The following is a 115343-nucleotide window of genomic DNA, read 5'->3' as shown; positions in this document are numbered from 1 at the left end:
CATAATGATCTCATTATTTCTAAAAAATCTTCAGGCCCGGTCCGTGTTGCCACGTGCATGGGTGCTGTACGACTACGCAAGTTCGCATTCGTCAGATCGAGGAGAGAGGTATGAGACAGCAGGGCAAAGAGCAGAACCGCGGCCGACGCACGTGGATCAAACATATGCTGGCCGCGACGATGGCCTGTTCGCTGATGGCAGGGTTGCCGCTGTCGGTGAGTGCTGCTGGCAAGGCCGCCGCGTGGCCGACCAAGCCGATACGCATCGTCGTTCCATTCACACCGGGCGGCAGCAACGACCACATCGCGCGCCGTCTGGCGCAATCGTTATCCCAGTCCCTGGGTACCACGGTCGTGGTGGAAAACCGAGGCGGTGCGGCGGGCGTCGTGGGCTCGGCCATGGTGGCGAACTCGCCGCCGGACGGCTATACCTTCTTATTCGTGTCGGCGTCCTTGGCGACCAGCGCCGCCACGCAGAACCCGCCCTACGACACACTCAAGGCGTTTGACGCCGTAGCTCGCGTGGCGCAAGCGCCCTTTGTCATGCTGGTGCGCAAAGATTTTCCCGCGCAGACGCTCGGCGAATTTATCGAGTACGCAAAAGCGCATCCGGGACAGATCAACTACGGCACCACTGGCTCCGGCGACAGCGGCCACCTTCTGACCGAGCTGTTTAGCTCCCTGGTCGGGCTGAAGATGCAGCAAGTGGGCTACAAGGGGGTCAATCCCGCGCAAATGGATTTGCTGGCAGGGCGCTTGGATTTCATGATCACGACGTTAGCCTCGATCAATGGCACCCAAGCTGCCGAATTGCCCAAGCTGGCGTTCACCGGTACGGCGCGGGAGCCAGGCTTTCCCTCGGTGCCGACGGTGCGTGAGGTGACCCAGTTGGACTACGAGCCGCAAGTGTGGTGGGCCGTACTGGCACCGAGCGGCACGCCCGAGCCTGTCCTGGACAAGATGAATGCCGAGGTGACTCGTATCGTCGCCATGTCGGACTTTCAGACGTTCTTGGCGGGGTTAGGTGCCACGGCAGCGCCGTCGGATCGCGCGGCCATGAACGCTCAACTCAAGCATGACGTGGAAGTGTTCACCCAGACCGCTAAACGCAGCGGTATCAGCGTGGCGCAGAAGTAAATACGGGTAGGGTGCTGCTACACAGAGACCGCCCGCTTTCGTAAACGTAGTCGCGGGTCTCTTTAAGGGCGGTGATCACGATTGCCCGGTTTTTGTTTGAACGTGGCTGGCCGGATTGTCGGAGTCGCCAGCTGGCCTGCGCGAACGCGTCCAGAGCAGGCTGAAGATTGGCCATACCAGCATAATCAGCGCGGCGGTGGTGATAGTGCCCACCAAGGGATTGGACCAGAACACGTGCAAACCGGTGCCCGGCCCCAGCATGGATTGCCGAAATGCATCTTCCATCCGATCCCCCAGTACCAGCGCCAATATCATCGGTGCCAGCGGATAAGAGAGCTTTTTCAGTACGTAGCCGATCACGCCGAACAACAGCATGAACCACACATCCAGCATGGCGTTGTTGACCGAATAGGCGCCGATCGCGCAGACCACGATGATGATGGGCGCGACAATGGCGAATGGGATGCGCAGGATCGCGGCAAACAAGGGGACTGTGCTCAACACCAAAATCAGGCCCACGAAATTGCCCAGATACATACTGGCGATCAGGCCCCAGACAAAATCTTTTTGTTCAACAAACAGCAGCGGACCGGGCTGCAGGCCCCATATCATGAGTCCGCCGAGCAATACGGCCGCCGTCGCTGAGCCCGGGATGCCCAATGCGAGCATCGGCAACAGCGCAGAGGTTCCCGAGGCATGCGCGGCCGTTTCGGGTGCGATTACGCCCTCGATTTCGCCTTTGCCAAACTTGTCGCTGTTGCGGGAGAAGCGTTGCGCCAGGCCATAGCCCATGAACGATGCCGCCGTGGCGCCGCCGGGCGTGACACCCATCCAGCAACCCACGACCGTGCTGCGAATGAGCGTCATCCAATACTTCGGCATTTCTTTCCAGGTCTGCAGAACCACGCGCAGATTCATGCGGCCGCTCTTGCCTTCGAATTTGAGGCCTTCCTCCATGCTGACGAGGATTTCGCCAATGCCGAATAAGCCGATGACCACCACGAGAAAGTCCACGCCGCGTAGCAGTTCTGACCAGCCAAAGGTCATGCGTAGCTCGCCGCTTACCGTATCCATGCCGATGGCGGCCAGGCCAAAGCCCAGCATCATCGAGATAATCGTCTTGAATGGGGTTTTCTTGTCCGTGCCAACAAAGCTGCAAAACGTGAGCAAGAACACGGCGAAAAATTCTGGTGGTCCGAAGCGCAACGCAAATTTCGATACCAGCGGCGCCAGGAACGTGATCAGCAACACGCCGGATAACGCGCCAAAGAACGATCCCGTAAACGACGCGGTGAGCGCATTGCCCGCGCGGCCCTGCTGCGCCATCGGATAACCGTCGAATGTCGTGGCGACCGATGACGTTTCCCCTGGGATGTTAAACAGAATGGAGGTGATCGCGCCGGCAAACAACGAGCCCCAGTAAATACACGAGAGCATGATGATGGCCGAAGTGGGCGGCATGGTGAAGGTCAGCGGTAGCAGAATCGCCACGCCGTTGGGCCCACCCAGCCCGGGCAGCACGCCGATGATGACACCCAGTACCAGGCCTATCAGCATCATGCCCAGGTTGTACCAGCTCATCACGGTACCGAAACCCTGCATCAGCGAGTTCAGCTCATCCAATTGTGGTCTCCCTAATGCGGTTCAGTAGCCAAACAGGGCTTCGAGCGGGCCCTTGGGCAATGGCACCAAGAACTGCACCTCGAACATCCAGAACAGCAGCGCGCTCACGCCCACGCTGACCAGCGCCGTCTTTAACCACGGGCACTTACCCAGCAATCGCATAAAGCCCGCGATAAACACCGTGGAGGCGACATAGATTCCCACCATCTGAATGAGCACGATGTAAAGCGCGGTGGGGATCAGCACCATCAGTACGAGGCGGAATCGTGACCAGCTGACAAAGACCTCGGTATTGCGATCACGGCTGAACACCGATTTCAGAAAGACCGCCACGCTCGCGATGCAAATGATCAAGCCGATATGAAAGGGGAAATAGCCGGACTCCGGTCCGTCCGGGCCCCATGAGATACCGATATGCTGGTTATCCATCATCATCACCACGCCGATCAAGAAAAACACCACGGCGGTGATTGCATCGACGGCGCTATGTGTCAGTCCTCGCGGAGACGGGCTGTTCTGCGCTTGTTGATCCATCCTGTCTCCCCCGTTTATTTTTTGGCGGCAAGACCGGCTTCCTGCATCAGGGTTTTATGTTTGGCCTCGTCTTGCTCGAGAAACTTGACGAAGTCTTCCCCTGTGCGAAAGTCGGGTTTGAGCGCCTGTTTGGCCAGGTAGTCTTTCCATTCCTCGGTCTCGCTGATCTTCTTGATCAGGTCAGCGTAATAGGCGGCTTGCTCGGGGGTCGTGTCGGGCGGCAGGAAAAACGCGCGCAGCATTTGATACTGCACGTCGTAGCCGGCTTCCTTGCAGGTGGGGATGTCGGCCCAGGACTGGGTTTTGGTGACCTCGTCCTTGAAGGCCATGCGTTCGTCGGCGAACACGCATAGCGCATTGATCTGATCGGCACGCCACTGCGCGATGTTCTCGCTGGGATTGTTGACGTTCGAGTCCGTGTGCTTGCCTACGAGTTGGGTGGCCGCTTCGCCACCGCTTTTATAGGGCACATAGGTGAACTTCACATCGGCCGCTTTTTCCAGTGCGACGGTGATGATCTGGTCTTCCCGCTTGGCGCCCGTGCCGCCCATTTTGAATTTTCCCGGGGGAGCGGCCCTGACCGCTTCGATATATTCCTTCGGGGTTTTATAGGGTGCTTCAGCGTTGGTCCACAAGACGAACTCGTCTTGAGCAATCATGGCGACCGGATTCAGGTCGCGCCAGTTAAAGGGCAGATTGACCGCGAGTGGCAGGGTATAGATGGCGGAAAAGGCCACCATGAGTTTGTGCGGATTCTTGGCCGAGGCCTTGGTATCCATGATCCCTTCCGCACCGCTTGCGCCACCTTTGTTCAATACGACGGTGGACTGCTTCATGAGGTTGTGTTTGAGGATGATGCTTTGAATCGTGCGCGCCATCTGATCGGATGCGCCGCCCGCGCCAGCGGGAACGATGATTTCAACGGAGCGGGTGGGCTCCCACGCATGCGCGGGACTTATGCACAGTCCAGCCAGCAGGGAGGCCGAGGCCCCTATCCAAGCTTTGACAGACAGCGTGCGATTCAGGTGCTTCATCAGTGTCTCCTCCGGGTCATGCCACGGGTTATGTCGTGCTTGCGATACACCTTGTTATTGAGCGGTCCTGCGTGTCCGATTGCTGCGTGTGCTGCGTTCCTTCGTGAATACTCAGGGATTCTGGTTGTGCGTGAAATGTCGAATCGTCAGCGCGCCGAAGGCTGCGCCTGACTGGTTTCCGCGAGGTAATCGAGCGCCACCTGCAGCCCGCCAGGGCGATGCGGCACGCCTGCCTTCATCAAGCCCATTTCAACACCGGCCAGCGTGCCACATAGTGTCAGATCATTGAAGTCGCCCAAATGGCCAATGCGGAATATCTTGTCGGACAGCTTGCTCAGGCCCTGCCCCAGCGACATGTTGAAATGAGTGAGGATGGTCTTGCGTAATGCGTCGGCGCTATGGCCTTCGGGCATGACCACGGCCGTGAGCGCAGGGCTGTATTCCTCGGGTTTCAAGCACAGAATCTCCAGGCCCCACGCGCGCACGGCACGGCGAGTCGCCTCGGCATGCCGTTGATGACGGGCGAATACGTTGTCCAGGCCTTCGTCCAGTAGCATTCCTATGGCTTCATACAGGCCGTAAAGCAGGTTCGTAGCGGGTGTGTAGGGGAAGTAGCCGGAGGCATTAATGGCCAGCATTTCCTTCCAGTCCCAATACGAGCGCGGCAATTTGGCGCTGGCAGAGGCTTTCAAGGCCTTGGCACTGATCGCGTTGAATGCCAGGCCGGGTGGCAACATCAGACCCTTCTGCGAGCCCGCCACCGTGACATCAACGCCCCAAGCATCATGGCGGTATTGCACGGATCCCAGGGAAGAGATCGTATCGACCATCAGCAAGGCCGGATGGCCGGTGTCATCGAGCGCGCGGCGCACGGCCTGTACATCGCTGACCACGCCGGTCGCGGTTTCATTGTGCACGACGCAAACCGCCTTGATTTCGTGAGCGGTGTCGGCAGCCAGACGCTCGGCAATCTGGCGGGGATCGGCGCCATGGCGCCAATCGCCTTGCTGGAATTCCACTTGCAATCCGAGCCGGTCGGCAATGCGCTTCCACAGCGTGGCGAAATGACCCGTCTCCGCCATCAACACCTTATCGCCAGGCGACATCGTATTGACCAACGCGGCCTCCCATCCGCCGGTGCCAGAAGCTGGATAAATGATGACATCCGATTCGGTCTGGAAGATTTTTTTCATCCCCCCCAATACCGCTTTACCGAGTTCACCGAACTCCGGACCCCGGTGGTCGATCGTTGGATTGTCCATGGCCCGCAGGACGCGATCAGGCACATTGGTGGGACCGGGAATCTGCAAAAAATGACGACCGGACGGGTGCGAATGCAGACGCATCATAAGGCGCTCCAACGTAAATTTTTGGTATACAAGCTGCCAATGTTGTTGAAGAATACGCATCAAACGGTCACGCATGCAAGCATAAATTATGCGGCACCACAGCAATTTTCTCCGGCAAAACGCGGGGTTTTTCGGGGGGGTGCGGTGGAGCAGGCGAGATCGGCCGAAACCATAAATTTTGTATACCAATGAATTTGACACCGTTACTGCCCGAGGCAACATCACCCACCGGTTCGGTAGAAACCACCGATCGCCGCACCTTGCCCAGCACCATCGCGCAACAGCTGCGCGACATGATTACTGAAGGGGAATTACCCCCCGGGGCGCGGCTGAACGAGCGCAGCTTGTGCGACAAATTGGAGGTCTCACGCACGCCTTTGCGCGAAGCGTTTCGACTGTTGGCCGCCGAGGGCCTGGTCAATCTGCAGCCCAATCGGGGCGCGCAGGTGGTCGCGCTGTCGCCGCAGGATATTCGCGAAAGTTTCGAGGTTCTGGGCGGCCTGGAGGCCTTGTCTGGTGAATTGGCGTGTGAACACATTACCGACGAGGAAATCGCCGAGATCCGCGCATTGACCTTTGAGATGCAAGCCAGTCACGCGCGCCGCAATATGCCGGCGTACTTTCACGTCAACCGCGCGATTCATGACCGTATCAACGCGGCCGCGCGCAACCAGTTGCTCAGCAACGTCTACCAGAACATCAATCTGCGTGTGCAGAGCCTGCGATTTCGCTCGAATCTCAATGCGGAAAAGTGGGACAAGGCGATGTCGGAGCATCTGGAAATGGTCGATGCGCTAGCCGCGCGCGACGGCCTGCGGTTAGGACGTTTGATGCGCCAGCACTTGCGTCGCAAGGGCGAGGCGGTGTTGGAGGCGCTGGCGCTGGAAGCCCCGGCGCCTGCTGGATAAAGATCCGCCGATGCTTGACCCGCAGACGCCGTATGACATCGCTGTGTTGAACCGTTGAGGAGCCCTATGAGCGCATTCAGAGTTTCGCCCGCCCCGACCGATTTGAACGCTGAACACGCCGAGTTGGCGAGACGGTTGCGCCAGCACACGCAGGGCGAAGTGCGCTTCAACCGGGCAGACCGGGGGCGATATAGCACCGATGCATCGATCTATCAGATGGAACCCGTGGGGGTGTTGATCCCGCGCAGCGTCGATGATGTCGCCGTCGCGTTGCAACACTGCCGCGAGCTGCACATCCCGGTGCTCGCGCGTGGCGCGGGGACTTCGCAATGCGGCCAAACCGTGGGCGCCGCGCTGGTCATCGACAACAGCAAATATCTGAACCGGGTGCTGGATTTTGATCTCGCGGCCATGACGGTCACGGTGGAACCGGGTATTGTGCTGGACCATCTCAATGCGTGGCTCAAGCCGCATGGCGTGTGGTTCCCCGTGGATGTCAGCACCTCGGCGCAATGCACTTTAGGCGGGATGGCAGGCAATAACTCCTGTGGTTCGCGCTCGATTGCGTACGGCAACATGGTTCACAACGTATCGAGCATCGAGGCGCTGCTGCTAGATGGCACGCAAGCCGTGTTCTGCGAAGAGCGCCGGATGCAGAATGCGCCCGAGCGGGTACGCACGTTGATGCAGACGCTGCGTGACATCGCCACACGCGAACGGGAAGAAATCGAACGGCGGGTGCCGCGTGTGTTGCGCCGCGTGGGTGGCTATAACGTCGATATCTATCACCCACAAAGTCCACGCCCCTACAGTCCGGACGGTGACATCAACCTCGCGCACATGCTGGTGGGCAGCGAGGGCACGCTGGCTTATACGCGTAGCATCACCCTCAAACTCTCTCCCCTGCCAGTGGCCAAGGCGCTGGGCGTGGTTAACTTTCCAACCTTTTATCAAGCGATGGATATGACGCGCCATATCGTGGCGCTGGGGCCTTGTGCCGTCGAGCTGGTGGATCGCACGATGATCGATCTGGCGCGCGGCAATCCGGCTTTCCGACCCGTGATCGAAAAAGCGCTGACCGGCGAGCCCGAAGCCATTCTGCTGGTGGAGTTCGCCGGCGAGTCGCATGCCGAGCAGGTGGCGAATCTGGGTCGGTTGGTCGAGCTCATGGCCGACCTCGGATTGCCGGGCAGCGTGATAGAGATGCCCGATGCCGCCGCGCAAAAGGCGTTGTGGGATGTGCGTAAAGCCGGGCTCAATATCATGATGAGCATGCGCGGCGACGGCAAGCCGGTGTCATTCATTGAGGACTGCGCGGTGCCTCTTGAGCATCTGGCCGACTACACAAGTCAGTTAACCGAGGTGTTTGCCAAGTATGGCACCAGGGGCACTTGGTACGCGCATGCTTCGGTCGGAACGCTGCACGTGCGGCCGATCTTGGATATGCGCCGCGATGGCGCAGCCAAGATGCGCGCGATCGCCGAAGAGGCGGGAGATTTGGTGCGGCGTTATAAGGGCGCCTTCTCCGGCGAGCATGGCGATGGCCTGGTCCGCAGCGAATGGGTCGCGTGGCAATTTGGCCCGCGCCTGATGCGTGCCTTCGAAGCGATCAAGGACGCGTTCGATCCTGACCGGTTGATGAACCCGGGTAAGATCGTGCGCAGCACCAGGATGGATGACCGATCCTTGTTCCGGTTTAAACCGGACTATCGCGTGATCGCTCTGCAGCCCGCGCTGGATTGGTCGGGATGGGACGTGCATGCCGATCCCGCCATGGAAACGGTGACGCCAGCCGGCACGGGCGGTGATCCGGCACGCGGATTTGGTAAAGCCGTGGAGATGTGCAACAACAACGGGCATTGCCGTAAGTTCGATGCCGGCACCATGTGTCCTAGCTATCGTGTCACGCGCGACGAACAGCATCTAACCCGAGGTCGGGCCAACACGCTGCGGTTGGCCTTGTCGGGACAGCTAGGACCCGATGCGTTGGTCAGCGACGCGCTGCGCGAGACCATGGATTTGTGTGTCAGTTGCAAAGGTTGCAAGCGCGACTGCCCGACCGGCGTGGATATGGCGAAGATGAAGATCGAGTTCCTTAGCCACTGGCGCCAACAGCGCGGCGTGCGCATCAAGGACAGGCTGATTGCAACGCTGCCCCGGTGGGCCCCCTGGGCGGCGCGTTTGCCCTGGTTGTTTAATCTGCGCGACCGTGTGCCGGGTGCGGCGCAGATTTCGGAGCGTTGGTTCGGCCTGTCGGCAAAGCGCAACCTTCCAGCATGGCGCTCTGACGTGTTTACGCGCACAGCCTCATCGGTCCCTGCGGAGCAAGCAGATGTGGTGCTGTTTGCTGATACCTTTAACAACTATCTGGAGCCGGATAACGCGCGTGCCGCATTGGCGGTGTTGCAAGCCGCGGGCTATCGCGTGGCGATCGCGCGGCCGGCCGCAACAGATGCCCAGCCCCAGCGGCCGCTGTGCTGCGGTCGCACCTATTTGTCGGCCGGGATGGTGGACGAGGCGCGAGCGGAGGCGCTGCGCGTCGTTCAAGCCATGCGCCCTTACGTTGAGCGCGGCATCCCCGTGATCGGGCTGGAGCCATCTTGCCTGCTGTCGTTGCGCGACGAGTTTCTCGTGATGGGCCTGGGTGACGAGGCGCAGGCCTTGTCCACGCAGGCGCTGCTATTCGAGGAATTCCTGGCTCGTGAGCATCAGGCCGGGAGGTTAACTCTGGCGCTTCAGGCATTGCCGCAAAAGCGCGCGCTGTTGCACGGCCATTGTCATCAGAAAGCGTTTGATGCGGTCAAGCCCGTGCAGCGCATTCTTGGGCTGATTCCCGACTTGAAGGTGGAGCTGATCGAGTCCAGCTGCTGCGGCATGGCGGGCAGCTTTGGTTACGAGGCCTCGCATTACGAGACCTCGATGCAAATGGCGGAGCTGTCGCTGCTGCCCGCGATGAGGCAGGCAGATACCGATACCTTGCTGATCGCGGATGGAACCAGCTGCCGCCATCAAATCGCGCACGGTTTGCATACGCAGGGCGGGCGGCAAGCCGAGCATGTCGCCTGCGTACTGCACAGAGCCTTGCCAGCGGCAAGCGCCGTGTGAGCGGCCGTTGGCGCAAGCGTAGTCGTTGTCAGATCATCGACTCGCCGGTTTCTTTGGCGCGCTTTACATCGCGGCATAAGGCCACGATGAGAATAGCCAGAATCGCCGCCGAGATGACGGGCCAAACAAGGATATAAAGCGTCAGTAGCATGTTGGACTCCTTTCGATCAGGCGCGGGCCGGGGCAGGGTTGCCGGACAGCGTGCTAGGGTTGGGCAGGGCTTCTTTCTCTTGTTGAAACGACGTGACGCGCTGCGACAACTGGCTGAAATCAAAACGCTCGCGGCTCCGTAGACTCAATGCCACGCACACAATGGTGCTTACGCCATACGCTGTGAGCGATCCGGTCAACACGGTGTAGTCGCGCAGAAAACCGATGCACAAGGGCATCAACACCACCGCCGCGATCACGCCAATCACCAGCGCGGGACGACGGCCGAAGAAACCAAACGTCATCAGACCCAGCACCACACCGCCGCCCAGGGCCGCGCAGACCTCAAAGAACACCGCGACAGCGCCTTCGATGGGCAGCAATTCAAAGCGTACAACCGTAAACAGAGCCACAGCCGAGGTCACCGACCACACGAATGCGCGGTTATCGACACGGTCCCAGAAAAAGCTGGCAATGACCGGGAACACGATGGCGCCCCACAAGGCACCCACAAACACCAGCATCACAAGGATGTCCAAACGCATGCTGGCGAAAATCACGCCCGCCATGGTGGCGGCGACCATTGTGGCCCGGCCCCACCACAGCATGCGGCGCGGATCGGGCTTGCCCTTGGCAAGATTGCGCGCGTAGACGTCGGTCATGACAATGGCCGAGAGCGCCGCGAGATCGGAGTCGGCCGTCGACGACAGCGAGCCCACCACCAGAATAAAGAACAACGCAATGCCCACCGGCGGCAGATAGGTCGAAGCCATTTGCGGGATGATGTTATTCAAGTCGCCGTCTACCGGTTGCAGGCCGACGAATAGTGCCAGCAATCCCAGCATGCCCAAGCCGATCACCACCGCGCCATAGCCGATCGTGGCCGTCAGAAAGGTAGGCTTGATCAGGTCTTCCCGCACGGCGAACAGACGCTGCGCGATCGTTTGGTTGCCAATGGCATACGCCAATACCGCGACGAAATACGGTGCGCCTTGTTCGAGAATCGCCGTAGTGGAATAGAGGTCCGCTTGTTCGGGCGATAGCCGCCACATGTTGGTATCCAACAGATCGGGTCCGCCTGCATTAAAGAAGATCAGCGGGATGATGATCACCGCCGACAAGATCATCGCCAGCAATTGCGCAAAGTCGGTCATGACCGACGCGCGAAAGCCCGACCAAAATGAGTAGGACAAGACGCCCAGACCCGCGATCAGCACACCTTGCGTAAAGCTCAAGGGGCTCAAGATCGACACCAGTGCACCCGCCGCGGTGAAGTTCACCATCAGACTGATACAGCTGCCAATGATGTTCGATATTGCCATGATCATCTGGCTTGACGTGCCGTGGCGCGCTTGCAGGATCTCCGCCAAGGTGTGCGCCTTGGGCGCCAGTTGACGAAAGCGTTTGCCAAAAGGGTAGATGAACAGAATCATCAACGCGCCCCAGAATCCATAATGGATGGGGCCCGACAGCCCGTACTTAAAGCCAGATGTCGCGCTAGCGTAAAAGGAAGCCGCCCAGATCCAGGTGGCGATCATGCTGGCGGCGGCAAGGCCAAAGCCGACAGCGTTGTTCGAAGTCATGTAGCCGTCCACATTTTCATTGCGCTTGCCAATGAACAAAGACATCAAAAATGTGGCGCCGTAAAACCCGACCAATAACATGATGGCCGTTGTGCCCGATAGCTGAAAAAGCTGTGCTTCCTGCATGGGGATGTTTTTCTCCTCTTGTCGTAGCGCACCCGAAAGCGCGCGACCGCCCAAGCCATTTCCGCACTGTGCGATGGGTGGCGACAACCCACTGGCGTGCTGAAACACCGTACGCGCGATCGACGCGCGCACGTTATCCTGCGTGGCTGGTGCCGGGTGTCGGCTAGCCATGCAGCGTTGAACGCACACAAAGGTGCAGCGCTACCGCGGGCCGTGTTCGTGGGCGACGGCGCCCAGTCGGATCCCGAGATCGGAAGCAATGAACCGGCTTGTTTAGCCGGCATGGTGTTACGCGGCCAAACCCGCTGGCCCGAGATTGTGTTTCAGCAAAATTGCCGGGCCGCTGTGCGCAGCCTAGTGATGGATGACCATAAGGCTGTGACCGGCCATCCGTAAAGGGCTAGGAGTATAAAGGTTTGCATGCAAACTGTCTATGCCCGCTACACATTGATTCATCAAGTAACCTGTGTGCAGTATATTGAGGCAGCAGGGGGCATCCAAGCCGCCTGCGTTTAGACCTCAGGAGGTGCATATGAATGATTCGAAAAACAAAGCAGCCGTGGGTTCGACGACGGGAGCCGGCGCTCCCGCACCGAGCGATCGTAATTCGCTGACCATCGGACCGAATGGCCCTATCGTTTTGCACGATGTGCATTTCCTGGAGCAGATGGCGCACTTCAATCGCGAGAAAGTGCCAGAGCGTCAACCGCATGCCAAGGGCTCAGGTGCTTTCGGTGTGTTTGAAACGACCGAAGACGTCTCCGCCTACACCAAGGCGGCGCTGTTTCAGAAAGGCTGTCAAACCGAAATGCTCGCGCGTTTTTCGACGGTGGCGGGCGAGGCGGGCAGTCCCGACACGTGGCGCGATGTGCGCGGGTTTTCGCTGAAGTTCTATACGACCGAAGGCAACTACGATCTTGTGGGTAACAACACGCCGGTATTCTTCGTGCGTGACCCGATGAAGTTTCCCCATTTCATTCGCAGCCAGAAACGCCTGCCGGATTCCGGTTTGCGCGACAACCATATGCAGTGGGACTTCTGGACGCTCAATCCCGAGACCGCGCACCAGGTGACGTATTTGATGGGTGAACGTGGGCTGCCGCGTACCTGGCGCCATATGAACGGCTATGGCTCCCACACCTATATGTGGGTCAATGCCGCGGGCGAACGTTTCTGGGTGAAGTATCACTTCCATTCGCAGCAGGGCACGAAGAACTTCACCAACGCCGAAGCGATGGAGATGGCCGGTCGCGATGCTGACTACCATCGTCGTGATCTGTTTGACGCCATCGCGCGCGGCGAGCATCCGGTGTGGACGATGTTCGTGCAAGTCATGCCGTATGCGGATGCCAAGACGTATCGCTTCAATCCTTTCGACCTGACCAAGGTCTGGTCTCATAAGGACTACCCGTTGATCAAGGTCGGCACGATGACCTTGAATCGCAATCCGGAGAACTTCTTCGCGCAGATCGAGCAGGCCGCGTTCTCGCCGGGCAATACGGTGCCGGGTATCGGCCTGTCGCCCGACAAGATGCTGCTGGGTCGCGCGTTTGCCTACAACGACGCGCAACGCAATCGTATCGGCACCAACTTCCATCAGCTGCCGGTGAATAAGCCCAAGTGCCCGGTGCAGTCCTATATGTTCGATGGCCAGATGGCTTACGAACACAGTGGTAATCAGCCGGTTTACGCGCCCAACTCGCAAGGGCGTACCTGGTCGGACACGACCGGCAAGATGGAAGACGGTTGGGAGGCCGATGGCGACATGGTGCGCAGTGCCTACACGCTGCATGCCGAGGACGATGACTTCAGTCAGCCAGGCGCGCTCGTGCGCGAAGTGTTCGATGATGCCGCTCGCGCGCAGCTGGTCGAAACCGTCGCGGGTGCGTTGTTAGGCGGCGTGCGCAGCCCGGTGCTTGAGCGTGCGTTCGACTACTGGAAACAGATCGACCCCGATGTGGGCCGGCGCATCGAGGAAAAAGTCCGTGCGGGCCAAGCGCCGGAACCAGCCTCGGGCATGAGCGAAGCCTGATCGTGAACGCGTCGGCCTGACGGCGCGGTAATGCGATAAGAAATCGGCGAGCCAGGCGTGATGCCTCGCTCGCCGTTTATGTTTTACCGTCTATGCCGCGATCAAAACTCTTCCAGGTAGCGCATGCGAAAGCGACGCCCCTTGATGTTGCTGTTCGATATGCGCGCAAACGCCTGTTTGGCGATCTGGCGATCGATAGCCACATAGGCGCTGAATTCGTGGATATTGATCTTGCCCACTTGTTCGAAGGTCAAGCCGCCATCGCCGGTCAGCGCGCCCAACAGATCGCCGGGACGTAGTTTGTCCTTCTTACCACCTTGGATGCATAGCGTCACCATCGGCGCACGCAATGGTCGGTCCGCCTTCGGACGTAGCGCCTTGATATCCGCCCACTTCAGCGGGCTGCCCTGATATTGTTCGATCAAGTTCGCCCAGCGCATTTCCTCGGGCGAACACAGGCTTAGTGCCAGGCCCTTTTGATCGCCCCGACCGCTGCGGCCAATGCGGTGGATGTGCACTTCCGTATCCTTGGTCACATCCACATTGATGACTGCGCTTAGATTCTGGATGTCCAAGCCGCGTGCCGCCACATCGGTGGCCACCAGCACGGCGCAACTCTGGTTGGCGAACTGGATCAGGATCTCATCGCGTTCGCGTTGCTCCAGATCGCCATTCAGTGCCAGGGCACTGATGCCTTCGGCCTGCAAGCGTTCCACCAGATCGTGGCTACGGATCTTGGTATTGCAAAACGCCAGCGTGGAGGCCGGCCGGAAATGCGCGAGCAGCGTGGCCACGGCGTCCAGCCTTTGGCTGTTATCGATCTCGTAAAAGATCTGTTCGATGCGGCTCGCGTCATGTTGCGCCTCGACCTTGACTTCGGCCGGGTTACGCAAAAAGCGCGCGCTCAGCTTGCGAATATTGTCGGGATAAGTCGCCGAGAACAGCAGGGTCTGGCGTTTGCCTGGGCATTGGGAGGCAATGGCCACGATATCGTCGTAGAACCCCATGTCGACCATGCGGTCTGCCTCGTCCAGGACCAAGGTGCTCAGTTGGGACAAATCGAGACTGCCCCGCGCCAGGTGGTCCTGGATGCGGCCCGGCGTGCCCACAATCAGGTGCGCACCACGGGCAAGCGATTCGGCTTGGGGTCTGGCAGCCGCGCCGCCGCAGAGCGTCAGGACTTTGACGTTGGGAATCAGGCGGGCCAGCCGGCGCAGTTCCTGCGCCACCTGGTCGGCCAATTCCCGCGTGGGGCAAAGCAGCAGCGCCTGCGGGACCAGGCGCGCGACATCCAGTTTTTGCAGCAGGCCCAACCCAAAAGCGGCGGTCTTGCCACTGCCTGTTTTGGCCTGGGCGATGAGATCGCGGCCTTCGAGAATGAGCGGCAGGCTCTGCGCCTGGATTGGCGTCATGTGGTCAAAGCCCAGGCTTTGCAGGTTTTCTAACAAAGCGGGTAGCAAAGGCAGGGCGGAAAAAGGGGATTGAGTCACGACGGAACCGAAATAAAAGCCAAGTAACTCACAGTGTATGCGTTTGTACGACGCCGCTGGGATCATTCGGGCCATTCACGCAGCTGGCAACATATTTCACGCTTGCTTATGCCTCTGATACCAGGGCGTCACGCCGTTTCTATACAATCCCGTCCTCACTCCCGCGAGGGAGGGCTTTGTGGCCGTATATGCAAGAGATCGCAGTTTATATTCGCAGCCGATGCAAGTTCGGCGATCAGGTGGTTTCCTACGCCACGCTGTCCCAACTAAAGCATTGGTGGCCACAGGCACGCTTGCGGGTCGTGGCGCAGCATGCGGTGTCGCATTACTACTGCTCATTACCCTGGGTGGATGAGTTCGTGCAGGCAGAAACGCTGGTCGAGGCGGTACGCGCCATGCCGACTCGCGCGGATCTGGCGGTGAGCCTGCACCACACCAGCGAGCGCTACGCGCTCGTGAATCTGCTGCGACGGCCAAAGCTGCGGCTAGGGTTTCGTAATCGCCGTTTGCTCGATTGTTGCTGGACCCACGCGCACGACAAAGACATTAACGAGTACATCGCGCTGGCCAACTTGTTATTGTTGAATACGTACCGGCCCGTCGCGCCCGAGGAGGCTTCACGTCGGTGTTTCGAACAGATCGCGGCGCAGGCGGTGCCGCAGCCTGCCCCCGCCGATATCGTGATGATTCCCGGTGGTGGCGATGGGGAGTTCAAGCGTTGGGGCGTCGCGAATTTCTTGGCGCTGGCCGATTCGCTGAAAAGCCGTCTTGGCGGCGATGCGCGATTCAGCTTCGTGCTGGGGCCGGCCGAGGCGGCCGAAGTTGGGGCGCTCCAGGCCCTGCGCCGGCCGGACTTCGAACTGATCGTCGGCCGCTCGATTCCCGAGTTGGCCAGCTTGATGCTGAATGCGCGGCTGGTGGTGGCCAACGACTGCGGGCCTTCCCATATCGGCCAAGGCGTGTGCGTGCCATATGTGGGCGTGTTCAACGAAGCGAATCCTGAATGGTTCTGGGCCCGGCCTTACTCGGCCGCGGTCTATCCGGAGAACGGCGTCGTCGACATCCAGCGCGTGAGTCCCGCGCGCGTGGCGGATGCCTGCCTGCGGGTACTCTCCAGCGTCCGTCCTTACTGATTCTCGCGCCGGCGCAATGCCGGCGCCGTCGCCTTTTGCCTGGCCGTGTATGCCAGGTCGGGAAACCACCATCACGGGTAAACCCTCAGCTCTACGACCTTGACCATTTGCTGCATTGCGGCGAATATTCCCGTTTTCGAGAATTCTCATATCCGAAAATAAATTCGGTGTGCAAAGGATGATGCGGCATGACGGGCGGGAAGGTATACGACTATCTGATCATTGGCGCGGGAATGGCTGGCGCCTCGCTGGCCTACCGGCTGCGGGACCGCGGGTCGATCATGGTGGTCGAGATGGAAAGCCAGGCCGGTTATCACACGTCCGGGCGCTCGGCTGCGATGTTCATGGAAACCTATGGTACGCCGACGATACGCGCCCTGACTCGGGCTAGCCGGGCGTTTTTCGAAGCGCCGCCGGCGGGCTTTAGCGAACATGCTCTGCTGGCCGATCGCGGCGTGGTCTATATCGCGCATGAAGGGCAGGAGAGCTTGCTCGCCGAGACTCTCGAACAACTGCAGGCTACGGGCGCGACGGTACGCTTGCTGAGCGCCGACGAAGTGGTCGAACGCGTGCCTTGCGTACGTCGCGAGGGCCTGATCGGTGCGATCGAGGAGCCCGACGCCATGGATATCGATGTGCATGCGCTATTGCAGGGTTTCCTTCGCGGCGCGAAGCAGTCGGGTGTGGAATTCACCTATAGCGCGGCCGTCGAGCGGGCAGAGCGCGAGGGTGAATTGTGGCACGTGACGCTCTCCAATGGCGCGAAAGTGGCCGCGCGTAGTGTGGTGGATGCGGCAGGCGCGTGGGGCGAGCGTGTCGCCGCATTGTTTGGGGCCGCGCCGCTGGGCTTGCAGCCCAAGCGTCGCAGTGCATTCACTTTCAAGCTCGATGCGAACGATGGCCAATGGACCGATACCGATCACTGGCCCGCCGTCGTGGGCGTAGACGAGTCTTTCTACTTCAAACCGGATGCTGGGCAGTTCCTGGGTTCGCCCGCGAACGCCGACCCGGTTGAACCGCACGATGTCGTGGCCGAAGAGCTCGATATCGCAATCGGTATCGACCGCATTTGCACCGCGACAACGTTGACGATCCGCCGCCCGAAGCACACCTGGGCAGGACTGCGTTCGTTTCTGCCCGATGGCGATTTCGCCATCGGCTGGGACCCGCAAGTGAGCGGATTTTTCTGGCTGGTGGGACAGGGCGGCTACGGTATCCAGTCCGCGCCCGGCGCTTCGCTGCTGGCCGCCAACCTCGTCCTGGGCGAGCCGCTGGACCCGTCTTTGCAGGCCGAAGACATTGACGCGGCGCTCGTATCGCCAGCACGTTATCACGCTTGAATCCCAACACCTAAACAGCGAGTCACTGATATGAGCATTGAACGTTACGAGTCTCCCTTGGGCCTGCCTTTCTCGCGCATGATCCGCGCCGGCGGTTTTGTGTTCTTTTCGGGCCAGATCCCGATGGACAGCAATGGCCAGGTGGTGCGCGGCGATATCAAGACGCAAACGGCTGCCGTCATGGAACGCCTGCGCGACAGTCTTGCCGAGGTCGGTCTGGGCTTTGAGGATGTAATCAAGGCCACCGTGTGGCTATCGGATCTGGCGATGTTCGCCGAGTTCAATGAGGTTTATCGCACGTATTTCACGGCAGGTCTGCCAGTGCGTTCGACGGTTGAAGCCAAGCTCGCGATGGGCGTGGATCTGGAAATCGAAATCCAGGCGTTGGATCGTTAACGCCACTGACGTCCAGGAGACAGGCAATGCGCATCTTCACCGCATCGTTGGCCACCGAGACCAACACCTTTTCGCCCATCCCCACGGGTATCGATTCGTTCAGGTCGCGCGGCTACTACCGCGCCGGCGAACATCCCGACACCATGCAGCAGTTCGCCGGACCGCTGTGGGCGGCGCGCCAGCGTGCCAAGGTGCACGGATGGACGGTTATCGAAGGCACCGTGGCAGGTGCCATGCCGGCGGGTCTGACTACGCGTCACGCATACGAAACGCTGCGCGATGAGATTCTGCAGGATCTGCGCAATGCCGGTCAGGTCGATATGGTGGTGCTGGGATTGCATGGCGCGATGGTCGCGGACGGCTACGACGATTGCGAAGGCGATCTGATTTCGCGCGTGCGCGAGATCGTGGGCCCTGATGTCGTGATCGGCGCCGAATTGGATCCGCATTGCCATATGACGCCGCTGATGTATGACACGGCCGACGTGCTGGTGTGCTTTAAGGAGTACCCCCACACCGACATTCTCGAGCGAGCCTATGATCTGGTGGACCTGTGCGCGGCCAAGGTGCGCGGCGAGGTCAAGCCCACGCTTTCGGTGTTCGACTGCGAGATGATTTCCATCATGCATACCAGCCGCGAGCCGATGCGCAGCTTCGTCGATCGGTTGCTGGCGATGGAAAAAGAGCCTGGCATTCTGTCGATTTCTATCGCGCACGGTTTCCCCTGGGGCGATGTGCCCGGGATGGGATCTAAGGTCCTCGTCTACACCGATGGCGATGCGGCGCGCGCGCAGCAATTGTCTGAAAGCCTGGGTAAAGAGATCATTGCGTTTCGTGATTCCTTGCAGCCCGCGTACCCCTCGACGGCCGAAGCCCTGAAGATCATCCAGGACAATCAGCGCTACCCCGCCTTGCTGGCCGATTCCGCCGACAACGCGGGCGGCGGCGCGGGTAGCGATTCGACCTATGTGCTGGCCGAGTTCCTCGAAAAAGGCGTGCGTGACGCCGCGATTGCTCCGATCTGGGACCCGGTGGCGGTGGGTCTGTGCATGAACGCAGGCGTGGGCGCCACGTTGCAGTTGCGCATCGGCGGCAAGGTGTCGGCGGCCTCAGGTAATCCCGTCGATGCCCGCTGTGTCGTCAAGGCGCTCAAACGCGATGCCTATATGACCGGGCTGTCGAACACGCCATCGCTGATCGGCGATGTGGCAGTAGTCGAGACCGAGGGCATTACGCTGGTGCTGAACACCGTGCGCAATCAGGCAATCGGGCGCGACCTCTTCACGCAATTTGGCATCGATCTTTCGCAATTCAAAATCATCGTGGTGAAGTCCTCGCAGCATTTTTATGCGGAGTACTCCAAGGTCGCGGCACAGGTGATCTATCTGAAGACGCCGGGCTCGGTGTCGTCGGACCTCAATGCGCTGCCGTATCAAAAAATCGTTTACCCCAAGTGGCCACTGATAACGCCGGCCGTGTAAACGCAGCAGAACTCGATAAACACAGGAGAGCAGTTATGACGAAGACATTCGCAGGCTTGAGAACGCTGGCTGCGACGCTGACCGCGGCTGGCGTATTGCTGGCCAGCGGTAGCGCATGGGCCACGACGACGGTGCGCATGGCGCCCAACGGCGATCTGAAGACGCTGGATCCGTCGTTCAACACGGTCTATATCACGCGTAACCATGGCTACATGGTGTTCGACACCTTGTTCGCTCAGGACAGCAAGGGCGAGATCCGCCCGCAGATGGTCGATACCTGGACCAAATCCGACGACGGCAAAAAGTGGTCGTTCACATTGCGCGACGGCCTGCAGTTCAATGACGGTGCACCGGTGACCGCGGCGGACTGCGTTGCATCTATCGAGCGCTGGGCCAAGAAAGATACGCTGGGCCGTCTGATGATAAAGGCCGGCGCAAAGCTCAATGTGGTCAACGACAAGACGTTCGAGCTCACCCTGGACAACGATTTCGGTCTGGTATTGGCGGCCTTGTCCAAACCTTCGGGCATGCCGCTGTTCATCATGCCTAAGCGCTTGGCCGACACCGACCCCAACGTGCCGATCACCGAAATGGTGGGCTCGGGCCCGTTCCTCTTCAAGAAAGACGAATGGGTGCCTGGCAACAAGGTCGTCTACGTCAAGAACCCCAACTACAAGCCGCGCGCCGAGCCTGCCGATGGCCTGGCCGGGGGCAAGGTCGCGAAAGTGGACCGGGTGGAGTGGGTCTACATTCCCGACGCCAACACCGCCGCCGCGGCGTTGCAAAACGGCGAGATCGATATGATCGAAAGCGTGACGCCGGACTTCCTGCCCGTGCTGGAAGGCAATTCGGAGGTCAACCTGATCCCGTCGCTGGCCTCGCAAGGCATGGTCGTGCCGAACTTCCTGCACCCGCCGTTCGACAATGCCAAAGCCCGTCAGGCGATGTATCACGTGATCGATCAGGCGGCATTCGTGTCGGCAGTCGGTTATGGCGGCAAGTATCGCACCGAGTACTGCGGTTCGATGTACACCTGCAGCTCGCCTTTCGCGACTGATGCGGGTGCCGCGCCTTATAAGAAGCCGGATTTCGAAAAGGCCAAGCAACTGCTCAAGGAAGCCGGCTACAAGAACGAAAAGGTCGTGATCCTGTATCCGACAGATAACGTGAACGGCCCGGCCAACCTCGTGCTTGCCCAGGCGCTGCAAAAGGCCGGCTTTAACGTGGATCTGCAGGCCATGGACTGGGCGTCCGTCGCCGCGCGTCGTTTGAAGAAAGACGCGCCCGATAACGGCGGATGGAACATCTTCCTCACGCATGGCGGTTACTTCGATGCCAGCACGCCGGTGACCAATCCGTGGCTGTCGGCGCCTTGCGGCAACGGCTTGCCCGGCTGGCCCTGCGATGAAGAACTCGACAAGCTGCGCGCGCAATGGATTGCCGAAGGCGACCCCGCCAAGAGCAAGGAACTCGCCGCCAAGATCCAGGAACGCGCCTACGAATCGGTGCCTTATGTGATGTGGGGCGAATTCAAGCCCGTGATCGCCACGCGCGGCCTGAAAAACACCGACTTGATGAAGGTCGGTATCCCCGTGATGTGGAACGTCGAGAAGTAGTGTGAGGCCGCCCGGCGGGACCTTGCCCAAGGAGTGTTGAATTGCCGTACTTAATACGAAGACTGGTCGCCACTATCCCCGTGATGGTGATCGTCGCGGTGTTTGTCTTCTTTCTTGCCCACATGTCGCCGGGTGATCCGGCGGCCGTGCTGGCAGGGGATAACGCCACCGTGGAAGACGTGGAGAAAATCCGCGCCGCCATGGGGCTGGACAAACCGCTGGTCGAGCAATTCCTGCACTGGGGCGGCAACGTTCTGCGGGGCGATCTCGGGGTATCGACATCGACAAAGATGCCGGTGCTGACCTTGATTCATCAGCGCATGGGACCGACCTTGTCGATTGCGCTGTTTACGATCCTCCTGGCGGTGTTCCTCGCGTTGCCGCTGGGGGTGATCGCCGCGTGGAAAGCCGGGTCGCTGACGGACCGATTGATCATGCTGGGGTCGGTCGTGGCCTTTTCCATCCCGGTATTCTTGATCGGCTATGGCTTGGCCTATGTGTTTTCCGTCAAGCTGGGCGTGCTGCCCGTGCAGGGTTATAAGCCCATGTCGGACGGGCTGGCTACGTATGCGCGCCATCTGGTTCTGCCCTGTGTGTCGCTGGGTCTGGTCTATATGGCGTTGCTCACGCGTATGACCCGCGCCACCATGCTGGAAGCGCTGGGCGAGGATTACATCCGCACCGCGCGCGCCAAGGGGCTGGATTCGCGTCTCATCATCTGGCATGCGTTGAAGAACGCCGCCAATCCGATTGTCACGACCATCGGTGTCGGTATCGCCATGTTGATCGGCGGAGTGGTGGTGACGGAGACCGTCTTCGCGATCCCGGGTCTGGGACGGTTGACGGTGGATGCCGTGTTGCGTCACGACTACCCGGTTATTCAGGGGGTCTTGCTGATCTCTTCGGCTGTCTATGTGCTCATCAACCTGTTGGTCGATCTGAGCTATCGCATCTTTGATCCCAGAATGGACCGCTGATCGTCATGCAAGTGCTTGCTCCCAATCCTATCAGCAGCCGCAAACGCATCGCGTTCGCGCTGCGTCAACAACCCACGATGTATTTCGGCATCGCGGTCCTGGTCGCATTGGCCTTGATGGCGATTTTCGCGCCGTGGATCGCGCCCTACAGTCCCACGGACATCAATCCGTTAGCCCGGATGAAGCCGCCATCGGCCGCCCATATTTTTGGCACCGATGCGTTGGGCCGCGACATTTTCTCGCGTGTTGTCTGGGGCGCGCGCGTGTCCCTGGTGGTCGGCATCGCGGTCGCCTTGCTCAGTGTCTTGTTGGGCGTGGTGATCGGTATGCTGGCCGGCTATTTCTCCAAGCTGGACATGATCATCATGCGGATCATGGATGGCTTGATGGCGATACCGAACATCCTGCTGGCTATCGCGTTGATGGCGGTATTCAAAGGCGGTTTGCTCACGGTGATCGCGGCCATCATCATCCCGGAAGTGCCACGGGTCGTGCGGCTGGTGCGCGCGCTCGTCATGTCGATTCGCAATCAGCCCTATGTGGAGGCCGCGCATGCGCTGGGTACGCGCACGCACAAGATCCTGGTCATGCATATCCTGCCGAACCTGTTTGCGCCGTTGATGGTGCAGGCGACCTTCATCGCCGCTTCGGCCATCATCACCGAGGCCGTGTTGAGCTTTCTGGGTGTGGGCATTCCGCCGCAGACGCCGAGCTGGGGCAACATCATGGCCGACGGACGCAATTTCCTGTCGATTGCCTTTCACATCATTCTGTTCCCAGGCCTGTTCCTGGCGATGACGGTGCTGGCGGTCAATATGCTGGGTGACGGGTTGCGCGACATGCTGGACCCCAAACTGGCCAAGAAGATTTAAGGCGGGCGACGTGATGAGCAATCAAGACATTCTGCGCGTTGAGAATCTCAGCGTGCATTTCGAGGGGCTCGAACGCACGGTCGTGGCCGTCAACAACCTGTCGTTCCATGTGCGCAGCGGCGAGACGCTGGGCATCGTGGGCGAGTCAGGCTGCGGCAAGAGCGTGACCTCGCTGGCGATCATGCGTCTGCTGGCGAAATCGGCCAAGATACATAGCGGCGCGATTCATTTCGAGGATCAGAACCTGTTGGCGCTGTCCGAGCGGCAAATGCGTGCCGTGCGTGGCAATCAGCTGTCGATGATTTTCCAGGAGCCGATGACGTCCTTGAACCCGGTATTCACGGTCGGCCGGCAGATCGCGGAGTCGATCGTACGGCATCAGGGCAAGACCTATAAACAAGCCCTGGTGGACGCGCAGGGACTGTTGGAACTGGTGCAGGTCTCCGACCCGAAAAAGCGCTTGTCGAACTATCCCTTCGAGTTGTCGGGCGGCATGCGGCAGCGGGTCATGATTGCCATCGCGCTGGCCTGCCGGCCCCGCCTGTTGATCGCCGACGAACCCACCACGGCGCTGGATGTGACGATCCAGGCGCAGATTTTGCAGATCCTCAAGGACATTCAGGCGCAGCTCGGTACCGCCATCGTGCTCATCACGCACGACCTGGGTGTGGTGGCCGAGGCATGCGACCGTGTCATGGTGATGTATGCCGGCTCCAAGGTCGAAGAAGGCTCGGTGTCCGACGTGTTGTACCGGTCCAAGCATCCGTACACCCAGGCACTGATCCGGTCGCTGCCAGCCTTTGCCGATGCGGATGCCAGCCAGACCCGGTTGGCGGAGTTGCCGGGCATCGTGCCAACGATCACGCCCCAGGCGCGCGGCTGTGCGTTTGCGTCGCGCTGTTCGCATGCGATCGACGCTTGCCAGACGACGCCGCCCATCGCTTTGCAAGACGGTGGTATCCATACCTACTGGTGCAGGGTAGCGGCTTAGTCGCATCGACGAAATCTATAGCGAGTAGCGAATATGGCTAACGAAATTCCGCGCACTGCACATGCCGGCGACGTCCAGATGGAAGTCATCGGACTGAGCAAGCGTTTCACGGTCAAGAGCGGTGGCAAGAACGCCGTGCTCAATGCGGTCAACGATGTGTCGTTCACCGTCAAAAAGGGCGAGACCTTCAGTATTGTCGGGGAGTCCGGCTGCGGTAAGTCGACGCTTGGTCGATGCATTGCGCGCCTGCTCGAACCGTCGGACGGCCGGGTGATGTTCGAGGGGCAAGACATCGGCAAACTCGCCCACGGAGAGTTGCGCGAACTGCGCAAGAAGATCCAGTTCATCTTTCAGGATCCGTATTCCTCGATGAACCCGCGCATGCGAGTGCGATCGGTATTGGCCGAGCCCTTGCACAACTTTAACGTGCCGTCCGCCAAGGTCGCCGCGCGTCTGGATGAGTTATTGCGTCTGGTCAGCCTGAAACCGGAATCGTTGGATAAGTATCCGCACCAGTTCTCAGGCGGCCAACGTCAGCGACTGGTGATCGCGCGCGCCCTGGCGCTGGAGCCCGAATTCATCGTCTGTGACGAACCCGTATCGGCGCTGGACGTGTCGGTGCAGGCGCAGGTCATCAATCTGCTGGTGGATCTGCAGGAATCCCTGCACCTGACTTATCTGTTTATCTCGCACGATCTGAGCGTGGTGCGTCATCTGAGTCATTCGGTGGCCGTGATGTATCTGGGGCGCGTGGTGGAAACCGGCACGCGGGACGAGATATTCAATACCCCGCGGCATCCCTATACGCGCGCGCTCATGGCGGCGGTGCCGCGCTTTTCCGAGGCCAGCCAGGGTGAGGCAAAGTCGCTGCGACTGACGGGCGAAATCCCCAGCCCCTTGTCGCCGCCTTCGGGTTGCGCTTTCCGTACACGTTGTCCCAACGCACAGCCTTTATGCGCCGAGCGTTTGCCAGAGGCCAAGCGATTCAGCGATAGCCACGTGGTGGCCTGTCATTTTGCCTAATTCATTTTCCGTGGAGCAGGGTATGAGCAACCCGACCAATGATTCCTTTGACCTGATTCTGTCTGGCGGCCTGGTGGTCGACGGTACCAACGCCAAGCCATTCGTGTCCGATATCGGCGTGCGCGGCGACCGTGTTGCCGCCATTGGCGATTTGAGTCAGGCTAATGCGACCCGTCGCGTAGATGTGTCCGGTCTGGCAGTGTCGCCCGGCTTTATCGACTCGCACACGCACGACGATAATTTGTTGCTGCGCAAACCCGCCATGGAGCCGAAGATCTCGCAAGGGGTGACGACGGTGGTCACGGGCAACTGCGGCATCAGCCTGGCGCCCTTGCTGCACGACAGCCCGCCGCCGCCTTTGGATCTGTTGGATTTGGGTGGCAGCTACGTGTTCTCGACATTCGCGGGCTATCTCAACGCCTTGCGTGAGACACCGCCGGCCGTCAATGCGGCTTGCATGCTGGGGCATTCGACCCTGCGTGCGGCGATCATGCCGAACCTGGATCGCAATGCGACGCCCGATGAAATCGAACGCATGCAGCGCCTGGCGCAGGAAGGCATGGAGGCCGGCGCGATCGGGATTTCCACTGGCACGTTTTATCCGCCGGCCGCTAACGCAACGACGGAGGAAATCATTGAAGTCTGCCGTCCGCTTTCGCAGCACAACGGTATCTATGCCACGCACATGCGCGATGAGGGCGATCACATCGTCGAGGCATTGAACGAGACCTTCCGCATCGGTAAGGAACTCGATGTGCCCGTGGTGATCTCGCACCACAAGTTGATGGGCAAGCAGAATTTTGGTCGCTCCAACGAGACGCTGGCCATTATTTCCGAAGCGATGAAGGGTCAGGAAATTTCGCTGGATGCCTATCCCTATATCGCGGGCTCGACCATCCTGAAGAAAGACCGCGCGCTGCTGTCGGCCAAGACGATCATCACGTGGTGCAAGCCGTTCCCCGAATATACCGGCCGGGATTTGGATGATATCGCCAAGGAACGTGGCAAGGATCGCTGGGATGTCGTGGACGAACTGATGCCCGCGGGCGCCATCTACTTCATGATGGACGAGGACGATGTCCAGCGCATCATGGCCTTTCCCGACACCATGATCGGGTCGGACGGTCTGCCGCACGACACCCATCCGCATCCGCGGTTGTGGGGTACGTTCCCGCGCGTGCTGGGTCACTACAGCCGCGACCTGGGTCTGTTCCCGTTGGAAACCGCCGTGTGGAAAATGACCGGGCTGACCGCCAGCCGCTTTGGCCTGAAGGACCGTGGCGTCATTCAAGAAAATGCTTTCGCGGATCTGGTTGTGTTCGACCCGGCCACGGTGGCGGATGCCGCGACCTTCGAGACGCCGATGGAGCACTCGCGCGGGATTCATCAGGTGTACGTCAACGGCACCCAAGTTTGGGATGCCAAGGAACGATTCACCGGCAATTTCCCCGGCCGCGTGTTGTCGCGCGACTGATCCATAGCGAGAACTCCAACATGAAGATGCATATTGCCGTCGCCCAGATGGGCCCGATTCAACGCAGCGATACGCGCCGGCAGGCGGTGGCGCGCTTGTGTGAACTGCTCAAGGATGCCGCCAGTCGTGGCGCGAAGTGGGTGACCTTTCCCGAGCTCGCACTGACGACGTTTTTTCCGCGCTGGGACATGGAAGACCCCGCCGAGATTCGCAGTTTTTACGAAACCGAGATGCCGGGTAAAGAAACCCAGCCGCTCTTCGACCTGGCACGCGAGCTGGGCGTGGGCTTTTATCTGGGTTATGCCGAGCTGGATGGCGATCGCCAGTTCAATACCAGCATCCTGGTCGACGGGACTGGCGCCATCATCGGCAAGTATCGCAAGATCCACATCCCCGGCGACGCCACGTCGCAGGACGGCTACCCGATACAACACCTGGAGAAGAAATACTTCGAGGTCGGCGATCTGGGCTTTCCAGTGTTCGACGCGGGCGATGTGCGCATCGGCATGTGCATCTGCAACGACCGCCGCTGGCCCGAGACGTATCGGGTGATGGGATTGCAGGCGGTGGACCTGGTCATGGTCGGGTATAACACCCCCACAGGCTACGGCCGGCTGGGTGAGCCCAAGCATCTGCCCGCACACCACAATCATCTGTCGCTGCAGGCCGCAGCCTATCAAAACACCTGCTGGATCGCCGCCGCCGCCAAAGCCGGCGTGGAGGAGGGGATCCATATGATCGGCGGTTCGTGCATCGTCGCGCCGACGGGCGAGATCGCGGTGCAGGCGCTGTCCGAGGATGACGAGGTGATCAACTACGTCTGCGACATGACGCTGGCCGATGGCTACAGGGGTAACATGTTCGCTTTTGAGCGGCACCGTAGGCCCGAGCACTATCAGGCCATCGTGGAAAGAGTTGGCGCCAGCCGACAGCCGTTATAAACACACGGAGCGCTGGATGGCCTCAAGCAGGGATGCGGACAAACAACGAAGTTTTTCTAAAGAGGCCATGGGAGCTCGTCTGCGAGCCATCCGCAAAGAAAAGGGGTTCACCCTCAAACAACTGTCGCAGGCCTCCGGGGTCGCGCTGTCAACGCTATCGAAGGCAGAGTTGGGACAGACGGCGCTGAGTTATGAGAAGTTCGTCGCCATCGCCCTGGCGCTGGACGTCGATATGTCCGTGCTTCTGCAGCCGGACGGCGAGCAGCCATCCAATCGCCTCAACGGCAAGGTCATCAAGGCCAGCATGCAGGACCAGCATGACTATCAGACCGCGACCTACCGGCATCAGTTTTTCTTCAGCGAGATCTCGGGCAAGGTCATGACGCCCATCGTGGCGACGGTGTTCTCGCGCAGCGTGGACGAGTTCTCTGAATATATCCGCCATCCCGGACAGGAGTTCGCCTATGTGTTGTCCGGCGCGATCCGACTGGTGTTCGAGAATGGCGAAGAAATCCGGCTCAAGCGTGACGAAGCCGCGTATTTCGACAGCTCGGTGGGGCACGTCTATCTGTCGACGAGCAAAACGCCGGCGCGCGTCCTGGCGGTGTGCACGGATGTGCCAGAGCGCGGCGTGGACGTGGGACAGCGCACGCCGGTGGCCGGCCGCAAGAAAGCCCGGTCGATCTAAGGCTGCCGCTGTCGTAGTGCGACTTAGGCCGCGATGCGGTCCGCGAGCGAATTACGCGCGACGTTCGGCAAACGCACCCAGGGCCGCCGCCAGATCCGCTTGCAGCGCGTCGGGCTCTTCCAGTCCGATGGCCAGACGAATCAAGGGGCGATCCGTCGCGCTATAGCGGCGGTTGCGTTGCATCTCGGCCGGGTAATACGCCACGAGGCTATGGACGCCACCCCAACTCGCTCCAATGGAGAAGTGCCGCAGCGCATCAAAAAACGCATCAAACGCCTCTTGCGGCGCGGGCGCCAATTGCAGCGAGAACAGGCAGCCCTTGCCGCGGTAATCCCGCTTCCACCACGCATGCCCGGGATCGCTGGCCAGGGGCGGGTACCAGACCCGTTCCACCAGGGGCTGGCTTTCCAGCCAGCTTGCAAGGCGATAGGTCGCTTCGCCTTGCGCCCGCACTCGAACGGCCAATGTTTCCAGTCCACGCAAGACCAGAAAGCAGTCCTCTGGGCTGACTTGCAATCCCAAGGTTCCCTGTGCATCGCGTAGCACCGCGTAGTGTTCCTCGCTTTGCATCGCGACGCTGCCCATCATGACGTCGGAATGCCCGCTGAAAAACTTGGTGGCGGCCTCGACGCTGAAATCCACGCCATGATCCAGTGGCCGAAACCCCAGCGGACTAGCCCAGGTATTGTCGATCATGGTCAGCACGCCGTGCCGTCGCGCGACTTCTGCGATCGCGGGCACATCGCTCATTTCCATGGTGATACTGCCGGGTGACTCCAGGCAGATCATGCGCGTGTTGGGGCGTATCCGTTCCTCGATCTCCGCGCCGATACGCGGCGGATAGTATTCGACCTCGACACCCAGATTCGCGAGCCATTTGTCGGCCAGCGAGGCAAGCGAGCTGTAGCTGGCCGCCGAGAGCAGCAAGTGGTCGCCCGCGCGCACGTAGGACATCACCACCATCATCAGCGCTGCCGCGCCCGAGGGGGCAATCACGCAACGTTTGCCGTTTTCCAGCGCGGCGATGCGGTCTTCCAGCAGACGCGCGGTCGGCGTGCCGGTGATGCCATAGCTGAATCCATCCGGCGAACGGGCCGCTCGCGCGCAGAAATCGCGGATGGAATCGAACACCACGGTCGAGCCGCGCCACACTGGCGGCGAGAGACTGGCGAACGCGCGCCCCGGATTGGGGTCGTCATGCTTGGATTGGGTCATGGGCATGTGTCCAACCGGAAAGGCCCCGTATGGGCGATACGCCGACGCGCCGCGACGTGCTGACGCGCCGGCTGTGCGCTGCCGATTGAAGGCAGCGCTAGCGACTCAGATTATTTACCGGCTTTTTCCATCGCCTGCTTCCAGGCGCCGATGATCTTGTCGTAATCGGCGGCGGCCTTCAGCGGATCGGTGGCTTCGATCTTGATGTCTTTCAGGTTAGGCAGATCGGTCAGCGCCGCGACATCGATATCCGAACGGCTGGGACGGCGGAAGTTTTCGGTCAGCTCGGCTTCCTGAACTTCCTTGGACAGCAGCAAGTCATACAGCTGCTCGGCGACTTTGGCGCCGTTCTTCGGGTTTTTGATGACCGCGACGGCTTCCGGTGCGGCGAACGAGCCTTCCTCGGGGTAGATCAGGCGGATTTCTTTCTGACCACCCGCCACGTACGCATAGGCCGCATATTCCATTGTGATGCCGGCGGCGTATTCGCCGTTGGCCACGCTCTTGTAGACCTGGGCCGAGCTCTTGGAGATATCGACATTAGCGAGCAGCTTGTCAAAGCCTTCCTGGCCATACAGCTGGTACAGACCGTACACCTGATCGTAGGCGCTACCCGAGGACGTCGGGTCACCGATGATGACCTTGCCCTTCCACTTCGGGTCAAACAGGTCCGACCAACGCTTGGGCGCCGGCAGATCCTTCAGGTGCTTTTCGTTGACCATGATCATCATGACGTGCACGTTGCTGCCCGCCCAGAGATTGTCCGGGCCGATAAAGCGCGCGTCCAGCTCTTTGAGCTGCGGCGAGTTATAGGGCTGGAAGTTCTGCTTGAACGCCGCCATCGTGCCGAAGCCCGCGCCCCACACCACGTCGCCCAGCGGCTTGCCGGCCTCGGCCTCGATGCGCTTCATCAGCGCGCCAGTGCCCGAGGTGACCTTTTGAATCGACAGATTCGGGGCCTTTTCCTTGCCAATATCCACGGCCGTGTCGATCACTTGGACGTTGTTCGAGGTGTACACGACGGCTTCTTCGGCCTGCGCCGCAGCGCCCATGACCAGCGAGGCGCCGCCCACGATGGCGGCCAGTTGCGTCTTGAGTTTGAAGTGACTGAACATAGAGCGTTCTCGGTTAGGGCTAACGATTTGAGAAGAGGTCTAGCTTGAGGAAACGAACCGCCAAATAGATCGGCACAATGATGACAACCATCAGTATGACGCCATATGCCGAAGCACGCGCCAGATAGCCGGCGTCGATTTGACGGAACATCTGAATCGGCATGGTCTCCATGCCGCCGTAGTACAACACAATCGTGGCCGAAATCTCGGCCAGCGAGGTCACCCACATCAGGATGGCCGCGCCCAGAATCGCCGGCTTCATCACGGGCAACACGACCTTGAAAAAGCTCTTGATCGGCGACACGCCCAGGTTGATCGAGGCCTCTTCGATCGAATCGGGAATGCTATAGAGCGAAGCCGAGGCCGATCGGATCGAGAATGGTACCTTGCGCACGAACAGCGCGGCCGCCATGATGACCCAGGTGCCGGTCAGCACAATCATGCCGCTGTTGTACGTCTGGATCAGCGCGATACCCAGCACGGTGCCGGAAATCGCCAACGGCAGCATCACGACATAATCCAGGATCGAGACGGCCCACAAGCGCTTTTTCACGATCAAATAGCTGGCAACCGTGGCAAAGCAGGTGCCGACGATGGCGGCGACGCTAGCCAGCATGAGCGAATTGATAATGGGCTCGGGCGCGTTACGCAGGGCCCGTTCCATGTTCTCCAGCGTCCAGGTGCCGTAACGCATCACCGGCCCGCGTGCCTTGGTGAACGCACCGACGACCACGATGACCGCCGGGATCATGGAGATCGCCACGAACAGCACCGCCGACCCCGCCAGGAATATCGCCGCCACGCCGCGTGCCCGCACCGCCTTGGGGGCGCGGCCCTGGTACATCTGGTAGGTCTTGCGTTCCACCACGCGTTTTTGCAGGAACAGCACGCAGCCCACCAGCACGACCGACACCACGGCCAGCACGCTTTGCATCACGGGGCTGCCGCCCATTTCCGACAGGAACGTCGTATAGGTCAGCGAAGACAGCACATCGACGCGCCCACCGAGAATCATCGGGATCGAGAAATTGTCCACCGCGAGCGTAAAGACAATCATCGCGTTGACCAGCAGCGCCGGCGCCAGCACGGGCAGCGTCACGGTCATGGCCCGGCGGAAATTGCTCGCGCCCAGGTTGACCGCCGCCTCCTCGATGGAGCCGTCGATGGCCTTGAGCGCGGCGAGCATGCCAATGTAGACGTAGGTATAGTCGTTCAGGATCAGCGTGAACACCATCCCGAACCAGCCGTAGAAGGACGGCAGATCGATGCCTACGCCCTCGAGGAAATGGCGCACGATGCCGTTATTGCCCAGCAGCATCAGCCAAGCCTGCGACACCACGATATCAGGCAGGATGATCGTCGCCAGGGGCAATAGCGCCACCAACGTTTTACCGGGGAAGTCGTAGCGCGCCACCACATAGGCCAGCGGCGCGCCCAGCATCATCGCGCCGGTGGTCGACGCCACACCCAGGATGATGGTGTTGAAAAACGCGGTGGTATAGCGCGGGTTGTCGAAAAACTGCCGGAATCCGTCCAAGCTGAGCTGGCCGGTTTGCGGGTCCAGGGCGCTATGGTGGAACAGGGCGACCAGGGGCCAGACCACCAGCGCCACCAGCACGACCAGACAAAACAGGGCGGGCCACAGCCAGGGCGACCGCGACGAAGCAAAAAACTCGCTCAGCCGGCCGAAAGGGCCGGGCGCGGCGGGTTGAACATGCGAACTCATGACGCCTGCTCCCTCACGCCGTCACCAGCCGGCAAGCCTGGCTGAAGCTGAGATGAACCCGGGTGCCCGGCGCGTAGGCGGGGTCCAGAGCCGAAGGAACATCGACATTCAGCGTCGTGCCATCGGCCAGACACAGGGCGTAGGTGGCTTTGAAACCCAGATACCGGCGGAAAATGACCTCGGCCGGCACGCGTCCGCCGGCGCCGCTATCGGCATGCATCTCCACATGTTCCGGTCGCGCGGCGAGCATCGTGTCCTGGCCCGGCGTGGGGCCCGGCACCGTAATGCGACCCCCGGGAATGTCCACCAGCACGTCGCTGCCCTGCGGCTGCTGTACCTGGACCTTGATCAGATTGGCCGCGCCGATAAAGTCGGCGGCGTAGGACGTCACGGGCCGGGCGTACAGACCCTCGGGCGTATCGAGCTGATCGATCCTGCCTTGGCGCAGTAACGCGATGCGGTCCGACATGGACAGGGCTTCTTCCTGATCGTGCGTCACGAAAATCGCGGTGATCCGCGATTCCTGTTGCAGCTGGCGGATGACGTCGCGCATCTGGATGCGCAACTTGGCATCCAGATTCGACAGGGGCTCGTCCATCAGCAGCACGCGGGGCTCGATGACCAAAGCGCGAGCCAATGCCACGCGCTGACGCTGGCCGCCGGACAGTTCGCCCGGATAACGCGCCGGCAAATGACCCAGGCCGACACGCTCGAGCATATCGCCGACTTTTTGCTTGATCTGCTGCGCGGAGAATTTGCGCACGCGCAAACCATAGGCCACGTTGTCGAACACCGTTTTATCGGGGAACAGCGCGTAGTCCTGGAACACCATGCCGGTTTCCCGCTTGTGAGGCGGCATGCGGGTGATGTCCTCGTCATCCAGCAGCAAGCGTCCGCCATCCGGGATGATGAAACCCGCGATCATCCGCAAGAGCGTCGTCTTGCCACAGCCACTGGGGCCCAATAACGTAAAAAACTCTCCGTGCTCGATCGTGAGGGAGAGTTTGTCGATGATGGTCACGTCGCCATAGCGCTTGGTGACGTTCTCTATAGTGATTCTTGCCATTGAGTTCAGTGCTGCATACAAAGAGCCAAGACAAAGCATAACCCGATGTTGCGAAATGCTTGGCCCTAAGCTTTAGGGCAAACCGGCCCGGAGGCGCGGTTACAAAAAGTATCGAGCACGCATTTTAGACGGTATCGGCGTGGGGCTAAAGCGCGTAACAGGCTGAGAATTCTGGATAGCGGGACAGTTGGCCTTAGTGGCAGAGCGAATGCAGATATTGGCGGCCCGCTGGCTGTGCCCAGCAGGCGGGTGATTCATACGGCCAAATGCGAAAAGGCGCCATCTGACTTGCAGATGGCGCCGGAGGCGCGAAGCTCAGACCTTGCCGCGACTCAAAAGCCGCAGGCGGCGTTCAGCCGATTAGCCGCGGGCCGAACGGTGCATGCTGGAAGCCGTGAGTGGCTCGCCCATGACCGACGCTGCTTTGCCGGTCCACTCGCCAGTCCATTTCTCCGCACTTTTCACGGCGTAGCTGATCAGCTTAGCTTGGTGACCAGGGGCGATGCCTTTGACCTCTTTCACGTCGGCATCATCGTGGTACAACCAAGTCCCGAACCCATTGTTCGTGTAGGCGGTGTAGTGCCCGGAATTCACTCCGCCGTCCTGGACCACGATTTCTCGTGGCTCTAGCTCCACTTGATACTTCTCTTTGGTCTTTTCATCGTGAATCACGATGAAAACGTTGGAGCCGAACTTGGCGTCCTTCAAGATGGTCTTGGTCGTCTCACCACTGTTTCGATCCCAGACGACTGGATTGATGTCGATGGTAAGCCGCTTCACCGCCGTCAAATCCGGAGTGGTCCACTGAGCCGAGAAATTGACTTTGCTATCAAAGGTATCCTCATCATTCCAGTGACATTCGCGCAGTTCATCCGCACACAATCGATCCATGATGCCTTGCATCGTGGCGAGGTCATCGCTACCGATGTTGATCGTCTGCATAAATGGCGACTGGGTACTGCCTGGGCGCGTCTCGCCGTTGAAGGTCTTGGTTGCTTGCAGCCCTAAGCCAAAGCCAGCTGCCTTATGAAGATCCATGGCCTCGAGCAGCTTTTGCATGAATTCGTGGGCATCGTTTTGTTTCCAGATAATCTGGAAATCGCTCTTGAACTGGCGCGTCTTTTGCAGGCTTTTAAAGAACGCCCGCAATTCGCTGCCCGCCGTGGTTCCACCGGCCGCGTAGGCGTCCAGCAGAATCAGGAATTTTTTCGCGGCATCCTGTTTCCGCGGATCCTCGCACGTGTGGACCAGGTTATTAAGATGGTCGACGAGGACGTCTTCGCCCATCGCGGCGATCAACATTTTCAACGCAGAGTTGGCATAACAGGTCAGGCCCTTATTTTCAAAACCGATAGGTTGCGAATCGTTCCTGACGACTGTGAGTTTTTCCGCCGTTTCGATCACGCGCGACACGACGCGAGCATTCAAGGGCGTATGGCCGTCGTAGCTCACGTCATTGATCATCAGCGCACGCTCGGTCGCTCTGTCGCCATATTTAGCCGCGAGTGCGTGCATGAAGACACCCAATGCCTGGGCATTTTCGATCAATGCTGATTCCTCTGCGCTCTGGAGTTGATTGCAGTAGTCGACCACCGCTGGAAGGTCTCGCAAAATAGGAATGTGGCTCAGGGCGGCGAGCACATAGCCTTTGAACGTTCCGGCGGCAACCGTAGGACAGACTTCGTCATCGGTGTCTGGGGTGGCCGCCAGATAGTTCTCCAGCGTCTGGAGGTCGGCGAACGTCGTGAGGGGAATAGTGTTCATTTCGATGTTGGTGGGATGTTGGTTTAGCGCCGGATTGGGATGTCAACGGTGCGCGAGAGTTAGTGCAACTGAAGTTGGTGACTCAAGCTTTCCAGCTGATCCACGAATTGCTCGAGAAATTCGTAGGCCTTTTCGCCATCAAGTTGTGACAGGGGCAGCTTGCTGACGTATAGGAGTGCACCCGACTGCGGTTCGCATGCGATCGTTCCTCCGTATTGCTGCGTAAGCTTCAGGTTGCGCGAAAGCACGTCTTGCAAGAATGCGCTTCCGCGGTTGTCCACGCCCTGCCCGAGCAGGCCCGTGAAGAGCCAGCCAGAGGCGAGCGTCTCAATGGCAACGTATAGTTCCTGGTCAAGCACGATGCAGCATTGGCCGCTTTCGCCAAAGGACAGCGGTACACCGAGGCGTTCTCCTAGTTCGGCTAACACGTGTGTTTGCGGATGCATGGTGTCTCTCAGCGTGGCGTTAAATGGTCAATGACTGCCTAAGCTTGGTAACGGGTGGGGTGCAGCGGTTCCCATAGGTCGGCCGCTGGCGCATGTCCTTTAGTCCCATTTTTGGAGATGTGCCCAGGCAGGCACTCAACCAGCTCGTAATGCGTGCCTACTTTAGGCACGCAAAATGCTGCATGGGATGACACCTTTCCCTTACTAAAGGAGGTTGTCATGACACCACGTATTCTTGCGTTACCTATCATCGCTGCCGGCATGGTGCTGGCAGGCTGCACGCACCACGGCAACTACGATCAGCGCAGCGACTATGATCGCTCGCAGATGCAGAACACTACCGCTGCGCCACCTCCGGCCAGCATGGACACCAACAACAGCAACTCCGCAGGCCCGCGCTATCCCAATACCGGTGGGAGCCGCTAATCGCCGCGAGTCGCCAACTACAAATCCACTCTACGCTTTTTCTGCTGCCTGCCCAATCTAGCGATAGGGCAGGCTTCTTGTTGTATCAGGCGACCATCGGCGCCGACGCCTCGGGCATGAACACCGCGCGCAGGCAGTTATCCTGCTTGCTTTTGAACAGCTCGTAGCCCTTTGGACCCTCGTCCAGCGACATGGGATGCGTCAATAAATAGGACGGATCCAACTTTCCAATCTGGATCAGGTCAAACAGCTCCTTCACATAGCGTTGGCCGTGTTGCTGGCCGGAGCGCACCGTCAAAGCCTTATTCACGATGGCGCCCATCGGGAATTTGTCCATCAGGCCGCCATAGACCCCCATGACCGAGACCACGCCGCCTTTACGGCACGCACGGATCGCCTGACGCAATGCGACACCGCGGTCGGTATGCATGAAGGTTTGCTGCTTCATGTAGTCGTACCAGTACTCGATGCCGGTGCCGTCTGCCTCCATGCCGACGCAGTCGATACAGCGGTCCGGCCCCCGGCCGCCCGTCATGTCTTGCAGGGCTTCGTGTACATCGACCTCTTCAAAATTCAACACCTCCGCGTGCCCGTGCAGTGCGGCCAGGCGCAGTCGTTCGGGCACCTTGTCGATGGCGATGACGCGTTCCGCGCCACGTAGATAGGCCGAGCATATGGCCATCTGCCCGACGCCGCCGCATCCCCAGACCGCGACCACATCCCCCGGCTGCACGTCCGCCAGATCCGCGCCCATATAGCCCGTGGGCACCGCGTCGGAAACAAACAGCGCCTGATCGTCGCGCACGCCCTCGGGTATTTTGAAGGCGTTGGTCTCGCCAAACGGCACGCGAATATATTCCGCATGACTGCCTGCGTAGCCGCCAAACGCATGGCTATATCCAATAATCCCGGCGCACGCCTGACCGTACGCGAGCTCGGTCAGTTGTGGTTTTGGATTGGTGTTATCGCAGCACGAGAAGGCTTTCCTCAAGCAGTGTTCGCAGGACCCGCAAGCCAGAATCGAGACAACCACCACGCGATCGCCTTTTTGCAGCGTGCTTACGTTTTTGCCTACATCGACGATTTCGCCGATGAATTCATGCCCCAGCACGTCGCCGGGTTTCAGGGCGGGCACATATCCACCAATCAAATGCAAGTCTGACCCGCAGACTGACGACATCGTCACCCGCACGAGGATGTCGTGCGGATTCACAATTTCCGGATCAGGGATGCGTTCGATGCTAAGTTGATTCGTGCCTTGCCAGCAGAGTGCGCGCATAGTTCTGCTCCTTATGCTTGAGTACGGGTCTGGGAGGTCGTGGCGTCGCCAGTTTCCAAAACCTGTTTCAGCCGGCGCAGGTCGTCGGCCAGTTGATTGTTCGGGGTCTCGGCGGTTTTCAATTGGCTGACCAGCCGGCCGGCATGGCCGTACGGTGGCTGGTAGCTGATCTGCGCGCGGACTTCGGTGCCGCGACCGCCCGGCGCGTCGCGGAATTCGACCCAGCCGGCGTTGGGGATGTCGGCCTGGGCTTCGGCTTCCCACGCAATGCGTTCGTTCTCCACATCCTCCATGACGTAGGAGATCCACTGAACACTGCGGCCCAGGGGCGCTTTCACCGTCCAGCGCGAACGTTGGGGCGTGATGGTTTCTACCTGTTCTACGTGCTGCATGAATCGCGGCAGGTTCGCGAAGTCGCGCCAAAACCGATAGATCTCTTCGCGTGGACGATTGATGGTGACGGCGTAGTTGACGACCGTGGCGATCGGCCAGTTGCGTTCTTCGGCGACCTCGCGCTCGTAGGGCTTGGGCTGCAGGGCGCATTTCAACGCACACCGGCCGGTGCCGGCGCGCGCCAGCAGCCCGGCTCCTCCCAACAGGGCGAGCTTGGCTAGCAGGCCGTCTCGGCCGGCGCCCCAGGCGAGAAGCAGCGCACCCGCCGCGCCCGAGGCCACGCGCTCGGGCGCGGCGAGCTTGGCGCTGCGGTCGCGCTTGGCGAAGGGTGGAGCGGTATCGGGTGCCTCCCGCGCGGTCCGTCTGGAGGTGGGGGCGGTGGGGTCGAAGGGGGGAAGCGTGTCGCTGTCGCTCATTGCCGGCTCCTTGCTGGTTGCTTGGGGGCGCGATGCCTGGGAAGGGATCGCGCAGCAACTGGCGTGCCGGATGGAAGAGCTGCAGTGATTGGTGTGCTACGAAAAGGCGGGGAACGAGCCCCGCCTGAGGGATGGCGTTATCCCGGTGGCAATCGGGAAACCGGCGCGGTCAGCGCGGGCGATCGCCTTGGAGCGTGATGCGCTGCATGACCCGGCGGAAACCGTGATAGTCGTTGACGGGGTTGTGCATCACGCAGCGATTGTCCCAGAACGCGATCGCGTTGGGCGTCCAGGCAAAGCGACAGGTGAATTCCGGCTTGACCTGATGCTCGAAAAGGAAAGATAAAAGTCCCGCGCTTTCCTGATCCGTCATGCCCTTGATCCCCGCCGTGTGCGCGACGTTCACATACAGCGCTTTGCGGCCGGTTTCGGGGTGCGTGCGTACGATGGGATGTTCGGCGATGTAGTTTTCGGGGGCGTTGTCTTTGCCGTCGGTTTTAATGCGGTCTTCGCGCGTGCGCGATACATCGGCCTTGGCCGAGGTGCTGATACCGACCAGGCCCTCCAGCAAACGCTTCATTGTGTCAGACAGGGCTTCGTACGCGAGGTACTGGTTCGCGAACATCGTGTCGCCGCCATAGGGCGGGATCTCGCGCGACAGCAGCATCGAACCCATGGGCGGCTCTTCGAGATATGTCGTGTCCGAATGCCAAATGCCACCGAAGTTGGAGCGCTCGTGCTCCAGCTTTTTAACCTCAATGATCTCGGGGAAACCGTCCAGGCCCTTAACGAAAGGGTATTCAATCGGGGTACCCATGGCCCGTGCAAAATCCAGGAATTGCTGTGGGGTTAAATCCTGGTCACGCAAAAAAATAACTTGATGATCGAGCAACGCCTGGCGCACGGCCGCCGTCTGCGAGGCGTCCATTTTGTGGCGCAAATCGATGCCGCTGATCTCCGCGCCCAAGGCGCCTGCGATTCTTCGAACTTCCATTGTGTCTCCGCGATATGAGCCCCGGCTAGAGTAGTCCGGACGCCCTGTGTATCATTCGAAACCTACAACGATAATTCATACGGAGAAAAGATGCGACTTATCCACGCAATGGCGAGCACGATGATTGCGGCGGCCTGTGCCACCGGACCAGCTTTGGCAGCCGAGGCCTTCCCGGAAAAGCCGGTTCGCCTGGTCGTGCCGCAAGCGCCGGGAGGAGCGTCCGACACGTTGGCGCGCATTGTCGCGCAAGCGCTAGGACAGAAATGGGGCCAGCCCGTCGTGGTGGAAAACCGCGCCGGCGCCGGCGGCAACATTGGCATGGAATATGTGGCCACGGGCGGCAATGATGGCCACACCTTGTTGATGAGCTACGAGGGGTCGCATGCGATCAATCCCGCACTGTATAAGAACTTGTCGTTCAATGTGCAGCGCGATTTCGCGCCGGTGGCGACGCTGGCTACCCTGCCGTTTGTGGCCGTGACGCGCGCATCGTCGGGTATCAAGGATCTGCCCGGCTTGGTCGAAGCCGCCAAATCGCGCCGCGTGACCTACGGCTCGGCCGGCAACGGCTCGGTGAATCACTTGCTGGGTGAAATGTTCAATTCGGCCGCCGATGTCAAGATGGTGCATGTGCCGTATCGCGGCGCGGCGCCGGCGATACAAGACCTGTTGGGCGGGCAGATCGATGTGGTCTTCACCAGTCTGCCGTCGGTGAAAGGCTATATCGACGCGGGCACGCTCGTGCCGTTGGCTGTCACCAGCGCAAAGCGTTCTCCTCATGCGCAGAACATTCCCACCATTGCCGAGCAAGGCTACCCCACGTTCGATGTGAATCCGTGGTTCGGTTTGTTTACCGCTAGCGGCGTCAGTCCGGAAAAGGTCGAGCGCATGAATGCGGATATTCGTACGCTGCTGGAGACGCCGGAAATTCAACAGAAGTTCGCGGCGCAAGGCGCGGTGACTTACGCGACGACGCCCGAACAGTTCGCCAAGCAGGTCGACACGGCGCTGGAACGTTGGGCCGAGGTGGTGAAGTCTTCCGGCGCGCAGGTCGAGTGACCTGCGCGGGCAGTGCGCGGCTAGTTGCGCAGGAAGTCCAATAAGTCCTGGTTCAGGCGATCCTTGTGCGTGTCGGTCAGGCCATGCGGCGCGCCTTGGTAGACGATTAGCTTCGCGCCCTTGATTTGGGCGGCCGAGGCGCGTCCGGCTGCGTCGATCGGTACGACCTGATCGTCATCGCCATGAATCACCAGCGTCGGGATATCAAACTTCTTAAGATCCCCGCGAAAGTCGGTGGCCGAGAATGCCGCGATGGAGTCATAGGTGTTCTTATGGCCACCCTGCATGCCTTGCGCCCAGAAGGCCTGGATCAAGCCTTGATTGGGTGTCGCGCCGGGCCGGTTGAAGCCAAAGAACGGACCCGAAGCGATATCCAGATAAAGCTGTGAGCGGTTTTCCAGGGCCGCCTTGCGGATGCCGTCGAACACCTCGATGGGCAGACCGCCAGGGTTGTCCGCGGTCTTGAGCATCAGTGGCGGCACGGAGCTGACCAGCACGGCTTTCTTGACACGCGACGTGCCGTGGCGGCCGATGTAGCGAGCGACCTCGCCGCCGCCGGTGGAGAATCCGACCAGGGTCACATCCTTCAGATCCAGGGCGTTGATGACGGCCGCGAGATCGTCGGCATAATGATCCATGTCATTGCCCTCCCAGGGCTGGCTGGAGCGTCCATGACCACGCCGATCATGGGCGACCACGCGATAGCCCTGCGAAGCCAGGAAGATCATCTGCGATTCCCAGCTGTCCGAGCTCAATGGCCATCCATGGCTGAACGTCACTACCGGACCGTTCTTGGGGCCCCAATCCTTGTAGTAGATCTGTACGCCATCGGGCGTGGTGATCGTGTTGCCTTCAATGGTGATCGGAGTGACCGGCGCGAGAGGGGCGGTCGTCGCGGCCTGGGCAGCGGCACCCGTCTGGATGGCGGCGGCGAGCAGGCCGGTCATGGCGGTCTTGGTAGCGGTATTCATGGTGATCCTCGTCTGAACAGTTGTGGGCCGATTTGGCTTAAACGTATTGTGCTGCCGCCAGATGAACCCTAGGTGATATAAAATCCATAAAAAATGATTAGGAGTACAAAATGGCGGATCGATTAGCGGAACTGCTGAGGCGCTTTGAGATCGAGGCACAGGTGTTTCATGCCGGGACGCTATGTGGGTTGAACACCTTGCCCGCTCAGGACGAGCTGGGGCAACTGCACTTGATACGCCGCGGTCCCGTCGAAGTGGTGCATGGCAACCAGTCGTTGAACGTGGACGTGCCGAGTGTGCTGCTGTATCCGCGCCCGATGGCGCATCGGTTCATCACGGATGCAGAAGCTGGCGCCGATATGGTGTGCGCCAACTTACGATTCGAAGGCGGGGCGCTCAATCCCATCAGTAGCGCGCTACCTCCGTTTCTGTGTCTGCCGCTGGCGTCCATTGAAGGCGCCACGCCGGTCTTGGAGGTGCTTTTTGACGAGGCGTTCGCAGGGCGCTGCGGCAGATTGGCGGTAATCAACCGTTTATTTGAAGTCGTGATTATTCAGATCCTGCGTCAGCTCATGGAAAGCCGGCTGGTGAAAGGCGGCATGCTGGCAGGCCTGTCACATGCACGTCTGCGCTCAGCCATCATCGCGATGCACGAGGCGCCCGAGCGCAATTGGGCATTAGAGGATTTAGCAGGTCTCGCAGGCATGTCGCGCAGCGGTTTCGCCACGACCTTCCGTGAGGTAGTGGGAATGACGCCGGGGCTGTATTTGCAGAGCTGGCGTATCGGGTTGGCGCAACGTGCGTTACGGATGGGCTACCCGTTAAAACGGATCGTCGCGGAGGTCGGATATGGCAGCGAGGCGGCACTGTCGCGCGCTTTCAAGGCCCAGACGGGCGTGTCGCCGGGGCAATGGCGCACATCGTATGCGGCGACGCAGCCCGCACAGCGCGATGGGGATAGCATCGCGCTAGACGCGGCTCCTTAAGCCTGGCAGTTGACGATCACGTTGCCAAAGGCGCCGTTTTCTACTGCTTGATGGGCCTGGACGATGTCGGCGAGCGCAAAGCTCGGGCCGATATGGTGTTGCAGCGTTCCCTGCTCGAGGAGGGTTTGCAGCCCTTGTATCGCGCGCTTGCGCTGCGCGGGCGTGAGGAGATACACCAGGAAGAAATGCAGAGACAATGAACGCGGCAACCAGGTCGCGTAGTTGATGGGGACGCTGCCGCGATTGTTCGATCCGAAGCAGACGAATTTGCCGTGTGATGCCAGCACGCCCTCATCGACCAGCGCTGCGCTGGTGGAGAAATCCATATCGATGATGGCGTTCACACCTTGCCCATCGGTCAGGGCCAGTACGCGTTCGGCGACTGGCTCTTTTTTATACAGCACCGTGTCGGTGAATCCCGCGGCATGCAGAAACGCGGCTTTTTCGTCAGAGCCCACCGTCGTGATGACGCGTGCGCCGCGTGCGCGCGCCATCTGCGCGGCATAGTAGCCCACGGCGGATGCGCCACCGATGACCAGAACGGTGCTGCCGGGTTCGAGGTCAGCGAGTTCGACGGCGCGATAGGCGGTGAGTGCGGGAATGCCGAGGCAGGCGCCCGCTTCGAACGATATGTTTTGGGGCAAGGACACCGCTTGCTCGGCCGGCAGCGTGATGTATTGCGCCGCTGTGCCGTGCGGGCGGTTGTACTGCGCGTTCCACACCCAGACGCGGTCGCCGACGCGATGCGTGTCCACCCCCGGGCCCACCTGGTCCACGATGCCCGAGCCATCGCTATGCGGAACGATGTAGGGGTCGCGCACCGGTCGGCTACCCGTGCGGGATTTCACATCCGACGGATTGACCCCCGTGCACACGACTCGAATTCTCACCTCTCCCGGGCCGGCATCCGGGGTCGGCTTTTCGCCGACTCGCAGGACATCCTGGGCGGCGCCATTGCTTTCGTACCAAGCTGCTTGCATTACGTAAGGCCCTCTTCGACAAAACGGTTGCTCAGCGTTCCCGGCTCGGGCGAGTCGCCGTCGATGCCCGTCCGAATGATGTCGCCCGGACAGACACTGAGCTAACGGCGTATGGCGCTGATGAATTCGTCACTGCCAAAGAGCATATATCAGACCAGCCCGTGATACGAGCCGCCATCGATCTGCAGGTTTTGCCCCGAGATAAACCCCGCCTGCGCGGAACACAGATATGCACAGGCGCTGGCGAACTCCTCCGGCGTGCCCATGCGCTTGGCCGCCAGGCTATCGACAATGCGGCGGCGCGCTTCGTCGTAGTCGATGCTCTCCAGACGCATGATGCGTTGCGTCATCGCCTGTTGGCGCGGTGTGTCGATGCGCTCGGGCAGCAGATTATTGATTGTCACGTTGTGCCGCGCGACTTCGGCGGACAGGCCTTTACAGAAAGCCGTGAGCGCCGTGCGAGCCGCGCTCGAGAGCGATTGATGCACGCGCGGCGATTTGACCATGGCGGAGGTGATGTTCACGATCCGTCCGAACTTGCGCTCGCACATGCCGCCCACATAATGGCGGATGAATAGCGCATGCGGGATCATGTTCTTTTCGAACGCACCGATCCAGGCATCATGCTCCCATTGATCGAGCGTGCCGGGCGTGGGGCCTTCGTTGTTCGTGACGAGGATATCGACCGCGGGCAAGGCGTTCAAGACGCATTCTCTACCCGATTCGGTGGTGATATCGGCCGCGATGGTGCTGACCTGAACGTCGCAGTCCTGACGGATGGATGCGGCGGCCGCTTCCAGACGCTCCGTATTGCGCGCGTTGATCCATACGTTAACGCCCTCTTTGGCCAGCGCAGTTGCGCACGCCAGACCCAGACCGCTGGAGGAGGCCATGACGAAAGCGTTTTTTCCGCGTATTCCTAAATCCATGATGACTCCTGTTCAGGCGGCAGGCTGTACGCCGGCCAACTCGCGCACTTTGTCCAGCGCCGGATAGCTGCGGCTGGGGCCGCACACCAGCAGGCGATAACCTTCGTTGTAGATGCGTTCGGCGTTTTCGGAAGTGACGTGCGGGTGGGCCACGGGGACGTTGTATTCCTTGCCGATGGCGCGGATTTCGGCCATCGCGCTCAGCAATTCTGGATGGTTGTACTGGCGGGGTACCCCCAGTTCTTGTGACAGATCGCCTTCGCCGATCATGATGGCGCCGATGCCCGGGGTTTCTTTCAAGATGTCGGGCAGGTTGCTTACGCCTTCGAGGTCCTCGATCATGAGGATGACGAGAATTTCGCCTTCCGGGTTGAGCGGCCACACATCCGCCTTTTTATAGTATTCCTGCTGCGTCAGGCCCCAGTAGCGCGCCGCGTTGGTTGGCCCGTCGCCGCGTTGCCCGAAAGGATGATGCAGCGGATGCGACACTTTGGTGGGATAGCGGCAGGCGGCCACCGCCGACTGGGCTTGTTCGACCGTGCTGACATGCGGCCAGACAATGCCGTAGGCGCCCAGGTCGAGCGCTTGCTTGGCGAGCCACTGGCTCATCTCGCCACCATTGGCGGGGATGCGAACGATAGGGGTGACGGTGGGCGCAATCGAACCGCTCGCGGCGATCGCGCGGCGATTCAGCAGATACTGGAACGCATCGCGCAGGGTCAGCGGATCCCAGGGCTGATGTTCGCATTCGATCATGATGCCGTCGTACTGCGTGGTGCTGAATGCGATGGCCGATTCGACCGTAGGCGGACAGAACGACAGCGTCGCGATGCCGCCCGATTCTAGTTTACGTATAAGACCATTAAGACGTTGCGTGGTCATGATGATTCCTCAAGCGACGGACCGGGCGCGTTGGTCGAGAATGTTGTTCAGGCGCGGGAACACCTTGCGGGCATTGCCCACGAACAGCATGTGGCGGGCATTCTGGTCCAACGACTCGACCGCATCCAGATAGCGGCGCGTATCGTCGAAATGATGGCCCGTCAACGGATCAATGCCTTTGACCGCGCCCACCATTTCCGAGGCGAACAGCAGGTTTTCCAGTGGAATGACGTCGGTCAGCAGATCGATGCCGCGTTGGTCATACACGCACGTGTCAAAGAACACGTTGTTAAACAGATGCTCTTCCAACGACGGCCGTTTCAGGTTCAAGGCCAGTCCGCGATAGCGGCCGAAGTGAAACGGCAGCGCCCCGCCGCCATGCGGAATGATCAGGCGCAGTGTCGGGAAATCCTTGAACAGGTCGCCTTGTATCAGTTGCATCACGGCCGTTGTGTCTGCGTTGATGTAATGCGCACCCGTGGCATGGAAACAGTCATTGCACGAGGACGACACATGGATCATCGCGGGGACATCCAGTTCGACGAGTTTCTCGTACAGGGGATACCAGTAGCGGTCCGTCAACGGAGGATCTTTCCACCAGCCTCCCGAGGGGTCCGGATTCAGGTTGCAGCCGACGAAGCCGAGTTCATTGACGCAGTATTCCAGCTCTTGAAGGCAGTTCTCTGGCGATACGCCCGGACGCTGCGGCAGCTGACAAGCGCCGGCGAAGTTTTCCGGATAGAGCTGCGTCAGGCGATAGATCAGCGTGTTGCAGACGCGCGCCCACTGACGCGCGACACGCTCATCGCCATATTGATGCGCCATGCCCGCAGCGCGGGGCGAGAAGATCGTCAGGTCCGTGCCGCGCTCGCGCTGGAATTTAAGCTGTGCGCCCTCGACGGAGGCTCGCAACATGTCGTCGGTGATGCCCAACGACTCGATGGACGGGAAGAGGCTCGGGTCTATCATGCCCGCCAGCTGCTTGGCGCGAAAGTCGCGCAGCTGTGTCGGGGCGGTGGTGTAGTGGCCGTGGCAATCGATGATCATAAGGGTTCCAACTCAAACTAAACGGGTTCAGTTGCCGATGACGGCAATCGCTTGCAGTTGCAGTAGCATGCCGCTGCGCAGGTCCTGGACACTGGTGTGTCGGGCCGGACGGTCCTCGGGGTCGGGAAAATATTCCAGCCAGACGGCATTAATGGCCTTGCGCACCGATTCGTCCGCGACCAGCACAGTCAAAAGCCCGACATCGGCCATCGACGCGCCGCCTTTTTCCAGTACGGTTTTTAGGCTTGAAAACGCGTGCCTGGCTTGGGCCTCGGCACCCTCAGCCAGTTTGTTGGTGGCGGGGTCCTTGCCGGCAATGCCGGAGGTGAAAATGGTGTTGCCGACTTTGGCACCCATTGGAATCGGCGTCGCGCCGTGATTCACGCCCTCGATTTCGATCGAGCGTCCGTTGCTTTTCATCGCGGTTCCTTTAGAAAAGTCAGGCTTGCGTGCCCGCGTCAGTTTTCCCAGATGCAGAATGCGGCGCCCACGCCGGTACCAGCCTCGGTTCGGTGTAGCGGGTAATACTCCATGTGACGCACGGGCATGAAGTCGACGACGCCGGCAGTCAGAATCCAGTTCAATGTTTCCGAGGTGCCCGAACGCAACGCGCTGGGCGCGATCGCGCGCAATGCGGCCTCGTCGCGGTTCTGGATGGCATTGATGATGTGCTGGTCGAAGTCTTCTTCCACGACGAAGTGCGACAGCCCACCCGATGCGACGACAGCGACTCTGAGATCGGCCGGGTACTCCTGGATGACCTGGCGCAAACGACGCCCGATCTCGTAACAACGATTGGCGGTGGGTACGTTGGGCGGGAAATAAGTGTTCAACAGCACCGGCACGACCGGGATTTCCTGGCGGAACAGGCGCTTGATGATGAATCCATACGCATGACCGAATCCGGCCTTGGTGGGATCCGTCACTGCAGATACCGCGGCGACGTCCACATCCTGCGTGATGAGGCTTTGAATCAGGCTGGTCGCGAACGCCTGCGAGGCGGGGGCGCGATAGATGTCTTCCATCATGTAGCCACGTCCGACCTGCAGCATCCAGTCGGGGGCGCCTTTACCGTACTTGCCCGTCGTGGTGGCGATCTCACTACCGTGAAAGATCGCAAAAGCGGGCTGGCTGTCGGCGGTAAAGAGCTCGGCCTGATCGTCGCCGACAATGACGACGACATCCGGCTGTGCGCGCTCCAGGGCATCGGCCAGGCGGTCCAGCGCGGCCTGGCAGGCGAGTTCCTTTGCCTTCATGACATCAGGTTCGATTTCCGCGCGATATTGGGGGCCGCGCAATGCCAGCAGTTCGGGATAGCTCATGCGCGTGCCATTGGATAGATGCAGCTTCTGGTTGGCGAAGTCGATCTCCGCGCGATGCTTCCACTGCTGCGCGGTCAAGTTCAGCATGGGGCTGTGCGTGGTGCCCAGCCCTAAAACAATATTTGCCATAGTGGTCGAACACCTTGTTGATGCCGTAACGGGCGGTTTGGCATGGGGAAAGGGATCAGAGGTCCAGCACCAGCCGAGAGCAGGCTGCGTGCGAGACGCAAGCTTGCATATAGCGGCGTTGCGTGCGGTCGGCGTCGGTCAGGCAGGTATCGTTGTGGTTCACCTCGCCTTCTAGCACCTTGACGCGGCATAGCCCGCAAAACCCGGCGCGGCAGTCATAGGGCAGATCGACGTCTTCATCGATCAGTACATCCAGAAGTGCCTGCCCTGGCCGTACAAACACGGACTTATCGCTGAACTGCAGCACAACCTCGTAGCCGGCCTGATTCTGATTGGCGATGTCCGCGCCAAACAGTTCGAACTTCACGCTGTCGGCGGGCCAGCCCAAGGTCGCCGCGTGCCTGACGGCGGCGTCGATCATCGGCTTGGGTCCACAGACGTACACCGGGCGCGCGGGCCCTGCGGGTAATACCGAGCCCAGGTCCAGATGTCGGCCGGCTTCCTCGTCAATGTGCAGGTTCAGTCGCTCGCCGCATAGCTGGCGCAGCTCTTCCAGAAACACGGCTTCGTCGCGAGAACGGGCCGCATAATGGAATGTGAAAGGCAAACCCTGTCGTTGCAGGGCCGCGGCCATGGTGAGGATGGGCGTGACGCCTATGCCGCCGGCCAACAGGATCACGCCTTCGGTTTCACCCAACGCGAAGGCGTTCTTTGGCGGCGAAATACGCAGCACATCACCCGGCCTGACCGATTCATGCAGATGCAGCGACCCTCCCGTACCCGCGTCATCGCGCCGCACCGCGATGCGGTAGCAACGTTGCGGCGTGGATGGGTCGTTGCCAGGATCGGTATTCACCAGCGAATAGGCGCGAACGCGATCTGGCTTGCCCGACACCGGCAGGTGCACGGACACGTGGGCGCCCGGCTGATAGCCCGGCAGTGCGTGGCCGTCTACGGCTGCCAGTGTGAATGCCAGCACGCCGGGGCTGCACCACGTCACCTGGGTCACGCGGACATCGAAGAGGTCTGTCTCGCCCATGACGCTCAGGCCCCGGCGGCCGCCCTGTTTTCATTGATCTGTGCGATCGCGCGTTCAAGCAACACGTGCCAGTCTTCGCTTTCGTTGATCACACCGCCCACCGAGTAAACCTCGGAATAATCCAACTTGTCGTCCTGAGCCACCCAGGGCTGTTCGCCGTTCTGATAATCCCGGATGGCCTTGAGCAACATCTGGCGCAGGCGGATCACTTCCGTGTCGGCCGAGCACAGCTGTTCTTGCGTGCGGTCCAGGATGGGGCCCTGGCTCATGAACATGGCGAAGTCTTCGGTCGCCACCCCGTCGGGAAAGCCCGTGAAATGCCCGCGCTTCATCAGGTCGCGATTCTGGCCCCAGTTGTCCTCGGCCGGCCCAGGCGGCAGGGGTGGCCAGTTGGTAATGTCGGGGCTGGCCGACAACGGCGTCATGCCCAGAGGGCGGTGCACATTGAAGTGCACGAACCAGGCGCGATAGTGCGTGTCGTCCACGGGCACCGACATGAACACAGTGGACGGGCCACCCGGGTCCGGGGCGCAAATCACGCCATACCAGGGGAACACGTAATGGTTCACGCGCGCATAGACCTTGCCTTCGCCGAGCTGACGCAATGCCACCGAACGAAAGCCGAAGTGCGTACGCTCATATTCCAGGCGCGGATGTTTGTCCACCAGCATGTTTTGCTGCTCGCGCCGGCCGCGTACCTGAATCTGCGTCTGGTGCAGATGGCTCACGTGCGAAGAGTCCATCGTGGCCTCGACGCCTTGCAGCCAGTTCACGGGCACTTCCACCGACGTGACGGAACGTTGCTCGGCTGGCAGATCCGTGAACGGCAGGTTAGGAAATTTGGGGGCTTGGCCCTGACCAAGCCATACCCAGATGATGCCGCCGCGTTCGACCACTTGATAGCTGTTGAAGCGCACCGATTTGCAGAACGACACTTGATCGCCGGTGATGTTCGGTGCTTCGACCATTTCTCCATCCACGCTGAAGCGCCAGCCATGGAACAGGCATTGCAGCGAGTCGTTTTCGTTGCGACCTAACGCCAAGGAAGCTTTGCGATGCGGGCACTGTTCGTCGAAACAGGCCACCTTGCCGCTGTCGCTGCGAAACAGCACATAGTTCTGTCCCAACAGGCGCAGTCGATAGGGCTTTCCGCCGGCTTGCAGCGCGGCCGATGGGTAGGCGGGCAGCCAGTAGAACTTTCTGAACAGCTCTCCCAGCGGCGCCCCATTCTCGACCCGGGTAATCAGATCGTTTTCTTCTTTCTTCATAGCCATGTGATGGACTCCTCAGTGTGCGTCTTGTCGCTGAACCTGGGCCTTATTTAGGCTCGACAGCGATGTTGGCCAGCTTGGCTTGTTCACGGTATTTGGGGATTTCCTGATCGATTAGCGCAGCAAAACCTTCGGGCGTGTTCACCATCGGCTCGGACTGAATGGTTTCCAGGTAGGTGGCGAAATCGGGCGACTGCACGATTTCGGTCACGTCGGCGGCGATCTTCTCAATCACGGGCTCGGGCGTTCCAGCCGGCGCCAAGAGGCCATACCAACTTTGCGTATCGAACGCGCCAAAACCCACTTCTTTCAATGTGGGCACATCCGGCAGAGATGGCATGCGTGTATCACCCGAGACGGCTAGGGCATGCAGCTTTCCGGACTTGATATGGGGCAGGTAAAAGCCCGGAATTTCGAGGGCGAACTTCAGCTGGCCGCCCATCAGGTTGGTGGCGAGATCGCTGGTGCCCTTGTACGGGATGTTCTGCAGCTTCACGCCCATCAATTGCGTCAGACTTTCGCCGGCCAGCCGTCCTACGCCGGTGGCGCCCACGGTCGGTAGGTTGTAGGTGTCAGGATCGGCTCGGACCTGTTGGACCAATTCCCTGATGTCCCGGGCAGGCATGCTGGGATGGGTCAACAACACAAAGCGGTTGACCAAGACCGTACAGACCGGTGCGAAGTCGCGCAACGTGTCATAGGGCAAGCTCGGCATCACCGAGGGGTTGATCGTATGGCTGGTATTGGCGAACAGCAGGGTATAGCCATCGGCCTCGGACTTGGCCACCATGCTTGAGCCGATTACCGTATTGCCGCCGGGGCGATTGTCGATGATGACGGGCTGGCCCCATTTTGCAGCGAGCTTGTCGGCCAGAAAGCGTGCGGCATTGCTGGTGCCCCCGCCGGAGGTAAAGGGCACCACGATGCGCACCATCTTGTTGGGATAGCTGTCGGCATCCTGCGGTTGCCCCACGGCGGGCATGGACATCGCGCTTAAGGCGGCAAGGCTCGCCAGTAAGGCTCTGCGTGAGATCTTCATGATTGTCTCCGGATCACTCGTATGTCTGCAGTCCTGATGCGCCGTAAACCACAAATGTCCGAGCGGGATTGGCTGGGCCGGCCTCATGGCGGCGCCACGCTGTTCCTCTTGCACTTGAACCTTCCTGGTCTTTCGCGTCTTTTAGGGCTTCGGTCGGTCGCCTTGTACCAGGCCTACCGTCGAGAGCTTCCATTCTATGGACGCGTCATTCAATACAACAATCAATTTGTTTTTATCCATTATTATTGATTGGGTTAACAGTCAAACGGACGCGGTCCGCGATGCGCATTACCTTCAGACAATTGCGGGCCTTCGTGACGGCGGCGCAACTCAGCAGTTTCGTCCACGCGGCGCGCGCGCTGCATGTCACGCAGGCGGCGTTGAGCAATTCGGTACGGGAACTCGAGGAAACCGTGGGTTTTCGGTTGCTGGAGCGCACCACCCGGCGCGTGGCCTTGTCGCAAGAGGGCGAGCAGTTTCTGCCGCATGCCATCGCAGCGTTGGATGCCCTGGGCCAGTTCGAGCGATGTGCGGCCGATCTGCGCAGCCAACATCACGTGCTGCGCATCGCCACATCGAGGCTGGTGGGATGGTCACTGATGACCCGTATCTATCGGGATTTTCACCGCGCGCATCCCACCATACGGCTGACCCCGGTAGATGTGAAAATCGATGATGTGCGTGCATCGGTGGAGCAGGGCCAGGTGGATCTCGCCATCTCTACACATTCATCGGTCAGCGATCATGTGACCGTCATGCCGCTCTTTCACAGCCGCATTTGCGTGGTCTGTCCGAAGTCCCATCCCCTTGCCCGGCGGCGGCATTTGAAGTGGGAGGAACTCATTAACGAGCCCTTGATCTTCGTGGGCAATCTGCCCCGGCTGCATCTGGCGCGGCAGTTAGGCCCGGGTTTTCAGTTTAATCATGTGCGGCAGGTCGACGATACGACCGCAGCGCTTAGCCTGGTTGCGGCCGGTATGGGGCTGGCCGTCTGTCCGGGATTCGTCGAGCCGGCCACGCGTGTACATGAACTGAAAGTGCTGAGAGTAGAGTCCCCGGTCGTTTCTCGCCAGTATTCGCTCTTTGTGGATTCGCGCCGGTCCAACCGTATGGGGATCAAGCAGTTCACCGAGTTCGCACAGGACTACTTTGCCCGGGTGGGTGATCAGCCTGTGGAGGATGCGCCGGACAAGGTGTTCTAACGCCGCGATCTTCGGTCTGCCGTGTTCATTTCAAGGGCGCACCACGCGCCAGCCAGCGCCCCAGGAACGGGCCGACCAGCACGACGGCAAATAGCCGCAGCGTCTGAAAAGCCACCACAAAGGGCATATCCGCGTTGGCTTCCAGCGCCAGCACCGCCACGGAATCCAGCCCTCCAGGGCTGGTGGCGAGGTAGGCCGTCAACATGCTGACAGGGGCCAATAGCGTCAGCAGCCAGGCCGCCAGCGTACATAGCAGCAGTAGCGCGACGATCCCCAGCAATATTGTGGGCAATGCGCGCAGCATGGGGGCGATGAGGTCGCGCTTGAAGCGCAAGCCAATCGACCATCCCAGGGTTGCCAGCGCCAGCACCACCACGCCATGCGGCATGGCCAGCGTCATCACGCCACTGATCTGCAGCGCGCCACCGACCACAATGGGTAGCAGCAGCGCTCCGGCCGGTACCCGGCTGGCCCAGCCCAGCCAGCTGGCGGCGACGGCGATCAGGATCGTGCAGATCTGCGTGCTGGCACTCACCGATGGCTGCGCCTTTGCGGCGGCCAGCATGGCGATCTGCCCGCCTGGCGCTCCCTCCGTGACGGCGTAGTGAGACACCGCGGTGGCCGCCAGGATCACGATCATCACGCGCAGATACTGCATCACCGCGACCATGCGCGGGTCGCCGCCGAATGCAGCCGACATGGTCACCATCGCCGCTGCCGCGCCCGGTAGCGATCCCCACGCGCCCGTACTGCCAGGCATGGTCCCGGTACGCGTCAGCACCCAGCCCGTGGCGGTCGCGCCTACCAGCGTTAGCACCACGGCCGCCGCCATCGCGCCGAAATGGGCGGCGACGCCATCCAGCACGCTCGCTTCGAGCATCGAGGCTATCATGCAGCCCAACACGCCCTGCGCGAGGACGAAGGCACGTCCAGATATCCCGATACGCGTGCCGCTCATGCCCATGGCGATGCCGGCCAGCATGGGGCCCACCAAGGCACCGGCGCCAATGCCGGCATGCACGATGGGCCACCCCACGGCGACCGACAGCACGAGCAACAAGCTCCAGTGGGTGAGATGACGGGCGCGATTTAGCATGGCGGCACTATATCTCGATCGTACCCAAGGTATTGTTCTCATGGATCGCTGGCGCGCAGGCATGGGCGATCTGCAATAGCTGCAGGTCGCTGAACCGCGGCCCGATGAGCTGCACGCCAAGCGGCAGATTCTTGGGGCTCTTGCCGACCGGAATTCCGACGCACGGCACATGCAGCAAGGTCCACATGGCGTTAAATACCGGGTTGCCTGAAGACGTATAGCCCTCAGGAGGCTCGCCCGTGCACGACGGCGTAAGCACGACGTCCAGATCCGCGCCAAACAGCCCGTCAAAGGCGCGCCGGCACTCGGCCGCCAGATCATAGGCGGCGACCAGCTTTTGCGGCGTGATCTCGCGCGCATTGTTCACGATGTCGAGAAAGTGCTTATGCAGCAGGCCGCGTTTCGGGCCCAGTAATTCGGGCAGGAAAGCCGCACGCCCCTCTCCGAACATCACCGAATGCTGGGCGTCGTCCAGGCCGTTGAAGGGCTCGGGCAAGACGAGCTCGGTCACGATGGCGCCCGCGGCTTCCAGCCGGCGAGCGGCAGTCATCAGCGCAGCGCGTGCGTAGCCATCGGCCTGATCCCAAGCCGGCGCGCGGCACAGGCCGACCTTCAGCCCTTTGAGCGCCACCGGTTGCGCCAGATCGCGGCCCAGCAACTGAAAGGCATCGGCCACCAACTGCAAGTCTTCCACGCAGCGGCCATACCAGCCAATGGTGTCCAACGTGGCGGAATAGAGTTTGGCGCCTTCGCGGCTCACGGCACCATGCGTTGGCTTGATGCCATAGATGCCGTTGTAGGCGGCCGGTCGGATATGCGAGCCGCCTGTCTGGGTGCCGAAGGCGAGTTGCACTTGCTTATCGCCCACAGCGGCGCCCGAGCCGGACGACGAGCCGCCGGGCGTATGGGCGAGGTTATGGGGATTGCGCGTGGCGGCCATGCGTCCACCCGAGGCGAACTCCACCGTGTCGGTCTTGCCCACCACCAGCGCGCCACTGTGTCGAACCACAGCGACGCAGGCGGCATCTTGGCCACTTTGATGGCCTTCGTATAAGGCCGAGTTCTGCTGCGTGGGCATGTCATAGGTTTCGATCACGTCCTTCACGCCGAAGGTCAGCCCATGCAACGGACTGAGCGGGGGCGTCTTGTCGAGTTCCCGCGCACGCCGGATGACACGGTCTTCATCGACATAGCTCCAGGCCTTCACGATGGGGTCGCGCTCGGCGATGCGGGCCAGGGTGGAACGCGCGAGTTCTTCGCAAGACAGTTCTTTAGCGGCAATCAGGGCGGAAGCTTCGGTGGCCGTCAGTTCGTAGGGTTGCATGCTGATTCCTTATCAGTCGGACAGGCGATGAGTGAAGGCGGTGCATCAAGAAAGCGTTATTGCGGCATTGCTGTCGAGCGCGGGCGCGCAGGCGCGCGCGATCTCCAACAGTCGGGCATCGCTGGTTCGCGGCCCGACGAGTTGCACGCCCAGAGGCAGATTGCGCGGACTGCGGCCCACGGGCATGGCAACGCATGGTACATGCAATAGCGTCCACATGATATTGAAGGTGTAGTTGCCAGTAGAAGTAAATCCTTCCGGGGCTTCGCCAGGAGACGCTGGTGTCAGCACCACATCGATCTCGTCGTCGAACAAAGCGTCGAATTGCCGCCGGCACGCCGCCGCCAGATCATAGGCGGCGGCAAGACCTTGGGGCGTGATGCCGCGCGCGTTGGCCGCGATATCGCGGAAATGACTGCCCAGCATGTGAGCTTTCGGGCCCAGGGTTTCGGAAAGAAACGCGGCTCGGCCTTCCCCATACAACACGGTTTCGTGCGCGTTCGGCAGGTCGTTAAACGGCGCGGGCAAAGTCAGCTCCTTCACAATCGCGCCGGCCGACTCCAGCTGGAATGCGGTTTGCATCAGGGCAGCCTGCGCATACGGATCGGCGGCCGACCAGGAAGCGGTCATACATAGTCCGACACGCAATCCCTTTAGCGGGACCGGCATGCGTTGCGACATGCCCGGCAGCGCGAACGCCTCGGCCACCAACGCCAGATCATCGGCCGAGCGCCCATACCAGCCGATGGTGTCGAGCGAATGCGCGTATAGCTTGGCGCCCTCGCGGCTGACCACACCGTGCGTTGGCTTGATGCCATAGATACCGTTAAACGCCGCGGGGCGAATGTGAGACCCGGCCGTTTGTGTGCCGAACGCCAGCTGAACCTGATGGTCCGCCACGGCGGCGGCCGATCCGGACGAGGTTCCGCCTGGCGTGTGCGCCAGGTTGCTGGGATTGCGCGTGGCTGGCATGCGGCCACCGGCGGCGAACTCGACCGTTTCGGTCTTGCCCACCACCAGTGCACCGCTATGGCGTACGACCGCCACGCAGGCGGCGTCTTGCCCGCTTCGATGGTCGACATAAAGCGATGAGTTCTGCTGCGTGGGCATATCGGCCGTCTGAATCACGTCCTTGATGCCAAAGGTCAAGCCGTGCAGCGGGCTGACGGGCGCGGTCTTGTCGAGTTCTCGCGCGCGGCGCAGCACGCGGTCTTCGTCGATATAGGTCCAAGCTCGGACGATAGGGTCGCGTTCGGCGATGCGGGCCAGGGTGGAGCGCGCCAGTTCCTCGCATGACAGGTCGCGGCTGGCGATGAGCCGGGCGGCTTCGCTGGCGCTGAGCTCATAAGGTTCCATGGTGACGCCCCTTATTCTTTCGGCATAGCGAACGTCAACGCGGGCTCGTGATCCTTGCTCGGCATGCGGGGGATACCCATGCCAGTCGCGGAAACGGTCGTGGATAGCTCGTGCATGCGCAACAGCTGCGGTTCGGACAGCGTCAAGCCGAAACGTCGGCAATACGCCTTGACGTCATCGAGGGTCCATTGGGCTAAAGGTTCGGCATTCATGATGGTTGGATCTCAGGAAGTGCTGCGATAGGGGGGCGCGAGGAGCTTAAAGCGCGGGACGGCGGCTGCGCCAGTCGGTGGCGCGTTCGTACGCACGCGCCACCTTGTACACGGTGCTTTCATCAAAATAACGGCCGACGATCTGCGCATTCGTGGGCAGCCCTTGTTCATCAAAACCCGTGCAGACCGACATGCCAGGATGCCCTGACAAGTTAAACGGCGGCATCGCTGTATCGGAGGTGAACGCCTTGACTTTGTCGGGGTCGGCAAAAGGAGGGGCGACGTGAAAGGCGCCGGGCAGCACCAGCGCGTCGACGCTATGGACCAGGGCATCCAGCGACTTTGTCAGTTCGCGGCGTCGCCGTTGCGCGGCGACATAGTCGACCGCGCGCGTCATGAAGCCGGACATCATTTTTTCGCGTAACGCCTGGCCCATCTCGGCATTGCGCTGCATGAAGTCCTTTTCATGGATCGATAGCGATTCGGTCCAGTTAATGACGGCCCCGGTCTGACGGTACTCGGCAATCGCCGAAGGCAGGGTGACTTCGACAATACGTGCGCCTTCGCGATGCAGGACCTCGATCATGGCTTCCATTGCCGACCGGTTGCTGGCATCGAGCAAGTTGTTGGCCTCGCCCAGATCGCGCACCACGCCAATCGTCATCCCGCGTATGCCCGCGTCTAGCCCCGCTACGAAGTCCGGCACCTCCGCGTGCGCGCTGCCCGGATCTTGGGGGTCATAGCCGGACATGGCGCGCAGCAGCAGAGCGCTATCTTCCACTGTCCAGGTCAGCGGCCCGGCGACGTCCAACGAATAGCAGTTTGGCAAAATGCCATGGCGGCTGACGCGGCCATAGGTGGGCTTCATGCCTTGCAATCCGCATGCGGCCGCGGGCAGGCGCACCGACCCGCCGGTGTCCGAACCCAGCGCCATCATCGCCGTACCCGCGGCAACCGAGGCGCCCGCACCGGTGGAAGAACCGCCGGTGAAGTGATCCACATTCCATGGGTTGCGTGCGGGCTCGAAGGGCAAGTCGAAGTACACGCCGCCATTGCCCGTCCCGTATTCCCAGGTATTGAGCTTGCCGAGCAGGATCGCGCCGGCCGCCTGCAGTTTGTCGATGGTGGTCGCGTTGTACTCGGGCACATGATCCATCAGCACGCGCGAGGCCCCGCACGTACGTACGCCCTGCGTGTAATAGTTGTCTTTCACCGCAAAAGGCAGCCCATGCAAGGGGCCTTTCCAACGGCCGGCCTGGATATCGGCCTCGGCCTGCCGGGCGGCCGCGCGCGCGGCGTCTGCCATCACCAGTAGATAACTATGGATTTTGTCGTCCACCGCCTCGATGCGTGCCAGATAGGCCTCGGTGAGTTCGACCGGAGACAGCTTGCGCGACTGAATGAGGCGGCTAGCTTCGCCCGCCGAGAGGAAGTACAGCTCGTTAGCAATCATGGAAAGGTAGCGCTCCGTAAAGTGAAACCTCGTCCGTGGGCGTCAGGCCGCGGGCGACAGGACCGACTCGGTGGCCACGCGGGTGGCGAGATCGGCGGGAAAAATGCAACGTGATTGATGGCCGGCATTGCCGAGCAGGGGAGGCACACCGATGTCGCACGCCGGGGTGTGCCGCGGGCATCGTGGCGCAAACGTGCAGCCGGGCGGCAACGCGGTCAGATCGGGCGGCGCACCGGGGATCGAGGCCAGGTCCTGATCGCGCAGGCTTTCCGAGACGGTCGAGTTCAACAGGCCTTGCGTATACGGATGGGCAGGGCGATCCATGATGTCCGTGATCGAGCCCGTCTCCACAAAGCGGCCTGCGTACATGACGGCCACCTGGTCCGCGACTTCGCACGCGACGCCCAGGTCATGCGTGACAAAGATAGTGGCCATGCCCAGCTCGCGCTGTAGTTCGCGCAACAACAGCAGCACCTGAATCTGCACGGTGGCATCCAGCGCGGTCGTCGGTTCGTCGGCAAGCAATAGCTTGGGCCGGCACGATAGCGCCAGCGCGATCATGGCGCGTTGACGCAAGCCACCCGACAATTCATGGGGATAGGCCGCCAGCCGACGCTTTGCCGAAGGCACCTGGACCAGCTCCAGCAGTTCCAACGCGCGGCGCATCGCATCGGCTTGGCTTATGCCCTCATGCTCGCGGACCGTCTCGCTGATCTGTTGCCCGATGGTGTAGACCGGATCCAGCGCGGTCAGCGGCTCTTGAAAGATCATCGAAATCAAGGGGCCGCGTATCCGACTGAGCTGATTGCGCGGCAGGTTGAGAACATCGATGCCGCCGACTTCGATCCTGCCGCCAAGTTGCGCGGTGGGGGGCAAGAGTCGCATCAGCGAGCGCATGGTGACGCTCTTGCCCGAACCCGATTCGCCTAACAGGCAAAGTACTTCGCCTTGTTGTAGCGAGAACGACACGCCATTGACCACGGGGACATTCATATCGCGCGAGATGAATCGCACGGACAGATCTTGGACCGTTGCCAAGGGAGCGGAAGTGTTTTGCGGGATTGAGGTCATTGCAGCGCTCCGCTAACAGGATGACTGGCCAGACCAGGCTCATAGGTCAAGGGAAAGTGGCAGGCCGCGACATGGGACACATCGCTGGGTGCAGAGGCCAGCGCGGGCGCTTCTTGCGCGCACAGCGGTTGCGCCTGCGGGCAGCGGGTGCGAAAGCGGCAGCCGCTGGGGGGATTGATTGGGTTTGGCGGGTCTCCTGTCAATGGCGCAATCTCAATACGCTTACGCGGATCCATCGACGGACGCGAGGACAGCAGCGCGCGGGTGTAGGGATGTCGTGCCGCGGTATAGATCGCATCAACCGGTCCCGACTCCACGACCTGACCGAGATACATCACCAACACCCGATCGCTGATATAGCGCACCACATTGAGGTCGTGCGAGATAAAGATATAGGTCAACCCCAGTTCCCGCTTCAGTTTGCGCAATAGATTAAGCACCTGCGCTTCGACGGATTTATCCAGGGCCGATACGGATTCATCGAGGATCAGTACACGTGGCGCCATGGCCAAGGCACGGGCGATGTTTACGCGCTGGCGTTGCCCGCCGGATAGTTCATGAGGATATCGGTTCGCGAAGTTCGAGGGGTCCATGCCCACCATGTCTAGCAACGAGTCGCTGCGTGCACGCGCCTGCGCACGCGACAGTCCCGTTACGCGCGGACCATAGGCCACGCTTTCTCGGATGGTTAATCGCGGATTGAGCGATGCGTAGCTGTCTTGAAACACCATCTGCATATTGCGCCGCATGTCGCTCACGCTCATGCCGCGAATCGCGTTGACTTCCTCCCCATCGAAAATCAGCGATCCCGCATCCGGTTGAATCAAGTGCATCAAGAGCCGCGCGGTCGTTGACTTCCCACAGCCAGACTCGCCCACAATGCCTAGTGTTTCGCCTTTCGCCACGGTAAAGTCCACCCCGTCCACCGCGCGCACGACGGACCGCTCGCCGCCAAACGACTGGGCGCCGATATCGAAGTGCTTTTTCAGGCCCCGCACGATCAGCATGGGCTGCGCCGGGCCGCCTCGATCGCGCAGTTCGCTATAGCCGCTATCCAACGGTTCGTCTTCGGTCTTGACCACAGATTGAGCCATGAACGCAGCAGGTCGCGTATAGATCATCGTTCTCTCCTTAAGCCTTGACGTCCATGGCGTTGCGCAAGCCGTCGCTCATCAAGCTAAAGCACATCGACGTGATGAAAATCATGATGCCGGGCAAAATGGCAGTGACAGGAGCCACATAAATGGCCTGGCGCAAGGTGTTGAGCATGAGCCCCCAATCAGCATTCGGCGGGGTCACGCCCAATCCCAGAAAGCTCAACCCCGATGCGATCACGATGCTGACGCTGATGAGGCTTGAGGCATAGACCAGGATGGGCCCGAGCACGTTGGACAGCACATGGTTGAACAGGATGCTTAACGTCGATGCGCCGGTGGCTCGGGCGGCCTCGACATAGTCCTCATTACGCACGCGTGTTGTGACGCTCTCGGCGATACGGGCCACGGCGGGGACGAAAACCAGCGTTAGCGACACAATGCTGTTGAGCTGTCCGGCGCCCAGTACGCCGGAGATCGCCACCGCCAGCAATACGGACGGAAAGGCATAGAACACATCGATACACCGCATGATCACCATGTTCCATCGCCCGCCCAGAAAGCCCGCGATGATGCCCAGCGAACCGCCTATCAGCGTGGCCAGCACCACGGGGACGAAACCCGTGAACAGTGACGAACGTCCGCCATAGATGAGGCGCGACAACATATCCCGCCCGAGTTCGTCCGTGCCTAACAGATGCCCTTGAAAACCGAATGGCTTTAGCCGGCGCACCATGCTTTGCTTGAACGGATCGTCCAGCCCGAGCCAGGGGGCGAAGATCGCGGCCAGCACGATAATCAAGAGAATGCCGGCGCAGGCTAGCGTGACGGGATCGCGCGTCAACCGGCGTCCCACGGTTTGCCAGAATCCTTTACTGGGGCGGCGGAACCCCGAGGCCGGGATCATGCCCGCCGTAGCGACTGCTGTGCTCATGAGTCAGCTTCCTCAATGACGTTTTACGCGGGGATCAAACAGCATCTGCAAAATATCGACGAGCAGATTCATCATGACGAACAACATGGCGAGCACCAGAATCGTGCCCTGCAGAACCGGCAGATCGCGCGAGAAGATCGCGGCATTCATCAAGAACCCGGTGCCCGGCCACGCGAACACGGTCTCGACGAGGATGGAGCCGCCCAGCATCTGCGCGAACTGCAGGCCCATCACGGCCAGTACCGTCGGCGCTACGTTCTTGACCACGTGACGCAGCACCTTGGCGTCCGACAGACCCTTGGCGTACAAGGTCTGGATGAATTCCTGTTTGCGTATCTCGATCACCGAAGCCCGCACCGAGCGCGCAATAATCCCCATGGGAATCACCGCGAGCGCGATGGCTGGCAAGATAATGTGCGACCAGTCCGGCGGGCCCATGCCAGAGGCTGGCAGCCAGTTCAAGCCGACCGAGAACACCACCACCAGCACCATCCCCAGCCAGTAATGCGGGATGGACACGCCCGCGATGGCCACGCTGGTGATCGCACTATCCACGACCCGCGAACGTGCATACCCCGCAATTGCTCCCAGGCTGCTACCCACGATGAACGCCAGCGCGATCCCCGCCATCGCCAGAATCATCGAATTGACGAGGGCGGGGCCGAGCTCCTGTGTCACGGGTCGACCGGTCTTGATGGACTTGCCCAGATCGCCGACCATCACTCGGCCCAGCCATTTCAGATACTGCACGGGCAAGGGTTGATCCGCGCCGTAATCGGCCTTGATCTGGGCAATCGCCTCGGCCGACGCGCCCTCGGGAATGATCGAATCGATGGGGTCGCCCGGTGCGAGCTGCACCAGGGCGAAACACACGATAGACACGCCGAGCGCGATCGGCAGTGCATACAGCAGACGACGCAGGACATAGCGCAGCATGGCTTGGGCCCTCGATGATTACTCGACCGACACAGGCGTCAGGTCCTGGAACCAGCTTTGTGCTTGCACAAAGCCCTTTACCTTGGGACTCATGGCGCGGGGGTTGAGGTCATGCACGACCCAGATCCACATGGCCTGGTCCACCATACGCTCATGCAGTTTGGCGAGGATCTGGTCCTGTTTGGCGGGATCGAACTCGTTGAACGCCGCCTCGACCAGCTTGTCGGCTTCGGGGTCCGAGAATCCGCCCCAGTTGTAGCCTTTGGGCGGGCGTTGCGTGGAGCCGGATGTCCCCATCAGCCCGATGAACGGATCCCAATAACCAAAGCTATTGTTGATCCCATGTATGCCTTTGTTCACCGGGTCATCGGAGCCCGCGCGCCGTTGCGAGCGCAGCGTTTCCCATTCGAGTACGACGAATTCCACGTCAAAGCCCACGGCCTTCAGGTTTTCCTGGATGAACTCATTCATGGGCAGCGGCTGCATCTGGCCCGAGCCCGCGGTCGAGATCGCGAACTTGACTTTCAATGGGCGGTCGGGCCCATAGCCGGCCTCCTTCATCAACGCCAAGGCTTGCTCCGGGTCATACTTGATTTTGAAGTTGGGATTGCCGAACCAAGGATGATTGGGGTCGACCGCGCCTTGCGCGGGCATCGCCGTTCCTGCCAGGAATTCCACCAGCCCTTCACGGTCGATGGCGAGGTTGGCGGCCTTACGGATGCGCAAATCTCGGAAGGGTGAATCCGGCGAATAGCTCAGCTGATAGGGCCAAATATGCGGATAAATGTTGGTGACGATATTCATGCCCGCCGATTTCAGACGCGGAATGGTGTCCGGCGGCGGCGCTTCGATCCAATCTACTTGCCCGGATAACAAGGACGCCACTCGCGTGTTGGGATCGGGCATGGTGTAGACCACCAGGCGATCTGTCTTGGGAACGCGGGCGGGATCCCAGTAGTTCGGGTTACGCACCATCTCGATACGTTCGCGTGGCACCAGTTTGTCCATCATCCACGGGCCCGTGCCGGAAGGCTTGTTGGCAAATTTGGTCCAATCCTGCCCGACTTCCTTGAACCGCTCGGGGCTACTGATCATCACCCCGGCCATCATGTAGGGAAACACCGAATCCGCCTCTTTGGTGACGATCTCGACGGTCATCGGGTCCACCACGCGATAGGAGGCGACATTGAGCACATATTGGCTAGCCTGCGCGGCCTGGGCCTGATCGAATTGCACCGCGTCACGCTTGAGGACTTTGTCCAGGTTCCACACGACGGCTTGCGCATCGAAGGCTGAGCCATCATGGAACTTCACCCCAGGGCGTAGTTTGAACGTCCACACCTTATGTGGCTCTGGATCCGATTCCCAACTCAACGCGAGACCCGGCGCCAATTTGGCGGGCGCGTCGGCGCGTGACAGATCCCAGCGCACCAGCGGATCGTATAGCGTATAACCCACAAAGCGCTGGCCTTCGGCGCCCTGGCTCGGCTGCCCCGTGGTCAGCGGAACATCGGCGGTGGTCGATGCCACGCGCAACACTGACTCGGCATGCGAACCCGCCATCGGCAGGGCCATGACAAGCGCCGCGCATACGGAAAGGGTAAAGCGTTTGATCTTCAAGGTGGTTCTCCTGTGATCGGATCAGAAGGGCAATACTTTCCCAAGGCGCATGCGTGATGCGCCTGACCTGTAGCGAAGAAGGAATCAATACGTGGGTTTAAGCGGCTCGCGCCTGCTGTCGTGCTTGTTCAGCCTCACGCGCCAACCCCTGCACATTCGGGCGCCGTTGTCGCCACGGCGTGGCCTTCTCGTACGCATCGCCCGCGCGCAGCACGGTCGCTTCGTCAAAGAGGCGGCCCACAATTTGCAGCGACAGCGGCATCCCGTCGCCATCAAATCCATTGCATACGGACAATGCCGGATTCCCGGACACGTTGAACGGCGCGGTATAGCTCAGCGATTCGAATAGCGACTCGGGGTTGCCTTCCTGCAGCAGGCCAGCGGGCTCATTGCAAGGCAACACCAACAGATCGACTTCGCGCAACACGTGTTGCGTGGCTGCCGTCAGGCGCGCTCGCATGCGCGTGGCCTGTACGTAGTCTTCCGCCCGCAGCAGCGCGCCGCCCATGATGCGATAGCGCAGGCTGCTGCCTAATAGATCCGGCCGCGAGCGTAACGTGGCTTGATGAATGGAGAACAGTTCCGTCATCGCGATGACGCGCTTGCTGTCGTTGAACTCGATGAGGGGCGGCAAGGTCACCGTACGCACGGTCGCGCCCAGGTCCTGCATCACGGCGAGTGCGTCTTGCAATGCCTGACGATTCGGCGTGCTGATCGGCGCTTCTTCATCGATCCATTGCCATGGTACGCCGACGACCAACCCGGCGAGGTCACCGCAAAGCGCGTCCCGATAGTCGGCGGGCACAGGCTCGCGCGCACTGCCGGGGTCTTGTGCGTCATAGCCCGAGATGAGGTTCATCAAAATCGCGAGATCTTCGCTGGTCCAGGCCAGCGGCCCGACGTGGTCGTGGCTAAAGCAGTTGGGCAGCACGCCGCGACGACTGACGCGACCATACGTGGGCTTGATGCCCGCGATACCGCAGGCGGCCGCGGGTTGACGTATCGAGCCGCCCGTATCCGAACCAATAGTGGCCAGACAAAGCCCTGCCGCCACCGCGGCGGCCGAACCCGATGAAGATCCGGCGGGATGACGGGAGGTATTCCAGGGGTTATGCGCGGGCGGACCGAGTACGTCCCACGACGGGCCGCCGTGGGCGAATTCCCACGTCGTGGTCTTGCCCAGCAGCACGCCGCCCGCCGCAGCCAGTGCGGTTTGCACCTGACAATCCGTGGCAGGCACATGATCGGCCAGCGAGCGCGATTGCCCGGTCGTCCGGATGCCAGCCGTCTCGAAAATGTCCTTGAGCGTATAAGGAATCCCATGCATCGCGCTGCGCGGGCCATCACGCATGATCTGCGTTTCGGCCTCGCGGGCTTGCTGCAAAGCCAGATCCGGTGTCGGCGTGAGGAAACTGTGCAGTGCATCATCCACGGCGGCCTGGCGGTCCAGGCAAGCCTGCGTGAGCTCGACGGGGGAAAGTGCCTTGTTGGCGATCAGATCGCTGGCCTCGGCGATCGTGAGAAAAGTCAGGTCGCTGCTCATCGCGTTTCCCCCGATAGCTCGAAGGCGCGGGGATCAAACCGATGGGCGGGTTCTTCATCGTATCGGTAATCCCGATGAACCCTTGCGCTCATGCGTTTCACGAAGCGATATGCGTCGCGCAGTTCAGACAGGTACGGCTCGGTCAGCTCGAAATCCGCTTGCGCGAGCAAGACGGATAAACGATCCTGTCCAATCCGCTCTGTCTCGGAAGACGAGAGGAATTCAGACATGCTAGCCCCTTGTGCTGCCCGCGCGGCCGGTGGTCCGGCTCATCCATCAGGCAACTGTTGTGTGCACTGCCAAATTCAAACTGTTGTTTAATGCTATCCGCGTTTTGTGCGTTGCACAAACTAGGGTTTGTACTGAAATTGTGAGAAATTTGGGCACAAACCACCTGGGACTGCGCTTTTGATCTCTGTTTATACTGATCGGATAAAACAACTGATTTAATCGTGGAGCGGCTCGTGACCACAGTTGCGGTAATGCATACCTCTCGGGAGGACCCCGCTGGCTTGCCGGCCGCCGAGCGTATCTTGCTGGCGGCCAAGGAACTCGTCGCGCGTAAAGGTCCGTTCGCCACCACCGTACGCGATATTTGCGAGGTGTCGAACGCCAATGTGGCGGCCGTGAACTATTACTTCGGCTCCAAGGACGCATTGGTGCGGCAGGTGCTGCTGGCAATCCTCGAGCCGGTCAACATCGAGCGCAGCAACCTGCTGCAGGCGGCGCGCGAACGGTATGACAAGTTGCCGATACCCGTGCCCGTCATTCTCGACGCGTTGTTGCGCCCGCTAGTGCAAGCAGAACGATCCGCCGATGGCGGCCGACTGTTTCTCCGTATCGAGAACCATCTGCGCGCCATTCCCGACAGCGAGTACACCCTGTTTGTCGGCGAGCAATTGAACCATTATGCACAGATCTTTTTAGATGCGATGGCCGAGGCGCTGCCGCAATTCACGCGAGCGGAACTCATCTGGCGATACGAGTTCGTACGGGGCTCGGCTTTGCATCTGCTGTCGAACTGCGATCCGTTGTCGCAGAAGTTTCGCGTGCTCAAGCATGCGGGCGGCATGATCAATGTGCATAACGATGAGCTCGTGCTGCGCGAATTGATTCTGAGCGCGATGCTCGGTTTGAGCGCGCCGGCTGCGTGGACGGATCAGGATGTGAAATAGAACATGCGCCGTACGCACGGCGCATGTTTTTAATTGATAGTCAGGCGGCTGCGAGATCCTCGGCAGTCTGTGCATCGCGTTGTGATCCGCTATGCACCGGTCCCAACCCAAAGTGCGACCGCAGCGTATCGCCTTCATACTCGCTGCGGAAAACCCCTCGTTTGCGCAATAGCGGCACGACTTCCCACGTGAACAATTCAAATTGACTGTGCAAGATCGGCGGCATCACGTTAAAGCCATCGGCTGCGCCCGTCTCGTACCAGTCGACAATAATGTCTGCGATCTCTTCCGGCGTCCCGGTAGCAGTAAAGTGGCCGCGTGCACCGGCCAGCCGTTTCAACAGTTGGCGCAGCGTCAGCCCTTCGCGCAACACCATATCCACGTAGCCCACTACACGGCTTTTGGATGCTTCCACTGCATTGGGGTCGGGGAAGTCCGTGCGAGTGAGCTTGCGATCTAGCGGGATGCCGGAGAAATCGTGTCCGCCAAAGCGATTCGACAAGCGTGTCAATCCCACCTCGGGGCTAGTGAGATCATTCAGCTCTTCCCACACCTGCTCAGCTTCATAACGTGTGGAACCGATAGCCGTGCTAATGCCGGGCAGGATGAGTATGTCTTCGGGTCTGCGCCCCAAAGCGGACGCCTGCGATTTGATGTCGCGATAGAAACCCTGTGCCGATTCCTTGTTCGTATGTGCGGTGAAAATCGCCTCGGCCCAGCGCGCGGCGAATGCGCGGCCGGTGTCGGATTGCCCTGCCTGGATATACACCGGCCGTCCCTGCGGGCTGCCCGCGATATTCAAGGGCCCACGCGTGCGCAGATACTCGCCTTCGAAATCGACGGGTTGAATCAACGACGCATCGTGGTAGACGCCATTGGCGCGATCATCCAACACGGCGCGCGCAGGGTAGCTGTGCCACAGTCGGTCCACCGCTTGGAGAAACTCCTCGGCAATACGGTAGCGTTCCCCATGCTCGACATCCTGTGCCAATCCATAGTTTGCGCCAGCCTGCGGCGCCCAGGACGTCACGATATTCCATCCGGCGCGGCCTCTGGATATATGGTCGAGGGACGCGAACTGGCGCGCCAGCGTGTAGGGATGACTATACGTCGTCGAAACGGTGCCGATCAGCCCTATGCGCTCGGTCGACGCGGCCAGCGCGGATAACAGCGTTAAAGGCTCCAGTCCATTGGACGGCGCACTGCGGGCACCCGTCACGGCCACCAGCGAATCGGCGAGGAACACCGCATCGAACTTTGCTTCTTCGGCAATGCGCGCGGACTTGGCGTACAGCTGCAAATCCGTCAGCGCGAGCGCGGACGCGTCGGGGTGACGCCATGCGCTTTCGTGATGGCCGCGCGACATCAGAAAAAGGTTAAGGTGCAGTTGTCGTTTCTGGCGAGTCATGGCGTACCTGTTAAATGACGGCGGTTTCGACACCCAGGCTGCGCAGCAGGGTCAAGCGCAAATGGGCGAAATTGGATTGATGAGGCTGACGAGGATGCGACAGCGTGATTTGGTGGTCTTCTTGGATGCGCCCGTCCTTTAGCACCAGGATGCGGTCGGCCAGCAGCAGTGCCTCTTCCACATCGTGGGTGACCAGGATGACCGTGGGCCGGCGTTGTTCGACGAGTTCAAACAGCAGGGCCTGCATACGCAGTCGCGTCAAGGCATCCAGCGCGCCGAAGGGCTCGTCGGCCAGCAGCAGCTCGGGCTCACGCAATAGCGAACGCGCCAACGCCGCACGTTGCTTTTGCCCGCCAGACAGTGTGTTGGGCCACACATCGGCCTTATCGCCCAGCCCCACGGCTTGCAGCATGCGTGGCACCGCCACGAGGCTATCGGTACGCCGCAATCCCAGGCTCAGGTTGTCGCCCACGCTCAGCCAAGGTAGGAGGCGTGCGTCCTGAAACAGCACGGATACGTTGTCCGGCGCGCTGATGGTTCCTGATCGCACCGCGTCCTGATCCAGCCCGGCGAGCGCGCGCAGCAAGGTCGTCTTGCCCGAGCCAGACTCGCCCAGCAACGCGACAAACTGCCCCGGCTCGATGCGCAGCGAAACCCGATCGAGAATCGTGTTGCCATTGAATGCGCGCGACACATCGCGCAGCACTACGGGCGTGCGAGAAAGTTGTTGTGCGTTCACGATCCTAGGGTCTTCCGATAAGAGAGTACGCGGGACTCGATAAGCCGCACGACCGCATCCGAGGCCAGGCCGAGCGCGGCATACACGATGATCCCCACGACGATGATGTCGGTTTGTCCCCAGTCGCGGGCGCGATTCATGAGATAGCCGATGCCGGTTTGTGTGTTGATCAGTTCCAGCACCACCAACGCCGTCCAGCATAGGGCCACGGCCAGACGCAGCGCGACAAAGAAACCCGGCAGTGCCGCGGGCAGCGCGACCTTGCGGATGAACTCGCCACGCGTCAGGCCCAGCGTCATGGCGAGCTCTACATGTCCCATGTCGATGCCGCGCAATGCCGCATGCGTATTGATATAGATCGGCACCAGTACGGCCGTGAAAATCAGCGAAACCTTCATCGCCTCGCCAATGCCAAGCCAGATGATCGCCAGCGGAATCAGAGCCAGCGTCGGAATCGCGCGTTTAACCTGCACAATCCCGTCGATAAGCGCCTCGCCCGTACGTGTCAGGCCAGAGAGCAGCGCCAGCACGACGCCCACGATCACGCCCAGCGCGAGGCCCATATAAGCGCGCGCGGCCGAAGCGAGAAAGTGCGCCGACAGCGTGCCATCGGCGAGCATTTCGTACCCCGTGACCAACGCGGTGGAAGGCGCGGTCAGGGTTTCCGGCGCCAGTAGGCCAAGGCGCGAGGCGAGCTCCCATATGGCAAGCAACAGCAAGGGCCCGAGCAATCTCCAACCCGGCGGCAAACGTGCCGGCACCAGATTGGAGGGCCGAGGCCTTGGCTGGGCTTGCACGCTACGTGGAGTGGCAGACGATGCAAGGGGGAGTTCGCCGACTAAGGTCTGTGCCATGTTGGTTTCCTTCTAGCAATAGCAGTGGCTTTAACGCGAAGCCGTGATGGTGTCGTCGTAGGTGTCCACAAACGATAGTCGCGCGTCGAAGCGCTCCTTGATGGCGCCGGCCTGATACAAAATATCGATGAGCTTCTGATGATGAGGAATGGCTTCCTCCGAGGTCTGTAGCACCAGCGGCGATTGGGACGCCAAAATGGTCTGCGTATCGTCAGGCGAGATGCGCTGGAACTTTATGTAGTAATGTTTGCCCCATTCCGCTTGGTTCGCATTGCTCCAGGTGGCGGCGCGTGTGAACGCAGCAATGAACTCGCGTAAAGCCGCTGATTTTGCGGGGTCGGCCAGCACATCCGGGCGGGCGTAGAAATAGCTCGTCGAAGGCAAGATGTTGCGCTCTTGCGGATCACGCACAGGTGAGGCGCCGACCTGTTTCGCCAGGCGGGTCACATGCGGCTCTTGCAGCACCGCTACATCCACCGCGCCGGATCGGATCGCATCGGGCAGATCGGCGACGCGCAGATGAACCAGCTCGACGTCGGATAACCCCAGCCCCGCGCGATTAAGCGCCTCGATCAGATAGACCTGGCGGCCCGAGCCTTCGATATAGCTGAGCTTCTTGCCCTTTAAATCGGCGAGCTTGTCGATGGTCAGCCCTGGGCGCGTCGTGAGGATGTACTGTGCGCGATCGCGCGTGAAGCTGGCCACGATAGGCAGTAATGTCCCGGCGGCGCGTGCTTGTATCGGGGGTGTATCGCCCACATAGGCGGCATCGAGCGCGCCCGCGCGTATGGCTTCATAAATCGCCGGGCCGCCAGCGAAGTTCGGCAGCTCCAGATTTAATTTATCGCGTTCGCCACTGGCTTGCAGTAGATTGCGCACCAGTTCGCTTTGATCCGCGATGACAAGCTTGGTGCCGGCAGGTGTGTTCTGTGCCCGTGCGCTCGCCCACGGCAGCGCCGATCCGAGTCCGAGTAAAGACAAAGAAAGAAAGTTGCGTCGTATCATTCGCTGCTGAATTCCATGTATCGCCCACGGGGGGCGGTGCAGTAGTGAATGAAATGATAGGAACGCGCGGCGCAAACAACAAAGTTCCATTCGCTATATGTATAAAGGAATATTGTTATGCGCATGGGCCGTCACTACGATGGCGCCTACAGGCTCGGATCGTTTAGTGAAACGAAACCGCGCCGGGCGACGCGGTTGGCGCGAATGCCGCTCTATTCGCGGCAGCTTGCCCGCCTCCCAGGAATATTATTATGGCGCCTTCGTTCTTGGCGGCATGTCGCGCGAGAGATTCGACAAACGCTTCCATACCGAACTGACACGGTCAAAGCAGTGCATCGCCCACCGCGGTACCAAAATCAATACATGAAGTGAAGATGTCCATGCGATCCATGAGTGAACTGGCCATACGCCGTTGTCCCCCGAGGCATTAAAAAGCTTCGCCACCGCAGTCTACGAACGGGCAGGCGTTCCTGCCAACGATGCCGATCTCGCGGCCGATGCCTTGGTACAGGCAGATTTATGGGGACATCAGTCGCATTGGCTGCTACGCCTGGGCTGGTATTACGCCAGGCTGAAATCCGGCGCCATGCGTGGAGTGACGCAACTGGACACGGTGACCGACGCGGCTGCGATGGCGGTCTTGGATGGCAATGATGGCGTCGGACCCGTAGTTGCCCAGCGCGCCACGGAAGTAGCAGTGCGCCGCGCCCGCGCGCATGGCGTGGGAGTGGTCTCCGTGCGCCATTCCAACCATTTCGGCACCTGCATGTATTTCACCCGCTGGGGTGCGCAACAGGGCTGCGCCATGCTGATGATGAGCAACGGGGGCCCGAACATGGCTCCTTGGGGCGGGCTGCAAAAGAAAATCGGCACGAATCCCTGGTCGCTCGCCGTGCCCGCCGGCCGCCATGCGCCCATGGTCATGGACATTGCCAACTCCGGCGTGGCGCGCGGCAAGATCTATCTTGCGAATAATCGCCAGGAACCCATCCCAGATCATTGGGCGGTGGATGCGCAAGGCAACCCCACCACAGATCCCAAGGCGGCGCTTAAAGGCTTCATCCTGCCCATGGCAGGCCATAAAGGCTATGCGATTGGCGTCATGGTGGATGTGATGTCCGGCGTCCTGTCCGGCAGCGGCTTTCAGGATCAAGTGCATGGCCCCTATGACTCCGTCAATCGCAGTATGGCCGGGCATTTCATCATGGCCATCGATATCGCACGCCTTCAACCCATGGCCGAGTTCAACGAGAGAATGGAGGCATACATCGCCTCGCTCAAAAGCGTGCCCGTGGCGCCGGGTCACGAGAAAGTCTGCTACCCGGGCGAATTGGAGGCCGATGCCAACGAACGCAATCGGCGTGTCGGGCTGCTATTGCCCGCCGATACGCTTAGCGATCTGGCGCGTGTTGGGGCGGAAACGGGCGTGCCCTTTGAGGACTTCTTGAAAGCGATGTAGTGCTCAGGGGCTTGAGCGGTGCGGCAGGCGAGCGACAGATCGCCTGCCTGCCGCTTGCGCAACAGCACCTTAAACGTGGCTGGCACGTCGTTCCCGGCGCTGCCCGATATCACGCAGATAGTCCAATACCTCCTCTACCGATACGACATCAGCAAACTGTCTATCCATGTCGAATAAGCTGATGGCGTGGGAGACAGGAATGCGGTCGAAGACCGCTTCCTGAGGCACAATGGTGCGGAAATTGTAGGAAGAGGCGTCGAACACCGTGGCGCGGATGCAGTTGCTGGTCGCGCCACCGACCACGATGACGGTGTCGATTTGACGGTCGACCAAGTAGCCCAGCAGCGGCGTACCGTGGAACCCGCTGGGTTTTTTCTTGACGAATACGAGATCGCTTGCGCCGGGCGTGAGCTCTGGCGCCAATTGTGCCCCCGGCGTGTCGGCCAAACACCAGTGCGGGCTGTCGAGTAGGTCGCGTTTGCGACCATAGATACCAATATCTTTACCATTCGGGTCAAGCTGAAATAACGTAAAAAAGCAGGGAATGTCGTTCCCCTGTGCCGTTTCGACGACACGTTTAATCTGTTCTAAAGCAGTACGACCGACGGCCCCGCAGCTCGAGGGCCACTCTGAATCTTTACCTTCCTCCCCCACCATATAACGTTGTGCATCGATGACGATGATGGCGGGCCGCTCGCCATAACCCATGCGGCGGGCAAAGCGGCCACGTTCCAACACGGCCCTATCGGTTTCGCCTAAATACTGATCCCAGATCTTCATCGTCATCATCCAATAATCGTTAAACGCGGATCATGCCCGCGACATCTGATGTGCGAACGCCAAGAGACGCGCCTCGCTGAGCGGGCGACCAATCACCTGCGCGCCTACTGGCATGCCATTGCGGTCTAAGCCGATAGGTATGCTGAGCACCGGCACTCCCAAATAGCTGAACGGCCGGGTCAGGCGCGTGATCTGCGGTACGACGCCAAACACAATGCCTTTTTTCTCCATATCGGCCTCGCTGCGCAAGGGCACGGGGATCGGCACGGTCGGGCACAGCAGGATGTCGTGGTCCGCCATGGGTCCGGCGAGGAATTCTTCCAACACGCGTGCTCGCACCAATAACGATTCGAGGTAGCGAACGGCAGAAACATGCAGGCCAGGTTCTGTGCGCGAATACACGGCCTGCGAATAAGCATCCGGTGAGGTGCGCATCCATTGGCCGTGCAGTGTCGCCGCCTCGACCTTGGAAATGATGTCACCCATCGCGTAGCATGCCGCCAGCTGCGGAAAACTGACCTCGCGTACCGATCCGAAACTTCGCTCGGCGCGTTGTACGAAGTCGGTAAACACGGCGGCGATCTCCGGATGGCAGGCGTCTGCCTCGGACAAACCTATGACCGCGATACGGCTTTTCTCCGCGGCGCTATCAAGCAATGCGGAATAGGCCGGTACCGGCGCAGGCAAGGTCGATGGATCCTTTGCATCCCAGCCAGCCACCGCCTCCAGCACGATGGCGCAGTCTTCTGCCGTGCGCGCCAGCGGCCCCGGGCAATCCAGCGAGAAGGCGCGCGGAAAGCAACCAGCGCGAGAAATGCGGCCATAGGTGGGCTTTAAGCCATACAAGCCATGCACCGAGGCCGGCAGACGAATCGATCCACCCGTGTCGCTGCCCAAGGACCCAAACACCGCGCCCGAGGCGACCGCGGCGCCCGAGCCGCTGGACGATCCGCCGGAAATGCGTGAGGGGTCCAGCGCATTGCAGCAGTCGCCAAACGCCGGATTCTGTCCGGTGGGACCTGCCACCATTTCGTTTAGATTGAGTACGCCTAGCGTAATCGCACCGGCCTGATTCAAGCGCTGTATTGCATGCGCGTCGGTTGTTGCGGGCACAGCAGGCCGTGCACGTGACCCGATCGTTGCCGCATGACCTTGGATCTCAAAACAATCCTTGTGCGCCAGAGGGATACCATGCAATGGACCGCCCAGCTCACCGCGTGCGCGCTCGGCATCGGCCGCGTGCGCCTGGGCCATGGCTTTATCCGCCCAAATCTCGATAAACGCATTCAGCGTCGGCTGACACTGCGTTGCGCGCGCCAGCGCCTGTTCGGTCAACTGCACCGCGCTTAGTTCGCCGCTGGCCATCCGACGTGCAGCCTCGGCTAACGACATAGGCTCACCCGCCGGGACATGCGTACGCGAGGCGACCGCTACCGCCTCGTTCGACGTATCCTGTTGCTGCAACAACGATTGCAGAAAGTCCGCAGGCTGGGCATACGGGCTGATGCTGCCGGCGCTCGCACGTACAGCACTGTTCAGCCGGTCCAACTCGGCCGCCAAATCCTCGGGCTCGGTGCGCGACCGGATACCATGCAGCTCTGTAGTCGCCGCCGCGACAAACTGCGCGGCGGTCTCCTTAAACGCGTTCTGCGGTTCGTCGTGCGCGCGCACGGCAGGGGTAGGGCTCATCGTTACTCCTACAAGGCCGAACCTCGCCGGCCCTTATCGTTATTCTTATTCGACGCGGATGCCCGCTGCCTTGGCGGTTTCCGTCCATTGATCTACATCCGAGACCAACAGCTTTTGCAGCTCCTCAGGTGTCGAGGTAGTCGGATTCGCGCCCATGGACTTCAGAAACTGTGCGAACTCCGGCGTTGATACCGCTTTCTTGATCTCTTCATTGAGCCGGTTACGCGCGGTCTGGTCTACGCCCTTGGGCCCGAATACACCCCACCAGACGTTTACGTCATAGTCCAGCCCCGTGGCTTCTTTGACGGTGGGTACGTTGGGGAAATCCGGATTGCGCTGCGCGCTGGTGAAAGCCAGTTTGGGGAGCTGATCGGTCGGCGTGCCGGCGATGGACGCCATAGTGGTGATGATCATGTCCAGGCGTCCCGCCACCAGATCCATTTGCGCGGGCGAAATGCCTTTGTAGCCCACGGTCTGCATTTTCACGCCGGCCTTGTTGGCGAGCAGTTCAGTGGCCATTTGCGAGCTATCGCCCAGCCCTGCGCTGCCGAAATTGATGGCGCCGGGATTGTCCTTCGCGTACTGCAGCAACTCCTGCATATTCTTGGCGGGAAAGTCCTTGCGGGTCAGCACCACAAACGGCGCGCTGGCCACCAGAGACACCGCATCGAAAGCGGTCTTGGCGTCATACGGCGTTTTCTGCACAGCGGCCGAGGTGGCCAGCGAGCCGGAGATAAACAAGAATGTGTAGCCATCTGGTGCTGCCGAGGCGACATAACCCGCGCCCACGACGCCGCCTGCCCCCGCGCGATTCTCGATAATGAACGTCTGCCCTGTGCTCTTGCTGATGCTGTCGGCCAGCTTGCGGGCGATCACATCATTACTGCCGCCGGGCGCGAAAGGAACGACCAGTCGCACAGGGCGCTCCGGCCATTGAGCCGCGGCTGCTGGACTGATGGTGGCGAGGTTAAGTGCGGTGCCCATCGAACCCAACAGCGTCAGGCAGGAGAGGACTTTGAGTGCTGCGCGTCTATACATGGTCATGCACCTTTTTAGTATGTACCTCTGAACGAGGTGAATAAGTGTCCTGTCCCCGGAGCAGGACACATGTCCGCTAAGCCAGCACCCCTTTGTCGGCGATGGCTTTCTCTATTTCGGCCTCGGTGTAGCCCAGCTCGCGCATCAACTCGCGACTGTGTTGACCCAAGCCCGGCGCGCTGCGCAGCTGGCGTCGCGCGCCGGCCTGACCAAACGAAATTGGGTTCGCGATGGTCTTGTATCGACCAAACGCCGGATGCTCGTGCTCGCCGACTAGCCCCTGTTCCTGGACCTGCGCGTCCTCGAAAACATCCTCGACCTTACGCACGACCGAGCAGGGGACCTGATCGCCGAACAAGGCTTCCCATTCCGCGGCGCTCTTCGCTTGCAGGGCCTCGCGCAGCATGGGCACCAGCTCATCGACATGCGCGGCACGCTTTTTCACTGTGTCATAGCGCTCGTTCTCGGCGAGCTCCGATAGCCCGATCAGTTGACAGAGCGCGCGCCAGAAGTGCGGCGTATTGGCGGAGATATATAGATGGCCTTCGCGTGTCGGGTGGATGCCCGTAATGCCGCCCGAGCGCATATCGCGGTTGATATCGCGTGGTTCGTTCTCTGCCACGACCAGGCGCGCCGCCTGCATCGCGAGCGCACTGCTTAGCAAGGATACGCAGACGTGTTGGCCCGCGCCGGTTCGTTCCCTTTGAAACAGCGCGGCGGTGACGCCATTAGCCAACATGGCCGCGCCGTAGTAGTCCACCACCGAGCCATAAACAATCTGTGGCTGCTCAGGTGTGCCTTGCGATGCGCAGATCCCCGTGCGAGCCTGCAGCACCTGGTCATAACCCGCACGGCTGGCCAACGGTCCGCTTTGACCATAGCCAGTGAGCGAGCAATAGACCAGCCGGGGATTCAGTTCGCGCAGCGTGTCATAGTCAATGCGTAAACGCGGCGGCACCGAGGGACGGAAATTGTGCACGATGACATCGGCCTCGCGCGCCAGGCGGATGAATACCTCATAGCCCTGCTCGCTTTTCAGATCCAGGCAGATGCCTTGCTTGCCCCGGTTCACGCCCAGAAACGCCCGGCTTTCGTCGGGCAGGGTGGACGGGTACTTGCGCAAGTTATCGCCTTCCGGTGGCTCGACCTTGATGACCTCCGCGCCCATATCGGCCAGCAGGTTGCAGCCGTAAGGACCAGCGATATAGGCGCTCAGGTCCAGAACCTTGATGCCGGATAAAGGGAAGTCGCCGCTCATGATGTTCGCTTAACTCGCAAGAAGAATCGAAGGGTTTTGGACACCGGCGTGTCTGATAGTGGGGTTTGCTCAGGACGACGTCTGCGCCAAAATGGCGCGCGCGCGGGCGATGAAGGGTTCATCGATCATCTTCCCATCCAGCATATAAGCGCCATTCACGTCGTTTTGCTCTGCCGATTCCACGACCTTGCGCGCCCAATTGACTTCATCCTCCGTCGGGCTGAATACCTCGTTGGCCAGCGCCACTTGGCTGGGATGGATGCAAGTCTTGCCCAGGAATCCGAGCTGCCGGGCGCGCCAGGCTTCTTGACGATAGCCTTCCGCATTGGCGACGTCGGTATAAGCCGTGTCGTAGGCAATCTTGCCTGCCGCGCCCGCCGCGAGGCGCATTGCCATCATGACGGCATGCACGTTCTGCGCATCGTGGCGCGCAATGCCCAACGGCTCAAAGAGATCGCCCAGCCCCAGTTGCAAGCCCCAAACCTTCTCATGAGCTTGCGCGATCGCGGCCGCGTTCAGCATCGCGCGAGCGGTCTCGATATTGGCCAATACGCGCAGCTCAACCTGGGCTTGAGGCGTACTCGCCTGCGCTTCCCGCGACTGCAGCAGGCCGATGAATTGCAGCAGATCGTCGACGGTCTCGGTTTTCGGGATGTTGACGATGTCTACGCCTGGGGCGCAAGCAGCGACGAGATCATTTTCGGTATGGCCGGTGTCCAGCGCGTTGACGCGAACCAGAATGCTCTTGCGGCCTTCCCCGCGCAGATTGCGGAATTCATCGGATGCAAAAAATTTCGCCAGCTCATCGCGCGCGTATTGTTTGCGCGACTCCAGCACGGCGTCTTCCAGATCGAAGCAAATCGCGTCGGCCTGGCTACGCAAGGCTTTGACAAATAACTCGGGACGGGAGGTCGGTACGAATAGTTTGCTACGCATGGGGATCTCGACTCTGAAAGTTGGACTCATAGTACCGACCTGCGGCATGGCATGATCTGCTTGCGTATATGATCAGACGATAGTTATCCTATCGTATGAACACGCGTTTACTCCATACGTTATTGGCGGTGCACCAGCATGGCTCCATGGCTGGTGCCGCGCGACGGCTGAATCTGACGCATGGCGCGGTCGCACAGCAGATCCGTGCGTTGGAAAACGAGCTGGGCGTGAGCCTCGTGCGCCGTGCGGGCAAGGTCGTGCACCTGACGCAGGCGGCGCATCGCATCCTCGACACGTCGCAGCGCATTCTGGACGACATCGACGCGTTGGCGGCGTTGGCCAACACCAATGAACTGCGCGGAGAATTGCGGTTGGGCTCAGGCAATACCGCGTTGGTTGGCAAGATCCCGAACATCCTGGAAGTCCTTGCGGCGCAATACCCCGAGATTCACGTCAGCGTGGTCTCTGGCCAGTCCTCGGACTTTCATACCCAGGTCGAGCGCGGGGCTCTGGATGCCGCGATTGCCATGCAGCCCATGTTCACGCCCTCCAAGGGCCTGGGCTGGCATTTGCTATGGGAAGAGCCCTTTGTGCTTATCGCCTCGCGTCAGCACGAGGGAGTGGACCCGCATTTGCTGCTGGAGCGTGTGCCCTTTATTCGATATCACCGCGATAGTTGGGCCGGTCAGCAGATCGACGCCTACCTGAGGCAGAACAATCTAAGGCCGCGCGAAAGGTTCGAGCTCGCTTCGACCGAAACGATTACGCGGCTGGTGCATAAAAATCTTGGCGTGGCGATCGTTCCGACCGCCTGGAATCAATGGCAAAGCGGCTCGATTATCAGCATGCCGCTGAAGACCCCTTGCAAGCCTCGTTGTTTTGGCCTGATATGGCTGCGGTCTTCGCCGAGGTTGCAGTTGATCGAGGCGTTTCTGAAAGCGGCGGTCATGGCCCATCGCGCCGAGGAAACCGCCAACGCGTAATCTCGTCACCGCGCCACGTCCGCGGCGTGGCGCGGACAATAGGCGGGAACCAATGACACGATAGAAATTCTATGAGTTCATGACTCCGATACCTAGGGGTTGGCCCTCCGCATCATGTAGACAGCATCGGCACCATAGCTCGCCAACTTTGCTGCGGCCACATCCGAACACGGTTCAAAGCCGAATTTGCTCCAGAAAGGCGCCGTGCCGTAGACGGAAATCAAGCCCATGGTCGCGAATCGGTCGGCCAGCCGCAGCAGTGTCTCAATGCCTTCTACCGCATAGCCACGGCCACGCAGAGAGGATGAAACGACAAAATCATGCAGGTATAACTCGTCGGCGTCGGCCGGCACCTGCTCCGGCGCAGTATTTAGCGCCGGCGGCGCGGCGTGCCGGATCGGGTGCGCGAATGCATAGCCCTGAATGTCGGTATCGTTGGTCAGCACTAGGCACCCTTCGGGATAAAGCCGCAAACGCTTTTCCTGCGTCTCGCGGCTTTCAGGCAAAGTGGGGTGCACCACTTCGGAGAGCGCCATCACTGCGTCCAGATTGTTGCGCTCCATGGGGCGCCAGATAAACGAATCCATGTCTTCAAAGCCCTGAACTCGGGGCCATTGTCAGCCTTGTTGTTTTCACGCTGCAAGGCGTTTGTTGTTGGATGTTACTTGCTAGAATCCCGCCACATTTACGGCTTCTCCTTCTATATCGGCAGAAAGCAACTGGCGTTAAGCATCATTGCCTGGCGAGGCCGGAAAAGGACATTTCACCACCCTTAATACGTACGCGGTGCTCAGGGGGTGCGGGTGACTGATAAGAAGTCAGTCCACGCGCACCTATGCAGGTCGGTTCTTGCCTTCGCGCGAGTATTGTCGTGCACGACATATAGAAGGATATCTGTGGCAGTTTTCGAAACAACTGGGTGGTATGTCGTAGACTACGACTACTCCACCCAACGGTACTATATCCGTAGTGACTTCCAAGTGGATTCCACCTCTGTCACGAATCAGTCCGTGGACAACGTTTTCGACGTAAATCAGTTTGTCAACGTCGTGTCTGGGGGTTATCAGCAAAATGAAACGATCGTCGCGTTTACCAGCGACGGCATTGTTACCCGCAACATTGAGGGTGACTACACCCTCGTAACGTCTAACGTGTCGTATCCCGAGAATCTCCCTTTCGATACTAACACCGCGCCATTCACCCCGGTCTGCTTCGTTAAAGGCACACTGATCGCAACCGCTCAAGGCCCCGTCGCTATTGAGTCACTAGCAATCGGCGACAAGGTCGTTGGCAGCACCGGTATGCGCACGGTGAAATGGATCGGCTGGCGGAACTATCACGCAGTGGCGTTACGCACCCCCGAGCAACGCACCAGCTGTACGCCCGTGCGAATTCACGCAGGAGCGTTGGCCGATAACCAACCCAGTCAAGATCTGCGCGTCTCGCCGTGGCATCACATCTATATCGATGGTGTGCTGGTCCGTGCAAAGGACCTGATCAATGGCAAAACGGTGGTGCAGGAAACCCAGGCACAAGAGTTCACCTACTACCACATTGAGCTGGATCAGTTCGACGTCGTCCAAGCGCATGGCGTGTACTCGGAATCGTGGGCGGACGGCGGCAATCGCGACTTCTTCCAGAACGTGGATGTGACCGCGCTGCGCCCCGAGGACAAAATGCGGCGCACCGCGCATCGCCCTGGATTCAAAGCCTTGAGGAAACCGGCCGAGATCGCTGTCATTCATGAGCGGATCGCGGCGCGGGCGGATATGTTGTCCGCCGCGCTGGATACACTCGCGGCCTGATGGCTTAGTGTCGAGCGGGAGGGGTCAATCGCGCGCAGCCAGGGCATCCAGCTGCGCATCGCTCATCCCCAACGCCACATCCGCCAGCGCGCAGGTGACCGCCAGCGCCTGCCGCAGTTCGCCTTCGGCAATGATGGCCGGCAAGTCGCCTGCCGACAGAATGTTGTTCACCCGGGAATCCGGCTTGCCAAAGCCCGCGGTCAGTCGCAAGGCGGGAATCCCGTTGCGCGCGAAATTGGCATGGTCCGAGTTCGGCATCAGCGGCAGCCATGTACTGACCGGGATGCCCGCCAGCGCTGCCGCCTGATTCACGACCGGCTCCAGAGCCGGGAAATCGCTGATCATCGCCGTGAGCGACAGATCGCCGGCCACCGTGTCCAGGTTGATATCAAACTTGATGCGAGCGCGCTCGGCCGGGTCCATGTCGGCCAGATAGCGGGCGGATCCCGCTAGCGCCCATTCTTCGGCACAGAAGAAACAGATACGCAGACTAGGCGTATCCGGACCGACCTTGGCCGCCAACGCCCGAGCGGCTGCCAACGCCGTGGCCACGCCGGTGGCATTGTCCAACGCGCTGACACCCAGATCGTGTCCGTCCATATGGGCGCTGATCACGATGACGCTGTCACGGCCACCCGGAATTTCGGCAATACCGACGCTGGCTTGCGAATCCAACAGCTCTTCGCCCTGGATGACCAGGTTCACCCGCGCGGCGCCCTGGGCGGCAGCCGCGATCAGACGCTGGGCGCTTTCATAATCGGTATATGCCGCCGGAATACCCACGCCATCACGAGGCCGCCCGGACGAACCGGATAGCAAGCCCTGGCCCGGCACGTTGTTGGCAATCAGAAAGCCGACCGCGCCCGCTTGCAGCGCCATGTCGTACTTGCGGCGCCGATGCACATGGTCGCCGGTGAACGGAAACTCATGGCTGACGAGCACGATCTTGCCGCGAACTGCATCGCCCACGCGTTCGAAATCGTCTGGGCGACCACGGCCAAGATCGATGACCTCGGCCTCCAAGCCCGCCTCGGGCGTATTCTGCGACCGCAGTAACGCACGCACGGGGAGGGATTCTCCTTGGAGCGTCAGACTGGCCTGAAGGCAGCGCCAGCCGTCGTATGGCACCTGGAGATGTTGTACGACCGGCGCGTAGGGACGCAACTGCTCCAGCGCCCACGCCATCGCGGCATCGTCTTGCCCGCTGCCGGACATGCGTCCTCCAAAAGCGCAGATCGATTCAAAGTCATTCATCAGAGCCGCATCAGCGGCGGCGGCTTGCTGCCAAGGTGTCATGTCGTGATCTCTTCTGGATGTGAACGCGTGTTGGATTATTCGAACTTGATATTGGCGCGTTTGATCACATCGTCCCAGCGGGCGAAGTCTTCAGTCACCATGCCAGAGAGGGCTTTGGCGCTCGAGTCCGCGGGTGCGCTCACGCCCAGACTGACCAGCCGTTGCTGCACCGCTTCCGACTGCATGACCGTTTTCATCGCGGCTTCCAGACGAGCCAGCGCGTCGGCGGGCGTGCCCGCAGGTGCCATCAGGCCCCACCAGCTTTGCACCGTCATATTGGGCACGTTGAGCTCCGCGAACGTCGGCACATCCGGTGTGTCCTTCATGCGTTCAGGCGAGGAAACGGCAATCGGCTTGATCTTGCCAGCCTGATACAAGGCAGCGGCCGTCGGCATGGTGGTAAAGCTGGCCTGAATCTGGCCGCCGGCCAAATCGTTCGCCGATGCTGAGGCTCCCTTGTATGGGATGTGGACCAGTTCGGCGCCGGTGTTCTGCATGAAGAGTTCGGCCATCAAGTGCGTCAACGAGCCGTTGCCGCCAGAGCCAATCGAGATCTTGTGCGAGGAATCCTTGGTGGTCGAAACCAGGGCGGGCACGGTCTGCGCCTCGAAGCCCGGATTCACGAATAAATACAGCGGCGATACGCCCAGCAGTGCCACCGGCGTAAAGTCCTTGCGTGCGTCGTATTTAACGCGATCCGCGTAGAGCGCCGGGACGATGGTGAACGGGACGTCGGCCAGCAGCAGGGTGTAGCCATCAGGGGCTTCGTTGGCGACGTAGGAGGTGCCAATCATCGACCCCGCACCCGCGCGGTTTTCGACCACCACGGGCTGACCTAGTTCTTTGGCAAGCTGATCGCCAATGCCGCGCGCGAGCACATCCGAGCTGCCGCCGGCCGCGTACGGCACGATGATGCGCACGGGCTTTTCCGGATAGGCGGCTTGCGCCGGCGTCGCGGCGGCGAGCATGAGGGAGCAGAGCAGGGATTTGAGCTTATTCATCTGAATGACTCGTAATGCGTGACTAGGTGTAGGTATTCTGGCGAGGCGCTCTGATCTGGGCAAAGGATATATGGGCAAGCGCTATTCCAGTATGGAATACCTTGGGGGCGGCTTCGGTTGGGTTCTTTAGGCGCGGGAGCCGGGCAGAAAAGGGGCACCGGCCCTGTCGCAGCGGCTCGGCCCACGAGCAGGGGCCTCGGTCCCCTTCGGGGACTTCCCGCCGCTCAACGGGCCGGTGCCCCTTTTCTGCCCGGCTCCCGCTTGCGTTAGCGTTAAGAGGACGAATTCAAATCCAAATTCATGTTGCCGTGGATGGAAGTGAGGCATGTGCTTCAGTGCGTATGCGTAACGGCATGCTTGAAGCGCGGGGTCATACCTCAGTGTGAGTCCGGGGGCGGTGTGCGTGGGCGGTGCCGGCCCGTAGAGCGACGGGAAGTCCCCGAAGGGGACCGAGGCCCCTGCTCGTGGGCCGAGCCGTTGCGACAGGGCCGGCACCGCCCACGCACACCGCCCCCGGACGGCTAAAGAACCCCACCTCTGCAGAGCAGACAGAGATAAATCAGGAGACCAACTCGCGAATTTCCCGATTCATCTGCCCCGCACGTTGCGTCAGCCATTCACAAAAGGCATCCACATACGCCCCACCCACGTTCGGCCGCGGTCTCATCAGGTAATAGCCATAGCGACTTTCCACCACTTCCCCTAACGGCCGCACCAGCGTGCCAGCCCGTAATTGCTCGCGCACCAGCACCATTGGCACAATCGCCGCGCCCAGTCCGTGCATCACGGCAGGCAGCAGGACAGAAAACCCTTCGTATTCGGGCGCCTCGCCCGCGCTCGGGCCTGGCCAAAGTGGCGCGATTTCGGCACGCCATTCGTCCCAGCTATAACCGCGTTGTGCTCGCCGCAAGAGTGGCACCTGATTTAGATCTTCGATAGCGCGTATCGGGCAACGCGCCAGCAACTGTGGGGCGGCAACGAGCGTCATTTCGCGTCCGCACAGATACTCCGCCGACATCCCCGCCACATGACCGGTGTGCAACTGGATCTCGGCATCGAAGCGTTCGACTTGGTCGCGGCCGTAAAGCAAGCGCGGACGGATATTGACGCGCACACCTGGATGCAGCGCGAAAAACTCGGACAGCGTAGGAATCAGGCACGAATGCGCGAACGACGGAGACACGGCGATATTGAGCGCGACGCGTGACATTGGATGCGCAACCAAGGCGTCCGCTTCATCGAGCAGCCTCAACGCGGCGCTGACGCGTTCGTGATAAATCGCGCCCGCATGCGTCAGGCGCAGGCCATTGGGCAGGCGTTTAAACAGCGCGACGCCTAGCCGCGATTCCAACGCGCCGATATGCTTGCTAACCGCGCTTTGTGTAATGTTGAGCTTGTCCGCGCAGCGGCTGAAATTCAAGGTGCGCGCCGCCGCGAGAAAAATGCGCAGCGTGACTAGAGAATGGCGCGAGCCCTTCATGGTGTAACGAATCCCGGAAATGCATGAGTCTTAGACCCTGATAAGGAATTGTACGCGGCGGGCCCGCTGCGCCCGCGTTCAACGTCGCGGCAATGGACGCATGATCGCCTGGCCGGGCGCCGAGCAACCCTGGTCACAGCAGCGCCCCGGCTGTTTGTTGCGGGTGATCGCGCGCTGACGATCATCCTGATTCAATACGCCGCGATCGAGCAGGCGTTCGACCAGTTCGACTTTGCTGCCTATCGGGTAATTGCGATAGATCTCCTGCTTCATGGCCGCGGGCGATCCGCCTCCGTGCAGGCTAATGATCGAATACCAGCCCGCCTGATAAGAAGCGGTCAGGTCTTCCATGAATCGGGCGACCTGAATTCGTTTGTCATAGGGTACGGCGGGATTGGCCTGCAACATATCGCTTAGGCGCCCGGCAGTCTCGGGATTATGATCTTCGTCGGGTCCTGGCAGGGCCACGATCAAGCCACCGGACACCTCGTGGGCAAGGCGATGCATGTCGTAGATCTGAGTAGCCAGCATCAGCTTGCCCACGTTGGCAAAGACCGTCTCCGGCATGAACGACTGACTGTAGGGATCCTGGGTCCCGTAGACGCTGGCGGCTACGCCGCACGCATAGAACCCCTCAACAATCTTGATCAGCTCCACCATGGGTTCTTGCAGGCTGGCTTTTTTCTCAGGGTCTAGTCCGTTGGCCTCGCACATCAGCGCGCCCGCGCCAATCAGCAAGTCGCCGAACCCGGCTCGCGCGGCGATACAGCTGTGGCGATGGTGATTCGCATACGCATAGGTCATGGCGCCCGAATGTTCCCACTCGTTGGCGTAGAACACGCGCTCCCAGGGCACGGTGACGCGATCGAAAATCACCACTCCGGTGGATTGTCCGTACTTTCGGGAAAATAGCGCGTCACCGTGTTCGTTCTTCTCGCCTGGCCGGCCGGCAGGGCGCGCCACGATGGTGATACCTGGGGCGTCGATAGGCACCGCACAGCACACCGCAAAATCGGTATCCGCCTGCGTCATGTTGCGGCACGGCATGACGAGTAATTCGTGCATATACGCCGCGCCCGTGACGATGGCTTTCGTTCCAGAAATCACGATGCCTTTGGCATTGCGTTCGACAATATGAACGTAAGTGTCTGGATTGCTCTGCTGATGGGGCCGGCGCGAACGATCGCCTTTCGCGTCCGTCATCGCGACACCAATGGCTAGGTCGTTATCGTGCACGTGATCCAGATAACTCTGGAACCGGGCACGATGTTCGGTGGTCCCTCGTGCGTCGTCGATACGAGCCGATACCTGCGCGATCGCGTTGAGCGCATCGTGTGTCAGATAGCGTTGCGCACAACCGGTTTCCTGACATAGCAATCGAACGGCTTCAAGCTTATTCAGCAGATCGCCGGCGGACTCGTTGATATGCAGCATGCGTGGCACCGTGCGCTGACCCTGGCGGGCCAGCATGAGCGGCGCCACCGCCGGATCGTGGGCCATATCGTAGGTTACGGCCAGTGCATTGACCCCCGGTGCCAGCGAGGGCTCGTCGGCCACCGATTCCACACGACGCCCGTCCACGTAGACGACTGGCTTATAGCGACGGAGGGATTCGCGATATTGATCTCCGGTCATTAGGCCCAAGGTACCGAGCGACGCATGAGGGGCTGAGTCTTGCATGATGTTGTCTCCAGAGTGGCGCGTGGGTGGCCGCGCCGGCTACCGCGTTTTTATAGGTAATCCGTCTCTATGGTGCTGAGAGTAACGGTACAACGGGATAAATGAACGGACAAGGTATTTCAGTTCCACGTACCGCAAACGCAGTCAAGGTTACGCGTTGTCCCGTTTTCGTCGCCTATCACCGCATGCGGGTCAAAGCCTTATAAAAGCTGGGGTTTACCACTAGCAAATCCGGATTGGGGTCAAGACTTCGGAGCCCGAGGCTTAGGGGTTTTCTCTAGTCTGGAGAGTATGTTCGACTTATGTTGTTGCCGCAAAAAATCTTTGCTGATAGGCTGAATGTACGTACAACCTGTCTTGCGCTGTTTTTCCCTTTTGACTTCCCTCGAGGCGAACTTCATGGTTCAGGTGAACATTCCGACAACGTCGGAAGCAGCGGTTAAACAATGTATTGAGAACATCGAGAGATGGAATCCCTACATCAACGCGATTGTCACGCTCGATGCGGAGGCGGCGATGGAGGCAGCACGCCGTGCGGACGCACTGACGCAATCCGGTCGAGCGAGCGGTCTGCTGCATGGCGTACCGATTCTCGTCAAAGACAACATTGACACTGCAGGTCTGCGCACCACGTATGCGTCTGGCTTTTTTAAGGACCACGTGCCTGACCAGGACGCTACCGTTGTGCGACGCTTGCGCGAGGCGGGTGCCATCATCCTGGGCAAAGTAACCCTGCATGAATTCGCATTCGGCGTACGCTCGAACAACCCAGTCATCGGTCAATGCCGCAATCCTTGGAACCCGGCGCGCATACCGGGTGGCTCCAGCGGCGGATCGGGGGCGGCGATCGCCGCTGGCATGGCGCCATTGGCCTTGGGCACCGATACCGGCGGATCGGTGCGGGTGCCCGCTTCGCTGAATGGCGTATGTGGTTTGCGCCCCACCGTGGGGCGAGTGTCGAATCATGGTTGCATGCCTGTCAGCGCCACGCACGACACCATCGGTCCTTTGGCGCGTACGGTGCCGGAGCTGGCCCGCCTGTTCTCCGTGATGGCAGGCTTCGATCCGCATGACCATGTCAGCGAACGCCAAGAAGTGGGCAATCTGCTCGTCGATATGCACGCGGGCATCAAGGGCCTGCGGATTGGCATTCCCAGCAATCATTACTTCGACGGCGTGGACAGCGAGGTCGCGTATGCCGTCCAAGAAGCCATGCGCGTGCTGGAATCGTTGGGTGCCCTCATGGTCCCCATCACCGTAGACGGCGCGCAGACCGCGCATGCCTACGCCACCACCATGATCTACTCCGATGCCTGCGCCGTGCACGAGGAACGGCTTGCACAGCCCGACGAGCGCTGGTTACCCGCCACGCTGGAGCGCATGCAGATGGGCCTGCAATACACCGGTCGTGACTACGCACGCGCCCTGCGGGCTCGCGAGGCTTGGTGTCGGTCCCTGGAGGATGTCTTCAGTTCGGTCGACGTCATCCTCAGTCCCACCTCGCCCACGGTCGCGCCACCCATTGAAGACGGCCGCAGCCTTTTCGAAGCCACGCGCGCCGTGACGCAGAACACCTATGCGGGCGCGTTCGGCAAGCTACCGGGGCTATCGGTGCCATGTGGTTTTTCTTCTGATGGTATGCCGATCGGCCTGATGCTCGAAGCCGCGCCTTGGCGCGAGGCGACGCTATTCAGGGCCGGGGTCGCTTATCAAAACCAAACCGACTGGCATCTGCGTCAGCCCGCTCTTCCTGCTTAACCCCATCCACCCGCTTGCTATCCGCGCGTCGCGCGTGCGCGGGCGCTTGTAGCTTTTCATCAGGAGTTACAGAATGGCATTCGCTTTCCCCGGTATCAGCAAGCTCGCCGTTGCGGTGAGCACCGCCTTGGCCTTGCTCGCGACCACCCCAGTGCAGGCAAAAGACCCGACTGTGAATATCAAGGTCGCGGGCATGTTCGGATCGAACTTCAAGCCCATCGGCGCCCATGTCAACGACATGGTCGCAAACGTGCGCGCGGCCACGGATGACACGGTGAAGATGCGCTTTTTCGAGCCCGGTGCGCTGGTGCCGGTGATGGGTATCTTCGACGCGGTATCTTCGGGTTCTGTGGATGCCGGTTTTGTCGGTATCGGCCTCTATATCAACAAAGAGCCGGGTCTGGCCCTCTATAACGCCGCGCCGTTCACACCCGAGTTGTCCCAGTTCCTTGCCTGGATCTACTACGGCGGCGGTCAGCAGGTGCTGGACGAAGTGCTTGAAAAGCACAATATGAAGGCCGTGTTCTGCGGACTGCTCGCACCGGAAGCAGGAGGCTGGTTCAATAAAGAAGTCAATTCCCTCGATGACTTCAAGGGTCTGAAGATGCGTATTGGCGGCCTGGGCGCCAATGTGCTTGAGAAGATCGGCGTATCGACGCAAGCACTCGGCGGCGGCGATGTGTTTCCCGCGCTGGAACGCGGCGTCATAGATGCGGCGGAGTTCTCCAACCCCGGCATGGACGAATCCATGGGCTTCGATCAAGCCGCGAAATATTACTATTTCCCCGGATGGCAAAACCCGGTCAGTCCCGAATGGCTCATCATTAACAAAGCGGTCTACAACAAGCTGACCGATAAACAGAAGAAGGCCATCGATGTCGCCTGCGGCAATGCAGTGGCCCGCAGTATCGCCGAAGGCGAAGTGCTCAGCATGCAGGCGGTCGAACGCCTGCGCGCCAAGGGCGTCGATATCCGTCAGTGGAACCCCGAGGTGGTTAAGCAGTTAAAAGATCTATGGGTGGAGGAAGCCAACCGCTTGGCTTCCACCGATCCCAACTTCAAGAAGGTCTGGGAGTCTCAACAGAACTTCCGCCAGCAGCACGACAAGCTCATGCAGTTACAGAAACTGCCGTAACGGCGTAAGCCACACGAGCGGGAGCCGCGCGGCTCCCGCACCAAAGGGTTCTGTCTACAGTAGGTGGGTGCATGGATTCTCCGATTGCTGGGAAGATTGACCGCTGCGTGACGTTCATCGGGATGGCGGCGGGTTGGCTGTTGTTCGCGTTGACCGCCGTGGTGTGCTTCGATGTGATTACCCGAAAGTTTTTCGTCTTTCAGTCCACGTTCTTGCAGGAGCTGGAATGGCATCTGCATACCGTTATCTTCTTCCTGGCCATTCCCATGGCCTATCTGCGTGGCATCCATGTGCGCATCGACATTCTCAGGGATCGCATGGGAGACCGCGGCCGAGCAAAGCTGGAGCTGATCGGGCTCTTCCTGCTGGCGATTCCATTCACCCTGTTCCTGCTGAAATACGGCATCGACTTCGTCGCGCAGTCATACGCGCAGAACGAAGGCTCGACCTCGATGCAGGGTATCCATCATCGCTGGATCATAAAATCCATCATTCCTATTGCGATGCTGCTGACGCTCTTGTCGTTGATCGCGACGGTGATTCGTGGCGTGTTGTTCCTGGCGGGTAAAGGCCCCGTTCCAGAGGCATTCGCGCGCAAAGAAATCGCTGCCGTGGCTGTGGAGGAAATTCGGTGATGGATTTCCTCATGTCGCATATCTCCATCCTAATGTTCGTCGTGCTAGCGGCGTTGTTCTTTTCCGGATTTCCGGTCGGCTTTGTGCTGGGCGGCGTGACGATATGGTTTGGCATGCTGGGCTGGGCGTTGGATATGTTCTCGCCCACCGAGTTCTTCAACTTCATGTATCGGATTTGGGGTGGAGCAGCGGACAATATCGTGTTGATCGGCGCGCCGCTCTTTATCTTCATGGGCATCTTGCTGGAAAAGAGCCAGATCGCCGCCGACCTGCTGCGGTGCCTGCAGATCCTGCTGCGACGTGTCCCGGGCGGGCTGGCGCTGGGTGTGGCCATCATGGGCACCATCATGGCAGCGACCACGGGGATTATCGGCGCCTCCGTGGTCATGCTTTCCATGTTGGCGCTACCCGCGATGCTCAAGCAAAAATACGATACCGGCTTGGCGACCGGTATCGTCAGCGCCTCTGGCACCCTGGGTATTCTGATACCGCCCAGCATCATGCTGGTGATCATGGGCGACATGATGCAGATCTCCACGGGAAAGCTGTTTCTCGGTGCGGTACTGCCCGGACTGATGCTATCGGCGTTCTATGTGATCTACATCATCGTGCTGGCCTGGCTCAAGCCCCATCTGGCGCCGCCCTTGACCGACGATGAATGGCAATCCGACGGCGAGTCCTTGACACGTCTGGTGCTTCGCGCCTTCGTGCCGCCGACGGTGCTGATCGGGCTCGTACTTGGTTCTATCTTCATGGGTTGGGCGACGCCGACCGAGGCAGCAGGCGTGGGCGCGGCAGGGGCCATTGTGCTGACTATTTTCTCCGGCCGCTTCAGTGTTCCGCTGATGAGTGACGCGGTGCGCACTTCGGCGCTCACGATCGGGATGGTGTTTCTCATCATCATCGCCGCCGCGTGTTTTTCCTACGTGTTCCGCTCGCTGGGAGGCGACGACGTCATCCACGAGATGCTGGATTCGGCCGGGCTGGGTCCTTGGGGCGTGCTGGCGCTGCTGCTGGTCGGGGTATTCCTGCTGGGCTTCTTTTTCGATTGGCTGGAGATCATCCTGATTGTCGTGCCGATCTTTGCGCCCATCATCGCTGGTCTGGACTTTGGCGATCATTTGCCAGGCAAGGTAGAGGCCATCTACTGGTTCGCCATCCTGATTGCGATCAATCTGCAGACCTCTTTCCTCACGCCGCCGTTTGGCTTTGCCTTGTTCTTCGTGAAAGGCGCCGCGCCGCCCTCCGTGCGCATGGAGCAAATCTATAAAGGCATCATTCCGTTCGTGGTGCTGCAGGTATTGGCTCTGATCATTGTGGTCATTTATCCCGACGTGGCTCTTTGGCTACCGAGAACATTGCTGGGCAATTGATCAGGACACTAAGACTAGCCGTTTCGAACTCGACAAACAGGCGATGCCATGACGAAAAAAGCTTGGGAAGACTATCTGACAGAAGAGGATCGCGCTACCTTGGCGCGCGGCAAATGGGGCCAACAGATCAAGCCGGGCACCCGGCCCGCGATCGTGGCCATAGACGTCCAGAACTATATGGTGGGCCCCAAGGAGGGCGGCGACGAGGCCTATCCCTACAGCTGCGGCCAGATCGGATGGGACGCCGTAAAAGCGTCTGGCGAGATCATCGCCGCCGCCCGTCGAGCCGGCGCGCCGGTCATCTTTACACGTTTCGCGCTAGACCCCTCGGGTAACGACGGTGGCCTTTTCGCACAAAAGGTCGGCAAAGGTGAGGGCGAATACGCCTTCGTCGAGGGCACCTTTGGTTCAGAATTCGTCGCAGAGGTCGCACCGCAGCCCGGCGACATCGCGTTCACTAAAAAGAAGATGAGCGCTTTCTTCGGCACCCCGCTGCAGGCTTATTTAACCGATTTAGGCGTAGACACCATCATCGTCCTCGGCGGATCGACCAGCAACTGCGTGCGCGCCACCGTCGTCGATGCGGCACAGTCGAACTACAAGGTGCTGGTGCCCAGAGAGGCCGTGTTCGATCGTCTGCCGCTTTCGCATGCGGTGTCCTTGTTCGACATGGACCGCAGCTGCGCCAATGTGATGAGCAAAGACGAGGTGATCGGCTACCTGGGTCAGCTGCCCGACGCCCGCGACCGATAACCAGCACCGTGCAACCTGTCGCGAAAAGGAATCGTCGTGGACATCTACGCAAAACAAGGGATGGGCCAGCGCATGGGCTTTGGCCACCGCCCGGCGCTGTTGATTATCGATTTTCAAAACGCGTTTGCCGATGAGAATTTCTTTGGTGGCTACAACATCGGTGATGCCATGGCCAATACAGAGCGTTTGCTCCAAACCTGCCGGCAAACGCAGACGCCCGTGGCTCATGTTCGATTTGCTACTTCCAACGACGGTTCCGATATCGGGCCATTCGGAATGAAGGTGCCACGGCTAAAGGACTTGGTCGATGGCGACCCCGCGGCCGACATTGTGGCTGCACTGACCCCGCTAAAAAACGAGTTTGTCTCCACCAAGCGTCATGGCTCCGCGTTTTTCGGGACGAATTTGCACACCTGGCTGACTTTCAAAGGCGTCGACACGCTTTTGATCAGCGGTTGTGCGACCAGCGGCTGCGTGCGCGCCAGCACCGTCGACGCATCGGCCTATGGGTATCGCCCGATGGTCGTGGTTGACTGTGTTGGTGACCGCGCCCAAGCCCCGCACGAAAGTAACTTGTTCGATATGGGGCAGAAGTACGCGGATCTCGTGTCGTTGGAAGAGGTGCAAGCCCATCTGGCAGGCTAGGGCGGCCGTTTTACTCGTCGAGCTTGCTGTGTATGCGCGTTGTCTGGGTATAGCGTCCGCTCGGGTAGTAACCCAGTGCGATCTGGACTAGCTCACCGCGGCTGTCGTAATAGTGGCGAATGATGGACAGCGCAGCCTGTCCCGGCGTGGCGTCCACGAGTTCGGCGATATCGTGATCCAGGCTGTCGGCCGTGAGTTCCTGGCGGACTTCGGCGATACGCACACCATACTCGCGCTCGAGCACCGCGTAGATGGGCTCACGCATATGTTTAAGCTTTTTTAGCTTAGGCGCGTACTTCGGTTGTACGTAGACCTTCAGAAAACTCAGAGGACGCGGTTGATCGGGTAAACAGCGCAGGATCTCCATATGCAGCCATTTCGATCCCAACTCGCACTTAATCATCTTGACCAGATGACGGTCGGCCGTCACCGTGGACGTGTTAAGGATATGCATCTCGGTTTCGGTAGCGAACTCCAGCAGGTCCACCAGCGAGTTCAAACCGCTCATCATCCAGATCTTCCCTGGCTGTGTACGGACAATTGTTCCGATGCCCGCGCGCGCTTGTATCAGCCCTTGGTCCTTCAGCTCGCGCAGCGCCTGACGGATGGTGTGGCGGCTGACCTGAAAGCGGTCTACCAGCATTTCCTCGGTCGGCAGCACACTGCCTACCGTGTACTTTCCTTGCTCGATTTCTTTCTGCAAGGTGTGCGCCACCACGACATAAAGCGGCTGACGTAATGCAAGATCCTGCTCAGATTTGGGGCTTGAGATGCTTGACTGTGCAGATGTTTTTTTCATTTGTAGCCCTTCTGGGTTGCTTCCGTGTGCTTGTCCTGTCAATGCGACAGGTCATCTCGTACCGGATGAGTTCGGCACATAGCTAAATACTAGCGTGTTTGCGTTGACGAGGTTCGACAATCCCCCTATATTGTCCGTACAAATCTTAAATGTACGCACAAACGCCGAGGAGACACGATGGCAATTTTCAGGACGTTCTTGTTTGCTCCCGCCAACCATCCCAGACGGGTAGAAAAGGCCTTTCAGCTGGGCGCGGATGCGGTGATTCTGGATCTGGAAGACGCTTGCGCCATCAGCGAAAAGGTGGCCAGCCGTAGCAAAGTGGTCGAAGCCATGCAGCGTTCGCGCTCGTGCCTGGGTTATGTGCGGGTTAATCCCTTGAGCACCGAGTTCGCGTTTGGCGATATCTATGAAGTCGTGCAGCCTGGGCTGGATGGCATCGTGCTGCCAAAAACCGAGTCGCCGCACGATATCAAGACCGCCGAGTGGATGATCAGCTGCCTGGAGAAGGAGCGGGGGCTTCCCGTAGGTAGCATCGATTTGATGCCCTTGATCGAGACCGGTCGCGGCATGGCCAACATTGGCGAGATTTTGTCGTGCGAATCTCGCGTGCGGCGCGTTGCCTTCGGCGCGGGCGACTTTTGTCTGGATATGAATCTGCAATGGTCGCGCGACGAGGACGAGCTGCAGGCTTATCGGAGCCAGGTGGTCCTCATGTCCCGCCAGGCGGGAAAGGAACCGCCTATCGACACGGTGTGGATCAATATCCAAGATACCGAGGGTTTTGCACAGTCCTCGAGGCGCGCCCTACGCATGGGATTCCAAGGGAAATTGTGCATCTACCCGGACCAGGTTGCCGTCGTCAACGACGTGTTCTCCCCCACCGATGAGCAAGTCGCTCGTGCCCGCAAAGTCGTCGCGGCCTTCGAGCAAGCGGAGAAGGAGGGCAGTTCTTCATTCCAGCTGGACGGTCAATTCATCGACTATCCCATTCTCTATGCCGCTCAAAAACTACTCGCCGTACACGAAAAAGTCGTGAGCCAGCGCGCGAAGTGATCTGACACCTACGGAGGACAATGTGGTTGCTACTGCTATGAATATCCAGCCCCTTGATGGTTTAAAGATCATCGACGTTTCAAGCTTTCTGGCCGGCCCGTTCTGCTCGACTCAGCTCGCTGAGTTCGGCGCCGACGTGATCAAGATCGAAATGCCCAAGATCGGGGACGCGTTGCGTCGTTTCGGCAGCATCACGCCCGAGGGCGATTCGCTACCCTGGCTATCCGAATGCCGCAATAAAAAATCGGTCACCTTGGATCTGCGTACGCCCGAAGGCGCCGAGTTGCTTAAAGAACTCGTGCGCGGCGCGGACGTGCTGGTGGAGAACTTTCAACCCGGTACGCTGGAGAAGTGGGGCCTGGGCTGGGACGTCATGAAGGAAGTGAATCCCAAGCTCATCATGGTCCGCATTTCTGGCTATGGACAGACCGGGCCCTACAGCCCACGGCCCGGTTTCGGTCGAATCGGCAATGCGTTCGGTGGCCTGTCATTTCTGGCGGGGTATCCCGATCGCCCACCCGTGACGCCGGGCTCGGCCACCATTCCTGATTATCTGGCGGGCCTGTATGGCGCGGTGGGGGTGCTGCTTTCTCTGCAGGCGCTGCAGAAAACGGGCAAGGGCCAGTATATCGACATCGGCCTGTACGAGCCGATTTTCCGTATCCTGGACGAGATCGCGCCGTCCTATCACATGAAAGGCTATGTGCGTCAGCGCATGGGCCCGGGCACCGTCAACGTCGTCCCGCACAGTCATTACCCCACCAAAGACGAGAAGTGGATCGCCATTGCCTGCACGAGTGACAAGATCTTCGAACGCCTGGCGACCGCGATGGGCGTTCCGGAATTCGGCGGAGAAGGGAAGTGGGGCACCATCAAGCAGCGGGATGCCGATCGCGAGAACGTGGACAACTACGTCACCGAATGGACATTGAAGTTCAACCGTGACGAAGTGATTTCGATCTGCGAGCAGTATCAGGTGCCTTGCGGTCCGGTTTATTCCATCGACGAGATTTTCGAGGACCCTCAGTACAAGGCGCGCGAAAACATCGTCTATATCAAGGATGCCCATGGGCGCGAGCATGCGGTGCCTAACGTCGTGCCGCGTTTGAGTGAAACGCCGGGGGGTATCAAGTCGTTGGGGCCGACGTTGGGTCAGCACAATGATGAGGTGTTTCGTGAACGGTTGGGCTTAAGCGAGGAGCGTATGGCTGAGCTCAAAGAGAAAGGGGTGATCTGATCCGGGCGGGCGGCATGGTCCATCGCGTCGTATGCGTCGCCTCGGGCAGTGGGGTGGTAGGGAGGTAGTCCTATTCCTTGCAGTATCGAACTTGTCCCATAATCGTGGCGAGACCTGCTAGCTAGAATCTGCGTTCCTTTCTTTTCAGCCAAAGGCGCGCAGATGAGTCCGTCAGGCTCCTCCAATTCCTCTACATTCGAATGGGATACGTCAAGCGGACCAAAGCCGCTGCCCGTGCAGTTCCACGGCGAGGCAGGCGGTTTTTTCCGCGTCTGGCTGGTGAATCTGCTGCTCACTATTGTGACCTTGGGGGTCTGGTCTGCCTGGGCCAAGGTGCGCACGAACCAATGGTTTCTGCGTCATACCGTGGTCAATGGTCACGCTTTCGATTATCACGCCACTGGCCTGCAGATCTTCAAAGGGCGGTTGATGGCTCTGATCGCCATTGCCGCCTATTCCGCGCTGGTTTGGCTGTGGCCCTCGCTCGAGTGGGCCGCCTTTATCGCTTTGATGTTGGCGTTGCCCTGGGCGATCAATGCTGGCCTGAGCTTTAATGCCGCCATGACCTCATGGAGCAACGTTCGCTTTGGCTTTCGCGGCCGATATGGCGGCGCGGCGCTCGTATTCCTGATCATGCCGATCGTCGCGGTATTCTCATGCGGGCTATTGGCGCCATTGTGTTCGCGCATGTCCGCGCGCTATCTGGCTAGCGGCTACGGCTATGGCAACCTCGCCTTTGCGACTGAGCCACGGCTGAGCGCCCTGTATGCCGCCTTGGGGCGTAGCGTGTTGGTGTTCATCGCCACTGTCATCATGGGCATAGGTGTGGCGTTTCTGACGGGCTTGTTTCCGCCGGGAGCGATGGCGGACATCCATAGTCATCTCGATCCCGTCAATCTCATTTTGAATTTTTGGTGGGTGATTCTCAGCGGCTACATCGCCCTCTTTGTCGCGGGGCTTTATTACGGCGCTAGTGTGCATAACGAGATTCTTAACGGTACGACAATCACGGGTGGCCATCGCCTGGAAAGCCGCCTGTCGCCCTTGCGCTATGTCTGGATCATTGTGTCGGGCTGGCTGGTCGCCTCTGCCACGCTGATGCTCGCCTATCCGTGGGCGCGCGTGCGCCAATACCGTTATCTGATGCGGAACATAACGCTACTGGCTGCGCCTGGACTCGACGAAGTGGTATCGAGTCAGCAGAACGCGCCGGGCAGTTTTGGCGGGGAGTTCAGCGAGCTCGAAGGCTTCGCCAGTGCAGCGCTCTACTGAGCCCTACTCGTTGCGCGGCCGGCTCTTCCGACCCAACGCGGCTTCCTATTGTGCTGCCTTGCTAACGCTGCAGCCAGACGGCTCGTTGCTACTGGACGACGGTGAGACAACGCGCGATCTGCCGCCAGGATCATTGCGGTGGTCCAGCCGCATGGGCGCGACCCCCCGACGCGCCACGCTCCCGGACGGCGCCGTTTTTGAGACCGACGACAACGATCATGTTGACACTTTGGAGCGTACGTTCGGGCGGCGCAGCGTCGGCTTGTGGCATCGGTTGGAAAACCTCGGTGCACCGCTGCTCGCTCTGGCCGTCCTGGGCGTACTTGGTTTTTTTATCGGATTGCGTTGGACCGTGCCGTGGTTTGCTGACGCCGCCTCGCGATTGGTTCCCCAGGCCGTAGAGGCCCGGCTCGGCGGTGCCGCAATGGATACGTTGGATAGCGTGGCCTTGCACCCTAGCGAATTGCCAGCCGAAAAACAGCGCGCCATCCTCGCCGTGTTCGATGAGCTCGCCAGCCACGCGGATACAAAGCCTGGCACGTTGAAGCTCGCCTTCCGGCGCGGCGACAAGCTGTCGGTGCCAACGCGATGGCGCTGCCCGGCGGCCAGATAATCGTCACGGACGAGCTGGCGGAACTGGCACAAACGGCAGACGCCCTGGCAGGGGTGCTCGCACACGAGATTGCGCACGTCGAACTCCGACACGGCATACGCCGTCTGGCGCGGGTCGCTGGCCTGTCGGCAGTCGTGATGTTGATGACGGGCGACGTATCGAGCATGACGCACGACATGGGCGTGTTGGGAGCGGGCTTGTTGGATCTGGGGTATTCGCGTGGTTTCGAGAGCGAGGCTGATGCGCGTGGCGCGGCTTTGATGCGGCAGTCGAATCGCGATCCTGAAACACTGGCGGTGTTGCTGGAAAAGCTGTCGGAACGCAGCGCCAGCGGAGGGCCGAGCTGGCTATCGAGTCACCCGCGTACGGAGGAGCGCGCGCAACGGATCCGAGAAGGGCGCTGAAACAAAAGCAATCTTAAATCGGAACCATTGTCCTTCTCCCGATACTACGATGGATCTCATCCACGCGTTTGAAATGAGTGCTGACCTATTCCCAACGGCACAACCTAAACCGGCAGCCCCGCAGCGAGACGCCAATGTCGCACGCCGAGCGATAAAAACTCATTCACGTGCGAATACAACATTGTGACTCCCTGAGACTGCCAGTAGGCCATATCGTTTTCCTTGACCAGAAAGCCCGCCGTGCGACCGCGGGCGACGATCCTGGACACGACGTCCTGTAGCTTGGCCTGCACGGCAGGTTGCGAATAGTCACCGTCATACCCCATGCTCTTGGCAAGATCGACCGCGCCCACAAAGAAGCAATCGACCTCTGAAAGGCTCAGAAAATCATCGAGTTCCTGCACCGCCGGGACGGTTTCGATTTGAACGATGATTACTTTGCGTGCGAAGGTAGAGGGGGACGCGTATCGGATATCCGCGATGGCACGCCGGGCCTGATCCGCTGTATCCAGCCTGGGGATGACGAGCCCATCCACGCCTCGCATGATTGTGCGTTCGATGATCCATGGCTCAGGCGACGGAATGCGGGCGATAGCGCCTACCCCATTGGCCTGCGCGGCGCGGCCCATGTACTCAACGTCAGCGTAACTGAGGTTGCCTTGTTCACAGTCGAACATGAATGCGTCGATCCCCAGACGCGATACCACATCAACGACGCCAAGACTTGGATGGTTCACGTTGATTAACGACACGGTATCGCCGTTTCTGAGTTTGTCTTTGAATGTGCTCATTGTTCATCCGAGAGTGCTCTGGCCGCCTGATAAAGGTCGAATAGTTCCGTATCACTATGAGGCCCCATGCCCGATTGCGCTGCACGGGCTAACACCGCGCGCGCGGCCCGCGAAACCGGGACGCTCGCGCCGAGAGATTGAGCCGACGCTAGTGCAATGTCGAGGTCTTTCAAAAACGTGTCGATGCTGGCGTGCACTTCATGGTCGCCTTGGGTCATGCGCGAGGCGCGATTCAAGAACATCTGTGACGCTCCGGAGCTGCACCCGACGACCTCAATCAGCTTGTCCAGCGCCACACCTGTTCGCGCGCCCAAAGCTAGCGCTTCCGCCGTCAGGACGACGTGACTGGCGGCCAGCAGGTTGTTGATGATCTTGATGGTGGATGCCACACCCGTATCGCCGACGTGGTGTATTTGAGCCGCACACGCGGACAGGTAGGCCATGGCGCCTTCGAGCGCCGCCTGACTGCCCCCCGCGATAACCGTCAGCGTGCCGGCTTGTGCCTTGCGACGTCCACCGCTGACTGGGCCGTCCAAAGCCGTTAGCCCGTATTCGGACAGACGCCTTGCACATTCGCGCATCACGTCCGCCGGTATAGTGCTCGCGATCCACACGACGCCTGCGCGCGGCATTGTGTGGACAATGCCCTCCGGTCCAAACAGCACCGCTCGCACTTGCGTGGCGTTGCTCACCATGATGATGGCACATTGCGCCGAGGCCGCCGCTACCGCAGGCGACGCGCACATCTGCGCCCCACGCATTGCGAGGGCGTTCGCCGCTTGCGGGTTGGGGTCCACCCCGCGCACATCGAAGCCGGCCCCGATGAGCCGGCAGGCCATCGCCTGCCCCATAATGCCCAGTCCGATGCAGGCAACGGTTTGGGGGTCGGCAGGGCATCCGCTGTCTTCCCTCGAGTTCATCATTGCGCCTTAATCCACTTTGGCGCCAGCGAGGTCGACAATCTCCTTCCAGCGTGGAATCTCAGTCGCGAGATGCTTGCGCAAGTCGTCGGGCCCCTCTACTTGCGGGTCCGCCCCGATCGCGACCATCCTGTCGTGCACGTCTTTCTGAGAAACCACTTTTTTGAGCTCTTCATAGATGCGCTGTGTGATCGCTTTCGGCGTCTTGGCGGGCGCCATCAGTACAAACCAGCCTCCGATCTGGTAGTCCTGCAACCCTTGCTCCTTCATGGTGGGCACGTCAGGCAGGATGGGGGATCGGGTCTCGCCCGTTGTCGCGATAGGCTTGACCATGCCAGCCTGGATTTGCCCCTGCATCGCGGTGATATTGTCGAACATCACCGCAACCCGCCCTGCCATGAGATCGTTTAAACCGGGGACGTTACTCTTGTAGGGGATGTGCGCCAGCGGAACGCCGGATTGTTTTACAAATAATGCGCCGGCCAGATGGCTGGTGGTGCCATTGCCGGAAGAAGCATAGGGATACTTCTCGGGATCGGCTTTGGTCAGCGTGATGAACTCCTGAAGGTTATTGGCCGGAAACTTTCCTGGCACTGCCATGACAAACTTGTTCGTGGCGATCAGCGCGATAGGCTCGAAATCGTTGATGGCGTCATAGGGGAGTTTCGAATACAGCACAGGGTTGATGCCATGTGTGGAACTGCTGCCCAGCAGGATGGTGTACCCGTCCGGGGTGGCCTTGGCCACATCTGCCGTGCCGACGCTGCCGCCCGCGCCGGGTTTGTTCTCGACGACGATCGGTTGGCCCAAACCCTCTGACATCTTCTGGGCCAGCATGCGTCCCAACACATCGGTGCCCCCGCCCGCGGCAAACGGAATCACCATCCGTATCGGACGTTCGGGCCATTTCTGTTCAGCCGATACGGCGGGCGCAACGGAAAGGACTCCCACCGTCATGGCGACCATCAGTGATGCTATGCGCAGATATTTTTGCATGTCTTCCTCCTGGCTATCGTTGTGGTTGTGAGGTTGGGGAGCAGGCTGGCGTCTAAGCCGACTCCACGACCAAGGCATCGCTTTGTCCAAATCCTCCGCAGATCGCAGCGATGCCACGCTGCTTCTTGCCGGCCTTTTCAAAGCCCGACAGCAGTGTCATGACCAGGCGCGCACCGGACGCGCCCAGCGGATGGCCGATCGCCACGGCACCGCCCCACGGATTGGTCCGCGATCGGATCGTCGCCAGATCGGCCTGCGATCCCTGGCTGAGAACCTGCGTGCTGACCAATGCCGTAGCGGCATAAGCCTCGTTAATCTCTATCCGGTCGAAGTCCAGAATGTCGGCGCCTTCGATCGCCAACAGTCGTTCAATGGCCGTGGCGGGTAGCGATGTACCTGACGTGGGGCCGCCAGCGGCTTGCGCGTACGAGGTGATGTGGCCTAGTACAGGCCAGCCGCGTTGCGTGGCGAAGGCTCGGGTGCTCAGCACCAGGAACGCTGCGCCGTCGCTTAGGCCCGGGGCATTGCCGGCAGTGATCGTGGGGCTTCCATAGACGGTTTTTAACCGCGCGAGTTTGGATGGTGTCGTGTCGGGTCGCGGGCCTTCGTCGGCCGTGACTCGTGTGACCTCAGGGCCGTTAGCTACCTCGACGGGTACGATCTCCTTTGCAAAGGCGCCTTGCTCCAGTGCCTCGAAATAGCGTTGATGACTTTGGGCCGCCCAGGCGTCTTGTTGCGAACGATCAACGCCGAAGCGTTCGGCCTCTTCGCCGGAATACACGGCAATGGGCCGGTCCACTGCATCCCCCCCCAGAATCAATGGGTCTTTCAATTGGACAGAGCCGGGCCGGATGCTGCGTTGACGTGGCAGGTACATCGGCATGTTTGACAGGCTCTCCATGCCGCCGGCAATCGCCACGTCCTGTAGTCCCAGCATGATGTCTCGTGCGGCTTGCGCGATGGCGGTCATGCCCGAGCAACACGCTCTGTCGATACCGACGGAAGGAAGCTCCTGAGCGAGCACGGATCGCAGCACGGTTTGGCGCGTGACCGTCAAGGCCGCTGCCCCAGCGAGCCCGATCCCGCAGTACGCAGCTCCGATATCCGCTGCCGGAATTCCGGATTTAGTTAATAGCGCATTGATGACTTGTGCTCCCAAGTCGGGCAGTGTCAGGGGGGACAACACGCCACCGAAACGCCCAAAAGGCGAACGCGCAAAGGCGCACACGACGACTTCGCGATCGGGACACCCTATACGAATTGCACCGCGGGTTTGTGTCATGCGACAGGCTCCTTGTTATCACCGGACTGCAAACTGTCGGCATAGTCGCGCTGCAGTCGTCGTTTATCGATTTTTCCGTTGTTGGTCTTAGGTAACTCAGCAACGAGCCGCCATGCACGCGGCGTTTTGATGCCTAGAATGGGCCGCATTGCGGCCGCCAGCGTATCGGCGGTCCATCGCTCGGGTTGATCCTGGACCACATAGGCCACTCCGATCTCGCCCCACGATGCGTCAGGGTGCGCCACCACGGCAGCTTCGAGCACGCCGGGCAGGGCAGTCAGGTGCGATTCGACCTCGCTGGGATAGATGTTGAAGCCGCCGCAGATCAACATATCTTTGCGCCGGCCAACCAGCCGTATCAGACCGTCCTCATCAGTGGTCGCCAGATCGCCCGTCCATAGCCATCCGTTTCGCACCGTCTCGGCCGTCAGGTCAGGCTGTTCCCAATAGCCTTGCATGACGTGTTCGCCGCGAATAGTCAGCTCGCCGATTTCTCCTGACGCCACCGGATCACCACGTTCGTCCCGTACGACCAGCTCCACGAATGTGTAAGGTCGACCGATTGCGCCATGTCTGAACCTCAACTCGCCGTCCGCATCGTGCAGGATATGGTCCTCGGGAGGCAGGTGCGCACAGGTCATCATCGCTTCGGTCTGGCCGTAGTTCTGCCATAGGATCGGGCCAAAGACCTGCCATGCCCGCTCCAGCGTATTCGCGGGAATGGCTTCCGCGCCATAGCCGATAAAGCGCAGACTTTTAAAGTCCCGTCTATCCAGGTCCGCCAGCGTCAAGAACCGGGTCAGGAAGGTGGGAACGCAGGTGAAAGCCGTCACGCGCTCGCGTTCAATGGTGTCGGCCAGATTCGCAGGCGTGGGCGGTGATACGATGATGTTGCGCGCGCCCCGCCAATACCATGGCGCCAGATAGGCGCCGCTGGAATGCGTCATCGGTCCGACATAGGCAACGACATCGTCGCGGGATAGCGGTCGGTCCACCAGCATATTGCGGTAGACCGCCGCCCAATTGCCTTGCGAGAGCATGACGCCTTTAGGATTGCCCGTCGTGCCCGAGGTGTAGTTGATCGTCGCAAGCGTATTCAAGCTCGCCCGATGGAGTTTGTCCGGGGTGATGCAATGGCTGATGAGTGACGCCCATTCGTCGGAGGTGATAGGTATGCGGTGCAAGCTATCGTTGAGGCCGGCGGCGGCAACCGTCGCTGCGCATTCCGCGTCATGGACCAACGCCGCCGCATCACAATGTGCAGTCAATGTTGCTAGTTCATGTGCGGTATAGCGAAAGTTGACCGGGACGCGAACCAGGCCCGCTCGTTCCAATGCGAACTGCAGCATCACGGCTTCGGCGCGGTTATGCATCATGACTGCCACACGTGAGCCCGGCTCGTACGCGTTGGCCAGCCCGCTGGCGAGGCGGTCGACCAAGGCCTCGAACTCCCGATATGTCCATTGCCGCGATCCGTCGATGATCGCGATGCGATCGCCGTGGCGGTGAGCGGCCTGTGAAGTCCATAGCGAAAGATTCATAAAACGTGGTTCCTGCTTTGTGTTTTCATTTCAGTGGACGAGGCTCGTATCTGTGTTTCATCGTCCCGCGCAACTCTTGCCGCCATCGACGGGCAGGCATACACCGGTGATGTATTTGGCCTCGTCCGACACCAGAAAGAGCGCGGCGTGTGCGACATCCCATGCATCACCCATCCTTCCCATTGGCGAAGCAGCATTTCTTCTCTGCCGCATGGCTTCGATGCTGTCGAATTCGCCCGCGATCTGCCGGTAGATCATGGGGGTGTCCATGACGCCAGGCAAAACCGCATTGACCCGTATGCCTTGACTGGCATACTGCACCGCCATCGCGCGCGTCAGTTGATTCAATCCGGCCTTTGCGGCCGAGTACGATGGGTAGGGGTAGTGATTGACCTGAATGGAGGCGAGCGACGAGATGTTGACGATCGCGCCGCTCTGCTGGGCTTGCATCACTGGCAAGACGTGTTTGCAGGTCAGGAACACCCCGGTTAGATTGGTGTCCAGGACGCTGCGCCAACTTTCCTCCGAGGCCTCCACGACGTCCCCCATCGCTGTGATGCCGACGTTGTTATGCAGAACGTCGATGCGGCCGTGATCGCGCAGCACGGTATCTACCACCGCCTTGATGTCACTGGACACGGTGATGTCAGCCCGCAGTGCGGCGCAGACGCCTCCCTCGTCAAGGATGATGTCGCGGGTGCGTTCGGCTGCCACGAGGTCCACATCGACGGCATAAACAAGCGCGCCCTCGCGGGCGTAGAGCGCGGCCGCCGCCTTGCCATTACTCCAGCCATCTTCGCGCGAGCCGGCGCCCATCACGATGGCGACTTTCGATGCCAGTCGTTGCATCATGAGGCTAGTCCAACGCGATGTTGCCGAACTCGGCGACTTTCTTCCACTTTGCCACGTCGTTGCGCACCATCTCGCCGAACTGCTCAGGTGTGTCAGCGATGACATAAGCGCCCAAGGCCTCGTAGCGGCGCTGTGTCTCGGGGTTCTTCAGCGCGCGCACGGCGGCGGCGTTCAGTTTCTTCAGCACGTCATCGGGCAGTCCCGCAGGCGCCAGCAAGCCATTCCACATTTCCGCGTCGTAATTCGGCAAGCCGACTTCCGCTGCTGTCGGCACGTCCGGCAATTGCGCCAGCCGTGATTTGCCCGCCACCATGACTGGAATCAGATTGCCCGCCAGCATATGCGGCATGGAGGAAGCCGCGGTGTCCCAGATCATGTCGACCTGCCCGCCGATGACGTCATTCAATGCCGGCCCAGTGCCTCGATACGGCACGTGCGTGATATCGAGTCCTGTCAGGGATTTGTAGTATTCCATCGCCAGATGCGTGGCACCGCCGTTGCCCGATGATGCATAGGTATGCTTCTTCGGTTCGGCCTTCAACGTCTCGACAAAAGATGGATAGTCCTTGCCCGCAAACTTCTTGTTCACCGCGATCACGCCCGGCACGCGGATGATCTGCGTGATGGGCGTAAAGTCTTTGTACGCGTCATACGGGAGATTGCGATAGACCGCCGAGTTCGTGCCGTTCGTGCTCGATGTTCCTAATAGCAGTGTGTATCCATCGGGCTTGGCGCTCGCTACCGCGCGCGCGCCGACCGTCCCACCCGCGCCCGCTTTGTTCTCTACCACGATGGTCTGGCCAAGCTCTTTCGACAGGGAATCTGCCAATATGCGTCCCACCACATCGGACGTGCCGCCGGGCGGGAAGGGCACTATCAGGGTTAGTGGCTTATCCGGATAGCTGGTTTCTGCAGCCGTCGTGGTCAATGACGCGGTCAGGGCGAGTACCACGGACGTCATGGCAAACAGCGTTTTAGTTTTCATTGTCTATGTCTCCTTTGGGGCGGGTACTGCCGCTTGCCTGAGAGGCGAGCGGTGTTAAGCGTTATGCGATGCGGTCGCCGGGTTTGACCTTCGCTGCGCGGTTATCGACTCCGGGTAGCATCTTGGCCGGGTCCCGTGTGACGACGATATCGATCACGGTCGGGCGATCCGTGCATAGGGCGGCGGCATCCAGCGCGCCGCGCAGTTCTGCGGGATCTTCGACGCGGATACCCTGGCAGCCCAGCGCGCTCGCCACGTTGGCGTAATTGGTGTCATTCAGATCCGCCGATTGATAGGTATCGGCCCCGTACATCAGGTGTTGCAACGCCTTGACGTAGCCAGACGCCGCGTTGTTGACGACGAGCAAGGTAAAAGGCAGCTTTAGACGCACCGCTGTTTCCAACTCACCGAGCGACATATTGCAGCCGCCATCGCCGGTCAGGCTAAGCACGGGCTTTCCGGGCGCGGCCAAGGCGGCACCAATCGCGCCCGGGATGCCGTACCCAATCGACGCGAAGCCGCGATCCGGCACGAAGTGCCGTCCCGGCTGCTTCGTGTCGAACAAGAGCCCGCCCCAGTGCGCGGCAAAGCCGCCGTCCGCAATCAGATACCCGTCTGCGGGTAGCCAGGCATTAATCTCATGCAGTAGCCGGGCCATGCCTACCGGACGCTCATGGGACTCCAGTTTTTCTTTGACGGAACTGCGCCATTCCAACATACGCTTGCGCGCCTCGATTGCCATATCGTCACGACGTTGGTCGTGACGCAGAGACAGCACCTGCGCTTGCAGTTCTGGCAGTGTGGCCTTGATATCGCCCCAGAGGCGTACTTGCGCCGGCGTGGTGCGTTCCAACTCTTCTGCCACGATGTCCAGATGAATCAGCGGCGTATCCGCCGGAATCAAATCAAACCGGCGTGTGGCGATTTCTCCCAGTTTGCAGCCGACGACAAACAGACAGTCCGCGGCGGCGATCAGGTCATTGGCGATCCGGCTATAGCGGCCGAACAGGCCTGCATTCAAATCATGCGTGCATGCGATGGCGCCTTTGCCGCTGAGCGTATGCGCCACAGGAACGTCCAAATTTTCCGCGAAAGCTTGCACGGTTTCGGCGGCACCGCTCAGGTGTACCCCGCCTCCACATAGCATCACCGGACGACGGGCGCGTGCCAGCAAGGTCGCAGCCTGCTGCAAAGTTTCCGCATCCGGCCGGATGCGTAGCGACGGCGTCTGATTGACGAAAGATCCTGCCGTAAATTCAGACATAGAAAACGTGTGCGTGGCATGCGCGATGTCCTCTGGAACATCCAGCACCACCGGCCCCGGACGGCCCTGTGTCGCCACCGCGAACGCGCGTCTCACCAGTTCGGGAATGCGTTCGATGCGTTCTACGCGGATCAGCTCCTTGCTGATGGGGCGTAACACCTCGGTCTGACGCGTCTCCTGCGTCATGTTTTTCCAAGAGTGGGCGCGGTGCGAGTCGCCCACTTGCACGACGAGGGGTGTGCCGGCGTTCAGGGCTTCCACCAGCCCGGTCACCAGATTCGTAGCGCCAGGCCCCAGCGTTGCATCGCAGACGCCGACGCGACCGGAGACCTTTGCATAGGCGTCCGCAGCAAAGATCCCACACCGTTCGTCGTTGATCAGATAGTGGGTCATGCCCAGCCGCCGCACGGCATCATAGAAGGGCAGCATCTGAAATCCACCCATCCCGAACATGGGGCCTACCCCGTGGGCGGCGTACATGCGTGCGATGGCTTCACCGCCGGTGATTTCAATGGTTTCGGACATTTTGGAATCTAGCTCCTGTGGGTGTGCCCGCCGAGTTGCAGCGATGCATAGAAAGACTTCAAAGAATCGCCAGGGCGCGCACCCAATTCACGGGCGGGCGCGTTGGCTCGCGAGATGATTCCCTCGTCGTAGCAGGATCGGGAATCGCCGATACGCGCACTGTCCGCGCTGACTGTCACGGCGGCGATGCCACGTGCTTCCAGGCGTGGCAAACGGCTGTATCCTGCATCGTCCTTGCCTCCACCTGCGTCATGAAACGAGATCACCGGCACCTGCACACGCACGCTATCGGTGCCCGAACTGGCGAGCAGAGCGCCATGCGACGCCGTCACGACCAGCGCATCCGCATCCGCATCTTCCAGCAGCGAGACTGAATCGATACCGATGACTTTGCGGTGGCCCACGTTCGCCAGTTCATGCCTGGCTTCTTCTGGCTTTACCGCATCCGCCACCGCAGCATGCGTTCCTTGCGCGAGCAGCGTAGCGGCATCCGTCACCGACATGCCTATCATGCAGCCACGCAGCCGGGCAGTCTCGTTCACGTGGCTCAGTTTGCCGTGATCACGTGTATCCGCACCGTCCCCGATGCGTGCGGACCAGTGATCGACGGCGGCTGCGGGAATACCGCAGTGCTGCAGGTATTCCAGACCCGCAATCCCAGCAGCGTCCTTTCCCACGCCCGCGTTATTCAAAAAGATCGCGGTCACGCCGGCAGCGGCGGCGAGATACGCCGGGTAAACCCCGCCGTGCGAGGCCGCGATCACGACGTGGCCACGGTGATGCGCCGTCAGCTTGGTCGCACTATCCAGAACAGTTGTCTCAACCACATTAACTCCATTAGGTGGAGTACTCTTTATTGGAGAACTGCGGACTACTGAGATAGATTCTAGTAATCGCCATCGGGTACGGCTATGCGCAACTCCACCATATGGAAGTCACAAAGATGAAGAAAATGGGTGCCCCAGTGTCGCCAAGGGGGCTGACAGGCGCGCAGAGCGTGTCCAGGGTCTTGCAACTGCTGAAGCAGGTGGCCGCCGCGCCGCCGCGCGGGGCGGGGCTGAGCGACCTGGCGACGGCCAGCGGATTGCCGCAGCCGACCGCGCACCGGATGCTGGCCGCATTGCAGGCCGAGGGATTCGTTTATCAGGATCCGGCGTTGCGAACCTATGGTTTGGGCAGAGAAGCGTACGTATTGGGCATCGCCGCCGCGCGTCGGCGTGGCATACGGGAATTCGCTGAGGCCGGACTGCAACGCATCGCGACCGAAACCGGCGACACCGCCTATCTATCCATGCGCTCTGGCGACGATGCTGTCTGCATTGACCGCAAGACCGGTGACTTCCCGATCAAGATCCTGACGCTAGAACCAGGGCATCGCCGGCCACTCGGGCTGGGCGCGGGCAGTCTCGCGCTGCTGGCGTTTCAGCCGGCAGAGGAGATCGACAGTATTCTCGGCAGGAATCATGCGGGCTTGCACCCAGCGTACCCCAGCCTGGATGTGCTGCGCGAGGACATCGCCACGACGCTGGAAAAAGGCTATGCGCTCAATCCTGGACGCATCATTCCCGAGATGGTGGGTGTAGCCGTGCCGGTGTTGGATGCACAAGGTACAGTGATCGCTGCGTTAAGCGTGGCCGCGATACGATCCCGTTTGTCTGGCACCAATCTGAAGCGTGTGATTGGCGTGCTGTCGCGAGAAGCACGACAGCTTCGCGCGGATATGCAAGCGGGTGGGACGGTGTATTGACGATCGATGCCACCGTCACCCCCGGCTGACGTGGTGAGCCGGCTGAACGCCGCCTTCAACAAGACCATGCAGACGCCCAAGCGCGGCCGCGTTGCGCCCTGTTCGGCCACGTTCGCGGGCGCATCGCCTCGTATAATGCGTGCATGGCCCTCGATGACTCCCACCCCGATTTCGTTAGCGCCCTCGCACGCGGCATCAGTGTGCTTTTAGCGTTCACCAGCAACACCCCTGAAATGACGCTCAGCGAGGTGGCGGCCAAGACCGGGTTGACGGCGGCAACCGTGCGCCGGTCTCTTCTGACCTTGATGGCGCTGGGCTATGTTAAGCAAAACGGTCGCCGTTTTGTCTTGACGGCGCGGGTACTGCAACTGGGCGCCGCGTTTGTTGAATCCATGAACCTGAATCAGGTCGCGCAGATCTATCTGCAGGATATCGTGGACGTGTTTCACGACGCGTCGTCGCTGACCGTGTTGGATGGTAATGATGTCGTCTACGTCGTGCATATCCCCAGCAATCGGCCGGCGCGATTGCGCCAACATGTGGGCGCGCGTATGCCCGCGCATGGTGCCTCCACTGGCTACGTCCTGCTGGGTCACTTGCCCGACGAGGAGCTAGAGGCCTACCTGAGCGGAGCTCCGTTTCCTGCCTTTACCGATAAAACGCCCGTCACTCGTGACGAGGTACGCGCTCTGTGCATGGCGGCCCGCGAGAACGGCTATGCCATCGCCGAGGATGCCATAGGCCTGGGCACTATCGCGATTGCCGTGCCGATTCGGGATCAGCAGGGCCGCGTCGTTGCGGCCATCAACTGTTCCGCCGACTCGACCAAGGTCACGCGCGACAAACTCATCGAGACGCGGCTTGAACCATTACAGAGGGCGGCGCAGCACATCAGCGAACAACTGATCCGCTACCCCGCCCTGACGGTGTCCGTACTCGGTTAACACCGGCTCCCCGCATCGATACAGGCCTTCTGTACGATGCGGGTCAGCCTGTGGGCTTACTCGATCGAGATATCGGCCGACTGTGCGACCGCCTTCATGCGCTTGATCTCTTCCGTCATACGGGTCTCCATTTCCGCGGGCGTCATCTTCAGCGGAATCGTGCCCTGCGCGATCAGGCTTTTAGAGACTTCGGGGTTGTCCAGAATCTCGGCCAGCGCCGTGTTCAGCTTATCCACGATGGGCTTGGGCGTGCCGGCCGGCGCGAAGAAACCGTACCAGCTGCCAATGTTCAGGTCAGGGTAGCCGGCCTCCGTAAAGGTCGGCACGTCGGGCATCATCGACGAACGTTCTTCGCCGGAAATCGCCAGTACCTTGATCCGCTTGTCCTTCACGTGGCCCTGGATGGTGGCCAGCGCCGGGAACGTGAACAGCACCTGATTGCCCACCACGTCAACCACGGCGGGCGACGAACCCTTGTACGGCACGTGCGTCACGTCCGAGCCCGTGACGGTGTTGTAGATCTCGCCCATGAAGTGCGGGTGGCTGCCCACTCCGAAAGAACCATAGGCAAACTTCTTTGGATTGTTGTTGGTATAGGCCTGCAGTTCCTTCATGTTGTTGACCGGCGTATCGGCATTCACGGCCATACCCAGGTTCAAGTAGCACACCGTGCCGACCGGGGTCAGGTCTTCCAGCTTGTACGGCATGTTCTTGGCGACTGCAGGATTCAGCACGAACGTCGCATCGTTGGTAAACAACACCGTATAGCCATCCGGCGCGGAGCGCGCGACCGTGGCGGCGCCGATGCCGGTGTTGCCACCCGCGCGGTTCTCGACCACCACAGGCTGGCCGAGCTTTTCCGACAGGGCCTTGCCCACCAGACGCCCGATGATGTCAGTCGCGCCGCCCGGTGCGTACGGGACGATCATTTTGATGGGCTGCGATGGATAGTTTTGCGCATACGCGCTGGGTGCGGCAAGCGCGAAAGTCGCCAACGCCAAACCGCTGAGTGCCTTATGCAGGGTGTGGATCTTGATCATGTCTTCCTCCGTGATGACTGTCGATGTATGAGGCAAAGGTGCGCGATTTACCGGACGGCATCACCGCGTCGTGTTGTATGTGGAACGATTTGAATCTTCGTTGCGCGTTTAAACAGCTGTGAATCTGCTTTAAGTTTGAACTTTTCTACCCGTTGCGTCGGTGTCTTGGGCAATGCCTCGACAAACGCCACATATCTCGGGATTTTGATGGGCGCGAGCTGCTGCGCGACCCATTGACCAATATCTTCTGCAGTGGGGTGCTTTTCCGGACGTGCAACCACCACAGCAAAGATGTCTTCCTCTCCCAACTCGGCGGGCACGCCGATGACAGCGGCTTCCAGAACATCAGGGTGGGCGCTGATGACCCGATCGAGTTCCGCGCCCGCGATGTTTTCTCCCCGGCAGCGGATCACATCGCGCTGGCGCGCGACAAACCAATAGAAGTCGTCCGCATCGCGCCACACCAGATCGCCCGTGATGAACCAGCCGTCATGGAAGGCGTCTGCCGTGCGTTCGGCATCGCGGTAATACCCCTGCATCACCGTAGGCGTACGAACCAGCAAAATGCCATGTTCGCCGATACCGACTTCTTCGAACTGCTCGTTCACCACTTTCAGTTGTGGCTGCGGATAGTCGGGCGACAGGTGCGGCGATATGCGTCCCATACTGCCCAGCTTGCGCGGGCCGGGGAACGGATTGGATATCGCGCCGGGAATTTCCGTCATGCCGTAGCATTCGATCAGATCACGCACGCCAAATTCATCGTTGAAAACCCGGACCAGGTTTTCATCCAACGGCGCGATGAACATCTTCGTCATGCAATGACCGGGCCGGAACTCGCTGCGATCACGCTTAATCAAAATCGATGCTGCAGCACCGATCAGGTTGCACGTCGTGGCACGCGTTTCATGAACTACAGACCAAAATGTGGACGCCGAAAAACGGCTGCTCAACACCAACGTTGCCCCGGCGGCCAACGTCCCGCCAACCGAATAAAACAGCGCGTTGATATGAAACAGCGGCAGCACACATAGCGCGCGCTCGTCGGGCTGCAGGTGCATCCGCACCACGAAGCCTTCGGCAGTCAGCACCACGCCCCGTTGCCCGTGCATCGCGGCCTTGGGCGAGCCCGTCGTCCCAGAGGTGTAGATGAACAAACAGGTCGCATCGCCGCTCGCCTCATCGGCGGGGATCGCGTCCGTCGGAGTAATCTCGTCGCCCATGGCAGGCACGCCGATAGCATTGTCGTCAGACTGATTCAGCACGATCCAAGGCTGCGGCGACATCTCGCGGCAAGCCTCCTGCGCACGCTGCCAGTTGCGGGGTGAACACACGATGCCCGAGACCTCGGCGTTCGACAGCGCATAGCGCGCCTCGGACACGCCAAAGTCGGGATTCAACGGCACCATGATGGCGCCGATCTTTGCCACCGCGAACAGCAGAATGACCGTCGTGGGGTGGTTTTGCGAAAACACCCCCAGTCTGTCACCCGCTTTGAGGCCGCGCTTGCGCAACCAGGCCGCCGTCTGATCGACCGTCTGCCCGAATTCGGCATAGGTCCAGCGCTGATCCTCGTATTCCAGAAACGACTTGTTTGGTACGGCCGCGATACGGCTTTGCAGCAGCGACGATAAGGAATAATCGTGGGCAGGGTAGAGCGCCACGACCTCTTGCGGTGAAAGCTTTTTCGCTGCCATGACTATTCCGCCGCCGGGTCGGTGTTTCCAGCCGGCTCGTAGCGTACGCCGGCCTCGGCACGCGCAGCGAGCTTAAAGCCCAAACGGGTCTCTTTTTCCTCATACAGATGTGCGATCAACGAGCCCGTGCGCGCCACCATCGGTATGCCTAGCAGCGCGTGCAGCGGAAAACCGGCATCCAGCAACACCGCAGGAATCGCAGCCGACACGTTCATCGGCAATGCACGCCCGTAAGCTGCCTCTAATGTTTCTTCCACCGCTAGCAAGGCATCCACATGTCGGCCTGCCGTGCCCAGTTCGCGCGCATACGCCAGCAAACGGGTCGAGCGCGGGTCTTCCTCACGATGAATGGGATGGCCGAAGCCAGGCACAGGCTGGCGCGCTGTCTTGCGCTGGCGCAGCAGTGTCGCGGCGGCGTCTCTTAATGAGACGTTCTGCGAATCCGCATACGCCAGAATTTCCGCGAAGAACTCCCCCGCTTCCGATGATGCGCCCAAGATCACGGGGCCACACCCCAGCAGGCCCGCCGCCACGGCGCCTTGCATAGCGTTCGGAGCGGCGGCGTACGTCATTCGTGCCGCCTGGATAGACGGGACAAAGCCATGTTCCGCAATGGCGACCATGGTTGCGTCGGCGAGTTTGACCAGCTCCGCCGAAGGCTCCTTGCTCGTCAAGAGGAAGAGGAAGTACGCCGTATAGGACATTTTGCCAATCAACTCACTGGCCAAGTCCTTGCCGCGCACTGTGACGCGATCCGGTTCCACCTTTGAAATAGCGGTGGCGCCCACCTCTTTATCCTGCCCGCCCATGCTGTCTCCTAGTATTTTCGGGATGCGAAAAATAATTCGTATGCCGAAAATGAGTGTAGAGCAGTTGAGGCTTTTCGTAAATAGGGAGTAGGGTGCTCGAAAGCCCCGGCTAAGAACCGGGTGGTAGTCGCGGTGCCGGTCGCTCGTTAGCCCCCGGGCATATACAAGGCCCGCAGACGGGCCCGATCTGCCTCAAGCGTCAGAGCAGCCTCAGCCCGGTCACGCGCTTCGTGGGCCATTGCCAGCGCCGCAGCGCGGTAGGCGCTATCGCCCCGACGACTCAGCGCCAACAGCGATTTCTGTAAACGCAGCTGCACCTCGATGAGCCCGGCGCCATCCCGGCCCAACAACATGAAAGCATCTTCGAACAGGTCGTCGGTGCGCAAAGCCGGTACATGCACCCGAGGATAGACAGGCTCGATATCCGCGGATTCGCAGGACCCTGCCCAAAGACTCATCAAGCGAGTCATGCGACCTATGACATCGATAGCCGTGCCGGGGTCATTGGTGGCGGGCGACAAGGCCCGCGACCCGATTTCGCTCATCACCGACAGCGCGAAGCGGGGATCCTGGTCGAAGCTGCGCTCAGTGCCAATGGTGATCGCCTTGAGCAAACGTTCCTGTAATTCGGGGCTCTCTTCCTCAGTCGGTGCCTCGGCGAGCCAGGCGACCGGCGTATCCGAATAGACAAACGTCCCGGGTAGAGCATCCACATAGATGTCCTGATCGATGTCTTCGGCAATGGTTTGCAGCGCGCCCACGTCGATGTGCTGTACGTACCCGATCACGGGCGCGGTAATCGGATATCCGTTTGCGGGTAGATCGACCATGCGCCGACCCCCGAGATAGGGAGCGCCGAGTCGATCGACGATGGACCGCTCGGCGGCCTGCTCGACGCGCGCCGTGGTTTCACCAACGCGTCCGAAGCGCGTCAGGTGATCGATCCAGCGCAGCAGCGACGCCACGATCAATACGATCACCCCCACGGTAATCACAAAAAGCACAAAGCGTCCGCGATCACCATAAGCACCCGTACTGAGCACCACGATGCCGACGATACCGAACAGAAATGCTCCGATGAATGTAGACAGCACCGTCTGCGTCAGCCGATCCTCTATCAGGAGGCGAGTGGCGCGCGGGGTGACGTTCGTGGTTGCCGCCCCGAAGGCCGCTGTCATCACGCTGAGAGAGAACGTGGTGACGGCTAGCATGCTTGAGGCGATGATATTAAGAATGGTGCCTACCGCATCGGCACCGATATTCGTGGGCAGGTCCCAGGGGATATAGCGTTCAACCAGCGCGGCCATAATGGCGGCGGCAACACCCAGCAGCCCGATGAGAGTCGCACGTAGCCAAAGGCGTTTTCCGAGTCGATTCAAAATCCAGCGCCAGCGCGACATAGGGGCTCCTTCATTGGATAGTCTTGGGCGTAACAGGCATCGGCGATGCGGTTATGAGACTCTTCTCGCGACGAAGTCGTGCGGTTCACAGGGCGACCGAGGGTGATGCTAGCATCCTCCAAGGACGTAAAGAGGTGACTTGTGCTTATGCTTGCCCATGGAACTGTCGGATTTGGTAGCTTGTGCTGCGACCGCCAGCGTCGGTTTTTTGTAGAACACCTCGCTGTAGCAACTCTGTGATGTCACGTAAAGCAGTGTCTTGAGAGCATTTGGCTAGCGCTGCCCATTTACTAGTCGTCAGCTTGCCTTCAAATCCATCCAACAGACGATTCAGCACCTTGATCTGCCGCTCATTCATCGGAATGGTTGCCGCATGCTGCCAGAACTTTGCCTTGGCGAATACTTGATCGAGAACGCCATGGGCGTGTTCGATGGCTTTTAGCAGGGTGGACAGAAACCACGTCAGCCACCGCGTCACATCCATGTCGCCCTTTTGCGTGCGTTCTATGATGTCGTAATAGGCTTTGCGTTCCCGCTGGATCTGAGCAGATAAACTGTAAAAACGTTGGGGGCTGCCGTCGGCGCGGGTCAGCAGCAGGTCGCCAATGGCACGCGCAATACGGCCGTTGCCGTCATCGAAGGGGTGCAGGGTGACAAACCAGAGGTGGCCTAGGCCAGCGCGAACGAGAGCGGGTTCTTTCGGTGAGGCGTCATTCAACCAGTCTAGGAAACGTGCCATCTCCGCTGCTAGCCGGTTCGCGGGCGGAGCCTCGAAATGCACCTTTGCCCGACCGATGGAGCCTGAGACGACCTGCATGGGACCGTTACTGTCATCCCGCCAGTGGACTACCTTGATCGCACTGATGCCAGAATAGCCTGTGGGGAATAGTGCCGCGTGCCAGCCGAATAGGCGCGCGGCAGTAAGAGGCGCCATCGCTTTGCTGGTGGCGTCCAGGATCATGTCGACGATGCCGTCAACGTGACGGTCTGCGGGGGCCAATGCACCGATATCGACGCCTAAACGACGTGCGACAGAGGATCGGACCGAGGCGACACTGAGCGTTTCGCCTTCAATGGCGCTGGTCTGGACAACGTCTTCGGTCAGCGCCGCCAAGCTGGCTTCGGCGCGCAGGGCCATTCCCACGTCTGCCAGGCGGCCAAGCAAAAGACCTTGAGCACGACTGACGGCCGCCAAAGGCTCTGCCAGGGCGGCCAGGTCGTAGCACCAATCAGGCCAGTGCGGCGATTGCCAGATGTATTCACCGTATTTCATGCGGTGATTGTGGGGGCGTTTTAGGGGTTCGTCAAACCTGATACAACGTTGCGGGGTAACGCGCGGCTGGTTTGGCCACGCTCATTTAACGCACCAGCATGCCAGCGACGGCCTCGGATTCCGACAGATCACCCTTGTTACGCCAAGCCCTCGCCTCAGCGGTCCAGCCCGCCCATCAGCACGTACTTCACTTCGACGTATTCCTCGATGCCGTAGAAGCTGCCTTCGCGCCCATAGCCGGATTGCTTGACGCCACCGAACGGCACTGACGCCGTGCCGACCGACCCGGAGTTCAGGATCACCATGCCCGCCTGGATATCCCGGGGCATGCGGAATGCCCGCCCGACGTCTCGCGTACAAGCATAGGCCACCAAGCCATATTCGGTATTGTTGGCTCTTTCGACAACCTCATCCTCGTGGTCAAAACGGTAGACAGGAAAGACGGGCCCGAAGATGGAAATGCTCTCACGCCGTGCGTTTGGATTCAAAAACTTTGAGAATTACCGCATGAGAGTCTTGGCTCAGTGTGGTTGGAACGGTGTGATTAAGGCTCTACATCATAAACGGGGAACGACCAGCATTCATTAGACTTGTTTTTGCGAAGAACCTGTCTAAAGGAAACAATGCTGATGTCCCCAATCGATTCTATCCTAGGGTTACCCGGTCTGGTGGTC

At 60.3% G+C, this 115343-nt stretch carries 105 protein-coding genes and 1 pseudogene; 38 read left to right on the top strand and 68 right to left on the bottom strand.

Going from position 1 to position 115343, the window contains the following annotated elements; translation table 11 throughout:
• The first annotated feature begins 110 nt into the window (after nt 1-110).
• Nucleotides 111-1136, top strand: coding sequence for a tripartite tricarboxylate transporter substrate binding protein (locus GOQ25_RS02650; protein WP_160348894.1), 1026 nt, complete (start codon nt 111-113; stop codon nt 1134-1136).
• 75 nt (nt 1137-1211) lie between these two features.
• On the opposite strand, the gene GOQ25_RS02645 is transcribed toward GOQ25_RS02650, so the two are convergent.
• The 4 genes from GOQ25_RS02645 to GOQ25_RS02630 all read right to left on the bottom strand — a co-directional run bounded on the left by GOQ25_RS02645 (nt 1212) and on the right by GOQ25_RS02630 (nt 5676).
• Nucleotides 1212-2759, bottom strand: coding sequence for a tripartite tricarboxylate transporter permease (locus tag GOQ25_RS02645; protein ID WP_160348893.1), 1548 nt, complete (start codon nt 2757-2759; stop codon nt 1212-1214).
• A 21-nt stretch (nt 2760-2780) separates the two neighbouring features.
• The gene (locus GOQ25_RS02640) at nt 2781-3293 is read right to left on the bottom strand and encodes a tripartite tricarboxylate transporter TctB family protein (RefSeq protein WP_160348892.1); all 513 of its coding nucleotides are present in this window, start codon (nt 3291-3293) and stop codon (nt 2781-2783) included.
• A gap of 14 nt (nt 3294-3307) precedes the next feature.
• Nucleotides 3308-4327: a tripartite tricarboxylate transporter substrate binding protein gene (locus GOQ25_RS02635; protein ID WP_160348891.1), complete on the bottom strand. Its 1020-nt coding sequence runs from the start codon at nt 4325-4327 to the stop codon at nt 3308-3310.
• A gap of 146 nt (nt 4328-4473) precedes the next feature.
• Complete coding sequence (locus GOQ25_RS02630; RefSeq protein WP_160348890.1) at nt 4474-5676, bottom strand: alanine--glyoxylate aminotransferase family protein; 1203 nt, start codon at nt 5674-5676, stop codon at nt 4474-4476.
• Between the two features lie 188 nt (nt 5677-5864).
• Between GOQ25_RS02630 and GOQ25_RS02625 the strand changes: the two genes are divergently transcribed.
• Together GOQ25_RS02625 and GOQ25_RS02620 are read left to right on the top strand one after the other, a co-directional pair.
• On the top strand, nt 5865-6584 hold the full coding sequence (locus GOQ25_RS02625) for a GntR family transcriptional regulator (RefSeq protein WP_160348889.1): 720 nt from the start codon (nt 5865-5867) through the stop codon (nt 6582-6584).
• A 66-nt stretch (nt 6585-6650) separates the two neighbouring features.
• Nucleotides 6651-9689, top strand: a complete 3039-nt coding sequence (locus tag GOQ25_RS02620) for an FAD-binding and (Fe-S)-binding domain-containing protein (protein WP_160348888.1) — start codon at nt 6651-6653, stop codon at nt 9687-9689.
• A gap of 28 nt (nt 9690-9717) precedes the next feature.
• Here GOQ25_RS02620 and GOQ25_RS19465 read toward each other — a convergent pair whose 3' ends face one another.
• Both GOQ25_RS19465 and GOQ25_RS02615 read right to left on the bottom strand, forming a co-directional pair.
• Nucleotides 9718-9840, bottom strand: a complete 123-nt coding sequence (locus GOQ25_RS19465; protein ID WP_236844461.1) for a putative transporter small subunit — start codon at nt 9838-9840, stop codon at nt 9718-9720.
• 16 nt (nt 9841-9856) lie between these two features.
• A complete protein-coding gene (locus GOQ25_RS02615) occupies nt 9857-11548 on the bottom strand; it encodes a sodium:solute symporter family protein (RefSeq protein WP_160349009.1) in 1692 nt (563 codons plus the stop codon).
• Between the two features lie 532 nt (nt 11549-12080).
• On the opposite strand from GOQ25_RS02615, the gene GOQ25_RS02610 reads away from it, so the two are divergent.
• Nucleotides 12081-13580, top strand: a complete 1500-nt coding sequence (locus GOQ25_RS02610; RefSeq protein ID WP_160348887.1) for a catalase — start codon at nt 12081-12083, stop codon at nt 13578-13580.
• A 101-nt stretch (nt 13581-13681) separates the two neighbouring features.
• Here GOQ25_RS02610 and dbpA read toward each other — a convergent pair whose 3' ends face one another.
• Nucleotides 13682-15070, bottom strand: coding sequence for an ATP-dependent RNA helicase DbpA (dbpA, locus tag GOQ25_RS02605; protein ID WP_160348886.1), 1389 nt, complete (start codon nt 15068-15070; stop codon nt 13682-13684).
• Nucleotides 15071-15258: 188 nt separating this feature from the next.
• Between dbpA and GOQ25_RS02600 the strand changes: the two genes are divergently transcribed.
• From GOQ25_RS02600 to GOQ25_RS02545, 12 genes are all read left to right on the top strand, one after another.
• Nucleotides 15259-16203, top strand: a complete 945-nt coding sequence (locus tag GOQ25_RS02600) for a glycosyltransferase family 9 protein (protein WP_160348885.1) — start codon at nt 15259-15261, stop codon at nt 16201-16203.
• A 188-nt stretch (nt 16204-16391) separates the two neighbouring features.
• Nucleotides 16392-17543, top strand: coding sequence for an FAD-binding oxidoreductase (locus GOQ25_RS02595; protein WP_160348884.1), 1152 nt, complete (start codon nt 16392-16394; stop codon nt 17541-17543).
• Between the two features lie 30 nt (nt 17544-17573).
• The gene (locus GOQ25_RS02590; RefSeq protein ID WP_160348883.1) at nt 17574-17939 is read left to right on the top strand and encodes a RidA family protein; all 366 of its coding nucleotides are present in this window, start codon (nt 17574-17576) and stop codon (nt 17937-17939) included.
• A 26-nt stretch (nt 17940-17965) separates the two neighbouring features.
• Nucleotides 17966-19420: a M81 family metallopeptidase gene (locus GOQ25_RS02585; protein ID WP_160348882.1), complete on the top strand. Its 1455-nt coding sequence runs from the start codon at nt 17966-17968 to the stop codon at nt 19418-19420.
• A 35-nt stretch (nt 19421-19455) separates the two neighbouring features.
• Nucleotides 19456-21036, top strand: coding sequence for an ABC transporter substrate-binding protein (locus GOQ25_RS02580; RefSeq protein ID WP_160348881.1), 1581 nt, complete (start codon nt 19456-19458; stop codon nt 21034-21036).
• Nucleotides 21037-21077: 41 nt separating this feature from the next.
• Entirely contained in the window at nt 21078-22013 is a 936-nt protein-coding gene (locus GOQ25_RS02575; protein WP_160348880.1) for an ABC transporter permease, read from the top strand.
• A gap of 5 nt (nt 22014-22018) precedes the next feature.
• Nucleotides 22019-22885, top strand: coding sequence for an ABC transporter permease (locus tag GOQ25_RS02570; protein WP_160348879.1), 867 nt, complete (start codon nt 22019-22021; stop codon nt 22883-22885).
• A gap of 13 nt (nt 22886-22898) precedes the next feature.
• Nucleotides 22899-23876, top strand: coding sequence for an ABC transporter ATP-binding protein (locus tag GOQ25_RS02565; protein ID WP_160348878.1), 978 nt, complete (start codon nt 22899-22901; stop codon nt 23874-23876).
• A gap of 33 nt (nt 23877-23909) precedes the next feature.
• A complete protein-coding gene (locus GOQ25_RS02560) occupies nt 23910-24899 on the top strand; it encodes an ABC transporter ATP-binding protein (RefSeq protein ID WP_160348877.1) in 990 nt (329 codons plus the stop codon).
• Nucleotides 24900-24921: 22 nt separating this feature from the next.
• The gene (locus GOQ25_RS02555; RefSeq protein WP_160348876.1) at nt 24922-26373 is read left to right on the top strand and encodes an amidohydrolase family protein; all 1452 of its coding nucleotides are present in this window, start codon (nt 24922-24924) and stop codon (nt 26371-26373) included.
• Between the two features lie 26 nt (nt 26374-26399).
• Nucleotides 26400-27314, top strand: coding sequence for an N-carbamoyl-D-amino-acid hydrolase (locus GOQ25_RS02550; RefSeq protein ID WP_160349008.1), 915 nt, complete (start codon nt 26400-26402; stop codon nt 27312-27314).
• Between the two features lie 16 nt (nt 27315-27330).
• Complete coding sequence (locus tag GOQ25_RS02545) at nt 27331-28002, top strand: helix-turn-helix domain-containing protein (protein ID WP_236844460.1); 672 nt, start codon at nt 27331-27333, stop codon at nt 28000-28002.
• A gap of 51 nt (nt 28003-28053) precedes the next feature.
• Here the strand turns inward: GOQ25_RS02545 and metC are convergent, their stop codons facing one another.
• The 6 genes from metC to GOQ25_RS02515 form a co-directional block, all read right to left on the bottom strand.
• Nucleotides 28054-29217, bottom strand: coding sequence for a cystathionine beta-lyase (metC, locus tag GOQ25_RS02540; protein ID WP_160348875.1), 1164 nt, complete (start codon nt 29215-29217; stop codon nt 28054-28056).
• Between the two features lie 110 nt (nt 29218-29327).
• Complete coding sequence (locus GOQ25_RS02535; RefSeq protein ID WP_160348874.1) at nt 29328-30332, bottom strand: extracellular solute-binding protein; 1005 nt, start codon at nt 30330-30332, stop codon at nt 29328-29330.
• A gap of 19 nt (nt 30333-30351) precedes the next feature.
• Nucleotides 30352-32058 (bottom strand): iron ABC transporter permease, encoded by a 1707-nt coding sequence (locus GOQ25_RS02530; protein WP_160348873.1) that lies wholly within the window; start codon nt 32056-32058, stop codon nt 30352-30354.
• A gap of 13 nt (nt 32059-32071) precedes the next feature.
• Nucleotides 32072-33124, bottom strand: a complete 1053-nt coding sequence (locus GOQ25_RS02525) for an ABC transporter ATP-binding protein (RefSeq protein WP_160348872.1) — start codon at nt 33122-33124, stop codon at nt 32072-32074.
• A gap of 360 nt (nt 33125-33484) precedes the next feature.
• Nucleotides 33485-34888 carry a type III secretion system effector BopA family protein gene (locus GOQ25_RS02520; protein ID WP_236844459.1) on the bottom strand — a complete coding sequence of 468 codons (1404 nt, stop codon included), beginning with the start codon at nt 34886-34888 and terminating at the stop codon, nt 33485-33487.
• 59 nt (nt 34889-34947) lie between these two features.
• Nucleotides 34948-35334 carry a CesT family type III secretion system chaperone gene (locus GOQ25_RS02515; RefSeq protein WP_160348870.1) on the bottom strand — a complete coding sequence of 129 codons (387 nt, stop codon included), beginning with the start codon at nt 35332-35334 and terminating at the stop codon, nt 34948-34950.
• 219 nt (nt 35335-35553) lie between these two features.
• Here GOQ25_RS02515 and GOQ25_RS02510 point away from each other — a divergent pair, with 219 nt between their 5' ends.
• The gene (locus tag GOQ25_RS02510; protein ID WP_160348869.1) at nt 35554-35760 is read left to right on the top strand and encodes a hypothetical protein; all 207 of its coding nucleotides are present in this window, start codon (nt 35554-35556) and stop codon (nt 35758-35760) included.
• Nucleotides 35761-35845: 85 nt separating this feature from the next.
• Here GOQ25_RS02510 and GOQ25_RS02505 read toward each other — a convergent pair whose 3' ends face one another.
• The 3 genes from GOQ25_RS02505 to GOQ25_RS02495 form a co-directional block, all read right to left on the bottom strand.
• Nucleotides 35846-37039, bottom strand: a complete 1194-nt coding sequence (locus tag GOQ25_RS02505; RefSeq protein WP_160348868.1) for a zinc-dependent alcohol dehydrogenase — start codon at nt 37037-37039, stop codon at nt 35846-35848.
• Nucleotides 37040-37050: 11 nt separating this feature from the next.
• Complete coding sequence (locus tag GOQ25_RS02500; RefSeq protein ID WP_160348867.1) at nt 37051-37848, bottom strand: SRPBCC family protein; 798 nt, start codon at nt 37846-37848, stop codon at nt 37051-37053.
• Nucleotides 37849-38017: 169 nt separating this feature from the next.
• Nucleotides 38018-38842, bottom strand: coding sequence for a TauD/TfdA family dioxygenase (locus GOQ25_RS02495; protein ID WP_160348866.1), 825 nt, complete (start codon nt 38840-38842; stop codon nt 38018-38020).
• Between the two features lie 90 nt (nt 38843-38932).
• On the opposite strand from GOQ25_RS02495, the gene GOQ25_RS02490 reads away from it, so the two are divergent.
• On the top strand, nt 38933-39901 hold the full coding sequence (locus GOQ25_RS02490; protein ID WP_160348865.1) for a tripartite tricarboxylate transporter substrate binding protein: 969 nt from the start codon (nt 38933-38935) through the stop codon (nt 39899-39901).
• A 20-nt stretch (nt 39902-39921) separates the two neighbouring features.
• On the opposite strand, the gene GOQ25_RS02485 is transcribed toward GOQ25_RS02490, so the two are convergent.
• The gene (locus GOQ25_RS02485) at nt 39922-40872 is read right to left on the bottom strand and encodes an alpha/beta fold hydrolase (protein ID WP_160348864.1); all 951 of its coding nucleotides are present in this window, start codon (nt 40870-40872) and stop codon (nt 39922-39924) included.
• A 110-nt stretch (nt 40873-40982) separates the two neighbouring features.
• Between GOQ25_RS02485 and GOQ25_RS02480 the strand changes: the two genes are divergently transcribed.
• Complete coding sequence (locus GOQ25_RS02480; RefSeq protein ID WP_160348863.1) at nt 40983-41858, top strand: AraC family transcriptional regulator; 876 nt, start codon at nt 40983-40985, stop codon at nt 41856-41858.
• Here the strand turns inward: GOQ25_RS02480 and GOQ25_RS02475 are convergent.
• The 9 genes from GOQ25_RS02475 to GOQ25_RS02435 form a co-directional block, all read right to left on the bottom strand.
• A complete protein-coding gene (locus GOQ25_RS02475) occupies nt 41855-42838 on the bottom strand; it encodes an NADPH:quinone reductase (protein ID WP_160348862.1) in 984 nt (327 codons plus the stop codon). The genes GOQ25_RS02480 and GOQ25_RS02475 overlap by 4 nt on opposite strands.
• 149 nt (nt 42839-42987) lie before the next feature.
• Nucleotides 42988-43767, bottom strand: coding sequence for an SDR family oxidoreductase (locus GOQ25_RS02470; RefSeq protein WP_160348861.1), 780 nt, complete (start codon nt 43765-43767; stop codon nt 42988-42990).
• Between the two features lie 12 nt (nt 43768-43779).
• On the bottom strand, nt 43780-44649 hold the full coding sequence (locus GOQ25_RS02465) for an HpcH/HpaI aldolase/citrate lyase family protein (RefSeq protein WP_160348860.1): 870 nt from the start codon (nt 44647-44649) through the stop codon (nt 43780-43782).
• Between the two features lie 9 nt (nt 44650-44658).
• Nucleotides 44659-45696 (bottom strand): amidohydrolase family protein, encoded by a 1038-nt coding sequence (locus GOQ25_RS02460; protein WP_160348859.1) that lies wholly within the window; start codon nt 45694-45696, stop codon nt 44659-44661.
• A gap of 27 nt (nt 45697-45723) precedes the next feature.
• Nucleotides 45724-46116 carry a RidA family protein gene (locus GOQ25_RS02455; RefSeq protein ID WP_160348858.1) on the bottom strand — a complete coding sequence of 131 codons (393 nt, stop codon included), beginning with the start codon at nt 46114-46116 and terminating at the stop codon, nt 45724-45726.
• 38 nt (nt 46117-46154) lie between these two features.
• On the bottom strand, nt 46155-47147 hold the full coding sequence (locus GOQ25_RS02450) for a hypothetical protein (protein WP_160348857.1): 993 nt from the start codon (nt 47145-47147) through the stop codon (nt 46155-46157).
• Between the two features lie 55 nt (nt 47148-47202).
• Entirely contained in the window at nt 47203-48186 is a 984-nt protein-coding gene (locus GOQ25_RS02445; RefSeq protein WP_160348856.1) for a PDR/VanB family oxidoreductase, read from the bottom strand.
• A 5-nt stretch (nt 48187-48191) separates the two neighbouring features.
• Nucleotides 48192-49460 carry a Rieske 2Fe-2S domain-containing protein gene (locus GOQ25_RS02440; protein ID WP_160348855.1) on the bottom strand — a complete coding sequence of 423 codons (1269 nt, stop codon included), beginning with the start codon at nt 49458-49460 and terminating at the stop codon, nt 48192-48194.
• Between the two features lie 43 nt (nt 49461-49503).
• Nucleotides 49504-50496 (bottom strand): tripartite tricarboxylate transporter substrate binding protein, encoded by a 993-nt coding sequence (locus GOQ25_RS02435; protein ID WP_160348854.1) that lies wholly within the window; start codon nt 50494-50496, stop codon nt 49504-49506.
• A 21-nt stretch (nt 50497-50517) separates the two neighbouring features.
• Here GOQ25_RS02435 and GOQ25_RS02430 point away from each other — a divergent pair, with 21 nt between their 5' ends.
• Together GOQ25_RS02430 and GOQ25_RS02425 are read left to right on the top strand one after the other, a co-directional pair.
• Nucleotides 50518-50745: a hypothetical protein gene (locus GOQ25_RS02430; protein ID WP_160348853.1), complete on the top strand. Its 228-nt coding sequence runs from the start codon at nt 50518-50520 to the stop codon at nt 50743-50745.
• Nucleotides 50746-50777: 32 nt separating this feature from the next.
• On the top strand, nt 50778-51698 hold the full coding sequence (locus GOQ25_RS02425; protein WP_160348852.1) for a LysR family transcriptional regulator: 921 nt from the start codon (nt 50778-50780) through the stop codon (nt 51696-51698).
• Between the two features lie 25 nt (nt 51699-51723).
• On the opposite strand, the gene GOQ25_RS02420 is transcribed toward GOQ25_RS02425, so the two are convergent.
• The 12 genes from GOQ25_RS02420 to GOQ25_RS02365 form a co-directional block, all read right to left on the bottom strand.
• On the bottom strand, nt 51724-52794 hold the full coding sequence (locus tag GOQ25_RS02420; protein ID WP_160348851.1) for an AbrB family transcriptional regulator: 1071 nt from the start codon (nt 52792-52794) through the stop codon (nt 51724-51726).
• Nucleotides 52795-52801: 7 nt separating this feature from the next.
• A complete protein-coding gene (locus GOQ25_RS02415; protein ID WP_160348850.1) occupies nt 52802-54118 on the bottom strand; it encodes an amidase in 1317 nt (438 codons plus the stop codon).
• 45 nt (nt 54119-54163) lie between these two features.
• Nucleotides 54164-55474, bottom strand: coding sequence for an amidase (locus tag GOQ25_RS02410; protein WP_160348849.1), 1311 nt, complete (start codon nt 55472-55474; stop codon nt 54164-54166).
• Between the two features lie 11 nt (nt 55475-55485).
• On the bottom strand, nt 55486-55686 hold the full coding sequence (locus tag GOQ25_RS02405; RefSeq protein ID WP_160348848.1) for a hypothetical protein: 201 nt from the start codon (nt 55684-55686) through the stop codon (nt 55486-55488).
• Nucleotides 55687-55732: 46 nt separating this feature from the next.
• Complete coding sequence (locus GOQ25_RS02400) at nt 55733-57139, bottom strand: amidase (RefSeq protein ID WP_160348847.1); 1407 nt, start codon at nt 57137-57139, stop codon at nt 55733-55735.
• A 42-nt stretch (nt 57140-57181) separates the two neighbouring features.
• The gene (locus GOQ25_RS02395) at nt 57182-58210 is read right to left on the bottom strand and encodes an ABC transporter ATP-binding protein (RefSeq protein WP_160348846.1); all 1029 of its coding nucleotides are present in this window, start codon (nt 58208-58210) and stop codon (nt 57182-57184) included.
• Nucleotides 58207-59217 carry an ABC transporter ATP-binding protein gene (locus GOQ25_RS02390; RefSeq protein ID WP_236844466.1) on the bottom strand — a complete coding sequence of 337 codons (1011 nt, stop codon included), beginning with the start codon at nt 59215-59217 and terminating at the stop codon, nt 58207-58209. The genes GOQ25_RS02395 and GOQ25_RS02390 overlap by 4 nt, the downstream gene beginning before the upstream one ends.
• Nucleotides 59218-59341: 124 nt before the next feature.
• The gene (locus tag GOQ25_RS02385; protein ID WP_160348845.1) at nt 59342-60238 is read right to left on the bottom strand and encodes an ABC transporter permease; all 897 of its coding nucleotides are present in this window, start codon (nt 60236-60238) and stop codon (nt 59342-59344) included.
• A 12-nt stretch (nt 60239-60250) separates the two neighbouring features.
• On the bottom strand, nt 60251-61174 hold the full coding sequence (locus GOQ25_RS02380) for an ABC transporter permease (RefSeq protein ID WP_160348844.1): 924 nt from the start codon (nt 61172-61174) through the stop codon (nt 60251-60253).
• 18 nt (nt 61175-61192) lie between these two features.
• Nucleotides 61193-62794, bottom strand: coding sequence for an ABC transporter substrate-binding protein (locus GOQ25_RS02375; protein WP_236844458.1), 1602 nt, complete (start codon nt 62792-62794; stop codon nt 61193-61195).
• 97 nt (nt 62795-62891) lie between these two features.
• On the bottom strand, nt 62892-64337 hold the full coding sequence (locus GOQ25_RS02370; protein WP_160348843.1) for an amidase: 1446 nt from the start codon (nt 64335-64337) through the stop codon (nt 62892-62894).
• On the bottom strand, nt 64334-64567 hold the full coding sequence (locus GOQ25_RS02365; protein ID WP_160348842.1) for a hypothetical protein: 234 nt from the start codon (nt 64565-64567) through the stop codon (nt 64334-64336). The genes GOQ25_RS02370 and GOQ25_RS02365 overlap by 4 nt, the downstream gene beginning before the upstream one ends.
• Nucleotides 64568-64801: 234 nt before the next feature.
• Here GOQ25_RS02365 and GOQ25_RS02360 point away from each other — a divergent pair, with 234 nt between their 5' ends.
• A complete protein-coding gene (locus GOQ25_RS02360; protein WP_160348841.1) occupies nt 64802-65512 on the top strand; it encodes a TetR family transcriptional regulator in 711 nt (236 codons plus the stop codon).
• A 40-nt stretch (nt 65513-65552) separates the two neighbouring features.
• Here GOQ25_RS02360 and GOQ25_RS02355 read toward each other — a convergent pair whose 3' ends face one another.
• Genes GOQ25_RS02355 through GOQ25_RS02340 form a run of 4 tightly spaced genes read right to left on the bottom strand, consistent with a single transcriptional unit; the run spans nt 65553 to nt 69518 of the window.
• On the bottom strand, nt 65553-66920 hold the full coding sequence (locus GOQ25_RS02355; protein ID WP_160348840.1) for an LLM class flavin-dependent oxidoreductase: 1368 nt from the start codon (nt 66918-66920) through the stop codon (nt 65553-65555).
• Nucleotides 66921-66930: 10 nt separating this feature from the next.
• A complete protein-coding gene (locus tag GOQ25_RS02350; RefSeq protein ID WP_160348839.1) occupies nt 66931-67659 on the bottom strand; it encodes an ABC transporter ATP-binding protein in 729 nt (242 codons plus the stop codon).
• Nucleotides 67656-68513 (bottom strand): ABC transporter permease, encoded by an 858-nt coding sequence (locus tag GOQ25_RS02345; protein ID WP_160348838.1) that lies wholly within the window; start codon nt 68511-68513, stop codon nt 67656-67658. Before GOQ25_RS02345 ends, GOQ25_RS02350 begins: the two co-directional genes overlap by 4 nt.
• Before the next feature lie 30 nt (nt 68514-68543).
• A complete protein-coding gene (locus GOQ25_RS02340; protein ID WP_160348837.1) occupies nt 68544-69518 on the bottom strand; it encodes an ABC transporter substrate-binding protein in 975 nt (324 codons plus the stop codon).
• A 412-nt stretch (nt 69519-69930) separates the two neighbouring features.
• On the opposite strand from GOQ25_RS02340, the gene GOQ25_RS02335 reads away from it, so the two are divergent.
• A complete protein-coding gene (locus tag GOQ25_RS02335) occupies nt 69931-70977 on the top strand; it encodes an Ldh family oxidoreductase (RefSeq protein ID WP_160348836.1) in 1047 nt (348 codons plus the stop codon).
• A 69-nt stretch (nt 70978-71046) separates the two neighbouring features.
• Here GOQ25_RS02335 and GOQ25_RS02330 read toward each other — a convergent pair whose 3' ends face one another.
• From GOQ25_RS02330 to GOQ25_RS02310, 5 genes are all read right to left on the bottom strand, one after another.
• Nucleotides 71047-71766: a cysteine hydrolase family protein gene (locus GOQ25_RS02330; RefSeq protein WP_202109296.1), complete on the bottom strand. Its 720-nt coding sequence runs from the start codon at nt 71764-71766 to the stop codon at nt 71047-71049.
• A gap of 21 nt (nt 71767-71787) precedes the next feature.
• Nucleotides 71788-73446, bottom strand: coding sequence for an amidase (locus GOQ25_RS02325; protein ID WP_160348835.1), 1659 nt, complete (start codon nt 73444-73446; stop codon nt 71788-71790).
• A 45-nt stretch (nt 73447-73491) separates the two neighbouring features.
• Nucleotides 73492-74484, bottom strand: a complete 993-nt coding sequence (locus tag GOQ25_RS02320) for a tripartite tricarboxylate transporter substrate binding protein (protein WP_160348834.1) — start codon at nt 74482-74484, stop codon at nt 73492-73494.
• Between the two features lie 76 nt (nt 74485-74560).
• The gene (locus tag GOQ25_RS02315) at nt 74561-75742 is read right to left on the bottom strand and encodes a CaiB/BaiF CoA-transferase family protein (protein ID WP_160348833.1); all 1182 of its coding nucleotides are present in this window, start codon (nt 75740-75742) and stop codon (nt 74561-74563) included.
• Nucleotides 75743-75811: 69 nt separating this feature from the next.
• Entirely contained in the window at nt 75812-76678 is an 867-nt protein-coding gene (locus GOQ25_RS02310; protein ID WP_160348832.1) for a CoA ester lyase, read from the bottom strand.
• 95 nt (nt 76679-76773) lie between these two features.
• Here GOQ25_RS02310 and GOQ25_RS02305 point away from each other — a divergent pair, with 95 nt between their 5' ends.
• Nucleotides 76774-77661, top strand: coding sequence for a LysR family transcriptional regulator (locus tag GOQ25_RS02305; RefSeq protein WP_160348831.1), 888 nt, complete (start codon nt 76774-76776; stop codon nt 77659-77661).
• Between the two features lie 92 nt (nt 77662-77753).
• Here the strand turns inward: GOQ25_RS02305 and GOQ25_RS02300 are convergent, their stop codons facing one another.
• The gene (locus GOQ25_RS02300) at nt 77754-78248 is read right to left on the bottom strand and encodes a GNAT family N-acetyltransferase (protein WP_160348830.1); all 495 of its coding nucleotides are present in this window, start codon (nt 78246-78248) and stop codon (nt 77754-77756) included.
• Nucleotides 78249-78557: 309 nt separating this feature from the next.
• Between GOQ25_RS02300 and GOQ25_RS02295 the strand changes: the two genes are divergently transcribed.
• A complete protein-coding gene (locus GOQ25_RS02295) occupies nt 78558-79466 on the top strand; it encodes a Hint domain-containing protein (RefSeq protein WP_160348829.1) in 909 nt (302 codons plus the stop codon).
• 24 nt (nt 79467-79490) lie between these two features.
• On the opposite strand, the gene GOQ25_RS02290 is transcribed toward GOQ25_RS02295, so the two are convergent.
• The 4 genes from GOQ25_RS02290 to GOQ25_RS02275 form a co-directional block, all read right to left on the bottom strand.
• Nucleotides 79491-80762 (bottom strand): M28 family peptidase, encoded by a 1272-nt coding sequence (locus tag GOQ25_RS02290; protein ID WP_160348828.1) that lies wholly within the window; start codon nt 80760-80762, stop codon nt 79491-79493.
• 35 nt (nt 80763-80797) lie between these two features.
• Nucleotides 80798-81763, bottom strand: a complete 966-nt coding sequence (locus GOQ25_RS02285) for a tripartite tricarboxylate transporter substrate binding protein (RefSeq protein WP_160348827.1) — start codon at nt 81761-81763, stop codon at nt 80798-80800.
• A 559-nt stretch (nt 81764-82322) separates the two neighbouring features.
• Entirely contained in the window at nt 82323-83243 is a 921-nt protein-coding gene (locus GOQ25_RS02280) for a LysR substrate-binding domain-containing protein (RefSeq protein WP_160348826.1), read from the bottom strand.
• Between the two features lie 78 nt (nt 83244-83321).
• Complete coding sequence (locus GOQ25_RS02275) at nt 83322-84923, bottom strand: 4-hydroxyphenylacetate 3-hydroxylase family protein (protein ID WP_160348825.1); 1602 nt, start codon at nt 84921-84923, stop codon at nt 83322-83324.
• A 399-nt stretch (nt 84924-85322) separates the two neighbouring features.
• Between GOQ25_RS02275 and GOQ25_RS02270 the strand changes: the two genes are divergently transcribed.
• The 6 genes from GOQ25_RS02270 to GOQ25_RS02245 all read left to right on the top strand — a co-directional run bounded on the left by GOQ25_RS02270 (nt 85323) and on the right by GOQ25_RS02245 (nt 91222).
• Nucleotides 85323-86681: an amidase gene (locus GOQ25_RS02270; RefSeq protein ID WP_160348824.1), complete on the top strand. Its 1359-nt coding sequence runs from the start codon at nt 85323-85325 to the stop codon at nt 86679-86681.
• A 73-nt stretch (nt 86682-86754) separates the two neighbouring features.
• The gene (locus GOQ25_RS02265) at nt 86755-87816 is read left to right on the top strand and encodes a TRAP transporter substrate-binding protein (protein WP_160348823.1); all 1062 of its coding nucleotides are present in this window, start codon (nt 86755-86757) and stop codon (nt 87814-87816) included.
• 71 nt (nt 87817-87887) lie between these two features.
• On the top strand, nt 87888-88451 hold the full coding sequence (locus tag GOQ25_RS02260; RefSeq protein ID WP_160348822.1) for a TRAP transporter small permease subunit: 564 nt from the start codon (nt 87888-87890) through the stop codon (nt 88449-88451).
• Nucleotides 88452-88462: 11 nt separating this feature from the next.
• Nucleotides 88463-89824 carry a TRAP transporter large permease subunit gene (locus GOQ25_RS02255; RefSeq protein WP_236844456.1) on the top strand — a complete coding sequence of 454 codons (1362 nt, stop codon included), beginning with the start codon at nt 88463-88465 and terminating at the stop codon, nt 89822-89824.
• A 48-nt stretch (nt 89825-89872) separates the two neighbouring features.
• Nucleotides 89873-90577, top strand: a complete 705-nt coding sequence (locus GOQ25_RS02250; protein WP_160348820.1) for an isochorismatase family protein — start codon at nt 89873-89875, stop codon at nt 90575-90577.
• 60 nt (nt 90578-90637) lie between these two features.
• Complete coding sequence (locus GOQ25_RS02245; RefSeq protein ID WP_160349003.1) at nt 90638-91222, top strand: isochorismatase family protein; 585 nt, start codon at nt 90638-90640, stop codon at nt 91220-91222.
• 10 nt (nt 91223-91232) lie between these two features.
• On the opposite strand, the gene GOQ25_RS02240 is transcribed toward GOQ25_RS02245, so the two are convergent.
• Nucleotides 91233-92021: a GntR family transcriptional regulator gene (locus GOQ25_RS02240; protein ID WP_160348819.1), complete on the bottom strand. Its 789-nt coding sequence runs from the start codon at nt 92019-92021 to the stop codon at nt 91233-91235.
• Nucleotides 92022-92198: 177 nt separating this feature from the next.
• Here GOQ25_RS02240 and GOQ25_RS02235 point away from each other — a divergent pair, with 177 nt between their 5' ends.
• The 5 genes from GOQ25_RS02235 (at nt 92199) to GOQ25_RS02215 (ending at nt 96603) form a co-directional block, all read left to right on the top strand.
• Entirely contained in the window at nt 92199-93077 is an 879-nt protein-coding gene (locus GOQ25_RS02235; RefSeq protein WP_160348818.1) for a CoA ester lyase, read from the top strand.
• Between the two features lie 37 nt (nt 93078-93114).
• Nucleotides 93115-94314: a CaiB/BaiF CoA-transferase family protein gene (locus tag GOQ25_RS02230; RefSeq protein WP_160348817.1), complete on the top strand. Its 1200-nt coding sequence runs from the start codon at nt 93115-93117 to the stop codon at nt 94312-94314.
• Between the two features lie 162 nt (nt 94315-94476).
• Entirely contained in the window at nt 94477-95586 is a 1110-nt protein-coding gene (locus GOQ25_RS02225; RefSeq protein ID WP_160348816.1) for a YjgN family protein, read from the top strand.
• Nucleotides 95570-96199, top strand: coding sequence for a hypothetical protein (locus GOQ25_RS02220; RefSeq protein ID WP_160348815.1), 630 nt, complete (start codon nt 95570-95572; stop codon nt 96197-96199). Before GOQ25_RS02225 ends, GOQ25_RS02220 begins: the two co-directional genes overlap by 17 nt.
• On the top strand, nt 96175-96603 hold the full coding sequence (locus GOQ25_RS02215) for a M48 family metallopeptidase (protein ID WP_160348814.1): 429 nt from the start codon (nt 96175-96177) through the stop codon (nt 96601-96603). Before GOQ25_RS02220 ends, GOQ25_RS02215 begins: the two co-directional genes overlap by 25 nt.
• Nucleotides 96604-96707: 104 nt before the next feature.
• Here GOQ25_RS02215 and GOQ25_RS02210 read toward each other — a convergent pair whose 3' ends face one another.
• The 9 genes from GOQ25_RS02210 to GOQ25_RS02170 all read right to left on the bottom strand — a co-directional run bounded on the left by GOQ25_RS02210 (nt 96708) and on the right by GOQ25_RS02170 (nt 106586).
• Nucleotides 96708-97394, bottom strand: coding sequence for an HpcH/HpaI aldolase/citrate lyase family protein (locus tag GOQ25_RS02210; RefSeq protein WP_160348813.1), 687 nt, complete (start codon nt 97392-97394; stop codon nt 96708-96710).
• Nucleotides 97391-98317 (bottom strand): NAD(P)-dependent oxidoreductase, encoded by a 927-nt coding sequence (locus GOQ25_RS02205; RefSeq protein ID WP_160348812.1) that lies wholly within the window; start codon nt 98315-98317, stop codon nt 97391-97393. The genes GOQ25_RS02210 and GOQ25_RS02205 overlap by 4 nt, the downstream gene beginning before the upstream one ends.
• Before the next feature lie 6 nt (nt 98318-98323).
• The gene (locus tag GOQ25_RS02200) at nt 98324-99310 is read right to left on the bottom strand and encodes a tripartite tricarboxylate transporter substrate binding protein (RefSeq protein ID WP_160348811.1); all 987 of its coding nucleotides are present in this window, start codon (nt 99308-99310) and stop codon (nt 98324-98326) included.
• Nucleotides 99311-99362: 52 nt separating this feature from the next.
• Entirely contained in the window at nt 99363-100592 is a 1230-nt protein-coding gene (locus GOQ25_RS02195) for a thiolase family protein (RefSeq protein ID WP_160348810.1), read from the bottom strand.
• Nucleotides 100589-102133 (bottom strand): class I adenylate-forming enzyme family protein, encoded by a 1545-nt coding sequence (locus GOQ25_RS02190; RefSeq protein WP_160348809.1) that lies wholly within the window; start codon nt 102131-102133, stop codon nt 100589-100591. Before GOQ25_RS02190 ends, GOQ25_RS02195 begins: the two co-directional genes overlap by 4 nt.
• A 57-nt stretch (nt 102134-102190) precedes the next feature.
• Entirely contained in the window at nt 102191-102985 is a 795-nt protein-coding gene (locus GOQ25_RS02185) for an SDR family NAD(P)-dependent oxidoreductase (protein ID WP_160348808.1), read from the bottom strand.
• A gap of 4 nt (nt 102986-102989) precedes the next feature.
• Entirely contained in the window at nt 102990-103970 is a 981-nt protein-coding gene (locus GOQ25_RS02180; RefSeq protein ID WP_160348807.1) for a tripartite tricarboxylate transporter substrate binding protein, read from the bottom strand.
• 61 nt (nt 103971-104031) lie between these two features.
• Nucleotides 104032-105759 (bottom strand): thiamine pyrophosphate-binding protein, encoded by a 1728-nt coding sequence (locus GOQ25_RS02175; RefSeq protein WP_160348806.1) that lies wholly within the window; start codon nt 105757-105759, stop codon nt 104032-104034.
• 8 nt (nt 105760-105767) lie between these two features.
• Entirely contained in the window at nt 105768-106586 is an 819-nt protein-coding gene (locus GOQ25_RS02170) for a hypothetical protein (protein ID WP_160348805.1), read from the bottom strand.
• Between the two features lie 101 nt (nt 106587-106687).
• On the opposite strand from GOQ25_RS02170, the gene GOQ25_RS02165 reads away from it, so the two are divergent.
• On the top strand, nt 106688-107506 hold the full coding sequence (locus GOQ25_RS02165) for an IclR family transcriptional regulator (RefSeq protein ID WP_236844455.1): 819 nt from the start codon (nt 106688-106690) through the stop codon (nt 107504-107506).
• Between the two features lie 143 nt (nt 107507-107649).
• Complete coding sequence (locus GOQ25_RS02160; RefSeq protein WP_160348804.1) at nt 107650-108450, top strand: IclR family transcriptional regulator; 801 nt, start codon at nt 107650-107652, stop codon at nt 108448-108450.
• A gap of 56 nt (nt 108451-108506) precedes the next feature.
• Here GOQ25_RS02160 and GOQ25_RS02155 read toward each other — a convergent pair whose 3' ends face one another.
• The 6 genes and pseudogenes from GOQ25_RS02155 to GOQ25_RS02130 all read right to left on the bottom strand — a co-directional run.
• Nucleotides 108507-109490: a tripartite tricarboxylate transporter substrate binding protein gene (locus GOQ25_RS02155; RefSeq protein ID WP_160348803.1), complete on the bottom strand. Its 984-nt coding sequence runs from the start codon at nt 109488-109490 to the stop codon at nt 108507-108509.
• 47 nt (nt 109491-109537) lie between these two features.
• Nucleotides 109538-111187: a class I adenylate-forming enzyme family protein gene (locus GOQ25_RS02150; RefSeq protein WP_160348802.1), complete on the bottom strand. Its 1650-nt coding sequence runs from the start codon at nt 111185-111187 to the stop codon at nt 109538-109540.
• 2 nt (nt 111188-111189) lie between these two features.
• Nucleotides 111190-111996, bottom strand: a complete 807-nt coding sequence (locus GOQ25_RS02145) for a citryl-CoA lyase (RefSeq protein ID WP_160348801.1) — start codon at nt 111994-111996, stop codon at nt 111190-111192.
• A gap of 146 nt (nt 111997-112142) precedes the next feature.
• Complete coding sequence (locus GOQ25_RS02140; protein ID WP_160348800.1) at nt 112143-113396, bottom strand: DUF2254 domain-containing protein; 1254 nt, start codon at nt 113394-113396, stop codon at nt 112143-112145.
• Between the two features lie 145 nt (nt 113397-113541).
• Nucleotides 113542-114669, bottom strand: coding sequence for a Fic family protein (locus tag GOQ25_RS02135; protein ID WP_160348799.1), 1128 nt, complete (start codon nt 114667-114669; stop codon nt 113542-113544).
• A 155-nt stretch (nt 114670-114824) separates the two neighbouring features.
• Nucleotides 114825-115127 (bottom strand): annotated as a pseudogene (locus GOQ25_RS02130) (aldehyde dehydrogenase family protein); the annotation flags it as partial.
• Nucleotides 115128-115343 lie beyond the last annotated feature (216 nt).

Source organism: Bordetella sp. 15P40C-2 (assembly GCF_009763235.1).
In the GTDB taxonomy this organism is placed as follows: Bacteria; Pseudomonadota; Gammaproteobacteria; order Burkholderiales; family Burkholderiaceae_B; genus Bordetella_A.
This window is presented reverse-complemented; position numbering and strand designations above follow the sequence as displayed.

Bases quoted from the DNA above. Each gene is read 5' to 3' on its own strand.
- GOQ25_RS02650 (WP_160348894.1), top strand. From the start codon at position 111: ATGAGACAGCAGGGCAAAGAGCAGAACCGCGGCCGACGCACGTGGATC.
- GOQ25_RS02640 (WP_160348892.1), bottom strand. From the start codon at position 3,293: ATGGATCAACAAGCGCAGAACAGCCCGTCTCCGCGAGGACTGACACAT.
- GOQ25_RS02635 (WP_160348891.1), bottom strand. From the start codon at position 4,327: ATGAAGCACCTGAATCGCACGCTGTCTGTCAAAGCTTGGATAGGGGCC.
- GOQ25_RS02630 (WP_160348890.1), bottom strand. From the start codon at position 5,676: ATGATGCGTCTGCATTCGCACCCGTCCGGTCGTCATTTTTTGCAGATT.
- GOQ25_RS02625 (WP_160348889.1), top strand. From the start codon at position 5,865: ATGAATTTGACACCGTTACTGCCCGAGGCAACATCACCCACCGGTTCG.
- GOQ25_RS02620 (WP_160348888.1), top strand. From the start codon at position 6,651: ATGAGCGCATTCAGAGTTTCGCCCGCCCCGACCGATTTGAACGCTGAA.
- GOQ25_RS19465 (WP_236844461.1), bottom strand. From the start codon at position 9,840: ATGCTACTGACGCTTTATATCCTTGTTTGGCCCGTCATCTCGGCGGCG.
- GOQ25_RS02615 (WP_160349009.1), bottom strand. From the start codon at position 11,548: ATGCAGGAAGCACAGCTTTTTCAGCTATCGGGCACAACGGCCATCATG.
- GOQ25_RS02610 (WP_160348887.1), top strand. From the start codon at position 12,081: ATGAATGATTCGAAAAACAAAGCAGCCGTGGGTTCGACGACGGGAGCC.
- GOQ25_RS02600 (WP_160348885.1), top strand. From the start codon at position 15,259: ATGCAAGAGATCGCAGTTTATATTCGCAGCCGATGCAAGTTCGGCGAT.
- GOQ25_RS02595 (WP_160348884.1), top strand. From the start codon at position 16,392: ATGACGGGCGGGAAGGTATACGACTATCTGATCATTGGCGCGGGAATG.
- GOQ25_RS02590 (WP_160348883.1), top strand. From the start codon at position 17,574: ATGAGCATTGAACGTTACGAGTCTCCCTTGGGCCTGCCTTTCTCGCGC.
- GOQ25_RS02585 (WP_160348882.1), top strand. From the start codon at position 17,966: ATGCGCATCTTCACCGCATCGTTGGCCACCGAGACCAACACCTTTTCG.
- GOQ25_RS02580 (WP_160348881.1), top strand. From the start codon at position 19,456: ATGACGAAGACATTCGCAGGCTTGAGAACGCTGGCTGCGACGCTGACC.
- GOQ25_RS02570 (WP_160348879.1), top strand. From the start codon at position 22,019: ATGCAAGTGCTTGCTCCCAATCCTATCAGCAGCCGCAAACGCATCGCG.
- GOQ25_RS02565 (WP_160348878.1), top strand. From the start codon at position 22,899: ATGAGCAATCAAGACATTCTGCGCGTTGAGAATCTCAGCGTGCATTTC.
- GOQ25_RS02560 (WP_160348877.1), top strand. From the start codon at position 23,910: ATGGCTAACGAAATTCCGCGCACTGCACATGCCGGCGACGTCCAGATG.
- GOQ25_RS02555 (WP_160348876.1), top strand. From the start codon at position 24,922: ATGAGCAACCCGACCAATGATTCCTTTGACCTGATTCTGTCTGGCGGC.
- GOQ25_RS02550 (WP_160349008.1), top strand. From the start codon at position 26,400: ATGCATATTGCCGTCGCCCAGATGGGCCCGATTCAACGCAGCGATACG.
- GOQ25_RS02545 (WP_236844460.1), top strand. From the start codon at position 27,331: ATGGCCTCAAGCAGGGATGCGGACAAACAACGAAGTTTTTCTAAAGAG.
- metC (WP_160348875.1), bottom strand. From the start codon at position 29,217: ATGACCCAATCCAAGCATGACGACCCCAATCCGGGGCGCGCGTTCGCC.
- GOQ25_RS02535 (WP_160348874.1), bottom strand. From the start codon at position 30,332: ATGTTCAGTCACTTCAAACTCAAGACGCAACTGGCCGCCATCGTGGGC.
- GOQ25_RS02530 (WP_160348873.1), bottom strand. From the start codon at position 32,058: ATGAGTTCGCATGTTCAACCCGCCGCGCCCGGCCCTTTCGGCCGGCTG.
- GOQ25_RS02525 (WP_160348872.1), bottom strand. From the start codon at position 33,124: ATGGCAAGAATCACTATAGAGAACGTCACCAAGCGCTATGGCGACGTG.
- GOQ25_RS02520 (WP_236844459.1), bottom strand. From the start codon at position 34,888: ATGAACACTATTCCCCTCACGACGTTCGCCGACCTCCAGACGCTGGAG.
- GOQ25_RS02515 (WP_160348870.1), bottom strand. From the start codon at position 35,334: ATGCATCCGCAAACACACGTGTTAGCCGAACTAGGAGAACGCCTCGGT.
- GOQ25_RS02510 (WP_160348869.1), top strand. From the start codon at position 35,554: ATGACACCACGTATTCTTGCGTTACCTATCATCGCTGCCGGCATGGTG.
- GOQ25_RS02505 (WP_160348868.1), bottom strand. From the start codon at position 37,039: ATGCGCGCACTCTGCTGGCAAGGCACGAATCAACTTAGCATCGAACGC.
- GOQ25_RS02500 (WP_160348867.1), bottom strand. From the start codon at position 37,848: ATGAGCGACAGCGACACGCTTCCCCCCTTCGACCCCACCGCCCCCACC.
- GOQ25_RS02495 (WP_160348866.1), bottom strand. From the start codon at position 38,842: ATGGAAGTTCGAAGAATCGCAGGCGCCTTGGGCGCGGAGATCAGCGGC.
- GOQ25_RS02490 (WP_160348865.1), top strand. From the start codon at position 38,933: ATGCGACTTATCCACGCAATGGCGAGCACGATGATTGCGGCGGCCTGT.
- GOQ25_RS02485 (WP_160348864.1), bottom strand. From the start codon at position 40,872: ATGAATACCGCTACCAAGACCGCCATGACCGGCCTGCTCGCCGCCGCC.
- GOQ25_RS02480 (WP_160348863.1), top strand. From the start codon at position 40,983: ATGGCGGATCGATTAGCGGAACTGCTGAGGCGCTTTGAGATCGAGGCA.
- GOQ25_RS02475 (WP_160348862.1), bottom strand. From the start codon at position 42,838: ATGCAAGCAGCTTGGTACGAAAGCAATGGCGCCGCCCAGGATGTCCTG.
- GOQ25_RS02470 (WP_160348861.1), bottom strand. From the start codon at position 43,767: ATGGATTTAGGAATACGCGGAAAAAACGCTTTCGTCATGGCCTCCTCC.
- GOQ25_RS02465 (WP_160348860.1), bottom strand. From the start codon at position 44,649: ATGACCACGCAACGTCTTAATGGTCTTATACGTAAACTAGAATCGGGC.
- GOQ25_RS02460 (WP_160348859.1), bottom strand. From the start codon at position 45,696: ATGATCATCGATTGCCACGGCCACTACACCACCGCCCCGACACAGCTG.
- GOQ25_RS02455 (WP_160348858.1), bottom strand. From the start codon at position 46,116: ATGAAAAGCAACGGACGCTCGATCGAAATCGAGGGCGTGAATCACGGC.
- GOQ25_RS02450 (WP_160348857.1), bottom strand. From the start codon at position 47,147: ATGGCAAATATTGTTTTAGGGCTGGGCACCACGCACAGCCCCATGCTG.
- GOQ25_RS02445 (WP_160348856.1), bottom strand. From the start codon at position 48,186: ATGGGCGAGACAGACCTCTTCGATGTCCGCGTGACCCAGGTGACGTGG.
- GOQ25_RS02440 (WP_160348855.1), bottom strand. From the start codon at position 49,460: ATGGCTATGAAGAAAGAAGAAAACGATCTGATTACCCGGGTCGAGAAT.
- GOQ25_RS02435 (WP_160348854.1), bottom strand. From the start codon at position 50,496: ATGAAGATCTCACGCAGAGCCTTACTGGCGAGCCTTGCCGCCTTAAGC.
- GOQ25_RS02430 (WP_160348853.1), top strand. From the start codon at position 50,518: ATGTCTGCAGTCCTGATGCGCCGTAAACCACAAATGTCCGAGCGGGAT.
- GOQ25_RS02425 (WP_160348852.1), top strand. From the start codon at position 50,778: ATGCGCATTACCTTCAGACAATTGCGGGCCTTCGTGACGGCGGCGCAA.
- GOQ25_RS02420 (WP_160348851.1), bottom strand. From the start codon at position 52,794: ATGCTAAATCGCGCCCGTCATCTCACCCACTGGAGCTTGTTGCTCGTG.
- GOQ25_RS02415 (WP_160348850.1), bottom strand. From the start codon at position 54,118: ATGCAACCCTACGAACTGACGGCCACCGAAGCTTCCGCCCTGATTGCC.
- GOQ25_RS02410 (WP_160348849.1), bottom strand. From the start codon at position 55,474: ATGGAACCTTATGAGCTCAGCGCCAGCGAAGCCGCCCGGCTCATCGCC.
- GOQ25_RS02405 (WP_160348848.1), bottom strand. From the start codon at position 55,686: ATGAATGCCGAACCTTTAGCCCAATGGACCCTCGATGACGTCAAGGCG.
- GOQ25_RS02400 (WP_160348847.1), bottom strand. From the start codon at position 57,139: ATGATTGCTAACGAGCTGTACTTCCTCTCGGCGGGCGAAGCTAGCCGC.
- GOQ25_RS02395 (WP_160348846.1), bottom strand. From the start codon at position 58,210: ATGACCTCAATCCCGCAAAACACTTCCGCTCCCTTGGCAACGGTCCAA.
- GOQ25_RS02390 (WP_236844466.1), bottom strand. From the start codon at position 59,217: ATGCTGATCGTGCGGGGCCTGAAAAAGCACTTCGATATCGGCGCCCAG.
- GOQ25_RS02385 (WP_160348845.1), bottom strand. From the start codon at position 60,238: ATGAGCACAGCAGTCGCTACGGCGGGCATGATCCCGGCCTCGGGGTTC.
- GOQ25_RS02380 (WP_160348844.1), bottom strand. From the start codon at position 61,174: ATGCTGCGCTATGTCCTGCGTCGTCTGCTGTATGCACTGCCGATCGCG.
- GOQ25_RS02370 (WP_160348843.1), bottom strand. From the start codon at position 64,337: ATGAGCAGCGACCTGACTTTTCTCACGATCGCCGAGGCCAGCGATCTG.
- GOQ25_RS02365 (WP_160348842.1), bottom strand. From the start codon at position 64,567: ATGTCTGAATTCCTCTCGTCTTCCGAGACAGAGCGGATTGGACAGGAT.
- GOQ25_RS02355 (WP_160348840.1), bottom strand. From the start codon at position 66,920: ATGACTCGCCAGAAACGACAACTGCACCTTAACCTTTTTCTGATGTCG.
- GOQ25_RS02345 (WP_160348838.1), bottom strand. From the start codon at position 68,513: ATGGCACAGACCTTAGTCGGCGAACTCCCCCTTGCATCGTCTGCCACT.
- GOQ25_RS02340 (WP_160348837.1), bottom strand. From the start codon at position 69,518: ATGATACGACGCAACTTTCTTTCTTTGTCTTTACTCGGACTCGGATCG.
- GOQ25_RS02330 (WP_202109296.1), bottom strand. From the start codon at position 71,766: ATGATGACGATGAAGATCTGGGATCAGTATTTAGGCGAAACCGATAGG.
- GOQ25_RS02325 (WP_160348835.1), bottom strand. From the start codon at position 73,446: ATGAGCCCTACCCCTGCCGTGCGCGCGCACGACGAACCGCAGAACGCG.
- GOQ25_RS02320 (WP_160348834.1), bottom strand. From the start codon at position 74,484: ATGTATAGACGCGCAGCACTCAAAGTCCTCTCCTGCCTGACGCTGTTG.
- GOQ25_RS02315 (WP_160348833.1), bottom strand. From the start codon at position 75,742: ATGAGCGGCGACTTCCCTTTATCCGGCATCAAGGTTCTGGACCTGAGC.
- GOQ25_RS02310 (WP_160348832.1), bottom strand. From the start codon at position 76,678: ATGCGTAGCAAACTATTCGTACCGACCTCCCGTCCCGAGTTATTTGTC.
- GOQ25_RS02305 (WP_160348831.1), top strand. From the start codon at position 76,774: ATGAACACGCGTTTACTCCATACGTTATTGGCGGTGCACCAGCATGGC.
- GOQ25_RS02300 (WP_160348830.1), bottom strand. From the start codon at position 78,248: ATGGATTCGTTTATCTGGCGCCCCATGGAGCGCAACAATCTGGACGCA.
- GOQ25_RS02290 (WP_160348828.1), bottom strand. From the start codon at position 80,762: ATGACACCTTGGCAGCAAGCCGCCGCCGCTGATGCGGCTCTGATGAAT.
- GOQ25_RS02285 (WP_160348827.1), bottom strand. From the start codon at position 81,763: ATGAATAAGCTCAAATCCCTGCTCTGCTCCCTCATGCTCGCCGCCGCG.
- GOQ25_RS02280 (WP_160348826.1), bottom strand. From the start codon at position 83,243: ATGAAGGGCTCGCGCCATTCTCTAGTCACGCTGCGCATTTTTCTCGCG.
- GOQ25_RS02275 (WP_160348825.1), bottom strand. From the start codon at position 84,923: ATGCAAGACTCAGCCCCTCATGCGTCGCTCGGTACCTTGGGCCTAATG.
- GOQ25_RS02270 (WP_160348824.1), top strand. From the start codon at position 85,323: ATGGTTCAGGTGAACATTCCGACAACGTCGGAAGCAGCGGTTAAACAA.
- GOQ25_RS02265 (WP_160348823.1), top strand. From the start codon at position 86,755: ATGGCATTCGCTTTCCCCGGTATCAGCAAGCTCGCCGTTGCGGTGAGC.
- GOQ25_RS02260 (WP_160348822.1), top strand. From the start codon at position 87,888: ATGGATTCTCCGATTGCTGGGAAGATTGACCGCTGCGTGACGTTCATC.
- GOQ25_RS02255 (WP_236844456.1), top strand. From the start codon at position 88,463: ATGTCGCATATCTCCATCCTAATGTTCGTCGTGCTAGCGGCGTTGTTC.
- GOQ25_RS02250 (WP_160348820.1), top strand. From the start codon at position 89,873: ATGACGAAAAAAGCTTGGGAAGACTATCTGACAGAAGAGGATCGCGCT.
- GOQ25_RS02245 (WP_160349003.1), top strand. From the start codon at position 90,638: ATGGGCCAGCGCATGGGCTTTGGCCACCGCCCGGCGCTGTTGATTATC.
- GOQ25_RS02240 (WP_160348819.1), bottom strand. From the start codon at position 92,021: ATGAAAAAAACATCTGCACAGTCAAGCATCTCAAGCCCCAAATCTGAG.
- GOQ25_RS02235 (WP_160348818.1), top strand. From the start codon at position 92,199: ATGGCAATTTTCAGGACGTTCTTGTTTGCTCCCGCCAACCATCCCAGA.
- GOQ25_RS02230 (WP_160348817.1), top strand. From the start codon at position 93,115: ATGAATATCCAGCCCCTTGATGGTTTAAAGATCATCGACGTTTCAAGC.
- GOQ25_RS02225 (WP_160348816.1), top strand. From the start codon at position 94,477: ATGAGTCCGTCAGGCTCCTCCAATTCCTCTACATTCGAATGGGATACG.
- GOQ25_RS02215 (WP_160348814.1), top strand. From the start codon at position 96,175: ATGGCGCTGCCCGGCGGCCAGATAATCGTCACGGACGAGCTGGCGGAA.
- GOQ25_RS02210 (WP_160348813.1), bottom strand. From the start codon at position 97,394: ATGAGCACATTCAAAGACAAACTCAGAAACGGCGATACCGTGTCGTTA.
- GOQ25_RS02205 (WP_160348812.1), bottom strand. From the start codon at position 98,317: ATGATGAACTCGAGGGAAGACAGCGGATGCCCTGCCGACCCCCAAACC.
- GOQ25_RS02200 (WP_160348811.1), bottom strand. From the start codon at position 99,310: ATGCAAAAATATCTGCGCATAGCATCACTGATGGTCGCCATGACGGTG.
- GOQ25_RS02195 (WP_160348810.1), bottom strand. From the start codon at position 100,592: ATGACACAAACCCGCGGTGCAATTCGTATAGGGTGTCCCGATCGCGAA.
- GOQ25_RS02190 (WP_160348809.1), bottom strand. From the start codon at position 102,133: ATGAATCTTTCGCTATGGACTTCACAGGCCGCTCACCGCCACGGCGAT.
- GOQ25_RS02185 (WP_160348808.1), bottom strand. From the start codon at position 102,985: ATGATGCAACGACTGGCATCGAAAGTCGCCATCGTGATGGGCGCCGGC.
- GOQ25_RS02180 (WP_160348807.1), bottom strand. From the start codon at position 103,970: ATGAAAACTAAAACGCTGTTTGCCATGACGTCCGTGGTACTCGCCCTG.
- GOQ25_RS02175 (WP_160348806.1), bottom strand. From the start codon at position 105,759: ATGTCCGAAACCATTGAAATCACCGGCGGTGAAGCCATCGCACGCATG.
- GOQ25_RS02165 (WP_236844455.1), top strand. From the start codon at position 106,688: ATGGAAGTCACAAAGATGAAGAAAATGGGTGCCCCAGTGTCGCCAAGG.
- GOQ25_RS02160 (WP_160348804.1), top strand. From the start codon at position 107,650: ATGGCCCTCGATGACTCCCACCCCGATTTCGTTAGCGCCCTCGCACGC.
- GOQ25_RS02155 (WP_160348803.1), bottom strand. From the start codon at position 109,490: ATGATCAAGATCCACACCCTGCATAAGGCACTCAGCGGTTTGGCGTTG.
- GOQ25_RS02150 (WP_160348802.1), bottom strand. From the start codon at position 111,187: ATGGCAGCGAAAAAGCTTTCACCGCAAGAGGTCGTGGCGCTCTACCCT.
- GOQ25_RS02145 (WP_160348801.1), bottom strand. From the start codon at position 111,996: ATGGGCGGGCAGGATAAAGAGGTGGGCGCCACCGCTATTTCAAAGGTG.
- GOQ25_RS02140 (WP_160348800.1), bottom strand. From the start codon at position 113,396: ATGTCGCGCTGGCGCTGGATTTTGAATCGACTCGGAAAACGCCTTTGG.
- GOQ25_RS02135 (WP_160348799.1), bottom strand. From the start codon at position 114,669: ATGAAATACGGTGAATACATCTGGCAATCGCCGCACTGGCCTGATTGG.